Annotated in this window: 114 protein-coding genes, 2 tRNA genes and 1 pseudogene (1 of these 117 running past the window's edge); 42 read left to right on the top strand and 75 right to left on the bottom strand. The window is 55.1% G+C overall.

Annotated features, from left to right (window positions below):
- Positions 1-368, top strand: a pseudogene (locus AC0QKW_RS03220) (transposase); the annotation flags it as partial.
- Complete coding sequence (locus AC0QKW_RS03225; RefSeq protein WP_473149783.1) at positions 352-834, top strand: GNAT family N-acetyltransferase; 483 nt, start codon at positions 352-354, stop codon at positions 832-834. The pseudogene AC0QKW_RS03220 and the gene AC0QKW_RS03225, both read left to right, overlap by 17 nt.
- 208 nt (positions 835-1042) lie before the next feature.
- On the opposite strand, the gene biuH is transcribed toward AC0QKW_RS03225, so the two are convergent.
- The 6 genes from biuH to AC0QKW_RS03255 form a co-directional block, all read right to left on the bottom strand.
- The gene (gene biuH / locus AC0QKW_RS03230; RefSeq protein WP_473149784.1) at positions 1043-1729 is read right to left on the bottom strand and encodes a biuret amidohydrolase; all 687 of its coding nucleotides are present in this window, start codon (positions 1727-1729) and stop codon (positions 1043-1045) included.
- Positions 1730-1758: 29 nt separating this feature from the next.
- The gene (locus AC0QKW_RS03235; protein ID WP_473149615.1) at positions 1759-2175 is read right to left on the bottom strand and encodes an allophanate hydrolase-related protein; all 417 of its coding nucleotides are present in this window, start codon (positions 2173-2175) and stop codon (positions 1759-1761) included.
- A gap of 100 nt (positions 2176-2275) precedes the next feature.
- The gene (locus tag AC0QKW_RS03240) at positions 2276-3940 is read right to left on the bottom strand and encodes a carbon-nitrogen hydrolase family protein (protein WP_473149616.1); all 1665 of its coding nucleotides are present in this window, start codon (positions 3938-3940) and stop codon (positions 2276-2278) included.
- Positions 3941-3960: 20 nt separating this feature from the next.
- Entirely contained in the window at positions 3961-5019 is a 1059-nt protein-coding gene (locus AC0QKW_RS03245; RefSeq protein ID WP_473149617.1) for an ABC transporter substrate-binding protein, read from the bottom strand.
- A 6-nt stretch (positions 5020-5025) separates the two neighbouring features.
- Positions 5026-5832: an ABC transporter permease gene (locus AC0QKW_RS03250; protein WP_473149618.1), complete on the bottom strand. Its 807-nt coding sequence runs from the start codon at positions 5830-5832 to the stop codon at positions 5026-5028.
- Entirely contained in the window at positions 5829-6638 is an 810-nt protein-coding gene (locus AC0QKW_RS03255; protein ID WP_473149619.1) for an ABC transporter ATP-binding protein, read from the bottom strand. Before AC0QKW_RS03255 ends, AC0QKW_RS03250 begins: the two co-directional genes overlap by 4 nt.
- Positions 6639-6956: 318 nt before the next feature.
- On the opposite strand from AC0QKW_RS03255, the gene AC0QKW_RS03260 reads away from it, so the two are divergent.
- Positions 6957-10715 (top strand): WD40 repeat domain-containing protein, encoded by a 3759-nt coding sequence (locus tag AC0QKW_RS03260; RefSeq protein ID WP_473149620.1) that lies wholly within the window; start codon positions 6957-6959, stop codon positions 10713-10715.
- Between the two features lie 16 nt (positions 10716-10731).
- Here the strand turns inward: AC0QKW_RS03260 and AC0QKW_RS03265 are convergent, their stop codons facing one another.
- The 6 genes from AC0QKW_RS03265 to AC0QKW_RS03290 all read right to left on the bottom strand — a co-directional run bounded on the left by AC0QKW_RS03265 (position 10732) and on the right by AC0QKW_RS03290 (position 15301).
- A complete protein-coding gene (locus tag AC0QKW_RS03265) occupies positions 10732-11688 on the bottom strand; it encodes a hypothetical protein (RefSeq protein WP_473149621.1) in 957 nt (318 codons plus the stop codon).
- Entirely contained in the window at positions 11639-12523 is an 885-nt protein-coding gene (locus AC0QKW_RS03270) for an HlyD family secretion protein (RefSeq protein ID WP_473149622.1), read from the bottom strand. The genes AC0QKW_RS03265 and AC0QKW_RS03270 overlap by 50 nt, the downstream gene beginning before the upstream one ends.
- 68 nt (positions 12524-12591) lie before the next feature.
- The gene (locus tag AC0QKW_RS03275) at positions 12592-13614 is read right to left on the bottom strand and encodes a metal-dependent hydrolase (RefSeq protein WP_473149623.1); all 1023 of its coding nucleotides are present in this window, start codon (positions 13612-13614) and stop codon (positions 12592-12594) included.
- On the bottom strand, positions 13611-13823 hold the full coding sequence (locus AC0QKW_RS03280) for a hypothetical protein (RefSeq protein WP_473149624.1): 213 nt from the start codon (positions 13821-13823) through the stop codon (positions 13611-13613). The genes AC0QKW_RS03275 and AC0QKW_RS03280 overlap by 4 nt, the downstream gene beginning before the upstream one ends.
- A 33-nt stretch (positions 13824-13856) precedes the next feature.
- Positions 13857-14756 carry an AAA family ATPase gene (locus AC0QKW_RS03285; protein ID WP_473149625.1) on the bottom strand — a complete coding sequence of 300 codons (900 nt, stop codon included), beginning with the start codon at positions 14754-14756 and terminating at the stop codon, positions 13857-13859.
- Positions 14723-15301, bottom strand: coding sequence for a hypothetical protein (locus AC0QKW_RS03290; protein ID WP_473149626.1), 579 nt, complete (start codon positions 15299-15301; stop codon positions 14723-14725). Before AC0QKW_RS03290 ends, AC0QKW_RS03285 begins: the two co-directional genes overlap by 34 nt.
- 180 nt (positions 15302-15481) lie before the next feature.
- Between AC0QKW_RS03290 and AC0QKW_RS03295 the strand changes: the two genes are divergently transcribed.
- A tRNA-Ser gene (locus AC0QKW_RS03295) sits at positions 15482-15591 on the top strand.
- A gap of 208 nt (positions 15592-15799) precedes the next feature.
- Here AC0QKW_RS03295 and purH read toward each other — a convergent pair.
- Positions 15800-17347 carry a bifunctional phosphoribosylaminoimidazolecarboxamide formyltransferase/IMP cyclohydrolase gene (purH, locus tag AC0QKW_RS03300; RefSeq protein WP_473149627.1) on the bottom strand — a complete coding sequence of 516 codons (1548 nt, stop codon included), beginning with the start codon at positions 17345-17347 and terminating at the stop codon, positions 15800-15802.
- 215 nt (positions 17348-17562) lie between these two features.
- Between purH and AC0QKW_RS03305 the strand changes: the two genes are divergently transcribed.
- Positions 17563-18135 (top strand): GNAT family N-acetyltransferase, encoded by a 573-nt coding sequence (locus AC0QKW_RS03305; RefSeq protein WP_473149628.1) that lies wholly within the window; start codon positions 17563-17565, stop codon positions 18133-18135.
- Positions 18136-18203: 68 nt separating this feature from the next.
- Here the strand turns inward: AC0QKW_RS03305 and AC0QKW_RS03310 are convergent, their stop codons facing one another.
- The 7 genes from AC0QKW_RS03310 to AC0QKW_RS03340 all read right to left on the bottom strand — a co-directional run bounded on the left by AC0QKW_RS03310 (position 18204) and on the right by AC0QKW_RS03340 (position 23163).
- Positions 18204-18563: a hypothetical protein gene (locus AC0QKW_RS03310; protein WP_473149629.1), complete on the bottom strand. Its 360-nt coding sequence runs from the start codon at positions 18561-18563 to the stop codon at positions 18204-18206.
- A 161-nt stretch (positions 18564-18724) separates the two neighbouring features.
- The gene (gene vapB, locus AC0QKW_RS03315) at positions 18725-18955 is read right to left on the bottom strand and encodes a type II toxin-antitoxin system VapB family antitoxin (protein WP_473149630.1); all 231 of its coding nucleotides are present in this window, start codon (positions 18953-18955) and stop codon (positions 18725-18727) included.
- 66 nt (positions 18956-19021) lie between these two features.
- Positions 19022-19228, bottom strand: a complete 207-nt coding sequence (locus AC0QKW_RS03320) for a DUF2283 domain-containing protein (RefSeq protein ID WP_473149631.1) — start codon at positions 19226-19228, stop codon at positions 19022-19024.
- A complete protein-coding gene (locus AC0QKW_RS03325) occupies positions 19225-19491 on the bottom strand; it encodes a hypothetical protein (RefSeq protein WP_473149632.1) in 267 nt (88 codons plus the stop codon). Before AC0QKW_RS03325 ends, AC0QKW_RS03320 begins: the two co-directional genes overlap by 4 nt.
- 190 nt (positions 19492-19681) lie before the next feature.
- Positions 19682-20227 (bottom strand): hypothetical protein, encoded by a 546-nt coding sequence (locus tag AC0QKW_RS03330; RefSeq protein ID WP_473149633.1) that lies wholly within the window; start codon positions 20225-20227, stop codon positions 19682-19684.
- Between the two features lies 1 nt (position 20228).
- Entirely contained in the window at positions 20229-21839 is a 1611-nt protein-coding gene (locus AC0QKW_RS03335; RefSeq protein WP_473149634.1) for an ATP-binding protein, read from the bottom strand.
- Positions 21840-22197: 358 nt separating this feature from the next.
- Complete coding sequence (locus tag AC0QKW_RS03340) at positions 22198-23163, bottom strand: Npun_F2552 family protein (RefSeq protein WP_473149635.1); 966 nt, start codon at positions 23161-23163, stop codon at positions 22198-22200.
- A gap of 166 nt (positions 23164-23329) precedes the next feature.
- On the opposite strand from AC0QKW_RS03340, the gene AC0QKW_RS03345 reads away from it, so the two are divergent.
- Positions 23330-24067 carry a DUF554 domain-containing protein gene (locus AC0QKW_RS03345; RefSeq protein WP_473149636.1) on the top strand — a complete coding sequence of 246 codons (738 nt, stop codon included), beginning with the start codon at positions 23330-23332 and terminating at the stop codon, positions 24065-24067.
- Here AC0QKW_RS03345 and AC0QKW_RS03350 read toward each other — a convergent pair.
- From AC0QKW_RS03350 to AC0QKW_RS03370, 5 genes are all read right to left on the bottom strand, one after another.
- Complete coding sequence (locus AC0QKW_RS03350; RefSeq protein ID WP_473149637.1) at positions 24023-24667, bottom strand: methylated-DNA--[protein]-cysteine S-methyltransferase; 645 nt, start codon at positions 24665-24667, stop codon at positions 24023-24025. The genes AC0QKW_RS03345 and AC0QKW_RS03350 overlap by 45 nt on opposite strands.
- Before the next feature lie 32 nt (positions 24668-24699).
- A complete protein-coding gene (locus AC0QKW_RS03355; protein WP_473149638.1) occupies positions 24700-25380 on the bottom strand; it encodes a Rho termination factor N-terminal domain-containing protein in 681 nt (226 codons plus the stop codon).
- Positions 25377-26747, bottom strand: a complete 1371-nt coding sequence (locus tag AC0QKW_RS03360; protein ID WP_473149639.1) for a ParA family protein — start codon at positions 26745-26747, stop codon at positions 25377-25379. The genes AC0QKW_RS03355 and AC0QKW_RS03360 overlap by 4 nt, the downstream gene beginning before the upstream one ends.
- Before the next feature lie 122 nt (positions 26748-26869).
- Complete coding sequence (locus AC0QKW_RS03365) at positions 26870-28357, bottom strand: FAD-linked oxidase C-terminal domain-containing protein (protein WP_473149640.1); 1488 nt, start codon at positions 28355-28357, stop codon at positions 26870-26872.
- Positions 28358-28540: 183 nt separating this feature from the next.
- Positions 28541-28622 (bottom strand) — tRNA-Leu (locus tag AC0QKW_RS03370).
- A gap of 251 nt (positions 28623-28873) precedes the next feature.
- Here AC0QKW_RS03370 and accC point away from each other — a divergent pair.
- Positions 28874-30223 carry an acetyl-CoA carboxylase biotin carboxylase subunit gene (accC, locus tag AC0QKW_RS03375; RefSeq protein ID WP_473149641.1) on the top strand — a complete coding sequence of 450 codons (1350 nt, stop codon included), beginning with the start codon at positions 28874-28876 and terminating at the stop codon, positions 30221-30223.
- A gap of 191 nt (positions 30224-30414) precedes the next feature.
- On the opposite strand, the gene AC0QKW_RS03380 is transcribed toward accC, so the two are convergent.
- The 4 genes from AC0QKW_RS03380 to psbX form a co-directional block, all read right to left on the bottom strand.
- Complete coding sequence (locus AC0QKW_RS03380; protein WP_473149642.1) at positions 30415-31359, bottom strand: nucleoside monophosphate kinase; 945 nt, start codon at positions 31357-31359, stop codon at positions 30415-30417.
- 283 nt (positions 31360-31642) lie between these two features.
- On the bottom strand, positions 31643-31909 hold the full coding sequence (locus tag AC0QKW_RS03385) for a hypothetical protein (RefSeq protein WP_473149785.1): 267 nt from the start codon (positions 31907-31909) through the stop codon (positions 31643-31645).
- A gap of 224 nt (positions 31910-32133) precedes the next feature.
- The gene (locus AC0QKW_RS03390) at positions 32134-32898 is read right to left on the bottom strand and encodes a Ycf66 family protein (RefSeq protein WP_473149643.1); all 765 of its coding nucleotides are present in this window, start codon (positions 32896-32898) and stop codon (positions 32134-32136) included.
- Between the two features lie 174 nt (positions 32899-33072).
- The gene (gene psbX / locus AC0QKW_RS03395) at positions 33073-33195 is read right to left on the bottom strand and encodes a photosystem II reaction center protein PsbX (protein ID WP_473149644.1); all 123 of its coding nucleotides are present in this window, start codon (positions 33193-33195) and stop codon (positions 33073-33075) included.
- Positions 33196-33462: 267 nt separating this feature from the next.
- On the opposite strand from psbX, the gene AC0QKW_RS03400 reads away from it, so the two are divergent.
- The gene (locus AC0QKW_RS03400) at positions 33463-33696 is read left to right on the top strand and encodes a YggT family protein (protein WP_473149786.1); all 234 of its coding nucleotides are present in this window, start codon (positions 33463-33465) and stop codon (positions 33694-33696) included.
- On the opposite strand, the gene AC0QKW_RS03405 is transcribed toward AC0QKW_RS03400, so the two are convergent.
- The 6 genes from AC0QKW_RS03405 to AC0QKW_RS03430 form a co-directional block, all read right to left on the bottom strand.
- On the bottom strand, positions 33693-34559 hold the full coding sequence (locus tag AC0QKW_RS03405; RefSeq protein WP_473149645.1) for a BMC domain-containing protein: 867 nt from the start codon (positions 34557-34559) through the stop codon (positions 33693-33695). The genes AC0QKW_RS03400 and AC0QKW_RS03405 overlap by 4 nt on opposite strands.
- Before the next feature lie 36 nt (positions 34560-34595).
- Entirely contained in the window at positions 34596-35282 is a 687-nt protein-coding gene (locus AC0QKW_RS03410; RefSeq protein WP_473149646.1) for an LbetaH domain-containing protein, read from the bottom strand.
- Between the two features lie 19 nt (positions 35283-35301).
- Entirely contained in the window at positions 35302-37272 is a 1971-nt protein-coding gene (locus AC0QKW_RS03415; RefSeq protein ID WP_473149647.1) for a ribulose bisphosphate carboxylase small subunit, read from the bottom strand.
- A gap of 109 nt (positions 37273-37381) precedes the next feature.
- Entirely contained in the window at positions 37382-37684 is a 303-nt protein-coding gene (locus tag AC0QKW_RS03420; protein ID WP_473149648.1) for a EutN/CcmL family microcompartment protein, read from the bottom strand.
- Positions 37685-37690: 6 nt separating this feature from the next.
- Positions 37691-38029: a carbon dioxide-concentrating mechanism protein CcmK gene (locus tag AC0QKW_RS03425; RefSeq protein ID WP_017296879.1), complete on the bottom strand. Its 339-nt coding sequence runs from the start codon at positions 38027-38029 to the stop codon at positions 37691-37693.
- 150 nt (positions 38030-38179) lie between these two features.
- Positions 38180-38488: a carbon dioxide-concentrating mechanism protein CcmK gene (locus tag AC0QKW_RS03430; protein WP_193966493.1), complete on the bottom strand. Its 309-nt coding sequence runs from the start codon at positions 38486-38488 to the stop codon at positions 38180-38182.
- 870 nt (positions 38489-39358) lie between these two features.
- Between AC0QKW_RS03430 and AC0QKW_RS03435 the strand changes: the two genes are divergently transcribed.
- From AC0QKW_RS03435 to AC0QKW_RS03445, 3 genes are read left to right on the top strand one after another with little or no spacing between them, the layout of a single operon-like run.
- A complete protein-coding gene (locus AC0QKW_RS03435; RefSeq protein ID WP_473149649.1) occupies positions 39359-41194 on the top strand; it encodes an NAD(P)H-quinone oxidoreductase subunit F in 1836 nt (611 codons plus the stop codon).
- 9 nt (positions 41195-41203) lie between these two features.
- Entirely contained in the window at positions 41204-42808 is a 1605-nt protein-coding gene (locus tag AC0QKW_RS03440; RefSeq protein ID WP_473149650.1) for an NADH-quinone oxidoreductase subunit M, read from the top strand.
- A complete protein-coding gene (locus tag AC0QKW_RS03445) occupies positions 42805-43935 on the top strand; it encodes a CO2 hydration protein (protein WP_473149651.1) in 1131 nt (376 codons plus the stop codon). Before AC0QKW_RS03440 ends, AC0QKW_RS03445 begins: the two co-directional genes overlap by 4 nt.
- A 35-nt stretch (positions 43936-43970) precedes the next feature.
- Here AC0QKW_RS03445 and AC0QKW_RS03450 read toward each other — a convergent pair whose 3' ends face one another.
- Together AC0QKW_RS03450 and AC0QKW_RS03455 are read right to left on the bottom strand one after the other, a co-directional pair.
- Positions 43971-44432: a DUF29 domain-containing protein gene (locus tag AC0QKW_RS03450; protein ID WP_473149652.1), complete on the bottom strand. Its 462-nt coding sequence runs from the start codon at positions 44430-44432 to the stop codon at positions 43971-43973.
- Between the two features lie 134 nt (positions 44433-44566).
- Positions 44567-45991, bottom strand: coding sequence for an MFS transporter (locus tag AC0QKW_RS03455; protein WP_473149653.1), 1425 nt, complete (start codon positions 45989-45991; stop codon positions 44567-44569).
- A gap of 250 nt (positions 45992-46241) precedes the next feature.
- Here AC0QKW_RS03455 and AC0QKW_RS03460 point away from each other — a divergent pair, with 250 nt between their 5' ends.
- Entirely contained in the window at positions 46242-46766 is a 525-nt protein-coding gene (locus tag AC0QKW_RS03460) for a phosphoribosyltransferase (protein WP_473149654.1), read from the top strand.
- On the opposite strand, the gene AC0QKW_RS03465 is transcribed toward AC0QKW_RS03460, so the two are convergent.
- The 6 genes from AC0QKW_RS03465 to gloB form a co-directional block, all read right to left on the bottom strand.
- A complete protein-coding gene (locus AC0QKW_RS03465) occupies positions 46738-47931 on the bottom strand; it encodes a tetratricopeptide repeat protein (RefSeq protein WP_473149655.1) in 1194 nt (397 codons plus the stop codon). The genes AC0QKW_RS03460 and AC0QKW_RS03465 overlap by 29 nt on opposite strands.
- 111 nt (positions 47932-48042) lie before the next feature.
- The gene (locus tag AC0QKW_RS03470; RefSeq protein WP_473149656.1) at positions 48043-48627 is read right to left on the bottom strand and encodes a hypothetical protein; all 585 of its coding nucleotides are present in this window, start codon (positions 48625-48627) and stop codon (positions 48043-48045) included.
- 204 nt (positions 48628-48831) lie between these two features.
- Entirely contained in the window at positions 48832-50475 is a 1644-nt protein-coding gene (locus AC0QKW_RS03475; protein WP_473149657.1) for a CHAT domain-containing protein, read from the bottom strand.
- Positions 50476-50517: 42 nt separating this feature from the next.
- Positions 50518-52794 (bottom strand): PP2C family protein-serine/threonine phosphatase, encoded by a 2277-nt coding sequence (locus AC0QKW_RS03480; protein ID WP_473149658.1) that lies wholly within the window; start codon positions 52792-52794, stop codon positions 50518-50520.
- Between the two features lie 207 nt (positions 52795-53001).
- Positions 53002-53352, bottom strand: coding sequence for an NAD(P)H-quinone oxidoreductase subunit M (ndhM, locus tag AC0QKW_RS03485; protein ID WP_473149659.1), 351 nt, complete (start codon positions 53350-53352; stop codon positions 53002-53004).
- 84 nt (positions 53353-53436) lie between these two features.
- The gene (gene gloB, locus AC0QKW_RS03490; RefSeq protein WP_473149660.1) at positions 53437-54210 is read right to left on the bottom strand and encodes a hydroxyacylglutathione hydrolase; all 774 of its coding nucleotides are present in this window, start codon (positions 54208-54210) and stop codon (positions 53437-53439) included.
- Positions 54211-54599: 389 nt separating this feature from the next.
- Between gloB and AC0QKW_RS03495 the strand changes: the two genes are divergently transcribed.
- The 3 genes from AC0QKW_RS03495 (at position 54600) to hpxO (ending at position 57520) form a co-directional block, all read left to right on the top strand.
- Positions 54600-54806 carry a hypothetical protein gene (locus AC0QKW_RS03495; protein WP_473149661.1) on the top strand — a complete coding sequence of 69 codons (207 nt, stop codon included), beginning with the start codon at positions 54600-54602 and terminating at the stop codon, positions 54804-54806.
- A gap of 275 nt (positions 54807-55081) precedes the next feature.
- On the top strand, positions 55082-56143 hold the full coding sequence (locus AC0QKW_RS03500) for a potassium channel family protein (protein WP_473149662.1): 1062 nt from the start codon (positions 55082-55084) through the stop codon (positions 56141-56143).
- A 213-nt stretch (positions 56144-56356) separates the two neighbouring features.
- The gene (hpxO, locus tag AC0QKW_RS03505) at positions 56357-57520 is read left to right on the top strand and encodes an FAD-dependent urate hydroxylase HpxO (protein ID WP_473149663.1); all 1164 of its coding nucleotides are present in this window, start codon (positions 56357-56359) and stop codon (positions 57518-57520) included.
- Between the two features lies 1 nt (position 57521).
- Here hpxO and AC0QKW_RS03510 read toward each other — a convergent pair whose 3' ends face one another.
- Both AC0QKW_RS03510 and AC0QKW_RS03515 read right to left on the bottom strand, forming a co-directional pair.
- Positions 57522-58157: a YHS domain-containing (seleno)protein gene (locus AC0QKW_RS03510; protein ID WP_473149664.1), complete on the bottom strand. Its 636-nt coding sequence runs from the start codon at positions 58155-58157 to the stop codon at positions 57522-57524.
- Between the two features lie 183 nt (positions 58158-58340).
- On the bottom strand, positions 58341-59135 hold the full coding sequence (locus AC0QKW_RS03515) for an E3 ubiquitin ligase family protein (protein WP_473149665.1): 795 nt from the start codon (positions 59133-59135) through the stop codon (positions 58341-58343).
- 340 nt (positions 59136-59475) lie between these two features.
- Between AC0QKW_RS03515 and acsF the strand changes: the two genes are divergently transcribed.
- Positions 59476-60552: a magnesium-protoporphyrin IX monomethyl ester (oxidative) cyclase gene (acsF, locus tag AC0QKW_RS03520; RefSeq protein ID WP_473149666.1), complete on the top strand. Its 1077-nt coding sequence runs from the start codon at positions 59476-59478 to the stop codon at positions 60550-60552.
- 435 nt (positions 60553-60987) lie between these two features.
- Positions 60988-61695 carry a hypothetical protein gene (locus AC0QKW_RS03525; RefSeq protein ID WP_473149667.1) on the top strand — a complete coding sequence of 236 codons (708 nt, stop codon included), beginning with the start codon at positions 60988-60990 and terminating at the stop codon, positions 61693-61695.
- Between the two features lie 20 nt (positions 61696-61715).
- On the opposite strand, the gene AC0QKW_RS03530 is transcribed toward AC0QKW_RS03525, so the two are convergent.
- Positions 61716-61937, bottom strand: coding sequence for a hypothetical protein (locus tag AC0QKW_RS03530; RefSeq protein ID WP_473149668.1), 222 nt, complete (start codon positions 61935-61937; stop codon positions 61716-61718).
- Between the two features lie 69 nt (positions 61938-62006).
- Here AC0QKW_RS03530 and AC0QKW_RS03535 point away from each other — a divergent pair, with 69 nt between their 5' ends.
- From AC0QKW_RS03535 to AC0QKW_RS03580, 10 genes are all read left to right on the top strand, one after another.
- A complete protein-coding gene (locus AC0QKW_RS03535; RefSeq protein ID WP_473149669.1) occupies positions 62007-62609 on the top strand; it encodes an alpha/beta hydrolase in 603 nt (200 codons plus the stop codon).
- 83 nt (positions 62610-62692) lie between these two features.
- The gene (locus AC0QKW_RS03540; RefSeq protein WP_473149670.1) at positions 62693-63190 is read left to right on the top strand and encodes a hypothetical protein; all 498 of its coding nucleotides are present in this window, start codon (positions 62693-62695) and stop codon (positions 63188-63190) included.
- The gene (locus tag AC0QKW_RS03545) at positions 63177-63563 is read left to right on the top strand and encodes a toxin-antitoxin system TumE family protein (protein WP_473149671.1); all 387 of its coding nucleotides are present in this window, start codon (positions 63177-63179) and stop codon (positions 63561-63563) included. The genes AC0QKW_RS03540 and AC0QKW_RS03545 overlap by 14 nt, the downstream gene beginning before the upstream one ends.
- 644 nt (positions 63564-64207) lie before the next feature.
- Positions 64208-65089, top strand: coding sequence for a ferredoxin:protochlorophyllide reductase (ATP-dependent) iron-sulfur ATP-binding protein (bchL, locus tag AC0QKW_RS03550; protein WP_473149672.1), 882 nt, complete (start codon positions 64208-64210; stop codon positions 65087-65089).
- Positions 65090-65477: 388 nt separating this feature from the next.
- Positions 65478-65825: a DUF5331 domain-containing protein gene (locus AC0QKW_RS03555; RefSeq protein ID WP_473149673.1), complete on the top strand. Its 348-nt coding sequence runs from the start codon at positions 65478-65480 to the stop codon at positions 65823-65825.
- A gap of 85 nt (positions 65826-65910) precedes the next feature.
- Complete coding sequence (locus tag AC0QKW_RS03560) at positions 65911-66357, top strand: DUF5331 domain-containing protein (protein WP_473149674.1); 447 nt, start codon at positions 65911-65913, stop codon at positions 66355-66357.
- A 28-nt stretch (positions 66358-66385) separates the two neighbouring features.
- On the top strand, positions 66386-67822 hold the full coding sequence (locus AC0QKW_RS03565; protein ID WP_473149787.1) for a ferredoxin:protochlorophyllide reductase (ATP-dependent) subunit N: 1437 nt from the start codon (positions 66386-66388) through the stop codon (positions 67820-67822).
- Positions 67823-68042: 220 nt separating this feature from the next.
- On the top strand, positions 68043-68561 hold the full coding sequence (locus AC0QKW_RS03570) for a hypothetical protein (protein ID WP_473149675.1): 519 nt from the start codon (positions 68043-68045) through the stop codon (positions 68559-68561).
- A 28-nt stretch (positions 68562-68589) separates the two neighbouring features.
- A complete protein-coding gene (locus AC0QKW_RS03575) occupies positions 68590-69150 on the top strand; it encodes a hypothetical protein (protein ID WP_473149676.1) in 561 nt (186 codons plus the stop codon).
- Between the two features lie 124 nt (positions 69151-69274).
- Positions 69275-69934: a hypothetical protein gene (locus AC0QKW_RS03580; RefSeq protein ID WP_473149677.1), complete on the top strand. Its 660-nt coding sequence runs from the start codon at positions 69275-69277 to the stop codon at positions 69932-69934.
- A gap of 102 nt (positions 69935-70036) precedes the next feature.
- On the opposite strand, the gene AC0QKW_RS03585 is transcribed toward AC0QKW_RS03580, so the two are convergent.
- The 4 genes from AC0QKW_RS03585 to AC0QKW_RS03600 form a co-directional block, all read right to left on the bottom strand.
- A complete protein-coding gene (locus AC0QKW_RS03585) occupies positions 70037-70252 on the bottom strand; it encodes a DUF2281 domain-containing protein (RefSeq protein WP_473149678.1) in 216 nt (71 codons plus the stop codon).
- 82 nt (positions 70253-70334) lie between these two features.
- The gene (locus AC0QKW_RS03590; protein ID WP_473149679.1) at positions 70335-70541 is read right to left on the bottom strand and encodes a DUF2283 domain-containing protein; all 207 of its coding nucleotides are present in this window, start codon (positions 70539-70541) and stop codon (positions 70335-70337) included.
- Positions 70529-70756 carry a DUF4258 domain-containing protein gene (locus AC0QKW_RS03595; RefSeq protein WP_473149680.1) on the bottom strand — a complete coding sequence of 76 codons (228 nt, stop codon included), beginning with the start codon at positions 70754-70756 and terminating at the stop codon, positions 70529-70531. The genes AC0QKW_RS03590 and AC0QKW_RS03595 overlap by 13 nt, the downstream gene beginning before the upstream one ends.
- Positions 70757-70863: 107 nt before the next feature.
- Positions 70864-71094, bottom strand: coding sequence for a helix-turn-helix domain-containing protein (locus AC0QKW_RS03600; protein ID WP_473149681.1), 231 nt, complete (start codon positions 71092-71094; stop codon positions 70864-70866).
- Between the two features lie 104 nt (positions 71095-71198).
- Here AC0QKW_RS03600 and AC0QKW_RS03605 point away from each other — a divergent pair, with 104 nt between their 5' ends.
- The 5 genes from AC0QKW_RS03605 to AC0QKW_RS03625 all read left to right on the top strand — a co-directional run bounded on the left by AC0QKW_RS03605 (position 71199) and on the right by AC0QKW_RS03625 (position 72797).
- Positions 71199-71441 carry a hypothetical protein gene (locus tag AC0QKW_RS03605; RefSeq protein ID WP_473149682.1) on the top strand — a complete coding sequence of 81 codons (243 nt, stop codon included), beginning with the start codon at positions 71199-71201 and terminating at the stop codon, positions 71439-71441.
- Positions 71442-71507: 66 nt separating this feature from the next.
- Positions 71508-71837 (top strand): DUF433 domain-containing protein, encoded by a 330-nt coding sequence (locus tag AC0QKW_RS03610; protein ID WP_473149683.1) that lies wholly within the window; start codon positions 71508-71510, stop codon positions 71835-71837.
- Positions 71834-72181, top strand: coding sequence for a DUF5615 family PIN-like protein (locus AC0QKW_RS03615; RefSeq protein ID WP_473149684.1), 348 nt, complete (start codon positions 71834-71836; stop codon positions 72179-72181). The genes AC0QKW_RS03610 and AC0QKW_RS03615 overlap by 4 nt, the downstream gene beginning before the upstream one ends.
- A gap of 46 nt (positions 72182-72227) precedes the next feature.
- Positions 72228-72485, top strand: a complete 258-nt coding sequence (locus AC0QKW_RS03620) for a DUF2442 domain-containing protein (protein WP_473149685.1) — start codon at positions 72228-72230, stop codon at positions 72483-72485.
- Positions 72486-72566: 81 nt separating this feature from the next.
- Complete coding sequence (locus AC0QKW_RS03625) at positions 72567-72797, top strand: ssr2422 family thylakoid membrane protein (protein ID WP_473149686.1); 231 nt, start codon at positions 72567-72569, stop codon at positions 72795-72797.
- A 42-nt stretch (positions 72798-72839) separates the two neighbouring features.
- Here AC0QKW_RS03625 and AC0QKW_RS03630 read toward each other — a convergent pair whose 3' ends face one another.
- The 7 genes from AC0QKW_RS03630 to AC0QKW_RS03660 form a co-directional block, all read right to left on the bottom strand.
- Positions 72840-73169 carry a type II toxin-antitoxin system PemK/MazF family toxin gene (locus AC0QKW_RS03630; protein WP_473149687.1) on the bottom strand — a complete coding sequence of 110 codons (330 nt, stop codon included), beginning with the start codon at positions 73167-73169 and terminating at the stop codon, positions 72840-72842.
- Entirely contained in the window at positions 73157-73417 is a 261-nt protein-coding gene (locus tag AC0QKW_RS03635; RefSeq protein WP_473149688.1) for an AbrB/MazE/SpoVT family DNA-binding domain-containing protein, read from the bottom strand. The genes AC0QKW_RS03630 and AC0QKW_RS03635 overlap by 13 nt, the downstream gene beginning before the upstream one ends.
- Positions 73418-73532: 115 nt before the next feature.
- Complete coding sequence (locus tag AC0QKW_RS03640; protein ID WP_473149689.1) at positions 73533-74765, bottom strand: glycoside hydrolase family 10-like protein; 1233 nt, start codon at positions 74763-74765, stop codon at positions 73533-73535.
- A 200-nt stretch (positions 74766-74965) separates the two neighbouring features.
- On the bottom strand, positions 74966-75328 hold the full coding sequence (locus tag AC0QKW_RS03645; protein ID WP_473149690.1) for a hypothetical protein: 363 nt from the start codon (positions 75326-75328) through the stop codon (positions 74966-74968).
- Positions 75329-75529: 201 nt separating this feature from the next.
- On the bottom strand, positions 75530-76198 hold the full coding sequence (locus tag AC0QKW_RS03650) for a serine/threonine protein kinase (RefSeq protein ID WP_473149691.1): 669 nt from the start codon (positions 76196-76198) through the stop codon (positions 75530-75532).
- 40 nt (positions 76199-76238) lie between these two features.
- Entirely contained in the window at positions 76239-76547 is a 309-nt protein-coding gene (locus AC0QKW_RS03655; RefSeq protein ID WP_473149692.1) for a TIGR03792 family protein, read from the bottom strand.
- On the bottom strand, positions 76537-77826 hold the full coding sequence (locus AC0QKW_RS03660; protein WP_473149693.1) for a hypothetical protein: 1290 nt from the start codon (positions 77824-77826) through the stop codon (positions 76537-76539). Before AC0QKW_RS03660 ends, AC0QKW_RS03655 begins: the two co-directional genes overlap by 11 nt.
- A gap of 278 nt (positions 77827-78104) precedes the next feature.
- Here AC0QKW_RS03660 and hemC point away from each other — a divergent pair, with 278 nt between their 5' ends.
- Complete coding sequence (hemC, locus tag AC0QKW_RS03665; RefSeq protein ID WP_473149694.1) at positions 78105-79082, top strand: hydroxymethylbilane synthase; 978 nt, start codon at positions 78105-78107, stop codon at positions 79080-79082.
- A gap of 169 nt (positions 79083-79251) precedes the next feature.
- Positions 79252-80595 carry a S41 family peptidase gene (locus AC0QKW_RS03670; protein ID WP_473149695.1) on the top strand — a complete coding sequence of 448 codons (1344 nt, stop codon included), beginning with the start codon at positions 79252-79254 and terminating at the stop codon, positions 80593-80595.
- Between the two features lie 50 nt (positions 80596-80645).
- Here the strand turns inward: AC0QKW_RS03670 and AC0QKW_RS03675 are convergent, their stop codons facing one another.
- The 7 genes from AC0QKW_RS03675 to AC0QKW_RS03705 all read right to left on the bottom strand — a co-directional run bounded on the left by AC0QKW_RS03675 (position 80646) and on the right by AC0QKW_RS03705 (position 89052).
- Positions 80646-81884 (bottom strand): allantoate amidohydrolase, encoded by a 1239-nt coding sequence (locus tag AC0QKW_RS03675; protein ID WP_473149696.1) that lies wholly within the window; start codon positions 81882-81884, stop codon positions 80646-80648.
- 240 nt (positions 81885-82124) lie between these two features.
- On the bottom strand, positions 82125-85811 hold the full coding sequence (locus AC0QKW_RS03680; protein WP_473149697.1) for an NACHT and WD repeat domain-containing protein: 3687 nt from the start codon (positions 85809-85811) through the stop codon (positions 82125-82127).
- 153 nt (positions 85812-85964) lie between these two features.
- Positions 85965-86387 carry an HNH endonuclease gene (locus AC0QKW_RS03685; RefSeq protein ID WP_473149698.1) on the bottom strand — a complete coding sequence of 141 codons (423 nt, stop codon included), beginning with the start codon at positions 86385-86387 and terminating at the stop codon, positions 85965-85967.
- Positions 86380-86790 carry a hypothetical protein gene (locus AC0QKW_RS03690; RefSeq protein ID WP_473149699.1) on the bottom strand — a complete coding sequence of 137 codons (411 nt, stop codon included), beginning with the start codon at positions 86788-86790 and terminating at the stop codon, positions 86380-86382. The genes AC0QKW_RS03685 and AC0QKW_RS03690 overlap by 8 nt, the downstream gene beginning before the upstream one ends.
- Positions 86791-87102: 312 nt before the next feature.
- A complete protein-coding gene (gene era / locus AC0QKW_RS03695; protein WP_473149700.1) occupies positions 87103-88074 on the bottom strand; it encodes a GTPase Era in 972 nt (323 codons plus the stop codon).
- Positions 88058-88495, bottom strand: a complete 438-nt coding sequence (locus AC0QKW_RS03700) for a secondary thiamine-phosphate synthase enzyme YjbQ (RefSeq protein WP_473149701.1) — start codon at positions 88493-88495, stop codon at positions 88058-88060. The genes era and AC0QKW_RS03700 overlap by 17 nt, the downstream gene beginning before the upstream one ends.
- 227 nt (positions 88496-88722) lie before the next feature.
- Complete coding sequence (locus tag AC0QKW_RS03705; protein WP_473149702.1) at positions 88723-89052, bottom strand: hypothetical protein; 330 nt, start codon at positions 89050-89052, stop codon at positions 88723-88725.
- Positions 89053-89384: 332 nt separating this feature from the next.
- Here AC0QKW_RS03705 and AC0QKW_RS03710 point away from each other — a divergent pair, with 332 nt between their 5' ends.
- From AC0QKW_RS03710 to trxA, 3 genes are all read left to right on the top strand, one after another.
- Positions 89385-89723 carry a hypothetical protein gene (locus tag AC0QKW_RS03710; RefSeq protein ID WP_473149703.1) on the top strand — a complete coding sequence of 113 codons (339 nt, stop codon included), beginning with the start codon at positions 89385-89387 and terminating at the stop codon, positions 89721-89723.
- 358 nt (positions 89724-90081) lie between these two features.
- On the top strand, positions 90082-90462 hold the full coding sequence (locus AC0QKW_RS03715; protein WP_473149704.1) for an alr0857 family protein: 381 nt from the start codon (positions 90082-90084) through the stop codon (positions 90460-90462).
- A 188-nt stretch (positions 90463-90650) separates the two neighbouring features.
- The gene (gene trxA / locus AC0QKW_RS03720) at positions 90651-91001 is read left to right on the top strand and encodes a thioredoxin (RefSeq protein WP_473149705.1); all 351 of its coding nucleotides are present in this window, start codon (positions 90651-90653) and stop codon (positions 90999-91001) included.
- Positions 91002-91179: 178 nt separating this feature from the next.
- Here trxA and AC0QKW_RS03725 read toward each other — a convergent pair whose 3' ends face one another.
- Positions 91180-92022, bottom strand: coding sequence for a hypothetical protein (locus AC0QKW_RS03725; RefSeq protein ID WP_473149706.1), 843 nt, complete (start codon positions 92020-92022; stop codon positions 91180-91182).
- A gap of 258 nt (positions 92023-92280) precedes the next feature.
- The gene (locus tag AC0QKW_RS03730) at positions 92281-93432 is read right to left on the bottom strand and encodes a HEAT repeat domain-containing protein (protein WP_473149707.1); all 1152 of its coding nucleotides are present in this window, start codon (positions 93430-93432) and stop codon (positions 92281-92283) included.
- Positions 93433-93889: 457 nt separating this feature from the next.
- Between AC0QKW_RS03730 and AC0QKW_RS03735 the strand changes: the two genes are divergently transcribed.
- The 3 genes from AC0QKW_RS03735 to AC0QKW_RS03745 all read left to right on the top strand — a co-directional run bounded on the left by AC0QKW_RS03735 (position 93890) and on the right by AC0QKW_RS03745 (position 98556).
- A complete protein-coding gene (locus AC0QKW_RS03735) occupies positions 93890-95482 on the top strand; it encodes a ferredoxin--nitrite reductase (RefSeq protein WP_473149708.1) in 1593 nt (530 codons plus the stop codon).
- Positions 95483-95855: 373 nt separating this feature from the next.
- Positions 95856-98093: a molybdopterin oxidoreductase family protein gene (locus tag AC0QKW_RS03740; RefSeq protein ID WP_473149709.1), complete on the top strand. Its 2238-nt coding sequence runs from the start codon at positions 95856-95858 to the stop codon at positions 98091-98093.
- Positions 98094-98106: 13 nt separating this feature from the next.
- Positions 98107-98556 carry a phosphate-starvation-inducible PsiE family protein gene (locus AC0QKW_RS03745; RefSeq protein ID WP_473149710.1) on the top strand — a complete coding sequence of 150 codons (450 nt, stop codon included), beginning with the start codon at positions 98107-98109 and terminating at the stop codon, positions 98554-98556.
- A gap of 80 nt (positions 98557-98636) precedes the next feature.
- Here the strand turns inward: AC0QKW_RS03745 and AC0QKW_RS03750 are convergent, their stop codons facing one another.
- The 7 genes from AC0QKW_RS03750 to AC0QKW_RS03780 form a co-directional block, all read right to left on the bottom strand.
- Positions 98637-99710, bottom strand: a complete 1074-nt coding sequence (locus AC0QKW_RS03750) for a glycosyltransferase family 4 protein (RefSeq protein WP_473149711.1) — start codon at positions 99708-99710, stop codon at positions 98637-98639.
- A 25-nt stretch (positions 99711-99735) separates the two neighbouring features.
- Complete coding sequence (locus tag AC0QKW_RS03755) at positions 99736-100908, bottom strand: glycosyltransferase family 4 protein (RefSeq protein WP_473149712.1); 1173 nt, start codon at positions 100906-100908, stop codon at positions 99736-99738.
- Between the two features lie 5 nt (positions 100909-100913).
- Complete coding sequence (locus AC0QKW_RS03760) at positions 100914-101828, bottom strand: glycosyltransferase family 2 protein (RefSeq protein ID WP_473149713.1); 915 nt, start codon at positions 101826-101828, stop codon at positions 100914-100916.
- A gap of 70 nt (positions 101829-101898) precedes the next feature.
- Entirely contained in the window at positions 101899-105075 is a 3177-nt protein-coding gene (locus AC0QKW_RS03765) for a glycosyltransferase (RefSeq protein WP_473149714.1), read from the bottom strand.
- Between the two features lie 70 nt (positions 105076-105145).
- On the bottom strand, positions 105146-106870 hold the full coding sequence (locus tag AC0QKW_RS03770; protein ID WP_473149715.1) for an FkbM family methyltransferase: 1725 nt from the start codon (positions 106868-106870) through the stop codon (positions 105146-105148).
- 131 nt (positions 106871-107001) lie between these two features.
- Positions 107002-107382 carry a hypothetical protein gene (locus tag AC0QKW_RS03775; RefSeq protein WP_473149716.1) on the bottom strand — a complete coding sequence of 127 codons (381 nt, stop codon included), beginning with the start codon at positions 107380-107382 and terminating at the stop codon, positions 107002-107004.
- A gap of 130 nt (positions 107383-107512) precedes the next feature.
- Positions 107513-108379, bottom strand: a complete 867-nt coding sequence (locus tag AC0QKW_RS03780; RefSeq protein WP_473149717.1) for an ABC transporter permease — start codon at positions 108377-108379, stop codon at positions 107513-107515.
- A 411-nt stretch (positions 108380-108790) separates the two neighbouring features.
- On the opposite strand from AC0QKW_RS03780, the gene AC0QKW_RS03785 reads away from it, so the two are divergent.
- Positions 108791-110119: an FG-GAP repeat domain-containing protein gene (locus tag AC0QKW_RS03785; protein WP_473149718.1), complete on the top strand. Its 1329-nt coding sequence runs from the start codon at positions 108791-108793 to the stop codon at positions 110117-110119.
- Between the two features lie 144 nt (positions 110120-110263).
- Here the strand turns inward: AC0QKW_RS03785 and AC0QKW_RS03790 are convergent, their stop codons facing one another.
- Positions 110264-111577 (bottom strand): ABC transporter ATP-binding protein, encoded by a 1314-nt coding sequence (locus tag AC0QKW_RS03790; RefSeq protein ID WP_473149719.1) that lies wholly within the window; start codon positions 111575-111577, stop codon positions 110264-110266.
- An 89-nt stretch (positions 111578-111666) separates the two neighbouring features.
- On the opposite strand from AC0QKW_RS03790, the gene AC0QKW_RS03795 reads away from it, so the two are divergent.
- Positions 111667-112374, top strand: a complete 708-nt coding sequence (locus tag AC0QKW_RS03795; protein WP_473149720.1) for a sulfotransferase domain-containing protein — start codon at positions 111667-111669, stop codon at positions 112372-112374.
- A 73-nt stretch (positions 112375-112447) separates the two neighbouring features.
- On the opposite strand, the gene AC0QKW_RS03800 is transcribed toward AC0QKW_RS03795, so the two are convergent.
- Positions 112448-113225, bottom strand: the 3' portion of a protein-coding gene (locus AC0QKW_RS03800) for a metal ABC transporter permease (RefSeq protein WP_473149721.1). 68 nt of this gene lie beyond the right edge of the window; 778 of the gene's 846 nt are visible here — the last part of the coding sequence; its start codon lies beyond the right edge, outside the window — the gene reads right to left on this strand; it ends in the stop codon at positions 112448-112450.

A 113225-nucleotide genomic window follows, 5' to 3' on the forward strand; every position in this document is an offset into this window, starting at 1 on the left:
AATCCGGGGTCTTTGAGCTAGAAGCTTCGGGTATCCGCTCCGCTCAAGCCCTCGAACGCCTCTACCTCGTGGCGGCTGTCGCCATCCTCTATGGCACTACCCAGGGTATGGCTGTGCAACTCGAGGGCCTCCGCACTCTGGTTGACCCCCATTGGACTCGGGGTATCAGCTATCTCAACATTGGCCTCCGCTGGCTCAAGGGAGCGGTCAACAAAGGGCGACCATTGTTCAAGCCTATTGCCCTGTTTACCGTTGACCCTGAACCCTGCTTCGCGTCCAAAAAAGCTCAAGCCCAGTACTATGACCGCATTTGGTTCTCCAGGATCCAATCCGTCCGCTGTCAGCTACCCCCTGGGGAGGCCGCTTAAAGATGTGTCAGGCAGTCAGGCCTTCAAGACCTTGGAGGTCAGCAACCAGACAGAGCAGTTCATCATCGCAGCCCTACGCCATGCCCAGGCCCTCACCCTATCATTGGTTGCCGAGGTCGATGACCGCATTGTTGGTCACATTGCCTTTTCGCCAGTGACCTTATCGAGCGGTATAGAAGACTGGTATGGTCTCGGGCCTGTTTCAGTCTTGCCGGAATACCAGCGCCAGGGCATTGGTTCAGCGTTAATCCGGGAAGGGCTATCCCGGTTGAAGCGCCTCAATGCTGCCGGTTGCTGTGTTGTGGGCCATCCCAGCTATTACAGGAAGTTCGGCTTTGAGAACGTACCGGGACTTACTGTTGAGGGGGTGCCACCGGAGGTCTTCTTCGCTCTCGCCTTCCATGGCCCTATGCCTCACGGTACCGTCACTTTCCACGAAGGATTTAAAGCGGATAGCGTTTTGTAGCTCGGTACAGCGTTGCCGAGCTGAGTCTTTAAAGCCGAATTTCCCCAGTCCCGACAGCAACTCAGCAACTCAGCATTGCCTAGGGCCACCACTGAGCCATTTAATCAGACTACTCACTCTCCAACACCATCATCTGGATTCGTGCCGGCCAGGTTCTCAGCCTCAGCTAAATTAATCAGTCAAAGCTAATAACAACAACTCTAGAGGCTCAAGCCAGTGAAAGACTCTCAATAAGCGATTGAGAGTGAGCTACCGCACCAAACACACCCCCTTGCATTTTAACTATTTTCAAAGAGGCTAGATGATTACTATAATCTGTTGCACTAGTACAATCTGACAACAGCAAACATTCAAAACCTCGATCATTTGCTTCACGCATAGTAGTATGCACACAAACATCAGTTGTAATTCCACTAAGAATCAAATTTTGTATTTTTTTTCGCCTTAATATCAACTCTAGATCCGTAGAATAGAATGCACCTTTACCAGGCTTATCAATAATTATTTCATTAGGTTTAGGTTTCAGCTCTGGAATAATCTCCCAGCCAGGTTCGCCTCGGATCAAAATATGTCCACATGGGCCTAGAGTGCCAATACCTGCTCCTATCTGTTCTGACCTCCACGACTTATTATCAGGAAGATCGCTTAGGTTAGGACGGTGTCCTTCACGAGTGTGAATAATAAAAAAACCTTTCTCACGCATAAGAGTGAGAACTCTATATATAGATTCAATGGGAGATCGAGTCAGTGATAAATCATATCCCATCCTATCCAAATAGCCACCCACTCCACAAAAATCTACTTGCATATCAATTACAACGAATGCTGTATTCTCAGGCGTAAATTCTCCGTTATAAGGATATGGGTACGGCTCAGCCTCAATAAAAAACCCCATTTCTGTTATTCGCTTTAATTGGCTAACTATCACAACCTAACAACTAGCTTAGATTCAATATACTCTCGCCATCCTCCCCAGTGAGTTATCTCCACACCAAGATCACAGCAAATGGATTCTCCCAGTACCCCAAGAATGGAGTCTCCATTAGCTAAATCTATTTTACCGATGCATAAACCTGAAGGCTCGTTCAAAAGTAATTGAGCTAATCCTTGAACAGGAACTTTCCAAACCTCTAAAGAAATCGAATTTCCTTCATTTTTAACTTTCTGCATAGCTGGGTATTGGTCATTAATAGACCAAAGACGGTAGCAATGCTGAGTCTTAGTTTCAAAGGCAAAAATCGCACCAACATCTAAGAGATTAGAGTTAAGCTCTAAACCTCTCATGAGAGTGCCATTTACCCCTAAGAGAACTGTTTCAGCAGTATTATCATTATCAATCATTAACCACCTCGGAACAACCAAGAATAAACCTGTCTCTCTAGTGACTAAGAGGGATTAAATACTATCGTATTTAATCCCTGAAAAACTACAAATTGCAGATCTAACTATCCTGCGTTGAAACCAAAGGAGTATAAGTATCTACGAGTCTGTTCCTCAGCATATCCACTTTAGGAATCATACGCTTCTGTCTTGACAAGGCTAAATTAGCGTAAGTAGGCATGACAGCACCAATCCTCAAATTGCGTGGAGATGATACATTAACATCCCAGGTAGGAAAGCCATTTGGAGGAATTACAAAAGATCCACCAGGATAGGGGCAGTCAGTTCTATTTGCACAAACAACGAAGACTCTATTATCCTCAGCTTTGGTTACTGCTAGCAGATCACGCTCGAATGACTGTTCCCATGCACTACACCAAACAATAATGTCTGCACCGTTTAGAGCCAATATTCGAGCAGCTTCTGGATATAGTCCATCATCTCCCAATAAAATTCCGATTCGACCAAATTCAGTTTTAAATACAGGGAAGTCATCGCCAGATTTAGCCCAGCCAGCAGATCTTGAATTTAAATGTGTTTGTCTGTAGCGGCCTTCAACTTCGCCAGAGGGACCAACTAAAACAGCTGAAGAGAATAAAACACTATCAACCTTTTCAATTACTGGAAGAACCACAGTGCAAGAATACTTTTTGGTGATCTTGCCTACGCGTGAAATATGCTGATCAGTAGTAGCAAATTCTGCTGTGGCATCTTGTAAAGTGGGTGACCAAGTGGAAAGGCTAAAGTACAAGGGCAAAGCAATAAGCTTTACTCCTAGCTTAGCAGCATGATCAATCATCTCAAATGAAAAATCTAAGCTCTCTTCATCTTCAGTCTGATGAACCTGCACAGCGGCCAACTTGGTAGTTTCCAATTCAGGTATCATAGGCTGCTTAAGATAAGCAGCAACCGGCGTTTCATCAAAAGGAGTAACCAATCTCTGATAAATTTTAGGTCGACGACCTTCTAACTTTTTGCTTGATGGAGCTTGAATAGTTATCTGAGATGTAATAACACCATGCAAATTTTCAGGAATTCTAGCGGCGACTTGCCCACTTGGATCTACTATCATACTGCCCCCTGGATAGTAAATACTTCGCTCAACACCTGCCTTGGTAGCAGCTACTATCCAAACTTCATTCTCAAAAGCACGGGCTGGAACCCACATATCAGCCTGATCCATAGCAAAGAAATTTGCCATATCCAAGATGACATCTGCGCCTTTTAAGGCCAAACATCTCGCAATTTCAGGAATACGACCATCGAAACAAATCAATAGTCCAATACGCCCTATCTCAGTATCTACAACTGGAGAGCCTTTGACACCAACCTCAAACCAATTAAAGTCATGTGTTGCCAGAAACTGCTTTTGGTAATGCAGGATTAGATTACCTGATTTATCCAGCAGCAAGGCACTGTTGTATATTTTTCCAGTACTTTCGTCTTTCTCTGTAAAACCGCTGGCTATAAATATGTCATATTTTTGACATAGCTCAGCCATAGCCTTCACATATCTACCCGTAATTGTCTCTGCTAAGGAAGCACAGTGGTCAACCGAATCAAATAGGTATCCTGTGTTCATGCACTCAGGAAAAACTACTAATTCAGCACCTTGGCGTGAAGCTTCTTGAGTATACTTTTGAAGCAATCCGATGTTGTGTTCTAAGTTTCCAATTTCTGCAATAGTTTGCACTGCGGCAGCTTTGAAGCTTTCTTTAATGCACATGGGTATAGAGCTCTGCGATCCTATGCTATTTCCGATTGATCAAGCACCATGTTTGCGGCACTCATTTCCTTATCCAAAACACCTTCTGTAAAGAAGATGTCGATAAATTTTTGGTATGAGTCAATGTCTTCCGCGTCAAGATCATTAAACCCGCGTAATCGAGGTTGGGCTACATACTCTGCTTGTTCAGATTCTAATGCTGTATATTTTGAAATAATTGGCCGATACTTATCGAAGTCAGCATTAGCTAATCTGGTTGCTTCATCAATGACTTGAATAATTTTCTTAGCGGTTTCCGGTCGGTCTTGAATAAACTTTGTAGTTAAAACGGATGCACCAGAATAGAACGGATCTGAAATAAATTCTGAAACGGGATTCGTCATAGCCCGCTTAGCTTGCTGAGTAGCTTCAGCAATTGAACCCACCGGTTCTAGTGATAATGTTGCATCAACTGCTCCTGAAATAATTGATGTCAAATGAAGACCAACGGCCATTTGCTCAATCGTAACGTTTACTCCAGGTTCAAGGCCATTTTGTTTAAGGAGGTGCTGAAGGATTGTTTGCCACTGAATCCCAGGAATTGTACCAACTCGCTTTCCTTCTAAATCACGAAATGATTGGATTGTAGAATCAGACTTCACTAGCAAGCCATCATTAATATATCCACTTCTTATTCCTCCTCCCTGAAGCCCAAAGACCTTAAATGTTCCAGGCGCTCTAGCTTCTGCCAGAACGGTAATTCCCGCAGCGGCTCCTGGAGGTCCAAAGTCTGCACGCCCTGATATTAATGACTCAATGATTTGATTTGGGTTTTCAAATTGAACTGACTCTATTTCTATGCCAGCTTCTTCAAATAGACCTTCTTCTAAAGCAACATAGTAAGCTGTTGTTTGCATAATAGGTAGCCATGAAGCAACCACCTTTTCTTTGCCAACAATTAACTCAGGAGACCTATTACTTTCTGCCAAAGCATCCTCAGCAGACTGATTGTTATTTCCTCCATTACAAGCGGTGACTACCCCGGCTCCGAGAGCTAAGGAACCATACTTGATAAAGCCACGTCGATTAAGATTTTTCATTTGCAGTTATCTTCCTTTCCAATGAACAAATTTGCCTTCAATAATCAAGAAAATCTGATTTAAGCCATATCCCATGACCCCAGTTGTTATGATTGAAGCATACATTTGGGGCATGTCAAATATTTGCTGAGAATTGATAATTCTCTGCCCCATTCCATGAGTAGACCCAATAAACATTTCTGCAACTATCATAACTACCAAAGTCAATGATATTGCTGTCCTCAGGCCAATAAAAGTTTGAGGTAAAGTCTCAAAAAAGGTTACATCAATAAAAGTTCTAAAAGAGGAAACGCCCATAATTTTTGCTGCCATGACACGAGTTTTTGTAGCATTCATAACGCCATAGGCAACATTAAAGAAGATTACCAATACGCCAGCGAATGCAGCTACAGCGATCTTAGAGAAATCTCCAATACCAAAAACTACCAAGAATAAAGGGAACATAGCCGTTGCAGGCGTTGAGCGAAAGAAATCAATCAAGAACTCAAAAGAACGATAGATTTTTTCACTTGAGCCTAATAAAATACCAACTGGAATTCCGATTATTACAGCTATCACAAAGGCATATAAACTCCTGTATAGAGTTAGATAAAAGTCTCTTATTAAACCACCTTCTAAGATGCCTTTAAAGAATGAAGCAAGGGTTTCAAAAGGGGTGGGAAGAAGAACACGGTCAATAAGACCAAGGTTAGGAATTAACCACCATATGAATAATATTCCTAAAGTTCCTATATTGGCGACTAGTGTTGACTTGACTGTTTTCCATAACTTTTCCATGTAAGTTTTTTTATGTCCAGAAATAAGCTGACTCATGCTTTATTGACCTCTTTGCGGAAAACACTTAAGCTATGCGCTTTTATGTCGATGAAGTTCGAATCTGACAACGTAAGTTCTGTTCTAGGATAATCGGCATTAAAGTGAACAATTTCAGCTACTTTGGTGGGCCTCTTGGTCAGCAAAACAATATTATTTGACAAGTAAACAGCTTCTTCTAAATCATGTGAAATCATCACCATAGTCACTTGAGATGAAATAAATACTTCCTGAAGTTTCTCAATAATAGAAAGAGTGGCTTCATAATCTAAAGCTGAAAATGGTTCGTCTAGGAAGAGAACTTCAGGTTTAGGAGCCAATGCTCTCATGATAGAAACAAGTTGTTGTTGACCACCTGATAGTTCATACGGGTATCTATTCAAGTCAAATTTGACACCAAATTGATGTATTAGTTCTTCAACTCTCAGCTTGCATTGGTTTTTTGAAAGGCCAGACCGCTTTAGAGGATATTTGATATTATCAACTGCCCGGATCCAAGGAAATAAAGCATCTCTATAATTTTGGAAGACATATCCAATTTTTGAATCTGATAAAGACTTACCCCCAAAGTAAACTTTTCCCGAATCGAAGGGTAATAGTCCTGCCGCCATATTTATCAAAGTCGATTTTCCACAGCCATTTGGTCCAAAAATTGAGGTGAATGAACCACCTGGAATATTTAAGTTGAAGTCTTGATATAGCACTTCATTATGAAAACTCTTGGTCAAATTACAAATGTCAATGTCCGTAGGACCAATATTGGAACCTGGAATCGAGCTATGGGAGTCCATCAAGCTTGGAAACATATACTTCAGCTATAAAAGTGGGTTTCAGATAACAAGGCCATTGCTTTTTAAGCACCTTTTATTTCTATGTCTGCTCAGCTATTCCCTCGACAAATACAAGACTTCAAAGACTTCACAAGTAAAAGCCTACCAAGCAATTAGCCGATCTAACGTTCGTAGTTTGTTCGTTTCTGTCCAAAAAAATAGAGAGAAGAAGTCAAAGTGTGTCTAAAGTTACAAAGTCTAAGGTGCTGCTTAGCTACTATCGCGCTACTGACTAAGCCTGTACAGCTATCTCTATCTGCCTTTCAAGGTCTCAGTAATACCTAAGCCTTCTCTATGAAATCTGAAGAAGCGTTATCACATGAACTGCTAGACATGGTTAACCATGCTTTATCAACTGATGGCAAAGAGTTGCTAAGTTCCTTGCAGTCCATTATCTTTTACCAGGCATATGCTAATTTGCCCTATCAACAAATTGCTAGTGTTGTAGGCTACGAGGTTGGCTACGTTAGACAAGTAGGCTCAGAGTTATGGCAGCAGCTATCAACCACATTTGGTGAAAAAATAACCAAACGAAACTTTCGAGCTAAGTTAACTAATATTTATAGTGATCGCTTTGAAAAGATTGCTTCTTTTAAGCAAGCGATAATAAATGGTTCTGCTAGTTTCAAAAATTGTGATTATTTTAACCAAGATGATTTTTTCTGTGGCCGCACAAATGAACTAGAACTACTTAGTCAATGGATTTTAGCAGAGGACTGTAAGCTCATTGGTATATTTGGAATGGGGGGAATAGGAAAAACTAGCCTATCCATGAAATTAGCACTTGGAATAGAAAAGCATTTTGATGTGGTTTTTTGGAGATCACTGCGAAATGCTCCTCCAGCCCAAGAGCTAATGCAAGACTTGTTGCAAGTTTTACATTGTCATTATGATGTTAGGGGTGAAATACCTATAAATCCAGATGGCCTTTTGCTATATCTGTTTAGCTGGTTGAAACGCTCTCGCATCTTACTTATTCTAGATAATGTAGAAACAATTCTTGAATCTGGCAGTCGTGCAGGAGTTTATCGAAAAGGCTATGAGTACTATGGAAGACTTTTGCAGGAACTATGTATAACACCGCATCTTGGTACTACTATACTAACTAGTCGGGAAAAGCCTCAAGAAATTGCTTGTCATGAAGGCAAGCAATTACCAGTTCGTTCTCTACGTCTTCAAGGACTCTCTACTCAAGCAGGACGATCATTATTCAACTTCAAAGGAGATTTTAGTGGCACTGAAGTAGAATGGAAAGTTTTAATTAATCATTATGCAGGAAATCCACTAGCTTTAAAGATAGTGGCATCTATCATTCAGGATCTATTTAATGGTCAATTAGGAACTTTTTCTGAATCTTTAACTCAAGGACTATCTGTTTTTGGTGATATTTACGATCTCCTAAACTGCCAGATTGATAGACTTTCAACCTTAGAACAACAAGTTTTAATTTGGTTAACTATACATCGTGAGCCTGTTACTTTATCCTTTTTGAAGCTTCATTGGTCACGACCTATAAATCTTGGCAACCTAATTGAAGCTTTATCTTCCTTAGAAAGGCGATCTCTTATTGAACAAGATAAAAAGCGGTTAACTTCTAGTGAGAGTACACAATTCTCGCTTCAACCAGTCGTGATGGAATATATGACTGAGAGGTTAGTTAAGGAGGTATGCCAAGAAATCGACGTAAAGGTCGAATCTGAGCATGCCCTGATTCACACGCATGCATTAGTAGTAGCTCAAGCAAAGGATTATATTCGCGATATTCAAAAAAGGCTTATTTTGCAACCTGTTTCTCAAAAACTAATAGATACTTATGAAGTAGAAGACTTGGGCAGAACTTTCAGAAATAAGCTTGATTTTTGCCGAAAAAAAAATCTCAAAAGCTATGCTGGTGGTAATATCTTTAATTTGCTAAACCAGCTCAAATATTCTTTAGAAGAATTTGACTTTTCTGACATTTCTATTTGGCAAGCCGATTTGCAGGATGGATCTTTTCAGAATATAAATTTTTCTGGATCGGATTTATCTAAATCAGTGTTCAAACATGCTTTTAGCCAAGTTCTTTCTACTTCATTCAGTCCTGATGGGCAGCTGTTAGCAGCTAGTGATATTAGTTATGAGGTTCATGTTTGGCGCGTTAGTGATGCCCAACATCTTCATACACTTCGAACACAAGATGGGTGGTGTTGGTCAGTTACTATAAGTCCTGACAATCAGACGTTAGCTTGTAGTGCAAATGGAACTGTAGAGCTATGGGATCTTAAGACTGGCCAGCGATTTGCCCGATTGTTAGATTCATCAAGTCGAGTATTCTCATTAGCTTTCAGCCCCGATGGACGATGGTTAGCCGGTGGCTGCGAAGACCATGAAATTCGCATCTGGTCAATTAGAACTCAAAAACTTGTTCATTGTTTGACTGGTCACAGTGATGAGGTACACTCAATAACCTTTTCATCACAAGGCTACTCTAAAGCAGGAAGCCGATCCGTTAATCATCAATTGGCTAGTGGTAGCTATGATGGTACCATCCGCCTCTGGGATATTGCGAATAAGTCTTGTATAACACTAACTAGTGGTTCCGCTATTTCTAGCATAGCTTTTAGCTCTGATGGCCAAACTCTAGCTAGTGGTCATAAAGACGGGAGTATAAATATTTGGAGTACCTCTCAGAAGTTTAAGCTTCGCACTCTAAATGGCCATACAAACCAGATCCGTTCCGTTGCGTTCCGGCCTGATGATCGCATGATTGCTAGTGGTAGTGATGATCAATCAATCCGTTTATGGGATTGGAGAACGGGAGAACCTAGATGGGTTTTCAAAGGTCATAGTAGTTGGATATCAAATGTTGCTTTTAGTCCTGATGGTTATACACTTGCTAGTAGCAGTGAAGATCAGTCAATTCGTTTATGGGATAGCAATAAAAATCAGGCATTAAGAGTTTTGAAAGGTCACAATAATGGGGTCTGGTCAGTAGCTATCCACCCAGGTGGACAACAGATTGTAAGTGGTGGTCAGGAACGTCGAGTTCGTATATGGACTATTACTAATAGTAATAACTTTTCAAAGGCATTGCTACCGCATAAAGGGTGGGTTCTTGCGGTAGCTATTAGCCATGATGGGGAATGGATAGCTAGTAGTGGAGAAGACTGCTCGGTCTGTCTTTGGGATAGTGCTAGTGGCAATCAGATTATAGAGTGGTCCGGTCATAAACACGAAGTCTGGTCTATTGTCTTTTGTCCGCAGCAGAATTTATTAGCTAGTGGAAGTCTAGATCGTACTATAAGGCTTTGGTCTTTGGCCTCAAATACCTGTAAAGGAGTACTGAGGGGCCATGAGAGTGGAATCTGGGCTTTAGCTGTTAGTCCTGATAATCGATATTTAGCTAGTGGTAGTCAAGATCAAACAGTACGCCTTTGGGATATAGACTCTCAAGTTTGTGTTCAGTGTTTGCCTTGTCAAGGCATTTGGGTGAGAGGGCTAGCGTTTAGTCATGACAGTCGATATTTAGCTACCGGAGGTTCTAATGGGTTGGTAATGATTTGGGATTTGAAAACAGGTCATAGAACAGTCATCGGCAACCATCCAGGCCTAGTTCTTTCTGTAGCATTTAGTCCAGATGATAGATGGCTCGCAAGTTGTGGTGGAGATACTAATATAAAAATTTGGAATTTGAAGAGCCGCCAATGTCATCAAACACTAATTGGTCATAAAAAATGGGTTCGACAAATAATATTTAGCACAGACGGTCGTCATCTAATTAGCTGTAGTCAAGATGAAACAATTCAGGTTTGGGAAAATATATCAAATCTCCATAGCCCAATGTTTAGGAATAAAAACTCTTTGAGAGTACCTCGACCATATGAAGGAACTGATATTACTGGTGTTCAAGGATTGACCGACGCCCAAATAAAAGCTTTAGAAAGCCTGGGAGCTATAAACCTTTTGGAAGACGAATCTGCTTTGGAGTATCGACCAAAATTCAGCCAGTGTTCGAGCGAAGTACTCATGATTGAGAATAATTATCCAGCTTCTGGCAAGTTTAAAAGTACATAAAGTTTCTCTATTCAGATTAGTCACTCCCCAATACCAACATCTGAATCCGCGCCAACCGGGTTCTCAGCCTTGCCCACGCTCGATAGGTAGTGGCTTTTGTTTGGTCGAGCTGGGAGAGCTGCCCCAGGTACGTCACGCTGTCGATGCGATCGCTAAAGCGGTAGTCAATCTCTAACAGCCTGTGTTGCACAGTGGCTCGGCGGGCCACCTCCTGAGAGATCTGGAACTCGCGGCGGGTGGCATCGAACTCTAGAACCTCCAGAGCTACCTGTTCGCGCAAGGTCTCAGCGATTTTTCGTTTTTCTTGCTCGATCTGAGCCACCTTCACTTGCAGGTCACTGATGGCGATCGCCGTCTGCTGGGCACGGGCATTGGTCTGGGTTACACCGCGAATCAAGGGAATGCCGATCAGTCCCAGGGCTTCATTAATAGCGTTGAGAGGGTTGCTGATGGCGGACAACAAACGGTCAAAGAAACCTCGCTGCTGGGGCTGGCCCCCGACCATCACCTGTTCATAGGTCAGGTAGCGGGACATCAGCGGCTCAAAGGTATCCATCCAAACGGCGGTCTGGTTGTGGCTGCGGGCTTCCTCGATGCGCTGGTCAATGCCGTCGATGCGCTCCTGAATGATAGCCAGACCCAGATTGTTCTCTACCGCCATTGTCTGAAGTTCGCTGAGACATTCGGTAGTTGGCTCCAGGCAGGGCAAGTCGCCCATCATGGCCGCCCAGAGGTCTTGGTTGATCTGGGTTTGGATCAACAAGTCGAGGTTGTCCCCCAACGGGTTGAGGGGGTTGTTGTCGAGCTGGTAGAACTCATCGGGGTGAGTCAGGGGTTGGCTGGAGTCTTCCCCATCGCCGGGCTCCCCTTCCTCCTCGAAGACATCCTCTTCAAAGACTTCTTCCTCGAAGTACTCTTCCTCATCAAGGCTGTCCTGGGCTAGGGACGGAGAGGGGTTGGACAGTAAAGGCATCAGCGCCAGGCCCACTGCCAATAGATAGCGTAATTTCAACGGAGAGGCGGTTGTCCGACTGCCCCAGCCACTTAACCCGGCGAATCGTTCCAGCATAGGGACTCCTGACGGTCGAAAGGTCTAGTAATTTGGCGTTGATCTCTTCCACCTGGGCTTGCAGCTGCGCCTCTTGGAAGGCCTTCTCCCGGCGCTGCTGTTCGGCTTGCTGCTGCTGTTGGGAGTGCATCAGCCGCTGTTGGTTGGCTTCCTCCGCCCGTCGCGCCATCGCCAGGGAATGTTCGTACTCCTGAAAGGCCCGCTTCTCTTTTGCTTGACTCAGCTCAGCCTTAGCTAGCTCTAAATCCCGGTACAGCTTCTCCAAGATCCGGTCTTCGTGCTCACGCATAGCTGGGGGCACCTCCGAGGGCGTCATGGTGCCCAGCAGGTCAATCTTGCGCTTCTGAAGGTCGATGTTGTCTTCAATGCCAGCGATCGCCACCTCTTGAGTGCTGTAGTAGACCGGGGGTAAGCCCGACACTGGGGGCACCGGCAACGGCTGGGGTGGGTCGAGCACCTGCTGGGCCTGGATGCGCTGGAGAGAAATTTGTGTCTTTTGGAGCTGGGCCTGTAGTGAGCTTCTCTCGCGGGTGCGGTCGGCCAGCACGTCCCCAGAGGCTACATAGTCCCCCTGTCGTACTTTCAGGTCGTCTGGCTCACTCAGGCTCAGTGTGAACGTGAGAACTCGGGGTTGAGTGCTAACCGGGGGTGTGGTGATTAATTGTGGCTGTGGCGGCTGTACCGCTGGGGCTTGGCCCTGGGTTGGCTCTACCCGCGTAATCCAGATCAGTCCTATCATCCCCAGAACACCCCCTAGACCAATGAAAGCTTGTAGTGGTGGGCCTTCACGGTGGGGGATGGGGGTGGTCATGCTTTTACTTTCACAAGGACACTGCCCTGCAAGATCCAGAATTCCCGTAGGAGCGCCAAAATCTCCTGGGGGTGAGCATTTTGTAACTCAAGTTGTCCAGTGGACAGTCTTATCGTGGGGTAGGTTTCGAGGTTGCTGGGGGGTGGTGCTTCGTCCAAATCATCAAGCATCAAGCTGCCGCTGATGTAGGCGTTCTGGGGTACAGTCGCTAGCCATTCCATTACCCCAATCTCTTGCAGATTGAACATTTGGGCCGACACACTGACTGGATCCCCCAGATTGACTTTGACCCGGTTGGGGCGGATCTGGGCATCGGATCCTTTCCCAATTTTGTAGATCTGGCGGGTGGTCACGTTCTCAGCAATCACATCACTGGTGCTGGCCTCCAACACTTCATAAGTGCCACTGACCGATTGCCGGGTGTAGGTGTGGATCCCTTCGACGGTGACAAATACCCGTTGGGAAGCTCCATGCTTGTGGAACAAGTCGGCGGCGGTGGCGGTGTCGTTAAAGAAGGTGCGGGCTACAGTTTCAGAGAGGCCCCCGGCGCTGGTCAGGTTGATGCTGACGATGGTGAGAAAGACGGCGGTGGCCAGTACCCAATACTCAGCGGGCGATCTGGTGTCGAGCCGCGCCCTAGGATTGCCGGGGATGACCAGACGGGCTGGGTTGGGGTAGAACGCTTCTACGCCTGACTTAGTAAAGGCATCGGCAAACCAGCCCACGAAGTAGCCCACCACCACCGCTAAGAAGAACTGCCACTGAAGCCACAGCAGGGGTGCCGCTAGCCCAGCCACAATGCCCGTGGCCATGAACGAGTGAGTTAACGACCGATGGGGAAACCGCTGTTCTAGAAAGTTAGTCAGAGGCCAGATCAGGCGGCCTGAAAAGCTTTCGGTAGTGTCGATGTCGGGGAGCTGGGATGCGATCGCCGCCGTGGCCAGAACGTAGGGATCTGCGGTGCCAATTGAGATTGCAGTGGTGGCGATCGCCAGGGCGGCATGGGTAACGCTCATCATGAGAGGCTAACCTCACCAACATCAAAAGGTGGAGGATTGCCAGCAGCCCCGAAGGGCTCAGTTCCTAATTCAATAAGGGCCGAAGATGGGCAGCAGGATTTGGATCCTTCTCCCAAACTCTCTACCAACTCCATCGCTTTATCTTCCTGACCAGTCTCCAGAAAGGCTTTAACCAGCCCTACATATTCCTGTAGCTGAAATTCATTCATCGGCTTTACCTACTTTCGTCGAGTCAGAAATCATCACCGTCCTAGGCGAGTTGACTTGCGGTTAATCGTGTAGAACAGCGTGCGCAACGTCAGGGCTAAGAGGGTGGCCACCCCACCGACGATGTAGAGCGCCTTATCGCCCAGGCCAATGCCGATGAACCGAACGATGCCGATCGCGCTGAGGCTAGCAATCAGGAAAGGGGTGCCGTCGATGTATTGCCGGTGGTCAGTGCTCATCTCTTCCCCGATGCCCAACAGTTCTTCATGCACCACCCGTTTGGCTAGAGCTGGGTTGCCGCCCACCCGCTGCTGAAGGTCGGCAAACTTGGCGGGGTTGATGGCCATGCCCTGAGCCGTGGCTTCGGCATACATGATGGTGCGGATCTGGTCGGAAGTCAGTGGATCCAACTCCATCCGGGGCAGCTTCAGAAACACATCCCTCGCCGGGGGCCGATCCGCCATTAGCAGCAGCAGGCCTTTTCCTCTCAGCAGTTCTTCCATCCAGTAGCGCAGGCTAGCGGGCCAACGGTGGGCATCGTCGGCAATCAGTAACCGCCTACCGCAGTTCATGTCGTCGCGGATTTCGACCCGCAGCTGGTCAGCAGTTAGGGGCTTGGGCCGTTCGTCACAGGTTTCGGTGGGCACCCCCAAAGCTTCAGCGATGGCGATCAGGGTTTGCTTGGCACTGCCGGAGTATGAGGCGATCGCTATCCGGTAGTCACTGCCCAGGCGTTTGGCAATCTCTAACCCCAGAACACTCTTGCCGCTGCCTGATTCCCCAAGCACCAGAAGAGACTGTCCCTTCACTAGAGAGCTGACCATTTGGGCAATGTCGTTCTCTCTAAACTCCACCACCAGGGCGCTGCCATCGCGGGTAGTCAGAGGTTTGGTGAGAGTCCTTACGCTGCTGCTGCTCCCCGCTGGTTGCGCCACTGGCCTAGGATCTGGCTGGCGATCGCGGCGGGGTTCGCTTTTGGGCGGGTCGCCTCTCGCACCTCCGTCACTTTTCCCTGAAGGTCAGGGGCCAAGTCGTCATAGGTCATCTGCTGGGCAAGCTGCGCCACGACCAGATCTCCGATGGCCATGTTGTGAGCGGCTAGCTCCTGGGCCTGGCGGATCAATCGCTCCAGCTCTGGAGTATCTGCTTCTGGTGTGGGGCCAGCCCACGGGAGAGTATCGCCCAGGCTCGATTCCTCTGAGGTTGCCAGCGCTGTTTCCTCAAACCCGTCGATTTTGCCAGTGGCTACCACATGCGATCGCAGAGCGCGGATCCGGTCGGCCTGCTCTGGTTCTAGGTAGGCTTTTCCCTTTTCGTCCTTCTGAGCCTTGATGTCAAGGCGCTTCAGGTAGCTGTAGTAGGCATCTTTCTTGATGTTCAATTCTGCCATCAGGTCATCGGGGCGCATCTGGTGCTCGACAATGGCCTGAGCCGAATTCTGGTGTAGGGGGTCAGTCGGAGCCGAATTCTGGGCCGTCATGGGATAAAAATTTTTTAGGGAGTGCCCATATTATGGAGACTCCAGAGAATTCAACGGTTCAGGCACATCACCCGAATTCTGGTGAAGACTGGTTGAAGCTATATCCAAACTCTAAGTATTGGACTCAGGGTAAAGTGCCTAGGAATCGAACTGAGACTCTTATGGTTTAGGGAAGATTTAGGGAAGTGGATTCACCTGGACTAGCAAACCCCTTACCTGAAAAGGTTTTAGGCTGCTGGAATAGCCGCCTCCTAAGCGGCAGGTCGTGGGTTCGAATCCCGCCAGCCCCGTTGACGAAAACTAGCGTTTCTAAGGCGTTTGCGCTTCCCCGTTAGCCCCTGCCGGTTGAGCAGATCGCCCATGATTAGCGATGCGTGTCTCAATCAAGTGCCAGCAGCATCGATCTCTTGTCGATTCCTTGAAGGTGCATAGCGCTAAGGCGCAGCCATGCGCCCAGAAAAAAGATGGCAACTGGCACCTTATTTTCTGGGGCATCCCTTAGTGCAAAAAGTGGCGCACGCCGGTCATCGCCATGATTAGGCCCAGCTCATTGGCCGCTTTGATCGAGTCGGCATCGCGGCGGCTGCCGCCGGGCTGTACCAGAGCACGAATACCCGCGGCGGCAGCAGTGCGCACCGAGTCATCAAAGGGGAAAAAGCCGTCGCTGGCGAGGACAGCGCCCTGGGCCTTTTCGCCCGCCTGAGCTAGGGCAATGCTGACCGAGCCGACCCGATTCATCTGCCCCGCGCCGATGCCCAGGGTTTGCTGCTGGTGAGTGACGACGATCGCATTCGATTTCACATGCTTGACCACTCGCCAGGCAAACAGCATTTCGGCTAGGTCGGCCTCGGTGGGCTGAGCCTCGGTCACAATTTGCCAGGTGGCGGGGTCGTCGCGGTAGGTATCGGGGGCTTGCAGCAAGAAGCCGCCTGCGATCGCATTCACCACCTGCTGCGGCCCAGTCAGCAGATCCTCCAGCACCAGCACCCGCAGGTTTTGCTTTTTAGCGAGGATTTCGCGGGCGGCATCGTCGCACCCTGGAGCAACAATGCACTCTAAAAACGTGCCGGTGAGCTGCTGGGCGGTGTCGGCGTCGATGGGGCGATTCAGCACCACAATGCCGCCAAAGGCCGAGACATCGTCGGCGTCGTAGGCGCGGCGGTAGGCGCTGGCCAGCGTATCACCCATCCCCACACCGCAGGGGTTGGTGTGCTTGAGCACGGCGGCGGCGGGGCGATCGCTGGGGAACTCGGCAATAATCCGCCGCGCCGCTTCGAGATCCACCAAATTGTTGTAGCTGAGCTCTTTGCCCTGGAGCTGCTCGGCCCCGGCCCAGCCAGTGGGAATGGAACCCGTGCGATACCAGGCCGCCGTCTGGTGAGGGTTCTCGCCGTAGCGCAGGGTGGCCTGCTGGCGACCGGTCATGGCCCACTGCTGGGGTAGCGCGTCGGGTTCGCTAGTGGAAGCGGTGAGGTAGGTGGCGATCGCCTGGTCGTAGCTGGCCGTATGCCAAAACGCCGCGCGGGCGCATTCTTGGCGAAATTCTAAGGGCACTTGGCCATCGCTAGCCCGCAGCGCTTCTAAGTAAGGCTCGTACTGCTCGGCGCTACACAGCACCGTCAGGTGGGCGTGGTTCTTCGCTGCCGCCCGCAGCATGGCTGGCCCACCGATGTCGATATTCTCGATCGCATCGGCCATGGTCACATCTGCTTTGGCGATGGTTTGCTCAAAGGGGTAGAGGTTGACCACCACCAAATCGAGCGGGCGAATGCCGTTGTCGGCCAAATCCTTCTGGTCTTCTGCCAAATCTTGCCGCGCCAAAATGCCGCCGTGGATCTTGGGGTGCAGCGTTTTGACCCGCCCGCCGAGAATTTCAGGCGAGCCGGTGTAGTCAGAAACTTTGGTGACGGGGAGGCCTGCCGCTGCGATCGCCTTCGCCGTACCGCCACTGCTGATCAGATCAAAGCCAAACTCTTCCACTAAAGTTTTGGCCAGTTCTACCAACCCCGTTTTATCGGATACGCTCAACAGTGCCAGGCGCGCCATAGCTCTCTAGTCCTTGATTTTGCAGACCCCTACTATACCGAAAAGCCCGCTGCATCTAGCCACCATCGGTCAAGCCTGCCGATCTCGCGTCTTGGCCCCATCGACCTGCTCATCTACGCCGCCACCTGTGGCACCATGACAATGCTCCCCTCACCGGAGAATGACATCCATTGCTCAGCTCAAACTTCGGTGAGTCACTCTTATGGGCGGCGATCGTGACTAGACGACCCGAACTCAAGACCCAGCGCCTCATTCTGCGCCTGGGCACTGCCGACGACATTCCAGCGATTTTGCACTACTACCAGGTCAACCGCGCCTATCTAGCCCCCTTCGAGCCGCAGCGCCCCGACAGCTTCTACACCCGCGACTTTTGGAAGAACGTTTTGGCGGCTCGGGCCACTGACTTTCACACTGGCTATGCAGTCAAGCTGCTGATATTCTTGCAGGCTGAGCCCAACCCGTTGATTGGCACCATCAACCTCAACACCATTGTGCGGGGAGCGCTGCACGGGGCCACCCTGGGCTATGGGCTCTCGGCGCAGCACCAGGGCAATGGCTACATGACCGAAGCAGGCCAGCGGCTGATTGACTACGCCTTTGCCAATCTCAACCTGCACCGGCTAATGGCCAACTACATGCCCCACAACCACCGCAGCGCCAACGTGCTCAAGCGTCTGGGCTTTCAGATCGAAGGCATTGCCCGCGACTATCTCTATATCAACGGCCAGTGGCAAGACCATGTGATGACTAGCTTGGTTAACCCCAACTGGCAAATGCCGGAGCCGTAAGCCAAAGGATGCATAAAAAAACGCCCCAGCGATATCTGGAGCGTCAAGCATTAGGAGGAAGCTTATGGTTACGCGGCCTGGCGCTTGGGGCGTTTGCGCTCAGACTTTTTCTTGTAGCCGATCGCCTGGGCTTCGTTGCTGTCGGAGCCAAACTGACCACGCACGCATTCTTTCATGGCCAGCACGGCGTTGTGAAACTCCCACTCGGCGAGACGGGCGGCGTCGGTGGCGGCTTTGGCCATGGCGAGCTTTTCGGTTTCGGTCTGCTGCATGGCGCGCATTTTGGCGTGGGCCAGCTGCAATGCGTCGGGGGTGGCCTCAGCGCGCACGGTGCTGTAGGTGAGAATGGTGCCCAGACCGTACAAGGCGTCGAGATCTTTGTCGAGAATGGCGGGCCGCAGGCGGCGGGAGGTGTCGGTACTGGGCATGATGCACTCCTGATGATGGGTTAGATGCACGGCAGGCTGATGACCTCACCGTAAGGCTAAGATGCCCGCTACGGAATGCGATCGCACCAAAATGTGGTTACCCAATGAAATTTGTTAAATAAGTTCAATGAAAAATGTATGAATGTCTAGCAGGTAGGCTGTCACGACAGGTATTCTTGGAAGTCTTCTAGAGGCTCATCAAAATCATCTGCAAGGGGCAAAACGAAGATACCTTGCAAAATGCCTGAGCGGCACTTCTTTAATTTTTGCGCTTGTGGAGGTTCGTTTGCCGAGTAGTTAGCCATCAGGTACTTGGCATAGTGCAAAAGCTCTTGCTTAAGGCGAGCGGGCATTTGGTCTAAGGTTTGAGTAATCTCTGCATCGATTGTCATGGCTTACTCTCGTGTTGCTCATCTACATATTGTTCAGTACATTACACAGTGTGTCTATGCACTGCCTTACGCAGCTAGGAGCGGAACCCCTAAGGCTTGGAGGTCAACGGTTTCTACATTTTGAGAGTAATTGTCTAGGGTGATGGCAACGAGTTTGCCTTCGTTATCATAGTCGAGAATGAGATCGTCTGTGATGGCATCGGTAGTGGCGACGGGTCTTGTAGTTAGCTCAATGGCGAGGGTATCTGTTTCTGAGAAATATTGGATTTTCATTGGGGTTCTTGACCTCGCTGCTGGCGTTTGTAGAAGTTGCGATCAAAAAAAGCATTGTGGACAGTTTCACCATCTTCTAGAGTAATGACTCTAAGAACACGATTTTCAGCTTCTGGAATATTGCCCCAATAAGATACACGGTTGTTAGGCTGTCTTTCTACCTTGACAGGGCTTGCCAGCACATCACTTATCCATTCCCGATAAACCTCTGAATGTTTCTGCGAAGAAAAGTTATCAAAGTAGGCCGTAGTCTTGAGTGTCATTACTTTGCAGGCAAGCTTTCGTTGCGCTAGTTTTTTTAGAGACTCTACTTATTGTCTGTCGACACTTAACAATCACACTTTATTGCTACGATTAATGCAACATTTAGAACCAATTGATTAGCTAAATATGTATATAAGGATTGAATTTCAAGATAAGCGAAGCTTATTAATTCAACAAAGAGTTTCACCACTACCGTTCATTTGCTATGTTTTCCTGACCCTTTTCACTTTGTTCTTCGCCTCCTCCTTTCCTGGAGAATGCAATAACGCTTGTACTTCCTCCCGCTAACAAGCTAATTGCAGCGGTGATAATAGTATTGGGCAAGTTTTTATCATCCACCCGAGCTGCATAGACAAGAGCCCCAGCGAAGATACCGCAAAATGCCGCAATTCCTAGCCGTATAATATTTTTATTTTGCTGCTCAGCATTAAACTTATTTTCTTCCCTTTTGAGCTTAACTTCATGCTCATTTTTCAGGCGAATCTTTTCAAGCTCAAACTGCTGCTCTTCACTCTGTTTTTGCTGTCTCTGGTTTTCTCCTATCAACTGCAAGATAACTTCTGGGTTACTCTTAACTAAAGCATCAACTTCTCGACTAGTTAATTGATACTTTTGATGAGTTGTGGTGAGTGGAAACACCTCCACTGCTGAAACATTTATAGATTCTTCCCCGGCCTTAATTGATTCAAATTTGAATTCATCCCCCTTACCTTCGGGGTTAGTATCGTTTTTCATGTCATACTCCTGGCTCAGAAATATCAATAATTTGACTGATCATTTCAGTTAACGATCTACTGATGATGTAAGCTCCATGCTGAGCGTTATAGTTTTTATCCTTATGGATGATTAAAACAGAATCCGCCTCCTCTTCTTGTGGTCTATCCTTGATAAATTTCCATTGAGGGTTAGTCTTTTGCAAAAGTTCTAGCCGTTCATAATAAAGTTTTTGATCTTCTTTACTGGCCCTTTTGGGGAGAGCAAGTCGATATATAGGCTTCTCTATTTCCTCGGGTTGTGAGTCCTTTAAATTGTCTGACGCAGCTTGAAACTCTTTCACGCCGCGCAGCAGCGGGTGAACATCGCGCCAGCAGACAATTTCGCCCTCGCTATTGAGGTAGCGATACTCCAAAATGCAGCGGTTAAACAGCAAGTCTCGATGGGCTTCGTCGTTTAGAATTTCTTTGGTCTGCCACACCTTGGCCAGCAGCCCCCACTGGTTGTCATACACCGCATTGCGGTAGGTGTTACGAGCTTGGGTAATCGCCAACCGCACTGCCTTTTTGCCAATAGGTAGCGCCGTAGTCTGCTTAATCGCTTCCTGGGCCATCAGCATCAGGTTGCGTATGTGTCCGCCGCTCATGAGGCAGAGGTGGTCGAGGGTTTCGACCTCATCAAAGATGTCGCCTACCAGTTGAACGTGAGCATTTACCCCTGGGGCATGGAACACCCGCTGGCGTACCAGCTCGCGCATGGTGTTTAGCCCGTCTTCACACACTTGGCCCGCCTGGTCGTGAACCATCGCCATTGGCAGCACCTGAATTTCGGCATCGTAAATGTCGCGCAGATCGGGGGCACGGTCCGAATACACCAGCGAAATGGGCACCGTGTAGATGATGTGGCAATTCAGCATCTTGAGCTGTTCACTGCGGCCCACAAAAATCTGCTCATGGTTGCTAGGTTCGTTTTCTCGCAGAATGGGCGAAATGCGATCGAGGCTATCGACAATTAGCACCAGCTTGTGGGTGGTGTGCTGGGGCGTTTGGGCCATTGCCTCCGTAATAAACGTATTCAGCGCCTCAAGCAACGATGGGATATGCGTCTCCAAAATCTTGCGAATCTGGGTGCGAGCTGTAGGGCTTGCCTTCAGCGTCATTGTTAGTTTGCTAAAGGATATTTCGGCATCAAAGTTGCCGAAGGAAAGTGCACCTTCTACAACTTCCTTCAGTCCATATCTGCAAGATTTTAACCATTGCTGAATAGAGTCCTGATTTCCGTGTAGGTCTTTCAACAGATTGCGGGTGCAGGCCAGCAGAATGTCGGTATATTGCGCGTCTTCGGGGTCGATGTCGGCCTCTTCGGCGGCAAAGTAGACGACGCGGTAGCCGTCTTTCTCTAGGGCATCCTTGAGCCGCAGCAGCTCGGTCGATTTGCCTGCGCCCCGGTGCCCCGTGTAGAGCTGATGAGTGATGCGATCGCTGTAGGTAATCTGCCGCCCCACATCCACCAAAATATTTTCGTCGCCCCGCACAGCGCTGCAATTGACATACACCGGGTCGCCCGGTTGCAGCGGCTCGAAGGGGTCGAAGGCGTTGTAGATGCTGCGCAGAATCTCGAAGTCGCTGGGCATGGCCGTGGCCAAAACAGGGCTAGCCCCTATGGTAATGCCATTGCAGCGGGCGATTTCGCTAAATCCATAACGGCAATGCTAGATCCATTCGCTGCATCGTCATGTCGTAGCGTTGTTTTAGCCTGTCATCGCCCTGCATTGCCATGTCACCGGGTAGATCAGCTATGTCACCCTGCTGCATTGCTGTGTCATCGGGGTGACATAGCTGATCAAGCCGCTGCGATCGCCCTACCGCCACGGCACATCCAATTCCAAGCCAAACTCTTCAACCGCCAGGCCAGGCCATGGTCAGCTCAGTCAATCTCCAATAGCAGATGCCCCAGCATTAACCCCGTCGCCCCTTGGGTCAACACTGCCTTCACAGCTTGCTGGAGTAGGCGGTCATCGGCTCTTTGATAAAGCGAATATACAGATGCTTGAAGGTCGACTTCATTACCCTGGGCATGCCAAAGTCGATGGGCACCAGCTGGGCGGGTAGCTGCCAGTCGGTCAGCCGCAGTTCGTCAGGCAATGACAACGGAAAGACAATATCTTCCCAATCGGGGCACACCCCTAGCCGCATCGACTGGGCCACAGTGGGCACCGTGAGAGGGTCTGCCCCCAAGACGGCCACCATGGCGCGATCGATCGCAAACACGTTAGCAGACGCACCCAGCACGCCCAAGATCCTGGGCTCGCCGCCGCTGGGGCCGTTGCCCTCATGACCGACAATGCCATCTACGATCGTCAGCTCTGGGTCAATCAGGCGAGCCGTTTCCACCAGCATGGTGCCAAAGCGCTGCACGTCCTTCCCGGCCTCCATGTGCCACCAGGCTTTCATTTTGCCGGGCACGCAGCCAAACAGGTTCTTCACCCCCAGGGTGAGGGTGAGCTGCACGTGAGACTTTACCTTGGGCAGGTTGATCACCACATCGGCCTCCATCGCTTCTTTAGAGATCCGCAGGTGGTCAAACTCGGGGTTGTCGGTGGGGTAGCGGTGGCCGTGGAGTTCGACGATGGGCAGGTCGAGTTCTTGGGCCAGGGGCAGCAGGCCGTTGGCCTTGGCGACTCCGTGGGCGCTGCCAAAGGCGGGGCTATCGCCCAAAAAGGGTTTTCCTCCGACGGCTTTGACCTGCTGGGCCACGGCGTAGACCAGTTCGGGCCGGGTGGTGCATTCTTTGGTGGGGCGGGCACCAGTCAGCAGGTTGGGCTTGAGCAAGACGCGATCGCCCGGTTTGACAAACGCGGCCATGCCGCCCAGCGGTTCTAGCACCTGGGTGAGCGATCGCGCCAGTTCGGCCCTATGGTAAGAGTTGGCACGAATGAGGCTGACAGGAATCGCCATGACACGCTCCAAAGACATATAGATCTGTCTGGAGAATAACGCGGAACCCCAACAGCGACAATTTTAGACCGTAGAGCTTTCAGCCTCTAACCTTCGCAGCCAGGCAACCTTCAGCCCGCTCTCCCATCAAAGCCTTGCCATTCGCACAATTCGCAGAGGACTCTTTATGCTCAGCCTGTGGGCCAAAACCAGCGGCACCTGGATCAACGTGGCCACAGTCGTACTGGGTACCTCCCTGGGTCTGGCCCTGCGCAGCCGCCTGCCCAAGTCGATGCAGCAGATTATCACCCAGGCGGTGGGGCTGATGACCCTGGTGATTGGCGTCTCGATGGCCAGCGGCCTGTCGGCCATCGACGCTGGCCCCATCGACGGCATCATTCTCGCTCTGCTGGTGATGGTGGCTGGGGGGCTACTGGGCGAATGGTGGCAGATCGAAAAGCGGCTCTCGGTGCTGGGCGACTGGCTGAAGGCGCGGGTGCGAGGCGGCGGGCGCTTTACCGAGGGGTTTGTGGCGGCCAGTCTGCTGTTTTGCATTGGCCCCATGGCGATCGTAGGCAGCCTCAACAACGGCTTGACCGGCGACAACGCCCTGCTGACGCTAAAGGCAACCATGGACGGGCTGGCGGCGATCGCCCTCACCGGCACCTATGGCGTGGGCGTGGGCTTTTCGGCTCTGAGTCTGTTTGTGGTGCAGGGTAGCCTGTCGCTGCTGGCCAGTATATCCGGGGCGATCATTCCTGACCCGGTCACCAGCCCCCAGGTGTTGCTGATTACCGGTACGGGGGGGCTGATGATTTTGGGCATTGGCCTAAATTTGCTCGAGATTGCTCAGGTGCGGGTGGCGTCGTTTTTGCCTGCGCTACTGCTGTGCCCGCTGGCGATCGCGATCGCCCAGCGCCTCTGACCGCGACTCAGACTCCCCGGCCAACAGCGCCGCCTTCAGCGCCATCCCCCAGCGGTAGCCGCCCAGCTCGCCCGAGGCCCGCACCACCCGATGACAGGGAATCAGATAGGCCACCGGGTTTTTGCCTACGGCGTTGCCCACGGCCCGAGATGCAGAGGGCTGACCGATCGCCGCCGCCAAGGCTTGATAGGTGATGCGATCGCCAAAGGGAATCTGCACCAGCGTCCGCCAAACCTTCAGCTGAAACGGCGTTCCCTTAACCGCCAAGACAATGGGATCGGCGGCGGGGGTGAAGATGCGATCGTATATCTTCTGGGTGCCCGCCTGATCTTGCACTAGGTCAGCCGCTGGCCATTCGGGCCTAAGCCACTGAGCCACCGCATCCGTCTGAACAGAGCCCAACAGATGCAGGTTGCAGAGGCCGCGATCGGTCACAGCCACCAGGCAACCGCCCCAGGGAGCAGCATAGATGCCGTAGCGAATTTGTAGATTGGCACCGCCTGCCCTGGTTTTATCGGGGGGTAGGGTGTCGAGGGCGATCGCCAGGTTTCTCAAAGCATCTGGGCGAGATGCCGCCACCTTAGTTGTTGCATCCACCATGAACTGGCCACCATGAATTAGATTTACTGGTTCTAGGCCGCTGCTAACAGGTTTACTAAATCAGCCTTCTTGAGTTTCGACAAGCCCTCAATGTCACGTTTCTTGGCCATGGCTTTGAGTTGGGCGGTTGTGAGAGATTCTAGCAGGGCGCGATCGCTAATCACCTCAGGCATCGGTTCTGGAGTGAGGTAGAAAATCTGCTCCAGGGCTTTCAGTTTTTTGCCAGCGGTGATACGACAACCCAGCTTGGTGACGGGTTGCAGAGTTTTCCAGTACTGGCGGGGAGCTTCGTCCAGGCGGGCAACCAGGGAAGCGTGACTGACACCTTTGAGAGGGGTATTGGGCTGGGCCAACAGATAGTCGATCGCCGCCGAAATTTCTTCTCTGCTGGCGGTGGAGAGGTTGGTTTTGGGCTGGGTTTCCTGGGTCAGAGCTTGGGTAATTCCAATAGTTTCGGGCGCGTCATCAGCGATGATGCACCACACTTCGTCGAGTCCTGCCTCGGCAGCAACAGCGTAGATAAAGCTGTTGCCAATCACTCGGTACTGATCAGGACCAATTTCTTGCACAATCAGCGGTACCCAGTTGCGCCCCACTGAACCCAATTGACTGGCAGCGGACTGAATCAGATATTCGTGGGCTTCTGTGGGCAGCCCCGGCTCGATTTCATCAAAGGGCAAACACATCAGGTTGCCAACATCAGAAAGGCTCATGGTAGAAAGTACTCCCATACAAGTTTGAAATATTGCTCCCGAGCAGTTTTGAATGCAAAGGCGGCAGGCATATGCATGAAATCTGCTCGGGATATATAAGCCATGTGAGGAATGCTAATCATCTTGCTAGCATGAAGATCTCGATACGTTTTTGCCTTAGGATAAAAATAAGGCAGAAGGTTAAAGCCCTCAGAACTCCTCTTGGCATGCTCAGCAATTTCCTTAATGGCTTTATGCATTAAAACGATTTGGTGATCAGTTTCTTTGAGCGCATTATTCATAAAAATAGGCAGCGCAATCGGGCCAAAATCGCCAGTCTGCTGCCTATGCCTTTGAATTTCAGGAATAAATTGAGTGATTGCTGAACCTGCGTTTTGCAAAGAGTGCAGGTTGTCATGACGGGCTGGAATCAGGACAACGTCAGATGCATAAACTGCCTTCTGTGCAAAGATTCTCCAATTCGGAGGAGCATCAATAAATATGTAGTCATAATCTTCTCGGACTGATTCTAATGCCTTGTGAAGATCGTGAATTTTGAGATATTTCCTGATATCTCTTTCATCTATCTCGCTAACCATTTTCTCGTCAGCCAGGATAACATCAAATCTCCAAGGTTCTTTCAGCCTTGGATGCTCGAATTGATAGGGAGTGATGATATCTCGAATGTCGGCTTCTTGGTTCTTCAGCGCGTCAAGAACCTTGCCCTTGAGTGGTTTGAGGTTTAAGGCATCTCCTAAATCACTTTGATTGGGATCAAAATCAATCACTAGCACTCGCTGCTTGCGCAGGGTTAAAGCCGCAGCTAAGTTTAGTGCCGTAGTCGTTTTGCCAACACCTCCCTTGTTGTTGTAGACAACTACAGTCAAAGCTTTTTTGGGTGACTCAATGTGCTGCCTAAACTTTTTAACGATACCTTTAATGTCCTGATCCATGGCAATGCAGGGCGTTACTGGGTGAATGACCTTTCCATGCTTGCGAAACAGTTGAGCATGAAGAGAATTCATCAAAATCCCCCACCTTACAGTTTTTGAAGATGGATGAAGAAGATATCTTTTAAGCTGTATCAGAGCTTTTCGATAACTGGCGCAGTTTTCATCTCCTAAATTCCAAGTCCTTCCCTTAACCTCCATGTAAAGGTAGGGATTTTGACGTGTATGGAGGAAAATGTCTTCATCGATATTCTTGCGCGTAGCGTGATCAACCGCTAAGTTGCCCACCCTAAAGCCAGGAACCATCTCCAAGTCGCTAAATCCCAACGAGTTGAGAAAAATCCTCGAAAAGCCGCCTTCAACTACAACTTCAGCAGCATCTGGAGGAAGATTCTGCAAAGCTTCCTCTAATTTTCGTAGAGCTTCCTCTGATTTCATAGCGATAGGCACTCGTGTTTCTTCTTGTTACAGAAGAATGTTCACGACGTCAGGAAATTACCACAGGCATTTATGCGGACTTCATCAACGTGGCCTCTTCCTAATCTGTAATTTGCCTGATTTCAGTAACGCTCTACCTCAGGAAATGCCGCTGACGCAACGCTGCGGGCGGCTTCGCCGCAGGTGCGGGGAGTGGGCAATAGCTTCGTTGGGTTCGCCAGGCGATCGCGGTCAAAGGCATCACGCACCCAGCCCATGGTTGCTAGATCTGTCTCAGAAAACATGTCGGGCATGTAGCAGCGCTTGTCGGCCCCAATGCCGTGCTCGCCCGAGATGCTGCCCCCCACCCGCACGCACAGCTTGAGAATGTCACCGCCCAGTTCCTCTACCTGTTCTAGCTCACCAGGGATGGCATTGTTGTAAAGAATCAGCGGGTGCAGGTTGCCGTCCCCCGCGTGGAAAACGTTCGCTACCCGGTAGCCATGCTGGTTGCCCAGCGCCTCAATCTCTTTGAGCACGTAGGGCAACTGCGTCCGGGGAATGACTCCGTCTTGCACGTAGTAGTCGGGGCTGAGCTTGCCCATGGCGGCAAAAGCGGCCTTGCGGCCCTTCCACAGGCGCAGACGCTCCTCTGGGTCGGTGGCCACGGTGATCGTGCGGGCACCGCACTGGCGGCAGAGATCGGCAATGCGATCGCCCGTTGCCGCCACCTCTGCCGGTAGCCCGTCGATCTCGATCAGCAAAATCGCCGCCGCGTCGCGGGGGTAGCAGTTCGTGGCGACCACATCCTCCACCGCGTTGAGGCTAAAGTTGTCCATCATCTCCATGCCAGCGGGGATGATGCCCGCCTGGGTAATGGCCGACACCGCCTCTCCCGCCGCTTCTACCGAGGTAAAGTCGGCCAGCAGCACCTGGATCGACTGGGGCGCTTTGAGAATCCGCAGGGTAATCTCGGTGGCGATGCCCAGGGTGCCCTCGGAGCCGACGAACAGGCCGCAGAGGTCATAGCCCGGCATCTCTGGCACCTCGCCGCCGATATCGACAATGTCGCCGCTGGGCAGCACCACCTTGAGGCCCAGCACGTGGTTGGTGGTAACGCCGTACTTGAGGCAGTGGACACCGCCAGAATTTTCCGCCACGTTGCCGCCCACAGAGCACACCGACTGGCTAGAGGGGTCGGGGGCGTAATAAAACCCGGCCCCACTCACCGCCTGGGTGACCCAGTTGTTGATCACCCCTGGCTGCACCACCACCTGCTGGTTCTCTAAATCCACCCCAAGAATCTGGTTCATGGTGGCGGTGACGATCAGCACCGAGTCGGCGATGGGCAGCGCCCCGCCCGAGAGGCCCGTGCCCGCCCCCCGGGCCACAAAGGGCACATGGAATTGGTTGCAAACTTTTACCGCCGCTGCCACCTGCTCGGTGGTTTTGGGCAGCACCACTACAGCGGGTCGCTGGCGATAGCTGGTCAGCCCGTCGCACTCATAGACCAGCAGCTCTTCTTTGCGGCGAATGACGCGATCGCTCCCCAAGGCTGCAATAAACGCATCAATTATCGTTGCCCAATGGGGGACAACGCCCTGCTGTGGGGGGCGGGCTGCTACGGTCATCGCTCTACACCGCTAAGACTGTCTCCGATCCTAACGCGAAATGCCGCTCACCTCAGCCATTCGCTGGCTGTGGCGCAGCTTGTCCGTATCATCACATCAGGGTGCAAAGGCCTGCACTCTGATGTGATGATGCTCCAACCTTCAAGGACAAAGAGCACCTGGCTAACCAGTTCAACAATTTAATGCGGATGGCGAGACTCGAACTCGCACAGCGTAAGCCACACGCCCCTCAAGCGTGCGTGTCTACCGATTCCACCACATCCGCAGGTGTTTCCTGAACTGTACTCAAGTAGGCAATATCGAGGAATGCGATCGCCCAAGCACAAGCTCAGATATATAAGAGTAAACCATAATGGGCCCCTTAGCAGAGCTAAGCCCAGCAATTTTATCGCCCCACCCCCGTGATAGGATCAGCAACCGTCGTATGATGCTGGTTATGGTCGGTTGCGGCAGTGGGCTAGGGTTGCTTGGCTGAGCTGCAAACCCCAATGGTCTGTTGCTATTTGCCCTACGTACATGCGCTTTTCTAAGATTTTGATTGCCAACCGGGGAGAAATTGCGCTGCGCATCCTCCGCACCTGTGAAGAAATGGGCATAGCCACCGTTGCGGTTCACTCCACCGTCGATCGCCACGCCCTGCATGTGCAGCTAGCCGACGAAGCGGTGTGCATTGGCGAAGCCCCCAGCCAAAAGAGCTATCTCAACATTCCCAATATCATTGCCGCTGCGCTCACCCGCAACGCCAGCGCCATTCACCCCGGCTACGGCTTTTTGGCCGAAAACGCCCGCTTTGCCGAAATCTGCGCCGACCACCAGATCACCTTTGTCGGCCCCTCTCCCGACTCCATTCGCAGAATGGGCGACAAATCGACCGCCAAAGCCACCATGCAAGAGGTCGGGGTGCCCACGGTGCCCGGCAGCGGCGGCCTGCTCACTGACGAAGCCGAAGCCTACGCCACCGCCAGCGAAATCGGCTATCCGGTGATGATCAAGGCCACCGCTGGCGGCGGGGGGCGCGGTATGCGCCTGGTCAACAACGAGTCTGAGCTGATCAAAGCCTTTATGGCCGCCCAGGGCGAGGCCCAGGCCGCCTTCGGCAACTCCGGCGTGTACATGGAAAAATTTATCGATCGCCCCCGCCACATCGAGTTTCAGATCTTGGCCGACAGCTACGGCAACGTGGTGCATCTGGGCGAGCGCGACTGCTCGATTCAGCGGCGACACCAAAAGCTGCTCGAAGAAGCCCCTAGCCCCCGCCTCACCGCCGAGCAGCGAGAGAAAATGGGAGCAGCAGCGGTGCTGGCCGCTAAATCGATCAACTACGTGGGGGCGGGCACCGTTGAGTTTCTGGTCGATAGCCAGGGCAACTTCTACTTCATGGAGATGAATACCCGCATTCAGGTCGAGCACCCGGTCACCGAAATGATCACCGGCATTGACCTGATTGCCGCCCAGCTCACCATTGCCCAGGGCGAAAAGCTGCCCTTCACCCAGTCAGATATTCAAATTCGTGGCCATGCGATCGAGTGCCGCATCAACGCCGAAGACCCCGACCACAACTTTCGCCCCAACCCCGGTCGCATCAGCGGCTACCTGGCCCCCGGCGGCATGGGCGTGCGGATGGATTCCCACGTCTACACCGACTACGAAATTCCGCCCTACTACGATTCCCTGGTGGGCAAGCTGATTGTCTGGGGGCCAGACCGCCCCACCGCCATCCGCCGCATGCGCCGCGCCCTGCGGGAGTGCGCCATTACCGGGTTGCCCACAACCATTGGCTTTCATCAAAAGGTGCTAGAAAACGCGAACTTTCTCAGTGGCGATGTCTACACCAACTTTGTCGCCGAAATGATGGCCGTGAAGTGAGTAACCTGAGTTCGGGCTAACCTCTCCCCCTCCGAAGGAGGGGTGCCCAAAGGGCGGGGTGGGTTAAACCTACGGTCAAAATAAACGTCTCTAGATATGGCAAGTTGCTGTGCTGGCAAAGACTCAACCACCCCTACCCCTCCCAAGGAGGAATGGGCCTGCTTCGCCTTACATAGCTTGTTCATTGGTGGCTATAGGCTTAGCAGCCGCATCATCGCCGCATCATAGTCTGTGTAGGCCTTGACACCGGTAAGAGTCTCGACCAACTCGCCCTGCTTAAAGAACATAACTGCCGGTATGCCCTTGAGGCCAAATCGCTTGGTAATGCCTCGATTGGCGTCAAAGTCTATTTTCACAACAGCCACCGCGTTGGTAGAGCTATTCTCTCCAGTATTGCTGTAGGCCTCGGCCAGGCGGTCTATCAGCGGTGCCACTCGTTTACACGATCCACACCAGGAGGCCATGCAGTCTACTACCAGGTGCGGTTCACGGGCCAGGAGGGCATTGAGCCCTGCTTCGTCGTCAATCAAGGGCGCTGAACTGCTGTTGTCTTGACCCAGCTGGGCCAACTCCCGAGCGACTTCGGCGAATGGCAGGCTGGCATTGACGGTAATGAGGTGCGATCGCCCCTTAGCGTCACCCTCCGTCTCTCGCTGCCGATAATACTCCAGCAGCGGCGCTACCTCTGCTTCGTGCCGCGCCAACCACTCACGAATGCTGGCGATCGGTGCTGACGAATTTTGCTGGGTCGAGAGTCGATTGATCAAAAGCCCAGTCATCGCCTTGAGATAGACCACCGTCGCCACCGGCTGCCCTACCGCTGCCCACCATTGATCAAAAGCCTGAGCCTGGGCCAGCGTGCGTGGAAAACCGGCTAAGACCCACCCCTTCAGCATGGCATCTGGCTGTTCTAACCGCTTTCGCAGCAGCTTGATCACCAAGTCATCGGGCACCAATTCCCTCGCTTCGAAGTAAGGGCGAGCCTCAACCCCAATGACAGACCCTTGGTCTATAGCTGCATCCAACAGATCGCCCAGGGCAACATAGGGAACTTGCCAGCGCTCAGCTAACCCCGCCGCTTGGGCTTTTACCTCAACCCCCGGCGGCCCCAACAGGATAAGTTGCTTCGTTTCCATTGCACTGCGGTGCCCCATACTGGCTAGATCTGATCAAAATCCTATCCGATCTCTCCCAGCTCCTCAGAACAAAGGGCATTAACTGTTACCAATTAGATTTTGGAGCGGCGGATGCCCAGAAACCGGGCTCAACAGTCAAGATTAGAAGACAGGCTTAAAAGGCCGAAAGTTTTATACGAAATCCGATTTGGTAAACCCCGATTCACAATCAGGGACCCCTTAGGGGCGTAGCATGTTACGCCCCTACAAAGCGGGTGTATTCAAGTCAGATGCGGTATTAAACCTATTCTCCCGACGCCTGGCCATCGCGGCGGCCCAGCTCATAGACACCACAGCCGATCGCTGCGATCACTCCAAGGCTGACAGCCCAGCTATCGCCCAGAGATAGAGCCAGAGCCCAGTAGGTTAAAGCCCCCACCGCCAAAAACGGTACCATACCCAGCAGCGAGGCCCGCAGAGACCCTTCTCCCCAGCGGCTTTCAAGGGTTGCAAGCACTCGCTCGGCCAGGGGAGAAAACCCCCAGTAGAGGGCGATCGCCCACAGGGCCATACCGGCAACAGCAGCCGCATCAACCGCGATCGATAGCTGTGACAAGACGGGTTGCGACAAGGCAGTCACCAAAATCGGGTAAATGAAAAAGCCCAAAGCTGAGTGCTCTGGGCCACTGTTTGAAGCAGATTACCATTCCTGTAAGCAGCTTGCCGTTAAAGTAGCCAGCTCAGATCGTTGAACCTGTGCCGTAAAACTTTGCGAGAGCATTGATCTACAACACTCTAGAGCTGGTCGCGATCGGGGCGATAGGGCGGCATGCCCGGATCGCTGCGATAGCGATCGTTGTACTCTCCCCGGCTCTTGGGCGGGCGACGACGGCGCAGGCGATCATCGCCAGGTCTCGGGGTGCCGTAGCCATCGGGACCGTAGGGGCCATCTTGTGGGCGATCGCCCATGGGACGATCTAGGGGGCGATCGCCTGTGGGTCGATCTAGAGGGCGATCTGCCGGTCGATCTAGGGGCCGATCTCTAGGGCTGTCGTCGCGCCGCATAGGGCGACCGTCGCCATAGACATCAGCGTTATAAGGGGGTCGGCTTGGCTCACCTCTACCCTCCAGCATCGGTCGCGGACGACTGTAGGGGTCAGTTGGGCCATAGTCACGCCGGTCTAACTCTGCCCGTAGGCTAGGGCGGTTATCAGGAGGGTAGGCTCGGGGGCGACCACCTCGAGCCGGGGGGCGATAGCCACCGCCATCAAATTCGCCATCGACTTGAAAGTTAGCTTTAGCTAGGGGCTCCCTGGAATTGATATTTTGAATCATCAGCGACACCAACATGCCGACCATCAGCATCTGCTGAAATGAAGAGAGCACGTCAAGGTTCAGGTTGGCGAGCAGAAACAACCCAGACAGCAAAAACAGAATGGCATAGACTTTATCGACATCGCGCTCGTAGCCGGGCTTGAGCCGATCTAAAAAGAACAGCGCCACGCCGCAGATCACCATAAAGATGCCCAGCAGCAGGGGGACGGGGGTACCAAAATTCACGGCAAATTCCTCTTAGGCGATCGCCTCTGCCAACCGAATACGCTAATTCTAACGGACTTAGAGAGTTCCAAAGACTATAGCTGTAAAAAGGGCTCAACAGTCGAGCCAACCAAATAGTGCCCAACCATTAAGCCCTTGAGCTGTCTCTGACCCAGGCCAGAGGACTTATTTCTCCTAGCGGCTGCGCTGAATCTTGTCGCGCTGGCTTACAAACACCAGAAAAATGGTGGCCGGAACAATAATGATCACGGCACCAGCGAGAAGGCTTAGCAAGAAGTTGGTTAAAGACGGTGTCATATCGTTTGATCCTGATTAGCGATTGAGGCCAATTGTTAATGACTATTATTGATCATTATTGGCCAACCTATAGCGGTCAACCCATCTGACCTCTCTCTTTAGCCTGAGCGTCAGACAACAAAAGCCATCCAGCGGGCTTTCCCGCACCGTCGAGATGGGCAGCAGCCCGCCAGTAAAGCCTTAGAATTGGAAAGCAGAGTTTTCGGAGCTTGACCTGTGGCTACCACCCAAATACTAAATCTAGGCGTTAGCCTGTCGCTGGGGCTAATGACCTTGCTATTCATTTTTCGCATTGTGCTCACCTGGTACCCCCAGGCCGACCTCTCCAAGCTACCTCTGTCCCTAGTGGCTTGGCCCACAGAGCCGCTGCTGGTACCTATGCGCAAGCTGGCCCCTCCCATCGGCGGCGTAGACATCGCTCCTGTTATCTGGGTGGGCATTGTCACACTGTTGCGCGAAGTTTTAGTGGGTCAGCAGGGGCTACTGCGCATGATGGGCTAAAGTTCCTCGTCTGATAGCTCTCGATTGTCTAGGGTTAGCTCTAGGGTCATTGGCTCTGCCTCGGCGGCGGCAGCCTCTAGAGGCACGGGCTCAGCTGCAGCTTCTTCCTGCTTCGTTTCGAGATTGAGGGGAATGCGTAGGGGTTGAGCCTGTTCTTGCTCTTCTGCCATGGTGGGCAGCGATTCGATCAAATCATCTAGCGGGCGAGGAATGACCATGACGGCGTGCAGTTCACCAATGCGCTCGGCCTCATGGATGCCAGCTTCGATGGCGATCGCCACGTTGGGCAACGACCCTCGGATCAAAATTGTGCAGAGCCCTTCACCGATAGCCTCGTGGGACATCAGCTCCACATCTGCTGATTTTGTCATGGCATCGGCGGCCCCCACCATGGCCGGAAAACCACGGGTCTCTAGCAGGCCGATGGCCTGACTGCCCAGCTTATTGCCCCCCTCTCGGCGCAGTTGCTCCCAGCGGACGCAGATGGGCAGCACCGCTTCTAAGTTGGGCAACGGGCGTGGAATTAGACTAGATGAAGACTGCTGGCCATTCTCTTCTACGGCTTCGACCCCGGCAGCAACGGCCATACGCACATTGGCAATGCCACCGCGCACGATCGCCGTGCAATGTCCGCCGCCGGTTTTCTCATAGCCCACCAGCAGCACATCGGCGGCCTTGAGCATAGCATCAGCCGCCCGCACCACCACCGGAAAACCCGTCGCCGACACCATGCCCAGAGCAGTCCCGCGATATCTGTCGCGCCGCTCGGCCTCAGCAGGCTGGGGAGCTGGAGTAGCCAGAGTTAGGCGTTTTTGAGCAGGCTTGAGGTCGATGGGCGAGGCGATCTGGCCGTCGGGTTGCATAGAGTGCCTCTGCACAGGGGTATCCATCTCTCCATTCTACGGCCTGTTCTCTGGTGTCGCGCCAATGGTAGCGCTATTGATAGACTGTCGCTGGGGAAATAGGGTTTCTAGCAGGCGACTTACCTGGGTTTTGCCGTAAACCTGCGAGCCGTTTTGGCTGGGGCTGTCTTGAGCACTGCCGTTCTGAACGCCGTCGTTCTGAGCGCCGTTTTGCATCGGGCCAGCCTGAATCGGGCTAGGTTGCTTAAAACGGCTGGTGCCAGCGGCGACATCCACCGGCCCGTTGGCAACCTGACCACTGGCGCTGGTGACCAACGGATCAGGCTGTCGGCCTGCTGAGCTCTGGAGCCCATTGCCTGAAGCAGGCTGGCTCGGATCGCCCACCAAAGACCCAGATCGTACAACCTGAGTAGCCCCTACCCTGGGGTTGATCACAGTGCTGTTAGCCGCGATGCAGGTATGTTGACCAATGATGCCATGGCCTACCACTAGTACGCCACTGCCTAAACTAGCCCCTACACCGATCGATAGATCGCCGTTACGAGCCTGTACCACTACATCAGCCCCTAAACAAACACCCGCCGCAACAATTAAGCGACAGCCAGGCTCAGCGCCCAAAATGACCCCAGGGGCGATCGCCACCCCAGGCGCTATATCCACATCTCCCTGGATATGAACGTTGGTGAACTGGGCGATCGCCTGAGCCGGTACAGCCACGGTCAAAGTTCGCGCTCGGGATAGGTTAAGGACGCTGAATCGTCGCCTCGTAGACCCGCTTTTTCACCTTCGGGTCAGTGCCAATCAGACGCAAGTACTGGCCAGAATGGTGGCGAAGCTGAGCATCTAGGGCTGTGAGAATATCAGAAGCTCGATTGCCCTCCAGGATACCCACGGTCTGCCATGCCCCGCTCCGATAGCGGCGTACATCGGCGCTCTCTAGGCTGAGCCGACAGCCCTGGTTAAAGAGCTGCTGCACCTGCTGCACCACCTCTGGGGGCAGACCACCTACAGGAGCCGACCCATTGCTGGCATGGCTGCTAGGGGCGGAATAAGACTGCGTTGATGGATAAGATGGCGATGGCGCAGCAGAACTTTTGTCGCCAGGTCGCTGGATGGTAATAGCAGCGATGCGCCGCTTGGCCTTAGGATCAATGCCAAAAATCCGCACGTAATCGTTGGGGTGCTCGGCCATACAGCCATTGATGGCAGCCATCACATCCCCCTCATGGGTGCCGGTGATGGGCCTACAGGTCTGCCACACATTGCTACTGTAGCGGCGGCTGTCGGCGTGCTCAGTGCCAATGTGGTAGCCCTGGCTGAGCCACTGGCGCACCTGCTGAGCTATTTCCCCAGAAGCCTGGGGCGCACCACCACTAGACCCCGTTGCTGCGTAGGATGAACTCGACCCGCCGCCAGATCTAGATGGAGCAGCCGGAGGGTTGCCACCGGGGCGTTGAATAGTAATCGGAGCGACCCGACACTTGGCCCGAGGGTCGATGCCAAACAGGCGCACATATTCTCCAGAGTGCTCGGCTAGACAGCGCTCTAGGGCAGAAAAGACGTCCCCCTCCCGAGAGGACTCAATGGGGCTACAGGTTTGCCACACATTGCTGCTGTAGCGACGGCTGTCGGCGTGCTCGGTGCCAATGCGGTATCCCTGGCTTAAGTACTGACGCACCTGTTGCACGACTTCAGGTGCTAAGGAACCGTTGACCGAAGCTGTGGCAGGGCGGTAGGCACCATTGCTAGTAGGGGCGCTGCCGCCGCTGGCGGCTACGGGCTTGCCGTCAGCTCGCTGAATGGTGATTGGGGCTACCCGCTGCTTGACTCGGGGGTCAACGCCAAACATGCGCACATATTCTCCAGAGTGCTCGGCTAGACAGCGCTCTAGAGCTGCCAGCACCTCTGACTCTCGGTGCGACTGAATGGGGCTGCAGGTCTGCCAAACCCCGCTGCGATAGCGGCGTACATCGGCGTGCTCGGTACCAATGGTCAAACCCTGGGCCAAATATTGGCGGGCTCGCTGAACCACATCGGGGGGTAGCAGTTGAGAAGTCATAGTGCCTAATCCATCGCGTTCGGTTGGGTGTGCTGCGCTGTAGGTTGCGCCATCGGAAGGGGGTGACCAAACTGGCCTCACTGGGATAGCCGGGCCAGGGGTGCCAGAAAGTTCTCTAATCAAAGCAATATCAGTAGGGCCGACATCGGGTAGGGCGTCGGCTTGGTGCTGCTGGGTAATGACCGAGCCAGAGGGCACTAGCTTACCCGACGGGATCTCCACATCTTGTACAAGGGCATGCATCATGACGACACAGCCAGCCCCCAGTCGAGCGTTAAAGATGGTAGAGCGAAAGCCCACGTAGCAGTCAGCACCGATGTAGACCGGCCCCTGCACCAGCACCTTGTAAGTGATCAAGGCGCGATCGCCCACCCAAACAGCGTAGGGAGAGCGGTTGTCTCCCAGAACCCGCCCCTGCCCACGGCCATAGACTGCGGCCCCTTCTTGGAGACTGCTGTCTGCTCCCAGGTGCACCGAAGCCCCAGCATCAGCACAGACAGTCACTCCTGCTGCCAGGGTCACTCCTGCTGCCATCGCCACCTGGCCCTGCACCTGAGCCAGGGGATGCACTCCCGCTGGCTGCTGACCGCTGGAATAGCCCTGCTCTGATACCGCTACCTGGGACGGAGATACCGCTGATGTGCGGATCGCCATTGCCTAAATCCTCCAAAACTATCTCTAGCCGGTGACCTAGACCACCCAGCCCAATGGAGTTGAGAATGAGCTCAACACTAGGTTCACTGTGGCTGAAGCCACAGTGAACCTAGCCAAAATCGTCCCGCTTGTTGTAGAGGTTGCCATCGTCAAGACTGACGGTATCAACGATCGCAATCACCGCTGCATCTACTGGACGATTTTCGTAGCCGTGGTGCTGACGAGCTCCACTCCCCTGAGTGATGAGCACCCACTCCCCAGGGCCAGCACCGACTACATCGGCCGCTACCGTATAGTCAGGTAGCAGATCGCCAGCTTCGCTAATTAACTGCACCAGCAAAAACTTAACGCCGCTTAGGGTGGGCTCTTTGCAGGTACTCACCACGGTGCCGCGAACCTTGGCCAAGAGCATAGCGACCTATCTGCCGTAGGGGCGAATACCGCTGACGCTCTCACGGAACTGCTCTACCGCTTCGGTATAGCGAATGGGCAGCACAAACTCAAGGTTTTCGTGGGGACGAGCAATGATGTGGGTAGACAGCACCTGCCCACCATTAACCCGCTTGACGTTCTCAATACCAGCGGCAACCGAGGCTTGCACCTCAGACACATCGCCCCGAATAATTACGGTGACGCGACCACTGCCAATTTTTTCGTAGCCTACCAGAGTAACCCGGGCGGCCTTGACCATGGCGTCAGCCGCTTCTACCACAGCGGGAAAGCCCAGGGTCTCAACCATGCCAACTGCAATTGCCATACTGTTATATGCCTTTCTTCAAAAATTACGAGAGTTCAAAACGAGACCGCTGCGGGCTTGCCCTAGCCTATTGCCAAAGCCTGGACAGCCCCTAAAACCCAAAATAAACAGGCTCACAAAAATAGCCTTCTCAGACTTAAAGCCTAAGCCCTAGGTACGAAACTGCTCTACTGCTTCGGTGTAGCGAATGGGCAACACAAACTCAAGGTTCTCGTGAGGACGGGCAATGATGTGAGTCGACAGCACTTCGCCACCGTTAACCCGCTTGACATTTTCAACGCCAGCCGCAACCGAGGCCTGCACCTCAGACACATCGCCCCGCACAATTACGGTGACACGGCCACTGCCAATTTTTTCGTAGCCTACCAAGGTAACCCGTGCAGCTTTCACCATCGCGTCAGCCGCTTCTACCACGGCCGGAAAACCCAGGGTCTCAATCATTCCAACAGCAATCGGCATAGTCGAATCTCCTTGATAAATTTTAGGCGACTTGAGGCTTATCCGGCGTTCTCTAACACTTTCACAAGCGCTAAAACACAAGCGCCAAAAACTCGCCCCGAAAACCAAAGGCGGGGATCAGCCCTGAAAAAGCGAAGCTTCAAGGTTGCCTAAAAACTCTTGATGACAGATTAAGCATAGGTGTCCGTAGTCCCTTTTGCAATATAAGCCTCAATGATTGTTGCTAATGTTGAGTATTATTAAATCTTATATTACAAAGCTTTTTTATTCGTAATCAATGTACAGGTTATGGGGTGCCTGCTCATTTCATGGTAACTAGCTATTCGAAGGTTGCGCTTTCTGGCGATGGGTGGGGTCATCTCAGAGTTTGGTTCCTCCGCCACATGTCGGCCAATGTCTTTGAGGAAGTTGTTGCTGAAATAGAACACTCAACTCGTTGGTCTGACCTCCGAAGCGCTCCAGAGAATCAGGTAGAATAGCAAAAAAGCTCTGGAAATCAAGGCCTCAGCGCTTGATGGGTAGAGCTTGCAAGGGCTGAGGTCTTTTGTTTGCGCCCTGGGCTGGGTAATGTCTCTTGCCCCATGGGGCAGTAAAGGCGGTGGGGTACTAGGCCACTCACTTTGGCGCCTGAAAGCTGGCTCTTGAGTCAAGCCAATAGGCCTCTACTCGATGTCACCCATGTCCTTGAGTGGTCGTGTGCGCTGGTAATAGGCGGGCTGGGTCACCGTTCAAAAGACTGAGGAGCAGTCGGCTCTGGGGTCAGGTTCAAAATTTGGGATTTTTGCGGCCTAGGCTTGCTCCAGGGAAAAGCCTCTAGGCACACAAATGAGCCCCAAGCACGAGAGGTAAGGTGTTGTCGAGAGCGTCAGGATGACCCAATTTTTTGTCGAAACTAGTTGGCTACTCCCGGTTTATGGCCTGATCGGGGCAATGCTGGCGCTGCCTTGGGCAATGGGGCTGATTCGTCGTACTGGCCCTCGCCCTGCGGTCTATCTAAATATCTTGATGACTCTGGTGGCCTTTGGTCACGGTCTGATGGCCTTTCGAGGCATTTGGACTGAGGGGCCGCGGATGTTGCTCTACCCCTGGTTTGACTTTGCCGATTTGCACCTGACCCTGGCCTTCGATATTTCTTTACTCAACCTGGGGGCGCTGGAGTTGATTACGGGCCTGAGCCTGCTGGCTCAGGTGTTTGCCCTGGGTTACCTGGAGAAAGACTGGGCACTGGCCAGATTCTACGGGCTCATGGGCTTTTTTGAGGCAGCTATGAGCGGTCTGGTGCTGAGCGGTTCGCTGTTTGTCTCCTACTCGTTGCTGGAGATGCTGACGCTGTCTACCTATCTGCTGGTGGGGTTTTGGTTTGCCCAGCCCCTGGTAGTCACCGCTGCCCGTGATGCCTTTTTGACCAAACGCATTGGTGACGTGCTGCTGCTGATGGGGGTGGTGGCCCTGGCCTCACTGACTGGCAGTCTCGACTTTAACGATCTGTACGAGTGGGTGAAGGTTGAAACCCTGTCCCCTGCCCTGGCTACCTTGCTAGGATTGGCCCTCATCGCCGGGCCGATTGGCAAATGTGCCCAGTTTCCCCTGCATCTCTGGCTTGACGAGGCCATGGAAGGGCCAAACCCCGCATCAATTTTGCGCAATTCTGTGGTGGTCACTTGTGGTGCCTATGTTCTGATTCGACTCCAGCCGATCGTAGTATTGTCGCCAGTGGCCCTGGGCACACTGGTGGCAGTCGGTACAGTGACCGCAGTGGGAGCATCCCTGGTGGCTCTGGCCCAGGTTGATCTCAAGCGCACCTTTTCCTATTCCACCAGTGCTTATCTGGGGCTAGTCTTTATTGCGGTGGGTACTGAGTGGCCGGGGGCGGCGATCGCTCTGCTGCTCACCCACGCCATAGCTAAGGCGCTGATCTTTATGGCGGTAGGCGCGATTATCACCACCACTAACTGCCAAAGTCTTACGGAACTGGGCGGGCTGGGGCGAAAAATGCCCGCCACTACCCTGGCCTACATCTCTGGTGCCCTGGGTATGGTGGGGGTTGTGCCCCTGGGCTGCTTCTGGGGTCTGCGCATGGGGGCCGACTTTTTGCACGGCGACTACCCTCTACTGGCAGCGGTGTTCTTTTTGGTAAATGGGCTGACAGCGCTGAACCTGACACGGGTGTTTAGGCTGGTTTTCCTGGGCGATGCTCAGCCAAAAACCCGCCGCGCACCGGAGGTGCCCTGGCCGATGGCCGTGCCCATGGTCACCCTCTCGGTGGTGACGCTGTTGGTGCCCGTCATCATGGGCAAGCTGGCTCTGCTGCCCCCGCTGGAATATATTGACTGGCCGGTAGCCCTGCTGATGTTAGCTACAGGCTGGGCCGGGGTGATTGTCGGGGCAACGGCACCGTTGTCGAGGTCGCTGGCGCGATCGCTCAACCGCCCTGTGCGTATTGCTCAAGACTTGCTGGCCTACGACTTTTATACCGAGCGTCTTTACGACAAAACCGTAGTGGCGGCGGTGTCTAGCCTAGCCAACTTCAGCAGTTGGTTTGACCGCTACGTGGTCGATGGCCTCGTGAATGGGGTAGGGCTGGCTTCACTGTTTGGCGGCGAAGGCCTCAAGTACAGCGCCTCGGGCCAGTCGCAGCTCTATCTGCTAACCATTTTTGCCGGGGTGGGGCTGTTGGGAATTTTCATGACCTGGACACTTTGGTAACCGCTAACGATGCTGACTGCACTGATTTTAATTCCGCTGGTGGGGGCGCTGGCGCTGATTATTTGGCCCGGCAAGCTAGAGTCGCAGACGGCCAAGGTTGTCGCCATTGCCAGCCTGGTGGCCACCCTCGCAGTGCTGGCAGTGCTGGGCAGTCAGTTTGAGCTGACGACGCCAGGGTTTCAGTTTGAGGAGCTGCTACCCTGGGTCGAGCCCCTAGGGCTGAGCTACCGATTGGGCCTAGATGGGCTGTCGCTGCCATTGCTGGTAATTAACAGCCTGCTGAGTATTGTGGCGATCTACATTACTGACCCCAAGCTCCATCGAGTGAGGCTTTACTACGTGCTGCTGTTGGTGATCAACAGCGCCGTAGCCGGAGCTTTTCTGGCGGCTAACCTACTGTTGTTTTTTATCTTCTACGAGCTAGAGCTGATCCCGCTGTATCTGCTGATCGCCATCTGGGGCGGCGCGCGGCGCGGCTATGCAGCCACTAAGTTTCTGATTTATACCGCCCTGTCGGGGATTTTGATTTTGGGGGCATTTTTGGGTCTGGTGTGGCTATCGGGCAACGCCAGCTTTGACTACAACAGCGACCTGGCCACTGCCCTCAGCCTCAGCCAGCAGGTCGGCCTGCTGGTGGCGCTGCTGATCGGCTTTGGTATCAAAATTCCGTTGTTTCCCTTTCACACCTGGCTCCCTGATGCCCACGTAGAAGCCAGTACTCCGGTGTCGGTGCTGCTGGCGGGGGTGCTGCTCAAACTGGGCACCTACGGGGTGGTGCGCTTTGGCCTGGGTCTGCTGCCCGAAGCCTGGATGGCCCTCGCCCCCTGGATGGCCACCTGGGCGGTGATCAGCGTGCTCTATGGATCGCTGGCGGCGATCGCCCAGACTGACATGAAAAAAATGGTGGCCTACAGCTCCATTGGCCACATGGGCTACGTGCTGCTGGCGGCGGCGGCCTCTACCCCGGTGAGCATTGTAGCCACTGTGTTTCAAATGATCAGCCACGGGCTGATTTCGGCGCTGCTGTTTTTGCTGGTGGGGGTAGTGTACAAGACCACAGGCACCCGCGATCTGAACGTACTGCGTGGCCTGCTCAACCCGGAGCGGGGGTTACCCTTCGTGGGCTCGATGATGATTCTGGGGGTGATGGCCAGTGCTGGCATTCCTGGCATGGTGGGCTTTATCTCTGAGTTCCTGGTATTTCGAGGCAGCTTTTTAATCTTTCCGGTACAGACCCTGTTGTGTATGGTGGGCTCAGGGCTGACGGCAGTGTACTTTTTGCTACTGGTGAACCGGGCTTTCTTTGGCCGACTGGCGATCGCCGCTCCCACCAACGCGCCTCAGCTCGATATTGTGCTGCCCTCAGTTCCCTGGCGCGATCGCGCCCCAGCCCTGGGCCTGGCGGTGCTGATCATTGCCTTTGGGCTTCAGCCCAACTGGCTGGCCCGCTGGAGTAAACACACTACCCTGGTACTCCACGAGCCCTATCAGGAGTTTGTGGTAGGTGAGTCACGCTTTACCCCAACAAATTCAGCGGCATTGCCCAGCACCGTAGCCGATACCCTGCTGACTGCGCCCACCTTTGCCCCTAGCTTTGAGGTCTCACTGCCATGACCAAAACCCTGACTGTGCCAACACCTCATCCCCTAGAGCCCTTTATCGATCGGTTGCTCAACGCCGAGGCGCTGCTGCCCGACTCCGAGACTAACGTGTTAGAGGTGGTGGGCATTCTCAAAAGCTACGGGGTAGTACTCGACGCCTACTCCGACAACTTGATCTACATTGCTGATCACCAGTTTCTGGTGCTGTTTCCCTTCTTTAAATATTTCAACGGCAAGGTCACCCTGCCCCAGCTGCTGCGCCACTGGTGGCACGATCGCATCAATTTTGAGTACGCCGAATACTGCATGAAAACCATGCTCTGGCACGGCGGCGGCAAAATGGATGAGTATCTCGACAGCGAGGAGTTTTTGGGGCTCTGCCAAACCGCCGTTGCCGCCAAAATTAAAACCAACCCTCTGATCCGCAGCCTCCACGGCATCTTTCCCGATTTTTTACCCGAGCAGGTGCGCCAACTCGCCTACTACAGTGCCCTGGGCCAATTTTGGCGGGTGATGAGTGACCTATTTATCGACCTGTCTGATGCCTACGACGCGGGCCAGGTGCAGACTATTCCCGAGGTGGTGGCCTTTGTCAAGGCAGGACTAGTTGCGGCAGCAGCTAACCCCATCACCTACAGCGTCGCGATCGACGGCAAAACCTACGACCTCATGCCCCAATCGGCGGGGCTGACTTTTTTGATGGATGTGGCAGTGCCCTATGTAGAGGCTGTGTTCTTTCGCGGCACGCCTTTTTTGGGTACGGTATCGTACAACGCCCAGGCGGGCCAAATCTCTCCGGAGCAGGGTCGCTTTGACTACGGCGCGCTCTACGCCGACCCACTGCCCATCGGTGGAGCAGGCATTCCCCCCACCCTGTTGATGCAGGACATGCGCCACTACCTGCCCAACTACCTGGCAGCGTTCTACCAATCTAGCGGGCGGGGGCTGGACGATGTGCGAGTCAAGATTTGCCAGAGCTTTCAAAAGTCAATGTTCTGCGTCACCAGCGCTTCGCTGCAAGGGCTGCTGCCTCACCCCGCCGATACCCAAGACCCAACCGAGCAAGCCGCCAACCACGCCTTCCTCGCCGGGTGGATGGATCGTCTCGCAACTTCGCGACTAGACGTTGTGCAGCTGTAAAAAATGTCATTTTATTCTGTAATGATCAAGAATGATCAAGGCAACCAGTTTTCGTCTAGGGCTTGTTCTAAGGTGAAGTCTGGCTCTTGAGGAACCAGCTTTGCATTCAACTCACTAGCCTCTAAAAATAGCTTTCTGCCGTTTTTGTATTGTTTGGCAAAGTTGCTTTCTAAAAAGGACTTCAAGCTTGGGCTGGCTTCCAAATAGGCTTGAATCTCTAGACGAAAGTTTCTCAATTCTAACTTCCAGCCTCTCAGGCAGTTTTCTCGTTCAGTTTCCCAATACTTAACTTTGAGAAGGTGTTCACAGAGTCTCCTAAGATAGCTGGAGACAGCATGTTTTTCAATTCTCCCCAAGCTTTCTATTTCCTCAATTAGGTTTTCTAGGTCAAGGCTCGAAAAATTGTGCGATCGCAGCTGCATCACCGTCTGATCTAACCAAAGCTGGTAGTCAGCGTCGTATAACAACAATGACTTTACGTTTATCCTGGAGGTCATAATTTAAGCCCTCTGGTGACTACAGGTGGTGAGGTGGCTAGACCTAACTCCATCAGGAAGGAGGTTCGCCTATTATAGCGACGGCCACAACCTACGGGTTGAGTCACCAACCCAGTAGCATTAGATTAGGGGGTTCAAACACTTGAGTTATCTGTATTGTGCTGTGCCTGGTTGCGATCGCGTTCGGCCAGCTGCAGCAACATTTCTTGGTGAATTTGGCGGGTGATGGGGTAGAAACGAGTCAATAACATCGACATTACCAGCAGCACCATCGGCACTGGGCCAATAAAAATGCGAATTGCCAGCAGGGCCGAATCGGGCTGTACCGTGGCCTCGCTGATAAACCCCGAAAATTGCAGTGCCAAACTGACTAAAAACAGCCCCAGGGCTAGCCCCACCTTTTGCAATAGCGTCATAAAAGCGTAGAAAATGCCCTCCCGTCGCTGGCCGGTTTTGATCTCGTCTAGCTCAATCACGTCGGGCAGCATAGCCCAGGGCACCACGTAGGCAGTGGCCACTCCAAAGCTAATGAAAATACACAGCAGGTAGAGGGCTACCACCTGCCCCGGCTGCACAAAAAACAGCGCAATCTGGGCAATAATCCAGATACCGATGCCGATGTAAAACACCTCCTGCTTACCCAGGCGACGGCTGAGGTAGTTGACCACCACCATCATCAAAATAGCGGTGCCCTGCACCAGTAGAGCCGCTAAAAAGTACGAGTCAAGCCCCATCCAAAAGGTGGCGTAAAAAGGGATGATGCTGGCGGTCATTTGCAGGGCCAGCCAGGCAAACAGGTAGATGCCCACCACAAACATAAAGGCCCGGTTGGCAAACACCACCTTAATTTGTTCAATAAAAGGCAGCGCTGGTTCCTCAGTGGGAGCTGGTTGCAGGGCGTTGCGCTGCACGGCGTAAGGGTAGGTGCCCCACACACACCACAGCAGTGGCAGCACCGACAGCACTGAGCAGATGCCTCCCAGTACTAAGTACTGCTGACGCTGGTCGGCAATCGCTTGGGTGATCACGAGGCCGAGGCCCAGGGCAGCGATCGCCCCAAATAGAGACGACCCTAGCCGAAAGGCTGTCAGCTCGGTGCGCTCGTCGTAGTCTTTAGTGAGTTCAGCGGTGAGGGTGGTGTAGGGCAGGTTTACCACTGTGTAAAACACCTGAAACAACAGCGACATCACCACGTAGTACCAAAACCGGGCGGTGTCACTCTCCCACCCCGGCACCACCCAAGTGAGAAAAAACGTCACCCCAAACGGAATTGCCCCCAGCACAATCCAGGGGTAGCGGCGGCCCCAGCGGGTACGGGTCTTATCGCTCAAATAGCCGATAAACGGGTCGTTGACCGCATCCCAAATGCGCCCGATCGCCAGTACTGAGCCCGCCGCCACCGGGCTCAGCCCCGCCGCCGTCGTTAAAAAGATCAAAAACGAAAATGCCAGCAGGTTGGCGGTCATCCCCGGCCCAATGTCTCCGGCCCCAAAGGCTAGCTTGCCCGCTAGGGAAAACTTCGGGGGGGCAGCGGGGGGGGAAGGAACATTAGTAGCCATGGGTTACCTTGCCTATGGGATAACAGCCGAACAACAATTCAAACGGCGTCCTCAGTGTATTATTTCCCCATCGCAGATTGCCCTACACCAAGTCCAGCTTAGGCACTGTAGCGCGACGGTGGGCAAAACTCCACCGCTGGGCTTGAGTTTGAGCTGCGGGACCAGGCAGGGCAGGGGGGATGCGATCGCATTTCGGGGCGTATCTCGGGGCGCATTCTAGGGTCTGAATCGATTTCACTGGAGGGGGAGCATGGCTGATTTTTACGTAAGTTGGGACGATTACCACCGCGATATCGAAAAGCTAGCAGTGCAGATCTACGAGTCGGGCTGGGAGTTTAACCAAATTGTCTGCCTAGCCAAGGGTGGCCTGCGCATTGGCGACACCCTCTGTCGCCTGTTCGATGTGCCTTTGGCCATCTTGTCTACCGCCTCCTACGGCGGCACCGATGGCCGCACCCGAGGGTCGATCACCTTCTCCCGCGACCTCAGCATGACCACTCCCAGCCTGGGTAGCCAGGTGCTGGTGGTCGATGACTTGGTCGACTCCGGCTACAGTCTGAAAAAATCCTTGGCCTGGCTGCACCACAAGTATGGCTTCTACATCGAAGACGTACGTACAGCGGTGCTGTGGTATAAGGCCGAATCTATCGTCAAGCCCGACTACCATGTGGTCTATCTGCCCGACAACCCCTGGATTCATCAGCCTTTCGAGCACTACGAAACCATGACCCCAGCCGAACTGGTGGCTAGTTATCAGCCGGAGCCGTCGGTCTAGGTAACGCCTTTTGAGGTGACGATTCTCTCGGTTTAAGCTCAATTTGGGGCTGGGCGGCAGATGCCTCTGAGGGGCCAGAGATGCGTTGGTACCCCCAGCAGCCAAGCACTGTCAGGGCCAAGGTCAGTGAGATCACGCCGCCAGCACGACAGAGTCCGTGAATGGTCTTAGATGCTCTCAGAGCAGTGAGATAGTCACCTCGCTGATAGGCCTGACGCAGGTTCATGGCGCAGGCCAGAGCCGGAATGCCCAGCGGCGGAAAAATCACAAAGGCAGTCAGCAACACCCGATGCCACCGAGCCGGAGGGCAGGGTTGTCCCTGAAACACCTTATAGTGCCCCTGCCACTCCACCATAGTTTGGGCTTGGGCGGTGAGGTCAAAGCTATGAATATGGTCTAGCTGCCAAGTGATCAGCAGAGTGCGAATCTGATCGGGCAGAGTGAAATAGTTGATACCGACCCCCACCGGACGTTGAAGCTGAATGGAGACCGTGCCCTCCTCAATGTGAGCCGCCACGGCGACCTGATCGAGCTGGAGAGCCGCCTGGAGGCGATCGGAGAGTAGGCGATCGCGCTCAGTCTGCTGCAAGTCGTACAGTTTGACCCGCGCCTGGCCCAGGTTGAGATCGTTGCACAGGGCCAGCGCCCAGTCGCGGGCGGCAGCAGTGGGCTGGCCCATCTGCTCGTAGGTGTGGCCCCGGTGGAGGTAGGCCTCGGCCAGGTTTGGGTTAGCGGCAATGGCCTGGCTAAAGTCAACCAGGGCAGCATCATAGCGCTGCTGTCGCAGGTATAGCAGCCCTCGGTTGTAGTGAATGAGGGCATGGTGGGGCTGATGGCGGAGGGCGATCGCCCAGTCGGCTAGGGCTAGGTTCTCCTGTCCCCGCTGGCAGTAGAGTAGGCCTCGGTTGCCGTAGGCCTTAGCGCAGGAGGGGTCGAGGGCGATCGCTGCCGTGAAGTGGGCCAGGGCCACCTCATGGCAGCCCGACTGCCATTGGGCTTTGCCCAGCTCAACCTGGATATCAGCCGGGCGGGGATGGTGATCGAGCGTCTGGGGCAAGACTTGTAGCGCCGCCTGAAGATTCCCTTTCCTGATCTCAATCAGCGCCCGACGGTAGAGGTAACGGGCCTGCTGACGGCGTAACCAGGGGATGAGAGGGGTGACCATAGGGGGCAGATCGGGGAGAGGCGACTTTTCTCCATCATTCCCTGGAAAGCTGAGCCTTTCATCCTAGGGTTACAAGTTCGTAATGGGATCAAGTCTGGTTTAAACCTAGCCCTAGGCCTCACTATTGCTAGCCTCGGCAGCCTTGAGCGCTACTGAAGCAATGGCCAGGGTCAATCGAGCCTGATCTACGTCTGAGAGGTTGTCCCAGGCGGTGGTGGGAATCGCACGCAGATTCAACTCTACAATTTCGCCCCGGCCATCCCGCAAAGAGTAGGCCAGGGGCCGAGCCAGCACAGCCAGGTCTGCTGCATCCCAGTCGGGCAGCAGGTCATGGACGCAGGTCACTAGCCGATCGATCAGCGGCTGCCCGCTGCGGGCCAGGGTGGTAGCCGCCGTAGCCAGGCTTTGCAGCAGCCCGAGGGGCAACCGATCTTGAAACTGGCGAATTTGCTCAAGAATAGCCTCGGCAGACTGGGCTAGATCGCCTCCGTTGGCCGAAGGAGCCAACTCTGCAATTTGAGCTGAGAGAGTCTGCCAACCCGCCGCGATCGCAGCGTTTAACTCATCCTCCACTAGGGCGTCAAACTCTGCTTCTAAATGGGTCAGATAGCCCTCGGCCTCAGCCTCTAAGGGCTGCCACGGATACACCGCTTCAGAGGAAAAAATACTGGCGAGCAGGTCGTGTTCAACGGTCATGGCAGCCTCGGAGGCAGGATTAGGAGTAGAGGATGATGGATTCATAGCGTTAACGAATAGATGCACAGGATGGTTGTCAGGGAAAGGCTACTCGACTAGGCCTTACTGCCGCCGGGGGGGCGATCGCCCTAGCCTTACCTGACAAGAGTGAATACACCGCGCCCCTGGGCGATTCCGTACAGAGTGAACAATTTTGCCGATTGGCTAGCACGGCGACGACGACTTGGGGTTACCCTCGAGGGTAAATTCCATCAGCTCCCCTTCCCGACTGCCAAACTGCAGGGTGGTGCCCAGGGGCAGCGGTACCTCGGCCCGGTGCACATGGTGCCAAGTACCTCCATCGCAATAGTAAGAGCCATAGCGGGAGCGATCGCGCAGATAGTAGCGGGTCTCCTGCACCCCATTGGCGAACTGATTACGACAAAAAATTTCGGCATGCTGCCCCGACACCCAGGGTTCTAAGATCACCAAATCATTGTCGGGCAAGCGCCCCACCCTCAGGTAGCCGTCAAAGAGCCGCCACAGGCGGGCTGGGGTTTGCTGACAGCGCAGCACTGCCAGCTGGGTCGACGGGGTCGCTTCCCCCGGCATCTGGGTCACCGCCTGGGCCGCCTCACGCAGCAGATGGCCCTCAAAGTTGGGATGCTGGTAGAGCACCGGCAGGCTCCAGGCGGGGTGATTAAACCGGTAGGCGGTGAGCAGGTGTTGGCGCGCCTGGGCCACCGCCTGGGCCACCGCCTGGCGTTCGGCCAGCCCCCGCGCCAGCACCTGAATAAAGCTTAGCGCCTCCTCGTCGGCGATCGAGTCGCGCATGGCCAGCACCGCCGGCACCCCGTGGTGCAGCAGCACCTCCGCCAGACTGCTGCGGGGAATCACCTGCTGCTGCTGGAGGTCAGGCTGGGCACCCCAGCAGGTGTTAAACACCGCCAGACGAATACCATTGCGGGCCAGCCCCTGGGCCAGCTCGGTGCCGCTGAGGCTGACCTGCTGCTGGAGAAACAGCAGCCCCCCATCGGGGGCGGGTACCCCGTGGCCAGCGTAGAAAAATACGTTAAAGTAGCCGGTCTCTAGCGCCTGGAGCAGGGTTCTAGCGTCAGGCTCTACCAGGGTTTGCACCTGGCAGACCACCGGGCTGGTGCCCTGGTAGCCCAGGCGCGAGGCGCTGAGTTCAAGCAGTTGCTTCAGCGCTTCGGCCTCCTGGGGAAGCTGGAGCAAATTGTCTGCGTTACCGGTACCAGCAGCGCCTGGGTCATCTTGGCCCAGCACCAGCAAAATCCGCAGGGAGGTATCGAGCTCTACCTCGGGCAGAGGCTCCACAGTGCTAGTGGTGCGACTAAACAAAATCTGTGGCCCCAGAGAAAGGGCTGGGCAACCCGGCTCGGGCTGCATGATCTCCCAGGGCAGGCTAATTAACTCTGGAGGGCGTACATCCAACCGCAGCTTCAGCGGTCGATTTTGGCCAATAGCGATGCCTAGACTGCGCTCTAGGGTCTGGCGAATCGGGCCATCGAATAGCCATGCCCACAGGCTTACCCCCAGCCCCTGCATCAGTCGCCCAGTGTAGCCGCCCGCCTCTGCCCCCGGAGCAACCCGATCGAGCAGGTCATCGAGATGAAACTGGGGCACATAGGCGGAGGGCACGTGGGGCACCGGCGGCAGCCCCCGGAGCGAGAAAAATTGCTGCCAGTTATCCCAGAGCTGCGCCATCTGTCCATCCCAGATGCGATCGTGGTGGGCATAGCCACCCGGAAATGGACTCTCTAACACCCAAATAGCGTAGTGGTTGGAGTCAGCCTGGGTAAGGCAATCAATGGCAATACTGAGAGTAAGGGCATCGGACGACAGCATAGGCAAGTGTCAGGCACAGGGCCGGGCATCCGGACAGAAGGACTAGGGAATACAGCGATCGGCTTGGGCCGGAGTAACTAGCTCCAAGAAAGCAGTAGATCGATAAAGCTGGCGCGTCTGCACCCAGCCTTCATCTCCCGGAGCCGAGAGTTGCTGGTTGAGATCGGGGCCGGTGGGCTCTAGCACCGTGGGCTCAGAGCCAGAGTCTGTTTCCTGAGGACGTTGATCGAGGGATATACCAGAAGGAATTGAGCAGACCTGCAGCCGCACCCAAGCCGTATTATCTACCGCCGTTTGACGGCTAACAACTCTAAGAATGCTGCCAGTGGCAACCGGCGGCCTTGCCGCTGCCCCTAGGGGTAGCTCAGGCTGACCCAGCAGCTGAAGCGGCTGTTCGCTAGCCTCAGCTACCTGCCAAAAAGACCCCACTGGCACGTCCACCGTAGCCGCCAGAGCCGCACTGGGTAGCGGCTGACCCGACAGACCGGGCCATTGGAGCCCTAGGGGCTGAAGGGCAACGGGCAACGGCTGGCGACGACCTAGGGCCAGCGCACCTGCCCCCAAGATCGCCAGAACGGCAGCTATGCCTCCCAAGAACGGCAGCCAGGCAAGTCTGAGCCGAGGTGGAGGCCCAGCCAGATCAGTGGGGGCAGCTATATGGGTGCGCGCCGACTGATCGGCAGAGGGGATGTCGTCAGCGGTTGCGGCGGGGTCTGCTGTCGTCTTAAGGCTATGGTTTGGCAGGGTGGGCAGGCTGGCAGGCTGGGGTCTAAACCGCATGAGCCCAACGGTGACGTTGTCATGACCGTTCAGCCGGTTAGCCTGGGCAATCAGATCGGCTACCGCAGGGCCCAGGGGAGCATTGGCTGTCACCAGAGGGGCAACCTGCTGAGGGCCCAGGGCATCAACCCGGTCGTAGTCGCTCAGGCCGTCAGAGCACAGCACCAGCACGGCAGCATCGTCGATCAACAGATGCTGTACCGCTGGGTAAAGGTAGCCCGAGTCGCTAATGCCCAGGGCTTGAATCAAGGCACCACCGCTGGGCAACTGGACGGCTTCGGAGTAAAGCGCATAGCCCTGCTGCGCTTCCCGCGAGGCGACATCGTCGTCAACGGTAATTTGGTAGCAGGTTCGGGGGCTAATGCGGTAGGCACGGCTGTCGCCAACGTGAGCGATAGAGACGTAGGGAAAGTGCACCAGGGCCAGTACCACAGTGGTACCCATGCGGGCTCGGGCCGATCGGTTTTCGTCGTTATTGCGGGTGGAGATGGCGTCGTTGGCCAAAATCAGCGCCTGCTTGAGCCGCTGAGCGATCGCCTCTGGGGAGAGACCTGGAATCTGGCCCAAAGGCTCAAGCTCTTGCTGGAGCAGCTTGATAGCGGTCTGAGACGCTACATTGCCCTGCTCATGGCCACCAATGCCGTCACACACGAGCAACAGGGGAGGACTATCGGCACCGCTGGAGCCGCTCAGGTGTCGCTGGCGGGTCTCCTGGATCGGATAACAGGCATCTTCGTTGCGATCGCGGCTGGGGCCCTGGTCGGTATTGGCAGACCAGTCTACAGTCACCCGCAACCCCTGGGCCAGCGATTGAATCGCCCCCTCGATTTCCGCCACCAGCGCCGTTGCCGAGGTCAGGTTTCCCACTGTCAGTTCGTTGATTAACCAGCGGAGGTAGGGCACCACGGTCGGCTGGGCGGTCGCCAGCAGCCCCTCCCATTGGTGACCCAGGTCTGCCAAGGTCGGCACTGGCCCATCGCCGATGAGCTGAGTTAGCCGCAGCAGGGCTCCGTCAACCCGCAATTCTGCTTGCTTGAGCAATGTGCTGGTGACCCGCTGGGCCGCCAGCTCTGGCCAGAGCACAGCAATCTGGCGTAGCCAGTTCAACTGCTTCAGCCCTGAACCTCTAGCCCAAGCTTCGGACAGCGAGGGCAGCAGCAGGGCTTTAACCTGAGCTGGCTGATCATGGCGATCGCCTGGGCGATCGTGCTGAACGGCGATAGGAGCCATATCCAGCAGCAGCAGCGGTGACTCTAGCCCTGACTGCTCGGGGGTCAAGTAGGCGTAGGGACGAGGCACATGCTGGGCTAGATGAAACAGCTTCAGGTAAGGCATTACCTGAGCTGGCACCTGCTCCGGGGTAGGAGGTGCCAGCTCAGGACGGGTATCGAGCCAGAGGCGACGGCTCTGCACCAAAAACCTACCTGCAACCAGCGTGCCCGGCTGAACTGCAAGGGAGGAATCGATGACCGCCAGCAAAAACCGGTACAGCAGAGGAGTCCCGCAGACTTTACAGTTGGCAGCGGGAAGGGTCGCCATTGAGCGGCAGGAAGGGTTAAAGCACTGGATCACGATCCTAGGGGTGCGGAGGGACAGGTGATGAATACTCTCAATGGTATCTGACCCTGGGAGATGTCTTCCGAACCTAACCCAAAGGGGTGGTGTGTTGACAGCGCCGATCGCCTCTTCAGTCTTGCCCGCAGTGCAGATTTCCCAGGAGGCAGATTTGCCCAGAGACCACCAACCCTAACCGGCCGCTGATCGATCGGCCTCGATCCGAGGCAGGCCCATACTGTAGTTGAGGGCACGACTCTTGAGATTGTAGCTAATGGCCCCCTGCTGCAAAAGTTGCCGAATAAAGTGCTCTAGATCAGAGCCAATACGCCGCAGGTTGTAGTCGGTGAGGTCTTCGCCAGCGGCGGCATCTACCAGACGGTCAAACTCTGCGTAGACAGATTTGACCGCCTCGTCGGGCCAGTTAAACTCGTTGTCGGGGTCGATGTCTAAGGTGAGCTTGTTGTCACTGGGCACTAGCTCGTTGTTGGCGACGATCGCAGTATAGATATGAACGTGGCGGGTGGTGGATTTGAGCATCATAGCCAGGTCTTATCCCTCAAAATAGTGTTCCTGCCAGGGCTCCCCGCAGGAGATCGCTGATGTGATTGTATAGCAATGCCCCATCTAAAACAGGTCTTTTTTGCCCCTCAACCGGGCAAAGGTCTGCACCGCTGAGGAGCTGGCCATGGCCCGTTGCAGATCGGCATCATCCCAGCGCAAAAAGGGGTTGGTTTGTAGCTCTAGCCCCAGTTCGGTGGGCACCGTGGGCAAATCTTGCGATCGCGCTGCCTGCACCGCCTCCAGACGCTCTTGTAGGGGGGCATTGGTGCGATCGACGGTGACAGCAAACCTGAGGTTGTTGAGGGTGTACTCATGGGCGCACCACACCCAGGTGGTAGCTGGCAGCCGCCGCAGCTTGCCTAACGACTCCACCATTTGCCGGGGGGTGCCCTCAAACAACCGACCACAGCCCCCGGCAAACAGCGTATCGCCACAAAAGAGATTGCCCCAGCCACCCGACTCAACCGCAGGAAAGTAATAGGCGATGTGGGCGCGGGTGTGGCCGGGCACATCAATGACCTCAGCTTCGCGCTGCCCAAATACAATGCGATCGCCCTCGGTCAAAAACTGCGTCTGCCCAGGTATACGACCCCGATCTGCTGCCCCACCGTAGACCTGGGCCTGGGGGAACCGCTCCAGTAGCTGTTGATTACCCCCCACATGGTCACTGTGGTGGTGAGTGTTAAAAATGGCGGTTAGAGTCGCCCCTAGTCGATCGATCTGCTGTAACACCGGAACCGCATCGCCAGGGTCAACCACTGCTACCTGCCCCTGACTAGGATCGTGAAGTACAAAAATATAGTTGTCGCGAAAGGCCTCTAACCGATAGATCTCCATCTCAATTCCTTGGTCTACGCCATTTTTTCCGTAACTTCTCCCTAGAGGGGATACCCTTAATCAATATTTAATGGAACTTTGCTGAAACTTTATCAGGTATTCAACCGTAACCCTTAGACACCGGGCAAGCTAGAGATAGAGAAAACTGTAGTCAAAGCTACAACTTTCTCTACGGTTTTTACCCTGTCTGTGGGTCTCAGCAGGAAGTCCTAACTTATTCGCCCTAGTGATGCACCCAAATTATTTGTAGGATGCATCACCGCGCCAGCGTAGCGCCCTGGTCTTGCCGTGCGTTAGACAATCGCCACAGCACAATCTACAGCACCTTTATAGACCCTTAATTAGCAAGCTTATACCCATCGTCACGCCTACTCAGGAATCGCAATTATATGGTGTCATCTCTACCCCAAAATCAGGCCTCAGATATTCAGTCTCTGATCAGTTGTGCCATGCAGGAGGGAGTATTAAGACGGCGAGACCACCTGACCCTGGCCACCGCTATGCTGAGCGATGCTACGCTGACTGCCCGCGATCGCCAGCACATCAACCAAGTGTTCGACGGCCTTCGCACCGGTCGAGTACGCCTGGCCGACTAAAGTCTCCAGGCTGAGAGATCTGCGCTCTGGTCAACCCCAGGGCGCTTTTTGCTTTTACAATTTGCTTTGATACCGCATCCAAATTCCACACCCCAATTCCCAACCAGCAAACCTGTAGGGCGTTGGCGTAGCCTGGCCAGAGGCCTGACCGCTGTTCGCCCTGCTAAATAGAAGGCAGGCGAGCAGGGTTTGGTATGACAACCTGTGCCGAGGCGGCAGCGGCCTGGGTTCTAGACGGGTAAATTTCTGAATGCCAATTTCCAGGGGTTAGCACCTTGCGCCAAAGACGCCCCCGCCATGGCGAAACCATTGCCGAAGAAAACTACCGACGCACCCGACGACACCTGATTCGTGGCGTCATTGCCTTGGGCCTGGTGGTGCTTGCGGGGATGTTCTGGTACCGCTTTATGGAAGGATGGAGCTGGCTCGATGCCACCTACATGGCGGTGATCACCCTCTCTACCGTGGGGTTTGGCGAAATTAACCCCCTCAGTCCCAGAGGGCGACTGTTCACCATTGGGCTGATCATGACGGGGGTGGGGGTGATTGCCTACATTCTCAACAACTTTACCGAGGCCATCGTTCAGGGCTATTTCCAGACTGGGTTTCGGTTGCTCAAGCGGCGTAGATTTATGGAATCGTTGACCAACCACTATATTATTTGCGGGTTTGGCCGCACCGGTCGCCAGGTGGCGACGGAGTTTTCTCAAGAGGCAATTTCTTTTGTGGTGGTCGACTCTGACGAAACCTCTGTGCAAGAGGCGCAGCAGCTGGGCTACATCACCCTGCAGGGCGACGCCACCCAAGATCAAGTGTTGCACCAAGCGGGGATACAGCGGGCGCGATGTCTAGTGGCTGCCCTATCTTCTGACGCAGAGAACCTCTACACGGTGCTCTCGGCAAAAACCCTGGCCCCTGAGATTCGCACCATTGCCCGTGCCAGCAGCGAAGAAGCCATGATCAAGCTCCAGCGGGGCGGCGCTGACGTGGTGGTATCGCCCTATATCACCGGCGGCAAGCGCATGGCCGCCGCCGCTCTGCGACCTCAGGTGGTCAACTTTCTCGACGGCATTCTCACCGGGGCCGAGCGCACGGTCTACGTCGAAGAATTTGTACTGGCTCCAGAGGCCTGCCCTGTGATCGGCAAAACCCTGGCCGAGGCACAGCTAGGTCGCCAATCTGGAGCGCTAATTTTGGCGATTCGCCGGGCCGAAGGCAGTTTGATCGTCGGCCCCACCGCCGATACCCACCTCTATCCTGGCGACATGGTGATCACCATGGGCAATACCGACCAGCTGCGGCTGTTGAGCCAGATTATTAGCCCCATTCAGCGCTAATCCCTGAGGATTGGGTTAGAGATCACCGGGGCCACCGGGAGATAGGCAGCTATCCAGCAGCGCAGGTCATGTTTTCTGTATACAGTATTCTTTATATTCTCTTTTTCATTCTCTATAGTGAAGAGGGTCAAGAGGCGCACAACAAGATAGCGATCTGGCGGTGGGGTGCAGCCCAGTACCCATGCCGCCCGCAGCAGCAGTTAGGAGAGGCAAATGTACAACCTCAAGGTGGTGATTGTCGGGGCCGGCATTGGCGGTCTGACTACGGGTATTGCCATGCGCCAGGCCGGCTACCAGGTCGAAATCTACGATCGCGCCCAGGAGCTGCGTCCCGCCGGAGCGGGTATCTCCCTGTGGTCGAACGGGGTCAAGGTGCTCAACAAACTGGGACTGGGCGAGCAACTGGCGGCGATAGGCGGCGAGATGAACGCCATGGAGTATCGCAGCCACACCGACGAACCCCTGAGCTACATCGATTTACACCCGCTGTTTGAGCGCGTGGGCCAGCGACCCTACCCCGTCGCCCGCACTGACCTCCAAAATCTGCTGCTAGAGGCCATTGGCCCAGAGCACGTACACCTGGGTATGCCCTGTGTCGATGTCGAGCAAGACGAGCACACCGCCACCGCCATTTTTGAAAACGGGGAGCGCATCAGCGGCGACTTAGTGATCGGAGCTGACGGCATTCATTCGGCGGTACGAGCCTACGTGGTCGGGCACTGCGTCGATCGCCGCTACGCCCAGTATGTCAACTGGAATGGCCTAGTCAAGGCCGACCCAGAGCTCTGCAAAAAAGACCTCTGGGTGCTCTACGTCGGCGACAGCAAACGGGCCTCAATGATGCCCGTGGGAGGCGATCGCTTCTACTTTTTCTTTGGCGCACCCATGGCAGAGGGCACCCAGGTTGACCCCACCTATCGTCAAGACGAGCTGGCCCAGATTTTTAGCGGCTGGCCGACTCCGGTGAAAAATCTGATCGAGGCGATCGATCCAGAGCAAACCAACCGCCTCGAAATTGGCGACATCGACCCCTTAGACAATCTGGTGAAGGGGCGCATTGCCCTGCTGGGTGACTCGGCCCACGCCACCACCCCTACCCTTGGCCAAGGGGGCTGTCAGGCGATCGAAGACGCCGAGGTGATCACCCGTTACCTCGTGACGACCAATATCGGCGTGTCCGACGCCCTCAAGCGTTATGAAGCTGCTCGTAAAGACCGTACTGCCGATATTGTGATGAAGGCTCGCAAGCGCACCAGCACCATCTACGGCTACGTGCCTGAGGCCACCCAACAGTGGTACACCGACCTCAAGCAAGAGCCCCCCGAGGCAGTGATCAATGCCCTAGCTAAGGTGATTTTGGCCGGGCCAATGGGGTAAGTTACCAGCTCTTGCCACTCTCGCTAAATTTGCCGCTGGCCAAAGCGGCGGGCCAGTTTTGGTCACCCTTGGCGATGTTGCCTGCGACATCACCCTGCCATTTTTTCTGTACATCGGCACTGTAGTTGAGGTAAAGCTTGCCGTCGACAATCTTCCAAGACTCTGGATCTACAGAGGCCAAATAGCCGCTCTTGACGGCCCAGGCGCAGTAGCCACCGTATTGCGGCGCATAGGCTTCGGGATTAGCCTGAAAGGCCGCCAGGTTTTCAGCACTGCTGAAGCGCCAGGTCGCCCCATTCCAGCTAGTTTCGTAGTCGGCTACGCCTTTGACGGCCTTGCCTGCGGTGAAGTAGGCGACTGGGTCAGCCCCGCGAATGGCTAACCCGTCGTAGCTATAGACTGCGGCCTTGGCACCGCTGGCGCTAGCATTGGCAGCGGCACAGGGGTTCGCGGCAGCGCAGGGATTCGCAGCGGCGCAGGGGTTCGCAGCGGCACAAGGATTCGCAGCAGCGCAGGGATCTACCGCTTCTTGAGTGGCGCTACCAGGATTGACCGCAGTAATGGTGCTGCCACAGGCTACAGCACCTAGAGTCAGCAGGGAGGCGATCGCGATCGCACCTAAGTATTGAGTTCTCATGATCCATCTCTACTTCAGAAAGGACAGCAGTGGCAACGTGGGAAAGGTGATGCCAACCGTTAGCCTGTCACGGCTGTCTGAGAGCAGTGTGAGAGGGCGCTGAGGGAAGTGGAGGGTGAATGGAATGGGCTTTGGTCTTGAGGGAAGGACAACGTTTGGTGCTTTTGTGGCCAGGATGAGCATCTAGATGATCGCAACCACTAGCAGGAGCACTCCTAGGACGAAGCACCCAACCATTGACCACAGGGCGATTTGAGCGCTTTGAGTCACGTCTTTGGTAATAGCCTCGTGGGATTTTGTAGTGATGATGTAGGGCTGGTCGGCCTGGGTAGGTTTTTCGATCGCGACGGTGCCGGTGCGATCGCTCGCTGTGCCCACCACCAACAGGGGGCGATCCATCGCTAGAACGGTCTCCTTGTAGCGATAGCCCAGGGTACGGCGGGATTCACCTGAACTGTCACTGCCCAACGCCAGGGAAAATGGCCCAAAGGAGAGCATGCCCCCCGCCGGGGTACCGGGGCGAAACTCATTGAGCACCTCTACGGGCTCGATCTTGGCCCCGACCGGCTCGACCCGCACCTGGCCCGATGTATCGACCAGGTCAAAGGGGATCCGCTGAGAATGTTCGCTGATGGTCTCTGAGCCGCGCTGGGTGCGGGTGGTGACATTGCCCTTGCTGTCGCGATCGCGCACGGTTTCTTCGTACTCGCGCACTACGGTGCTGGTGTAGGCCACGCAGGGCACTTGCTTAAGCTCCGAAGTCAGGGGAACGGCGGCTTTGACGGTGCCCCATAGCCAGACATAGTCACGCCAATCGCCGCCGCCAATCTCTTTTGCGATCGCAGTGGCGGTGGCCTCTAGGTCTGCGGCCTGGGACGGGCGGGCAAGTTTGAGCTGGGTACAGCGGCTCTGCTGGCGATGCTGCACCCACCAGAGCGCGGCCCCCACAGCTAGTAAAATAAAACCCGCGATCGCCATAGCATTCCTCCACTGCTTGCCATCTCAGCCCAGCCCTCAGGATGCCCAGGGCCAGAGCCAAACACCGCGCTACTTAACGAATGGGAACGAAGCCCTCAGACTGCTTGAAACCTAGGCAACAGCGACGGCTGTTACCTAGCGACAGGTTTTGTTGCAAAACTTAAAGCGCCGCCGACTGGCTTAAAAGCCCTGATACACTGACATTTAGCAGTTTGCAGGAACGATTCAACTCCTCAATTGCCCTCAGGGGTGATCTGATCCTAAGCTAATAGAGTGTTTCCCCTGCCCATCGCTTACCGGGCGATCCCCGACCCACGTTCACCGCGCCATCTAAGGACTCATGGTAGATTCCCTTAAAAAGCCTGAATTGCAAGAGCTTCGCCCAGGGGTAAAGGCTCCCGCCAAAGATACCATTCTCACCCCTCGGTTTTACACCACCGACTTTGACGAGATGGCCGCCATGGACATCTCGATCAACGAAGACGAGATGCTTGCTATCCTCGACGAGTTGCGGGCTGACTACAACCGTCATCACTTCGTCCGCAGCGAGGTCTTTGACCAGTCTTGGGACTGCGTCACCGGCGAAACCCGGCAGGTGTTCGTAGAATTTCTAGAGCGCTCCTGCACCTCCGAGTTCTCTGGCTTTTTGCTCTACAAAGAACTGAGCCGTCGCCTCAAGCACAAGAACCCTCTGCTATCTGAGTGCTTTGACCTGATATCGCGTGACGAAGCGCGCCACGCAGGCTTTCTCAACAAAGCCATGGCTGACTTCAATATGCAGCTCGACCTGGGCTTTTTGACCAAGACCAAAGACTACACCTTCTTTAAGCCCAAGTTCATCCTCTACGCCACGTATCTCTCTGAGAAGATCGGCTATTGGCGCTATATCACCATCTTCCGCCATCTTGAGTCTCACCCTGAGAACGAGATCTACCCGATCTTCCGCTTCTTTGAAAACTGGTGCCAAGACGAAAACCGCCACGGCGACTTTTTCTCGGCCCTAATGAAGTCTCAGCCCGAAATTCTCAACGACTGGAAAGCCAGACTGTGGTGCCGCTTCTTTTTGCTGTCGGTGTTTGCCACCATGTACCTCAACGATCTCCGGGCCAGAGGCTTTTACGAGTCCCTCGGCTTAAATGTTCGTGAGTACGACATTGAGGTGATTGAGAAAACCAACCAGACCGCCGGGCGCGTGTTTCCGATCACGCTGAATGTCGAGCACCCCAGCTTCTTTAAGCGCTTGGATGTGGCTGCTGCCGCTAACACCAAGCTAAGCAAGATCGCTGAGTCAAATCAGCCTAAGCCCCTGAAGAAGCTGCAACAACTACCCCACATTGCCACCATCGGCTGGCAGCTGGTACAGCTCTACTTCCTCAAGCCCATAGACAGCATGGTGACACGCGGTCAAGTGCGTTAGCAGCTTCCCAGTGTTTTGAAACGCTATCCTCGTTTCCCCCAGCGGCTTTACTCTCTGAGTAGAGCCGCTTTTTTAACAGCATTTTTTTGGCGACCACGGAAGATAGCTCCGCTGGACTAAGGCGGTAAGATGCATAGGATTGTTGCTTAGGCTAGGAGCCGCCGAGTGGTGCCATCGACCACCCCACTGCTGCGAATTTTGGTTGGTCTAGTCGGACTAGGGCTAGGACAGAGTGCCATGGCCCTTGAGAGGGTTCCGGCGCTAGCCTCTGATAGCCTAGCGCTCTGCCCATTGGCGGCTAAAGTTTGCACCGTGGCAACTGCCAAAGCCCCCCTGGCAACTGCCTTGCCCCAAAAAAATTACCAGGAAAATGGCCAGACAGGTGACCCAATAGACGGCCCAACCGATACTCAACTAGACACTGTCGGGTGGGCAGTGCCCACCTTAGCTCCAGAGCATTCCCAGCCATCACCTCAGCTACCTCCGGCGATCGCCCCCACCCCAACCTCACCCCAGCCAGACACCCTAGCTGTTACTCCCGACCCCGACCTCGACCTCGACCCCGCCGTTATCGAAGGCAGCCCCACCCTCCAGCGATGGCTAGATCGCATCCCTGATATAGCCGACGAAATTCGTCACCAGCCCAGCTTTCGCCCCCGACTGCGTGTGGGCTATGCCCAGTTTCCTTCCACGGCTGGGGCGGGCGGCTTTGGGGCAGCGATCGAGGATGTTTTTTTGGTGCCTGGCACTGGTCTCAGCGCCAGCGCCGACTATAGCCGCAGCTGGAACGGCGATCGCGCATCCTACGGCGGCGAAGCCCGCTACTACCTGCTACCCCTAGGCGGCTATGTCAATATTGCGCCCACCGTGGGCTACCGCTCCCTACATACCCCGGCCTACCAAACCGACGGGCTGGATATCGGCCTACGCCTGATGCTGGTGCCGTCACGGGGCGGCGGCGCCGACCTGGCCCTGAGCCAGCGGTGGGTGGCCCCCGGTAGCGAAGACGAAGTGGGCATTACCAGTCTGGCGATCGGCTACGCGGTGACCCGTCAGCTTAGGCTAGGTAGCGACTTTCAGCTACAAAACTCTCGCTTTGGCCAAGACAGTCGTTTTGGGCTGTCGCTGGAGCTATTGCTATAGGCCGTCAGCACATTTAGTATTTACCCCTTGCTGGGCCGCAAGATCAAAAACACCTGCTCTACCTCTGCCCGCTGTCTTTGCTCCAGCAGATAGTGGCACACCACCTTGGAGCGCAGACCTGCCCTACCCGCTAGCATAGGAAAACCCATGGGAAACAGTTCCTTGCTCATGGGCAACAGCAAAATGCGCGTACCCCACCCAGCCGCAGGGATTAAACCAATGGCGGGGGGAAACATGGACATAGCTCAAGAAACTTTCTGAGTGGTTCAGTCGTCTTTAGTTCTCTTGTCTAGAGGAGTGAGGTAAGCACTATGCGCCAATTCTTGCAGACTGCTGATCAGAAATTCTCATCGCTCGGCGCAATCGGGCAAAGCTTGGGATACAGCATCACTAACCTGGCCCTAGTCGCTACATCCCTGGCAGGGCTGGCCGCAGCTGCTCCCCCAGCCCCAGCCGTAGAAGACATCCACATTACCTACGGATCTTTAGAAGCGCCGCCGATTTCAGTGCGCGATTTAGAGTCGTTCGCCAATACAGGTATTCCCAGTCGCGACCTGCAACTGCTGCTCAACGTGCTGCGCATTGACGAGGCCCAGGCACGCCAGGCCCTCACTCAGAATGTACTTGTCGATGTAGACAGCTTGCGCGAGGCCTCTAATACCTTTGCTGGGCAATTTGTCTGGCGACTCATCGCTACCACCGTGACATTTACCGATAATGCCAACCCAGCTTGGCAACTGCTGCAAGACGCGGTCTTCAACGCCGCCGCCAGTGGTCAACTCACCCTGATCGACGTGCTGCGAACCATCGAGGCAACTACGCTACAGGTCGATGGACGAAGGGTGATGCAAATTGCCTCCCAAATCGACTTCGATCGCCTTGGTGACCTAGCCTCCATTCTGCTGGGCAAGTGAGAATAGAGAAATAGCGTTCTTACGACAATGTTGAGCTTTTAGCGATAATAGGGTTAGTCTTAGCGCAACGAGGCCAACCACCTGTGACTAGTAAAAAATACTCAGCAGATTTGCCGCAGGTCAATGATCCTCGCCCTACGGCTGACACTACCAAGACTAAGGCTGGACCAGAGGTTATCAAGTTGCCTACCGGTTTGCGGCAGGTCAATGATCCTCAGCCTCCGGCTGGCGTCAGTTCTACTACGGCTACAGCTTTACATGATGGTTTAGAGCACAGCGGATCCTTGACGGAAGTGGTTTTAAGGTCTGCTGATGCAGCTCAGGCTATAGCTGCTATCAGTGATGCTGTGACGAAAGAAATCGCTCGCATTGATCAGTGTGTAGTCCATGCACGGCATCGCCTTGGACGCTTTGAGGAGCTTTACAACATACCCTCTTCAGAATTTGCTGAGCGCTTTAGTGCTGAAGACCTCCAAGGCGGAGACTTAGAGTATGTCGAGTGGATGGGGGAGTATCAGCTATTCCAGCATCTCCTGCAAAACCTGACTTTGCTTAAAAGCCTGATCTATGTCGCTGAATGACGCTGTTGATACGCGGCTTAAGTCAGGTCTGCAAGCCTTTGATGACTACGGATTGTCAACCTACATAGACGTCTCAACAGATCTTCGCTCTGGTGAGCAGGCAGTCCTCAAAGCAAAAGTGCTATTTGTAGATGCCACTGAGCTTTACATTCGGATATTTTATCTCGGCGGCAGAGCCAACCTGCTGCTCAGCTACGCCTATCAATACCAGCGGGCTGATGGCACTCTAATTTTTCGTTATGACAATGCTAAGCACAAACCTGACTTAGGCTTTGAATGTCATAAGCATCAAACCGATGGCAGAATAGTTGCCGCAGAACCACCCATGATTGGGACTTTGGTTGAGGAAATCATCGATTACATCACTCGCTAAGTACACAACTAACAACGCTCTGTAGAGAGGCTCGCCCGCCAATCTCTGCGCAGCAGCCGTTACATTCCGTTGCATAGACAAAAAGTTTACGAATGTATAGAAAGATCGCTTGGGGTTTGGCATGGGCGGCGGTTGGTGAAGCGCGGTGACTAAAGACCGGGCTCTATTGGGGGGCGATCGCATCCCTATGCCAGCCAAAGCTTGCCTGCAAGCGGGCGATCCCTTCGATCTAGCTGTTTCTCAGCGATCAAAGGTGGCTACAGATAGGCGTTTCAGAATGCTCACTGCTCTAGAAGATTTAAGATTTTCATATTTGCCATTGTTCTTAATTAAAGAAATTCACCACCTAAAATTCTTCTGATACGGCTGAGAAGCCTCAATAGGCATTTTGACGGCCTGGTCAATCTTTGAGCCAATTTATCAGTTTTATGCTCTGTCTTAGGGGTCGCTCCATTTTCGACGCCCCTTCCCAATGCCTGGGCGGTATCGCCATAATCCAAACAGCCGAAACACCTTGGGCCGCGTAGGCAACTGCGTAGACCCGGTTTGTTGACAAGCTCAATTCAAGTCCAGCGGCTGCGACTCATGCGATCGCCCCTGGACTTGGGTTTAGCCCTATCCGCCCTAGACGAGTATTTTCCCCTATGGATCACCAGACTTTAAAGCTTTCTGTGTACGGGAAAGGGGGCATTGGTAAGTCGACCACCAGCTGCAATATCTCGGTGGCCCTGGCCAAGCGGGGCCGCAAAGTCTTGCAGATTGGCTGCGACCCCAAGCACGACAGCACCTTTACCCTCACCGGGTTTCTGATTCCCACCATCATCGACACCCTGCAAGAAAAAGACTTCCACTACGAAGACGTGTGGGCCGAGGATGTGATCTATAAGGGCTACGGCGGTGTGCACTGCGTAGAAGCGGGTGGCCCTCCGGCAGGTGCAGGCTGCGGCGGCTACGTGGTGGGTGAAACCGTGAAGCTCTTGAAGGAACTCAACGCCTTTGACGAGTACGACGTGATTCTCTTTGACGTGCTGGGCGACGTGGTTTGCGGCGGCTTTGCGGCCCCGCTCAACTATTCTGACTACTGCCTAATCGTCACCGACAACGGTTTTGACGCGCTGTTTGCCGCCAACCGCATCGCCGCTTCGGTGCGCGAAAAGGCCCGCACCCACCCCCTGCGCCTGGCGGGGCTGATCGGCAACCGCACCTCGAAGCGCGACTTGATCGACAAATATATTGAGTCGGTGCCCATGCCGGTGCTCGAGATTTTGCCGCTGATCGAAGACATTCGGATTTCTCGCGTCAAGGGCAAGACGGTGTTTGAAATGGCCGAGACCGACCCCGCCCTGGAGCCGGTGTGCCAGTACTACCTCAATATTGCCGACCAGATTCTCGCGCGACCTGAGGGCGTGGTGCCCAGCGAAACCCCCGATCGCGAGCTGTTTAGCCTGCTGTCAGACTTCTACCTCAACCCGCCAGCAGATGCGCCCAAGCAGGAAGTCGACGAGATGGATCTGATGATGGTCTAGAGTCCACTCCCCCCTTTTCAAGGGGGGGCTGGGGGGGATCGCCGCCGAGCAATATGGCTGCAAAGCTGTTAGCTACACAAGAGATTCCATTTAGAGAAAATCTCCTATGCCGAGATTTGATCCCCCGCTTCGCCGCCCCCTTGGAAAGGGGGCTCGCCAGGCCCCGGTGCACTGCTCCTGTTTGAGGGAGCGCAACCGCCACGTTAAGGAGGTGATGTTTGACGAAACCGCATGACGCTAGGAACAGTGTTGTGCAGTCTTAAAACAATTCAATACCTACGCTGCAAAAATCCCCCTCGAAGAAGTTCTAATCTTGAAGCGCTGCATTATCATCGGTACGCAGCCGTTCAGCGGCTATCTATAGGCGATTTAGCAAAGAGTCAGGACTATGGCCTTTTTCGAGAACTTTACCCAAGTCATTCGCCAAAAATGGTTGGACTACGTGCAGTCAAACCGGGCCTGGTTGACGCTGCAAATGCAGCAGACCTCGGTGCGCACCCCCGACGGCGGTCGCCGTCCCTCCTCCTTTTTAGTGCTGGGGGTGGTCAATGCCCTAGAGCCCAAACTGTCGAACCTGATGGTGCCCTTCTACAAGCTCAACTCTGACGAGGATGCGCTGGTGGAGGTGCTGGGGCTCAACTTTGACCCCGAGATGGTGCTGGATAACCCCGACCATACCCAAACCATCGAGGCCACGGACGACCAACCGCTTTTGCCCGATTCGCCCGATATGTAGACCTGTTTATAGAGCCATGGGGCAGCGGTTTTCTGGTTTAATCAATCTCTGGACATGAGGTTGGCAAACCCCGCCCGAGGCATCTGTGAACAGCAAACAACTGCGGCGATCGCTCAAAATCAAGTGGTTAACCTACTACCGCGACAACCGCGAGTGGATCGACAAATTGGGCATTTGGGTAACGAGTAACGGGCACAGGCGGCCTTCGTCGGGCTTTATTTTGGGGGCACTCGCCACCCTAGAACCCGACCTGACCAACCTACTCCCCCTGGTGGTGGATTTAAGCAGCAACCCCGATCGCATTATTTCTGCCCTGGGTTTAGATATCAGCCCGGTGAAGGAGCTAGCAGCGCTAGAAAAGGCACACAAGATGTTGCCCAGCAGCGCTCAGTCAGAGCTTTCTCTGGCCTCAGCCGAGGCTGTTAACGCCGAGACAGTCACCATTGACGCTCCGCCACCGCTTTCCCCCGCCCACGACGACGATGCCTGCTCTGGTGCAGGCGGCAGGGAGAACGACCGACCCAGGGCCTAAGTCCTTCACTAAGGGAGATACCCCGACGATGACCGTGGCCCAAGCTCAACCCCAACCCTCTGCTCTAGAATTTGACTGCGACACCGGCAATTACCACACCTTTTGCCCGATCAGCTGCGTGGCGTGGCTGTACCAAAAAATTGAAGACAGCTTTTTCTTAGTTATCGGCACCAAGACCTGCGGCTACTTTTTGCAGAATGCCATGGGGGTGATGATTTTTGCCGAGCCCCGCTACGCCATGGCCGAGCTGGAAGAGGCCGACATTTCAGCCCAGCTCAACGATTACGAAGAGCTAAAGCGGCTGTGTGAGAGCATTAAACGCGATCGCAACCCCTCCGTGATCGTCTGGATTGGCACCTGCACCACCGAGATCATCAAAATGGATCTCGAAGGGCTAGCTCCCCGCCTCGAAGCCGAGATCGGCATTCCCATCGTTGTCGCCCGCGCTAACGGTCTCGACTACGCCTTTACCCAGGGCGAAGACACGGTGCTCGCCGCCATGGCCCAGCGCTGCCCCACCGAGGAAGAAGCTGCCGCTAAGCAGCCTGCGGTAGTCAAGGAAGAAGCCAAGAGCGGCGGCATTCAAAAGCTGCTGGGCCTGGGCCGCAAAAAAGAAGACGAGGTGGTGGTAGCTGAAGAAAGCGAATACCACGACCACCCGCCCCTGGTGCTGTTTGGCTCGGTGCCCGACCCCATCGTCACCCAAATGACCCTGGAGCTGAAACGGCAGGGCATCAAGGTCTCCGGTTGGTTGCCCGCCAAGCTCTACACCGACCTGCCCACCGTGGATGAAGGCTACTACGTCGCGGGCATCAACCCCTTCCTCTCGCGCACGGCCACCACGCTGATGCGCCGGCGCAAGTGCAAGCTGATCGGTGCCCCCTTCCCCATCGGCCCCGACGGCACCCGCGCCTGGATTGAGAAAATCTGCTCGGTGTTTAACATCGAGCCCCAGGGCATGGATGAGCGCGAAGCCAAAATTTGGGAATCGGTAGAAGACTACCTGGAAATTATTCGCGGCAAGTCGGTCTACTTCATGGGCGACAACCTGCTCGAAATTTCCCTGGCCCGCTTTCTCACCCGCTGCGGCATGACGGTGCAAGAAATCGGCATCCCCTACATGGATAAGCGCTACCAGGCGGCGGAGCTGGCCCTGCTAGAGAAAACCTGCAACGAAATGGGCACCCCACTGCCCAAAATCACCGAAAAGCCCGACAACTACAACCAGATTCAGCGCATTCAAGAGCTGCACCCGGATTTGGTAATTACGGGCATGGCCCATGCCAACCCGCTGGAGGCGCGCGGCATTAATACCAAGTGGTCGGTGGAGTTTACCTTCGCCCAAATCCACGGCTTCGGCAACACCCGCGACATTCTAGAGCTGGTGACGCGACCCCTCCGCCGCAACAACAACCTCAAAGACCTCGGCTGGGAGAAGCTAGTGAAGGAAGAAGCGAAGGTGTAAGTCAGCAGAAAAGCCAGAAGCTGGGTTTCTTCGAGAAGCCCGGCTTTTTTGTAAATGTCCGGTTTTGCCTGATGGGCTTGGTATTAGAGATCAGTGAAGTTGCTAAGCAGATGTTGTCTCTAGGTAAGTTTTCGGGAATTGTGATAGGGACCAGCTTTAGTCTGGCAACCCCTACAAAGGCGATGGAATCAGAATTTACTTGAAGTTGGAGATACCTAATATGACCAAGCCACAACCTTCCAAAGGCCAAGCCAATCTACAACTTGCAATTTGGAATAAGCAAGCTGAGGTTTCGACTAGCGAAGAACTGTATATCAGGATACAAAAACTGGGTTTGCCAGAGGAGATAGTGGCTAGGCTTCATGACTTAATCCTAAAAGTCCAGCAAGTCGCAGGAAAGGTCATTCATATTGGGAAAATAATCCTGATCAAACTGTTGGAATTTGTCGAAGAACATTTCTTCTTGGTTGCTGGAGCAGGAATTGGGGCTGTGCTAGGTGCTGCTTTAGCAGGGTTAATAACTGCGACTCCCGTTGTTGGGCAACTTTTGGCACCAATAGCAACTGCTCTAGGATTAACCGTTACTGCTTTAGGAGCAATTGCAGGAAACGAACTAGACAAAGCTATTTCCAATTTTGGCAAGAGCCTTGTTGACACAGCCAAGGAATTCTTCAAGCTTTTTGCAGACATTCTGAGTGCAATTTTTGGTGATCAGCAATCAATTGTCTCCATTGCCTAAATCTACGTCACTGTAAGGTGCAACCAGAATGACAGAATCAAAAAAGCCTAGTAAGAAAGATATCCTTGAAGCCATTGACAAGCTAGAGAAGAATCCTAATGCCCGCACTAAAATTCTAGGGGAAATGGGTGTAGCAGGGATGGGAGCTGCTGGAGCCGGAGCGTTGGCTGCTGTTTTTGGCGCTAGCATAGCCCCTATTCCTATAGTCACTGCACTTACGGGTTTTGGAATGGTTGTTGCAGCACCAGTGACTTTAGTTGCTGGTGCTGCTATTGCCGGAGGCGCTGCCGCTTATGGCTTAACAAAACTAGCAACCAGTGGAGCATATGATAAAGGCAAAAAAGAAGAAATCAAGCAGAAGTTAGAAGATAAGCTAAAAGAGCTTGAGGCTGAAGAGCAGAAGTCTAGCTTAACCGAGGACAACAAGAATTCCTTTATAATTTTCCTCAAAGAACCGCTTCAGTTCGATCTAATTACTGCTGAGCAAGCTCAGGAATTAATAGCATTAGTTGAAAATGGTCAAATGACCTTGGAAGAAGCATATAGTCTTCTTGACGGTGTCATCAAGGAAATGGATGCCATGAAATAGTAACGAGAAATGAGTAGAAAATATTGACTTATTGGTCAATGAAATTCAAGCAAAAATCTTGAAAATTTCCGAAAAGTCAATTCTAAAACTGAACGCAATACCTCCTTGATAAGATAATTTAGATATGGCCAAGAAATTAAGACAAGGTGAGCGAATTCTTATCGCTCCTGACATAAAGGGTTGGATTGACGAAAATGGGAATCCAAAAATTCAAGACATTAGAAGCGATTCTTTTGGAAAAGATCTAAATCCATTTAGCATCGAGACTAAAATCCTCATTTATGAGCGGCAAGTCAAAGAATGGTTCTTAATACCCGCCCTTAATCTCTCTTATCAAAAAGATAGAGGGTTCTTAGCGCTCATGGCCGGATGTTCTTACATTGAAGGTTATATCCAGAATTTCGAGGGTGTATCAAGCGATAGAAATTCGAGCACATATTTCAAAAAAGGTTTTAGAGCCATCTTTGATCCTGACAGTGAAATAGATGAGGCGTGCATTAAAGAATTTCACATTCATGTCAGATGTGGCCTCTTCCATGATGGCATGACTAGAGGCAAAGTGATTTTGTACTTTGACGAAGAAAATGAATGCAGACCAATTGACTTTTCAGATCCAGATATTATTAAGATTTACCCAAGGGGTATGTTAGAGGTTATCCTAGATCACTTTGAGGGATATTTGACAACTCTAAAAAATCTGGAAGAAAGCAAAATCAGGGATAATTTCAACAAAACTTTTATGACAGATCTTACATGCTTGTCAAGAGAGCAGTTGAATTATTGATCTACAGCATCACTCAAAGACAGGGGGTTACCTTTAGGAACTCATCGAAAATGTCAGTCTGCTGTTGATTGAGTAGCCGCTCTAGCCAAATATTAGGGTCAATCAGATACACGGCGAGCCCCAATCATCCACAGTTTCTTTTTGTAAGCTAAGACTCGTATAAGCATCGCGATATGCCTGCATAGCACCAGCCCAATTTTGCTTTAGACGGTGGTTAGGATCGTGCCGCTGCTTCTTAACCAGCGCCGCGACAAAATTGATCACCTCCTGCTGAGCCTGGGGAGGTAAGCTTTGAATCTCATTCACAATAGGATGCATAGCGAAGCCAGTCCTTTTATATCTCTCAATTCTAAACCAGTCGGCTTTTGAACCTAGGGTAAGAGTATTTTTCAGCAGCCACCTAAGCGCTGATGAGTTCAAAAACGGGGCTGCTACCGGACGCTAGCTCATAGTTCAACCGCTCAAACCCAATCACTATGCCCGCCTGGTTTTTAATCAGCAGCACCTCTTCACCCGTTTCCTCGGCAATAAACTCTTCAGCGGGGTCGCTAAACCAGACGGTCAGCGTTTTACCGACCTCGTCGTAATAGATTTTTAAGGTGTCCATACAACCGTTCCTTCCTTGATTTTGTTGGTGCGGTACGTCGTGATGATGAAGCCGTCGCCATTGAGATATCTAACCACCGCGCAGATCAAGTAAGGCAGCTCAACCCCATAATGCAGGTAAACCAATGGGTCACTTTTACTTTGCCGAATTTCAATAGGCGACTGCAACGCCTGCTGAACCAGCTTCTCCTTACCCCGCATGATTGGATGCTTCACTGTGACGATCACATCCCAATAGCCGCCGTAACGCGAACATGCCTACCCAAAGGGGTTGTGACCTCGAAGGAGGCATTGTCCGCCATAGTGTCCCAGAAGCCGTTTAGCTATTCCTCTATGATAGTTCCTAGGTAGAGCCTCACAAACTCCTTAGCTGCCAATGGGTTCAGCGTTTTTAGCGCTTGGGTAATCTGGGCAATATTTTCAGCGCTGGGGTCAAGTCCATGGTACCAGCGCCCCACATTGGCGCGACTAATGCCCATTGTCACCGCCAGCCTATTCTGGCTAATGCTGTAGGTATCCAAAACCTGCTTCAGTGCGTCGCTTGCCCTTCCCATGCCCTAATCCTGGCAGAGCCGCACACGAAGGTAAATGTCACACTTGTGGATACATTGCGCCCATGCTAGTGTCTCACTTGTGACTACATTGGCTTTGCATCCCTATGTCAGAAGAATTTATCCCCAACAGCGAAATCTACAGCGCCCCACCCGGCAGCCCTGCCCCCACCCAACCCAGCCGTGAACCCATCCACATCACCGTCATTGGCTCCGCCACTGGCATCGACCTGGTGATCAAAATCCTCCATCGCCTCGGGTTTGCCGAAGCCCGCGCCTGGAGCAAACCCCAGATCGACCCCAACACCGGCAGACCCATGCGCGTCCTCACCAAATGGCTGCGGTACTGAGCCACTCCAATACAGTCACCTCAGACAGGCTTGATACCATAACAAGTACTAACCCACTTCCCCGCCATGCCTAACGCTCAAAGCCTCACCCCAACCGAATATCCTCACATTGCCCTAAATACCGACAAAATTCCCTTAATTGCAAGCACGACCATGAAAGTGGTTGAACTAGTCTTGGCTCAACAGGCCTACGGCTGGACACCCGAAGAAATTCAAATTAACCATCGCCACCTGAGCATGGGTCAAATCTATGCCGCCCTGGCCTATTACTGGGATCACCGTGAAGCCCTAGACGCAGACATCCAGCGGCGCGAAGCCTACGTGACTCAACTAGAGCAGCAGGCAGAAGAATCCCCCTTTGTCACTCGCCTCAAGGCTCAAGGGTTGCTGCCGTGAGTGTCGCCCTCTACATGGATGAAAACGTTAATGGCGCTATCACCAACGGTCTGCGCCAGCGGCAAGTTGATGTCTTAACCGTACAAACCGATTACCGCAGCGGCATCTCTGACCCCGAAGTGTTAGCCCGTGCCACCGAACTACAGCGAGTGCTGTTTTCCCAAGATGACGACCTGTTAGCCGAAGCTAAGTCATATCAAACGCTAGCAGCTCCGTTTCCGGGAGTTATATTTGCCCGCCAGTCTCGCGTTTCGATCGGCACCTGCATTAGAGATCTAGAGTTGATTGCCACACTGGGCGAAGCCAGCGAGTTTGAGAATCGAGTTCTATTTTTGCCTTTATGACAGAGCCTTTGCTAAATGATGTCTTTAAACGTAAGCGCGTCGTGCCGTGGCAATCCAGGTAGATGAGCGAGTGAAGAATGTCCACTTTACGGAAGACACCATTAGCGTCGATCTGATGGACGGTCGCTCGATCGCAGTGCCGTTAGCCTGGTATCCACGCCTGCTGCATGCATCACCCAACCAGCTTGCCCAGTGGGAAATTTGCGGCGGCGGCTACGGCATTCACTGGGCAGCCCTCAACGAAGACCTGAGCACCGAGGGAATGCTGCGTGGCGCACCTGCCCCAGAGGCGAGAACCACTTAGGGTCAACAGTCTGCCAACCCAAGCCCTATTGCTTAGCCTATGGCTGCGGGTACCATAGCCGAAAATATCCTTCACCCAGCTATGGCCCAAGCCACTGACGACCTCAACGCAAACCCTACCCAGGCACAGCAGATTCTCGAAGAAGTACGAGAGCTGCGCCAAGAGGTTGAGCAAGCCAACCGGGCAAATAGCGAGTTCAACAAAAAGTTTGATAACTACCAAAAGGCAACCCAGTGGGTGGTGCAACTGGCCTTTAGTCTGATCGCCGCTGCTACTGTGACGGTGATTGTGTCAACGCTGCTAGGTCGGTAAGGCGATCGCGCAAATTTGCTCGGCGGTCAGGTTTAACCGATCTCACTCGGCAAACATTTCAGCCAGGGTTTCTAGCACTAAGCTCTGTTCGTCGGGGCTGATCTGCCCCAGATGCTTAATCAGGCGAGTTTTGTCCACAGTGCGAAGCTGGTCTAGAACGATTTGCCCGGCTTTGCCCTGGAACTGACAGGCCACGCGGGTCGGGTAGCGCCGACCTTTGGTCGTCATAGGGGCAACGATGACCGTGGCAATGTGGCGGTTCATTTCATCGGGGGAGATCACCACACAGGGGCGGCTTTTCCTGATCTCGCTACCGACGGTGGGGTCAAGGTTGACCAGAAAAACGTCGAAGCGGTTCACTACCAATCCCATTCGGCATCATCCCAATCGGTAGTGCTGAGGTCATCGAGCAGGATGTCGTCGTCGTGCTCGGCCATAGCGGCAAAGGCTTCATCCCAACCTGCCCGCTGGCGGGGGGCAGTGCGAATAACCAGACGATCGCCCTCAACCTCTACTTCTACCTCAGCGCTGAGGCCGCTTTGCTCTAGCAGCACCTTAGGGATACGAATGCCCTGGGAGTTACCGATCTTGACAATGCGCGTTCTGATGGCGGTGCCCATCGGGGGTAAGTCTATTGCTGTCGAGTAATTACATTGTAGATACTTCAACAGAGGTGCGTCAAGTGGAAATAACGTGCCTAGGCAAATGGCGACTGGACCCAGAAGGGTAGCGCGCTTAAACCTGGCTGCGTAGGCTAAACCGGGACGCTGGAACGCTAAACAAATCGCGGAAGCGGGCCTGACGCTCTTCCACAGGCTCCGGCGCATCGTGCCAGAGGCTTTCGTAGTAGAAAAAGGCCACCCCCAACCCCTGGGCCGTCGATCGCATCACCTGAGATTGAACCATCGACATCGGCATAGGGCGATTGCGCAACCCAGTCAAGATGCCAATGCCCACCGGAATTTGAGTTTGAGCTGTCTGAATTTCGGGCCGCAGTATTTGATCAGTAAAGCTGGTCATATCCCAGCGGTAGACCTGCACCAGCAGCTCGTCTACCAGGCCACGGTTGATCCAGCCCACCCAATCCTGCAAAAACGAGTTGTAGGCCGTTTCGTAGGGATTGGGCGACACCGAAAAGATGGCCTGGGGACGATGCTGCTTCACCGTCTGGTTGAGCTGAGCCACAAAGTCCGTAATCTTGTCGGCCCGCCAGCGCATCCAGGCCGGATCTCGCGGATTGCTCGGCACCGGCTGTTCGGTTTCCTGCTGGTAGAGCGCCACGGTGTAGGGATCATAGCCAAAGTCACTGGGCAGGGCGGTGTGGTCATCGAACTGAATGCCGTCGATGTCGTAGCGGGCGGCAATTTCGGCCACCAGGCTGCTGATAAACTGCTGCACCTCCGGCTTAAACGGGTTGAGCCACACCACTTCCCCAGCGGCACTGATCGAGGTCTGGCTGCCATCTTGGCGCTGGGTCAGCCAGTCGGGGTGAGCTACAGCCAACTCCGAAAACGGCGGTGCCATAAAGCCAAACTCAAACCAGGGGATGGCCAGCAGGCCCTGGCGGTGAGCTTGCGCAATCACGTCCGCCAAAATGTCTTGCCCCGCAGCGCCCCGGTGGATGTAGGGGATGCCGGCTCGCTGGGCGATCGCGCTGGGGTAGAGGGCATAGCCCGAATTCCACACCACGGGGTAGACCGTATTGAAGTTGAGCTGGGACAGCTCGGCCATGGCGCTCTGCACCCGCGACGAGTCGCGCAGCATAGGCATATCGTTGGTGGTCAGCCACACCCCCCGGATCTTTTGGACGCTCTGAGGCATCGGCGCGGTCTGCCACGGATCGGCCCTCCAGGGCATCACCGGAGGCGAAAAGGCGATCGCGGGGCCACCGAGCATCACCACCGCCACCAGCGCGGCCCAGAACAGCAGCATCCGATGTTTGAGTTTGTGTTTGAGCTGAGAGGTCATAGGGGAAGGGCCGTTGGTATTCGGTTGGCTTTGACTTTTGGACGCGATCGCCTTGATCTTGCTCTATTACTCAAGACATAGCTCTATGCCCAAAATCCGGACGATTGATCAACTTCAAAAGTTGCATCGTCGATAATAACAAGGGGGCATGGTCGTTGGGCTAGAAAGGCAAATTTTGGCCAGAGAATAAAAGGTGAAAACTAACGGTTTACTTGCACTAGCGCGATCGCCAGGCTCAGCAGCAGCAGTCCAGCCAAACCGATAGCCCCGCGATGATTGCGCAGCCAAAAGCCAACGCGCTCCTCAATAGAAGGGGCCGGTACTGCCAGTTCTGCCGTGGTCTTTACCGAGCGGTAGAGCGTGCAGGTCTGGGCCTGGGGGCGCTGGGGAAAGTTGCAGGTATCGTCGGCGTCGTAGACGCAGGTGGCGCAGAGGGGCACATCGCCCTCAGTGCGGTAGAGAGGAATGCCAGGATGCCCGTAGGCCTTGAGGGTAAGCTGGCAGCGCGGACACTGAATGGTTGTGGGCTCAATGGTGGACTGGCAGCGGGGACACGACAACATAGGGAGAACATTGAAAAGAGAGGCAGAATGAGCACAATTTGTCGGCCACAACAACCCTGGATGCTGGGCCTTTTCGAGGATCAAACCTGGGCCTTTGGAGCGTTGCTCAGCGATGAGATGCCCGTATCCTAGCGCAGTGCCCAAGCAGCATCCAGGCATTACCCAGGCTGTGTTCAAACGCGCCCGCAGCCGGTTAATCCCCTAGTTTGATGCCCTGGCCATGGGGCCAAGCAGACGACGAAACAGACGATAGCCACCCCGTACCCCGTCCAGCAAAACGTAGGGGATACGCAGGCGCAGCGGCAGCAAAAAGGGTCGATAAATCCACCAGTAGGCCCGCTTCACATCCTGCCAGGCACGACAGGGGGCTGAGTTTAGAAAATCAGACACATCCACCACTACCCCATATCCTTCATGCTGCATGACGTTGCGCCCGTGGACATCGTGGGGAAACAGACCCCGGCTGCGGGCATAGTCGAGGGCGGCATCAATATCTCGAATCACCTGGGGAGGAATGGCCAGACCCCGGTGCAGCGCATCGTACAAGGTCACTCCCAGCAGGCGTTTCAAGATCAAAAAATTGCCCTGGCTGAAGTAGCACTGGGAAAAAGCAGGGTGGTCTCCCAGGCGGCCATAGACCTCGACCTCAGCCTCTATGCCAGGGCGGCCAGGGGCGTAGACCTTCACCACCTGGTCGGGGTAGTCGGGGTGGGCAAACACAGCGGCGTAGTTGCCTGCGCCCAGGCAGCACCAGGGCGCAGGCAACCTATGCACCACCACCGGATGGTGAGGGTCAAGGCTCTCTAGGCGCAGATCTGGCAGCAATGTCTGACGAACGCAGTGGGCTAGGGACGCGATCGGGTCAACCATGGGGTGAAAACAATCTGTCGTTTGCTTTAGGGTATTTAGGCTAGGTCGAAGGGTATCGCCGCACCTGGTATTCGCGGGCGTCAATCATTCGGTAGGGAAATGTGACGATCTCGTCGAACTGCGTTTGAACGGCGTCCAGCACATCCTGGGGAATAGCCTTCCACTGCTCGCGGGTTTGCCAGCGAATGACCACGGCCACCTGGTCGAGCAGGTCCGGCGAAATCCACACCTCCTTGGAGATAAAGCCGGGGTACTGGCTGAGGGCCGCCGTCCAAATCTCACTGTCAAGGCGGATGAAAGTTTCGCGATGGTCGGGGTCAACCGCAAAGGTGAGCCATTCAATCACCATTAGATGCATCCTCGGTAAGGCGGGCGATTTGGGTTTCAAAGTAGGCTTGCTGGGTACCCAGCAAGCGGGCCAGCACCAGCCCCTCACGATAGGCAGCCAGGGCAGAGGAGGTGTTGTCGAGCTGCTCGTGCACCTGGCCTAGCTGGTCGTAGGCAGACATTTTGGTAAAGGCGTTGTGGCTCTGCTGAGCGACTACTAACAATTGTTCATAGAGGTAGCCGACATCGGCCCAGCGGCCCAAGGTTTTGTAGATTTCAGCCAGGGCGGTGATGGCGTTGGCGGCCACCTCAAGCTGCTGCTGCTCGATCGCATTGGTGTAGGCGACCTGGTACTGCTGCGCGGCGGTTTCTAGACTGCCCAGGGTGCGATAGTTGGTGGCCACCTGGTGCTGTAGCGATGGCATCTGGGGCCAAAGGGCTTCATCCACCTGGTAAGCCAAGAGCAACTGCTGGCGGAGGGCGATCGCCCCTGCAAGGTCCTGCGCCTGCTCTAAATTGTCGGCCTGTAGCCGCAGAAATGTTAGCTCGGCCTGGCGATCGCCTGCCGTCTGGGCCAGCCCTACCAACTCGCCATAGACTGCCGCCGCCTCAGGAAAGTAAAACCAGTCAGCCCGCAGGGTAGCTAGGGCTTCGAGCTGGCGGCGCTGGCTGGCGCGATCGCCCGGTGCCGCCTCGTCAGCCAAGGCTTGATAGATCGCTGCCGCCGCATCTACAGCACCCAGCACCACGTAGGTCGCAGCCATGGCCTCCAGCAAAGCACCATCCTCTGGCAGGGCCAGGTCAGCACGAATCTCATCCAGACGCACCGCGTAGAGCTGAAGGTCTTGGGTGGCGTTGCGATCGCGCAGCACCCGACCTACCCGGTCAATCGCCGCCAGCTCTGGTTCAATGCCCAGCAGACGGCGCAGACGCACTTCCCGCCGCCAGACGAGCCGAGCCGCTTCTAAGTCACCGGCTTGGTCTAGGGCCGCAGCATCGAGGGCCAGCTGGTCAAGGTCTTGCTCTAGCGCATACTGCTCTAGGGGGCTGAGAGGGCGTGATATGACCGGGTTGGGCAATAGCGGGTCGAGGGGGCTATCTTGCAGCGGGTCGGCCAAAAACGGAAAGCGAATCTCGGGTCGCAGCACCTGGGCCAAAGCGGGGGAGGTCACACCCAGGGTCAGGGCGCTCAGGGTCAGGGCAGCTACATGCAGTATCGCCGTCGCTGACCCCAGCCAGGGCAGCTCGCCCCAGACGTGCTGGCTAACGGTATTTTGACCTTTCAAAAACTGGCGGGGCAACGGTCTCTCCTGCGATCTGCACACCTATCATAAACGCCGCCACAGCTTGAATGTGACAACCGCTTAACATCTCTCGGAGGCTTACCATAGAGGGCACCGCCATCCTGTAATCTAAAGACTCGGTGGCGGTCAAACCATCCTGCCCCATAGCCAGTCCAGGCCAAGATTTGTAGTTTCCTCAGGCAAACGTCTACGTCTAGGCTTTGGTTCGCTATTTTTTTGATTTGGGTTTGGTTAAAGCGCCGTTATTGACCTCTTGCAAGCTTCGTTCTCAGACTATGCACTCCACCGCATCCCCCACTGTTTCGACTCCTCAGCGCACCGTTCGCATTGTGTCTCGCAAGAGCCAGCTGGCGCTGATTCAAACCCACTGGGTGCGCGATGAGCTGCAAAAGCACTTCCCCGAGCTCGCCTTTGAAATCGTCACCATGGAAACCCAGGGTGACAAGGTGCTCGATGTGTCGCTTTCGAAAATTGGCGATAAGGGGCTGTTTACCCAAGAGCTAGAAGACACCATGCTGCGGGGCGACAGTGACTTTGCGGTGCACTCCCTCAAAGACCTGCCCACTCGCCTGCCCGAAGGGCTGATGCTGGGCTGCGTCACCGAGCGCGAAGACCCCGCCGATGCCCTGGTCGTGCACGAAAGAAATAAAGACAAAACTCTGGCCACCCTGCCCGAGGGTGCGGTAATTGGCACGTCTTCCCTACGACGCCTCGCCCAGCTGCGCCACCACTATCCTCACCTGGCGTTTAAAGACATTCGCGGCAACCTCAACACCCGCCTGCGCAAGCTCGACGAGGGTGACTACGACGGCATCATTCTGGCGGTGGCCGGGCTGCTCAGAATGGATATGGGCGATCGCATTCACGAAATTCTACCTGCCGAGATCTCGCTCCACGCGGTTGGGCAAGGGGCTCTGGGCATCGAGTGCCGCACGGGCGATGCCGAAATTCTCCAGCTGCTGGCGGTGCTCTCCCACGCTCCCACCACCGCTCGATGCCTAGCCGAGCGCGCCTTTTTGCGCGAGCTAGAGGGTGGCTGCCAGGTACCCATTGGCGTCAATACCGTGCTCGACGGCGACAGCCTCACCCTGACGGGCCTAGTGGCCAGCCTCGACGGCCAGCGGGTGATTAAAAACACCGTCCAGGGGCCAACGGCAGAGGCTGAAGCCCTCGGGACTGAGCTAGCCCAGCACTTGCGAGGTGCCGGTGCCCAGGCGATCTTAGACGAGATTACCGCTGCCAGTCGTAGCTAGAGCCAACGGGCCACGCCCCCACTAGCAGGCTAAAGAAAATCCTAAAATCCTCAAAAGTAGCCTTTGTATCTGGCCAAAGAGAGAAGCCATCGGTCACAATAGGCTCAAGGTTGGTCGGGTGTGGTGCTGCCCTTAACATGTCTTCTCCTTGCAGGCTGGTGTTATCGCAATGTTACGTTTTTCTCTCTTCCAGGCCTTGTCTCTCGTGCATCCTGCCGCCAAATATCTGGCTTTAGTGCCTCTGGCATGGGCCACCACAACCGCCGAAGCCGCCCTGGCAGAGGCCTCCCTGGGCCGGTTTGAGGATAGCCCCAAGGTTGTTTTAGACGAAGCCTGGCAAATTGTTAACCGAGAGTACGTCGACGGCAGCTTTAACCAAATTAACTGGCAGGCCGTTCGCCAAGAACTGCTGGGGCGTGAGTACACATCTCCAGCTGCTGCCTACAACGCTCTGCGCGCCTCTCTGCGGCAGCTCAACGATCCTTACACCCGGTTTTTGGCCCCAGCCGAATATGCCGATTTAACCGACCAAACCTCGGGTGAGACCTCAGGCATTGGGGTCAGGTTAGAGCGCAATAACCAGACAGGGGCAGTGGTAGTGACTAATGTGGCCCCAGACTCTCCGGCAGAGCGATCGGGCCTAGCCGTAGGCGATCGCATTTTACTCGTCGATGGCCAAAGCACTGAGCGACTGACCGCCGAGGGGGTCATCCAGCAGCTGCGGGGAGAAGACGGCTCCCAGGTCACCCTCACGATTTCTCGTAACGAAGGGGCACCCCGCACCGTCATTCTGAGCCGCGCTCGCATTGAGTTACCCACCGTAGAGTATTCTCAAAGAACCGTGAGCGGTCGTTCCATTGGCTACGTGCGCCTAATCGAGTTCAACGCCCAAGCCGCTCCCCAAATGGCGACCGCCATCAACACGCTGGTCAATGCTGGGGTAGAAGGCTTTGTGCTTGACCTGCGGGGCAACCCTGGGGGCCTGCTAATGGCCAGCATTGACATCAGCCGCATGTGGCTCCAGCACGGCCCCATTGTGCGCACCCTCGATCGCAGCGGCAAAAACGAGGCCATCTCAGCCAATCGCACCGCTCTGACCGATCTGCCCCTGACTGTACTGGTAGATGGGCGATCGGCCAGCTCCAGCGAAATTTTGACCGGTGCGCTGCGCGATAACAACCGCGCTACCGTAGTAGGGACTACAACCTATGGCAAAGCCCTAGTACAGTCGCTTCATGCCCTGTCTGACGGCTCTGGCATCACGGTGACCGTCGCTCATTACTACACCCCCGACGGCACCGACCTGAGCAGCCGGGGCATCATTCCCGACGTGGTGGTTGACCTGAGCGATCGCCAACGCCGCGAACTATTCAGCAATCCTGCGCTGCTAGGTACCGATGCCGACACGCAGTATCTCCGTGCCGCAGAAGTGCTTGAGCAAACTATTCTGGCCCACCATGGACAGCCAACAACCGGGGCCAGTCGCCTGGGGCGGGCTACGCCGGTAGAGTAAGGCTCATACAACGGCAAAACCCATCCTGGCCAAAACAATGGCTGGGCGCTCTAGCGGTAGTGGCGATCGAGACGGAGCACGGTTTCTAGCAGCACATTGGCACCGTTAATACACTCCTCAGGGGTGGTGTACTCGACCTCAGAGTGACTAAAGCCGCCCTCGCTAGGCACAAAAATCATCCCCATATCGGTGAAGCGGCCCATCTCTAGGGCATCGTGGCCAGCACGGCTGGGCATGGGCATATGGCTGAGGCCAAAGCTGTCGCTCACGTCGGCAATCACAGCCTGAATGTGGTCGGCAGCAGGGCTGGGGGCTACGTTGAGCTGGGGTAGAATCTCAATCTTGGTGCCGGTTCCTCGGGCGATGAGCACCAACTCCTCTTTCAGATCGTTGATTAGATCGTTGATCAAGTCTTGGTTGAGGTCGCGCACATCTAGGCTGCACTGCACCTGACCAGGCACAATATTGTCGGCGTTGGGCCACACTTGCAGGGCTCCGACGGTAGCCACCTGCTGCCGAGGCGGACGGTTGCCCAATCGATTGACGCTCAGCACAATCTGGGCCGCTGCCACTAGGGCATCTTGACGCTGATCCATAGGGGTAGTGCCCGCATGGTTAGGTCGTCCAGTGATATGAATTTGGTAGCGCTGCATGCCGACGATGCCTTGCACGACCCCAATTTGCTTTTGGGCGGTTTCGAGCACTCCCCCCTGCTCCACATGGAGCTCCACAAAGGCGCAGATATCGTCTCGGGTACGGCGGGAGAGGGGCAGCTGATCCCAATTTCCCCCAGCGGCATTGACACAGTCGTCGATAGGGCGTCCGTCTTTGCGGTGGTAGTCGGCGGCATTGGGAGAGGCGGTACCGGCCATGGCATGGCTACCAACCATCGTGTCTTCTTCATCGGCAAAGACAATCACCTCAAAGGGATGGTCGAGGGTGATGTCGTTTTCGTGGAGGGTGCGGGCAACTTCAATGCCTGCCAGCACGCCCAGGTTGCCGTCAAACTTGCCGCCGCAGGGCACGGTGTCAATGTGAGACCCGGTGGCGATGGCCGGAGCCTTGAGACGACCCGAGCGGCGACCAATCAGGTTGCCAGCCGTGTCAATACAGGTGCTGAGCCCCGCTTCTACCATCCATCGCCGCACCAGCTCACGACCCTGAAAGTCTTCTGGGCTAAAGGCTAGCCGACAGATACCGCCGTTGTTGAGCTGTCCGATTTGTGCTAGGTCGTCAATGTTTTGGTTGAGACGCTTACCGTTGATGCGAAGAGTTTGGGTGAGGGCCATAGGTACTCAGTAGGAGGAGTTAAATGAAGGGATAAAACGTTGACTCCAGAAAACGTTACATACCATCATAAACCGTGACGTCTCTGTATACAGTCCATTGTATACAGAGCTTTAGGAAGGTTCTGTTTGGGAAGAACCTTCTACTAGAGAATTTACCCCTGGGCGCGACGATCCAATCAGGTTAGACGTTCTAGATCCAGGCGATCTAGAACCAGCAATGACTCTCTTCTTTGAAATACCTCAATAGCTGACGATCGCCCCCAGAGACTTCAACATGCGCTCTTCGGTGCTCGACAGGCCGGTGGCACGACAAATATTGACGCCTTCGTAGGGGCGATCGGGTCGCAGAGTCTGCTGGCAAAGACCGGTATCGAGGGCCCACACTCGAATTTCGTCGTCTTGACTGGCGGTGACTAGGTGCGTGCGACTGGGGCTAACGGCGACCTGCCAGATGCCCTGACTATGGCCTCGCAGGCTGTAGCGCTGTCGGTTGGCCGTGACATCCCACACTTCTAGCTGGTTGTCTTGGCTGGTGATAGCTAAGATATGGCCGGCTGGGTCTAGGGTGACTGCTTGTAGCCACTGCTCTCTGGGGTGCTGCCACTGCCCCAGGGGGCTAGGTGCTGACGAATCGCTGGGGCGATCGCCAGTTTCAACCTGCCACCAGCGCAGGGTGCCATCGTGGCTGGCGCTGGCTAAGATCGCCCCGTCTAACCCTAGGGCTAGGCTGTGCACCTGACTTTGGTGGCCGAGCAGGGTGTCGTGGCGGGTGCCCCGCCGCCGCCAGATACCGATGGTGCCGTCGCGCGCGCCCACGACGATGTTCTGACCGTTGGGGCCAATGGCCAGGGCCGACGGGCTGGCTAGGGCATGCTCTAAATCGCCCAGGGGACTGCCGGTGGCCGTGTCCCAGAGAGACATAGTGCCGGGGCCAGCGGCCACCAACCACTCGCCGTCATGGCTAAAGCTCAGCAGGATAGCGGGGTTAGCCATCACCCACTGGCACTGGCCCGTGGACGACCACAGCCGCAGGGTCTGATCGTCGGTGCTGGCTAACCACTGCCCGTCGTCGCTCAGGGCGAGAGTACGCACTGGGCCATCGTGACCAGCGAGGGTGCAGGGGCCGCTAGCGTAAGGACTGCCTTTGCTGATCGACCACAGGCGCAGATGGGCGTCGTCATGGCCGGTCAAGATGGTGCCACTGGTGGGGTCAGCCCTAAAAGCTAGGCTCTGCACCCGATGGGCCTGACTGAGAAAACTTCGCCAGCGCTGGCCCCGGTTGGCGCTCCACAGCTGGATAGTGTAGTCGCTGCCGGTGACGAAGTACCGGCTATCGTCGCTAAACGCCAAGGCCCACACCGGCACCCCCAGGTCTGCCAAGGTATAACAGAGGCGGCGATCGGGAATATCCCACAGAGCCACAGTGAAGTCTTGGCGGCTGCACACCAGGTAGCGACCATTGGGGCTCACAGCCATGGCCAGCAGAGCGTCAAAGTTGGCGGGCAAAATCCAGCAGGGCAGGCTGGTCTCCAGGTTCCAAATGGTCAGACAGTGGTCGTCGTAGCCAGCGGCATAGGGAATCGGTGGACAGGCGACATCGCTGGGGTCGCGCAGAAACCCAGCGGTGAGAATGGCCGCCGTCGATCGCGCCTGGAGGGCTTTGATCAGTGTGCGATCGCCGATGTGCCACAGACAAGCCTGCTGATCGCCACCACTAACCAGGTGTGCCCCGGTGGCATCGTAGGCCAGGGTATGGATCGGGCCGTGGTGGCCGTCGAGGTGCCCCTGGCCAAACCCCGAGGCCACCTCCCACAGGCACAGCTGCCCAGACTCATCGCCTGATGCGATCTGGCTGCCGTCGGGGCTAAAGGCAAGGGCGTTGACCGGTGCCCGGTGGTGCTCAAGCATGTTGGTCTGGTAGGTTGCCCCCACGGGCCACAGCCAGATCTGGCCGGTTTCGGTGCCCACCGCCAGCAGGTCGCCCTGGGGGCTAAAGGCCAGCGATCGCACTCCCTGGCCCTGGCCCTCGTCAAACATCCACACCAGCTTGCTCCGGTTGAGATCCCACAGCAGCAGGCGACCTTCAGGATCGCCCGTAGCCAAATAGCGGTCACCGCCAGGAGTAGAAGGGCTAAAGGCAGCGACAGGGTTACGACCCAGGGCCGTAGCAAAGGCAGTGTCGCTGAACTGAGCCTGGGTAAAATTGGCCCCTTGCAGGCTCACCCGGCGCAGATCGCCCTGCCAAATGGTCAGTTGAGAAAAATCGGCCCCGCTCACGCTAAGCCCCAGATACTGACAGAGGTGAATGATATTGCTAGCGCCGTAGCCCGGTTGCCCCCGCAGGGGCTGGAGCGCTTTCAGCCAGCGATCGCCCATGGTCGCCAGGGCATCAGCCGTGGCGTAGCGCTGCTTGAGGGCATCTCCCAGGGGCACCAACAGCGCCGCCCGCTGCCGCTCTTGCACCACTTCTCGGGCGGCCATGGCAATCAGAGGCAGGCGGTGCAGCCAGTCAAAGCTCTCGACCTCCAGCTCGGCCAAGAGCAATGTTTGCAAGCGTTTTAGCAGCAGAGTTTGCACCACAGGGGCCAGGCTGAGCTGGAGACCGCCGCCTGCGGCTGGGGTGCCCCACGCCCAGCCACGCCCCAACACCGATTGCACCACGGCCTCCGTCGGGGGCGGCTGCATCGCCAGCTTGAGATCGTCTAAAGCCGTTGCCTGCTGGGCGATCGCCAGCCAGTACAGCAGCCCCCACTCCTCAGGCAGCAGCCGCTCTAGAGCTTGGCTAAAGCTGTAGCGGGCGGCCACGGGCACTGTCAGATGAGCAGCCTGCAGCAGGGGGTTGGGCCGCCCCTGGTAAACCTCCCGCAGCGTTGCCCCAATCCCCCGCAGTACCAGGGGATGCCCGCCGTAGCGATCGATCAACGCCGACCAGGCATCGGCATCAGGGCTATCGGGGGCTGACAGCAGCTGTCGGATGGCCTGGGAGGGTAAATCTCCCAGGGGGTAATCCTGCGCCCGTGGTCCCTGACCCTGGGCTAGACCCAGGGGTTTCTCACGGCTCACCCACACTAGGCAGCTCTGATGGTGACGCTCCGCCCCCTGGCAAAAAAGGTGCTGCAAAGCCTCAGTGTGGGGCCGATAGCTCCCCGCTAGCTGCTGAGCTTCAAACAGCTGATCCATATCGTCGAGGATGAGCACTACCCGACGCCGGGTCATCTGCTCGAGCAGCCAGTCGACTACCGCTAGGGGGGCAGAGTCGGCCAGATCGGTCTCTGGGTCTAAATTTGGGTCTAGCCAATGGGCGATCGCCCCCACTAGATCGCGCTCGCTAGCTCCGCCAGACAGAGCCAGATAGCCGCATTGATCGACCTGGGGGGCGATCGCCGCCGCCACGGCGGCTGCCAGGGTGGTCTTACCCACGCCAGGCAAACCCCAGATCACCACGGTGGGGCACCGTTCTTCTACGATCCACCGGGTGATCTGGGTCAGCTCGGCCTCGCGCCCATGACAGTCGGCCAGATCAATGCGGGGAGCCTCACGCACTGCCACGTGAGAAACGTCTCGACGGAGAGACATGGGCCGCTGTCTAGTCACTGGAATGTCAGAGGGCGGCGGACTAGAGGCGATCGCAGGCAACAGCAGATCCTGAGTTGCCCAGGTTTGCAGCACATTTTGAAGGTTGCGCTTGGTGACCCGAATGCCCTTGCCCTCGCTATCTACCAAGTCGCTCAGCAGCAGCCACAGCTTGGGGCCAACGTCTTTTTTGAGATAATCTTCGGTGTAGCCCGCCGTCGGGGTGGCCATGGCCGAGTAGGTCTTGTTTTCCCATGAGCCCTTGAGCACCAGGCGCTCCACATCTTTCAGGGGCCGCCCCTTACGCTCGACGGCAACCTGGTTGATGAGAATGGCAATTTCCTCAAAGTCCATGGGTCAGCCGGGCAGAGTCCCCCTTATCTCCGCCCTAGTCTAACCTGAATTTTTCAGAACTTTTGAAGGCCCAACGAGTCGAGCCATGGCTCGGGTCACTCCAAGCCATGGAGTGCAAATGACTTTCAGCATGCTGCCCTTTTTGCCAACTTCTCAGGGCGGATGCTTACCCATCACCGCCAAGACCTGGCGAAGATTAACAACGCCCTCTCGATTTAGCGCCAGTTTGTCTACGGTTGCCCTGCCAGTAGGCGTGATACCCAGCATGAGGGTTAAATCTTGGCTCCAGACAAAGTGGTCTTGCCACTGCTGCTGGCGTGGATGGTAGAGCGGAATCATATGTCCCGTCACAGGGTCGTAGGCGTCGGTCTGGATGTATTTACGGTTGTTGCAGCCTTGACAGGCCAACGCCAGGTTGTCCAGGTCGTCGGTGCCGCCTTTAGCACGGGGGACGATGTGCTCGATGGAGAATGGATCTGGGGAGTACTTGGCCTGGCAGCGGCAGTATTCGCAGCAATATGCGGCTCTCTGAGCAACTGCCTGATTTTGCTGGGAGGTTAATGAAGGCTTAGCCATAGACAGCAGGCTCGATGCCCAGATCGCCCATGACATTCTCTAAGGATTGGTGGCGTAGCGCGGCGAGGTGCACTAGGGCTTGCATGCGATCGACGTTGAGAGCTTCAATCTGGTCTGAAATCTCAATTAGTCGCTGGTGCTCGTCGGCTGTCAGGATCTCGGCTTGTCGTTTGTCGATCAGGGCATGGTACTCGTCCCACAGTTCGGCGGAGAGGCCAAGATTAATGCGCTGGAGTAAGTCGGCTTCTGCTGCGGGTAGGGGGTTAGCTGCCACTTGGTGGGCGGCTAGTCGAATATGCAGGGTTTCTAAAATGTAGCGTTGGGGGTCGAGGCCCTGCTTGGCAGCTTCTGCCCGCAGTTGGGTTTCCAGTTCTGGCGAGAGTTCGAGGGTGATTTGAGGCATGAGATCGCTGGTGCTGTTTTAGAATCTCCCGAGGCTCTTTATCCGTGAAGAGGGGGCATTACACTAGAAGTAAGACGCTTAGTCCCTATTCTGGCAAGTCTGCCTCAAAAGGGCACCTAAAACTTCAGCATGCCATCCCCTCCTCGGAGGGGTGCCCGGAGGGCGGGGTGGGTCAAAACTGCTCCGACATGTAAGTCTCTAGATACCGTAAGTTGTCTTGCTAGCCTTGACTAACCCACCTCTACCCCTCCGAGGAGGGGACAGTGAGGCTATTTTTCTAAGGATTTTCCTGAATCTGAACTCGGCTTAATTCTACTCTTCCACCCGATAGCCGAAGTCTTCGAGGCGGCTGCGGGACTGTCGCCACTTGGGCACCACTTTGACAAACAGCTCTAGATACACCTGACCCATCACCAGCTTTTGGATCTGCTGGCGGGCGTCGGAGCCGATTGTCTTCAGCATGCTGCCCTTTTTGCCAATCAAAATGCCTTTTTGCGAATCACGCTCGACGTGGATGGTGGCGAGAATGCGGGTAATTTTAGTGTCTTCTTCGACCCGGTCAACGGCGATCGCCACCGAGTGCGGCACTTCTTCGCGCGTATTCAGCAAAATCTGCTCGCGGATCAGCTCGCCCATGATGAACCGCTCGGGCTGGTCGGTGACCAAGTCGGGCGGGTAGTAGTACGGGCCAGGGTCGAGCTGATCGATCAGCGTCGCCAGCAGGGTATCGAGGCTAGTTTCATGCAGGGCAGAAAACTTGACCAGAGGCCAGCCGTGGGCATCGGCTAGGCTCTGGTAGCTGGCGTCGAGGGCGGCGATCGCGGCCTCATCCTCCGGCTGCTGATCGATCTTGTTCATGCCCAAAATTACTGGGCCGCTGCTGTGGGCCAGCAATTCAGCCACAAACTGGTCGCCGCGTCCCATATCGACGCTGCCGTCGACCACCAGCAGAGTGGCATCCACCGAGTCGATGGCCATCCGGGCATTTTTCACCAAGATTTTGCCCAACTCATGGTGCGGCTTGTGGATGCCGGGGGTGTCGACAAAAATAATCTGCGCCTGGTCGTTGGTCAAAATGCCCCGCAGGCGGTTGCGGGTGGTCTGGGCAGTGGGAGAGGTAATCGCCACTTTTTGGCCCACCAGAGCATTCATCAAAGTCGACTTACCCACGTTGGGGCGGCCAACAATGCCCACAAACCCCGATCGAAACCCTTCTGGCGGGGTGGGGATGGCGCTATAACCGACCGGGTCAAAGGTGTCGACCATGCTAATAGCCTGTGACATGGACAACAACCTCGCGGGTAGAACCCTGGGCCCGGTGTTCCCACAGATAAAGCCCCTGCCAGGTGCCCAGGGCCAGCCTGCCCTGCATGACGGGAATAGTCTCGCTGGTGTGGGTCAGCACGGTGCGAATGTGGGCGGGCATATCGTCGGGGCCTTCGGTGCTATGGACGTAGTGGTGGCCCTCGGGCACCAGCTGGGCCAAGAAATTCTCCAGGTCTACCAGCACGTCGGGGTCGGCGTTTTCTTGGATGATCAAGCTGGCGGAGGTGTGGCGCAAAAACACCGTGCACAGACCGGTTTCGACGCCCGAGGCGCGCACCACCCGCTCTACATCGGCAGTAAACCGCTGGAGGGATTTGCCCCGCGATCGCAGGGTGAGCACCTGCTGGTAGTGGCGAGTGGTAGCGGTGGAGAGCGTCATCACCAATCCTGAAAATAGACTGTTCTCTATTTTGTCAGAATTAACCCCGACTATGAAAAATACCTAAAAAAGTTACCCGACGACGACGCCTCTCATCGGCCCATGGCGACGACGACCTAGAATCCGAGCAGCGCATCTACATTCGTCCAGGGGAATTGCTACAGCCATCGCCCCAGAGGCCGACAGCATGTCCTACTGGCGATGGCGATGGCTGTAGCTAAAACGTTCTAAAGCCCATCGATGCTGATCGGCACCAGCTTGCCCTGGGCCGTTACCCCCAATCGCATCGGCTCATTGGCCAAAATAGGCTTGCCGGTGAGGGTACACACCTGGTCTTGCTCGGCTACCGCCCCAAAGCTGGCGCAAATATCGCTGGCCTTTAGTGAGGCTGGGGCGACGCCGGGAGTTTGCTCCACGTACTGCCAGAGAATATCGCGAATCAACGCCTGATAGCCCCGATCGCCCGCTAGGGCTTTGAGCTTTTCCTTCAGCGATCGCTCTAGGCGAATGCTGGTGACGTCCATTTCAGTAGTTGATACGCGAGTTAGGGTTGGCATCGGTGGGCACACCTCCAGAAGAGAACACAGGACAAAGCGCGAGAGCTGGCAGGGTTGCAGAGCAGAGTTGAGAGGCACCGAGTTATGGGCCTCAGGTTACAGCAGCCCACAAAAAGACTGGAACCCAAACCCCAATTTCCTCTATCTCTGTCACAACGCCATCGCCGCTATCACTAACAAACAGTGTAGACAGACTAGACAGGCTTGTATTACACGTGTAGTATTAGCGTTATTCGAGGTTATTCGTCAAGCGGTAGTAACCGCTCTGAGCAAACCTTGACGATAGCTTGACCGATTTCTACAGCCTTGCAGTTTTTGCTGGAGGATTTCCCATGGCCTATATTTTGTCTACTGGCACCGCAATGACGATCGCCGCCGCTACGGGCGATGCTGGCCAGCTGGGCATGGCCCTGGGGTTTGCAGGCGTAGTGATGCGGCTGATTAGAGGGGCACACCCCGCCACCAAAGACCGGTTTGGCGATTTTGATGTCAAGGCTTCGCCTCAGTCTGAAGATTGTGGGGGCGATCGCCTTCGACCCACGCTCTATCTCTGGGGCACAGCATGGCTCGGAGTGGCCAGCCTCGTTTTTGCCAACCTGGCGCTAGGGGGCAGTGAAGCTCTCCAACGGTGTCGGCGCTATCTCACCCAGCCTTCTGTCTATCAGCACTAACCTGATCTTCAACCTAGCCCACCGCCTAGGGACGGCCTCACCGGGTCGTCTGCCCTGGCTACAGGCCGCAGGCTTAAGTTCAGCGTTCGCTCCGTTGCTGCACGGCAGTGGCCTCTAGTCTGGGATAGTCCGGCTGGAGGCTGGGGGCGATCGCATTCTAGGCTGGCCTGTGAGGTATGGCTCTGGCGGGTCGCAGATTTTGCCCGTGGGCCACCGCTAGAGGTATTCAGACGGCGAGATAGATGTGCCCTGGCCAATGAAAGGCCCCCAGCCCTGACCCACATCGCCTGAGCCGCCTCGGCACTTTAAATCCTATACACACCACATTAGTTCATAAGTACTCAAGGCATGAACACTCATGTTGAAGTTGACCTATTCCGATGCCGATCTGTCCGTTGAATATTTGGCCTTTACCATCGAAGCCGTAGTGGCCCAGCGCAGCATTGTGGCCGTGCGGGCCGGGCAACCCCTGGTGGTGCAGCCAGGCTACGGATCGTTGGTTTTGCCTGGCGACCTGCCGGGTCTCGCTGTCCTCAAGGCAGCACGGGCAATTGACCTTACCCCCTGCGACCAAGACTGGGTAGAGATCACCCTGCGGGGCACCTGGCTAGCCGACGGCACCAGCGACACCGAAGGCATTTTGGTGGTTGAACTCGGCTCCGCCCTAGAGCAACAGGTGGTGACCCTATGGCGGCAGAGCCTGCGCTGGGTGTCTGCCCCCTGCCGCCCCAGGCGATAGGGTTAAGGTTTACTGATGCCAACCCTATCGCCCAGGCTTTGCAGTACGGTAGTTAGGTAGCTGTGGCCCGTTCGCATCCTTTAGCGCCCATGGCCTGAGCTGGATGGCGAACGGGCTACGGTAGCCCGACGCTGACACCCTCATCCACCAATTTAGACCATCCCCACCTACCCAAGGAGATCGTGACCATGGCTGACAGTGCAACCTACCTCACCCTCACCGCCGACAATTTTGAGGCAGAGGTGCTCCAGAGTGAGGTACCGGTGCTGGTTGACTTTTGGGCCGCCTGGTGTGGCCCCTGCCGCATCATGAACCCCATTGTCGAAGAGTTGGCCGAGACCTTTGCCGGTCGCGCTAAGGTGGCTAAGCTCAACGTCGACGAAGAAGATGCCCTGGCGCTTCAGTTTCATGTGATGGCGATTCCTACGCTGATTTTCTTTCACCATGGCGAACGAGTTGACACCGTCGAAGGGGTGGTCGCCAAAGACGATCTCGTGGCTCGTCTGGAGTCTCTAGTCACAGCGAGTTCTGAAGCCTAGGCCCAGATAGATCTGCGATCCAACTCGAATCCCATACCCCCGGTGCCACACGGGCAAAACCCTAGGGGCGTAAGCAGCCAAGCCAGAGGCTTTGTGGCATTCGCCCAGTGGAATCGGGGGTCACCCAAGCAGGATTGAGAAGATTTCGGGAGCAGGAAAAATCGAGGGCACAGGGGGGCTACTCTGCCGTTTCCTCAGGCGCTGAACTGCATGTGGGGGCAATGCCCAAGGTGTCTCGGCTGCTGGTCATTACCTCTACCGTGCGCTTGAGCTTAGCCTCTAAATACTGCTTGTGGTCGAGCAGCTGTCGCAGCTTTTGGTGTCGGGCAATGGCCAAACTCAGTGTAGTGACTTGCTCAGGCGGGCAGGGGTAGTGCTGAACCCGACCATCAGAATCCAAACTGCACAGGCGATAGCCTGGACGGGCCAAGTCGGCACCAGAAATCCCAGCGGAGGGGGCAGTCTCTGCCGACTGACAAAGGCGCTCCACATAGCTAGATAGCGCCTGGGGGTCGCCGTGGCGCAGCAGAGCAGCGTCTAGATCGGCGTCAGAGATCGACTGTTCGTCAACGGTTTCGAGCCAACCATCGACCATGGGGCCTTCCATATAGAGCGCCTGAATGTGCTGCACGGTCTGCCGCAGGTCTTGGTGCCAGGCCTCTACGGCCATTTGAATATCTTGCAGCACTTTGACCGCCAAAGCCGGGTTGGCATCGTGGCGATGGCGGCTAAAACTGGGGCGCTTGCGGCGGGGCAGTAGCGGCAGATGAGAAGCCTGCTCGGCCACCGGAAACGGGGCGAGGTGGGGGCCAGGGGCGGCGGCTTGAGACTCTACCAGTCTCTGGCCCTGCCATCGTGACGACTCAGCACCAGGGGCAGCGGAGCTTCCTTTGTCGGTCGCTGCGCCAATGGTAAAAGAAACGGGTCGCCGCGGCCCTTGCCCTGTATTTCCAGGGGGCAAGGGGGTGGCTGGCGGGGAGGCGACGAAGGGAAAATCGACGGGGTCAGAGGCGTGATCCATAGAGCTAGGGCGGCTGGGCCAGACGGAGAGGGGCAGATTGGGAGAGTATCGACTAATCTGACGTGCGATCGCCCCAGCCAGCCCACGTATAGTAGATCCGATCTCGGGAGACAGAGCCTTGGCATCGTCTGACTCAATTTATACCTGAATTGGCCAGATTGAGAATGTTCTAGCCCAATACTTCAACTAAATCTAAGTTCAACCCTGGAGCATAGCTGCGAAAAACATCGGAATCTCAATCTGGACTTGGTAGGCAGGCTAGGCCTCTAGCAGGCGCAGGGCAGCTTCGGCGTGGATCTGCACGGCAGGGTCGGGGTCGTGGAGCAGCGATCGCAGATCAGACACCAGATTCGATGGCCCGGCCCCGCCCATCTGCCCCAGGGCCAATACCAGTTGGCAGCGCAGCGGGCTGTCGGCTGGGGTCACGGAGGTTGCCCCCAGCCAGTGTTGCAGCGTTGGCAAGATTTCGACCCTGAGCGGCGGGGGCAGCGAAGGTAGCCCTGCCACCAGAGCCAACCGGCTCGATCGATCGAGCCGATCCCAGGCGGCGATCGCTCCGGTCACTGCTTGGGGAGTCCCCTGCCAGACCAGGGCCTGCACAGCGGCTGTTGAGAGATTTACACCACCGCAGGGAGCGTTTTGTAGCAGCGCCAACAGGGGCTGGTGGGCGGTGGGCACTCGACCCAGAGCATAGACGGCCTGCTGAGCCACCTGAGCATCGGTGTCGGCCAGCAAGGGGCTGATCGCCGCCGTCAGGCGATCAGCCCCCAGATGCGATCGCAGGCCCACCATGGCGCGAATGGCGCTCAGCCGCACCAGGGCCGACGGATCGGCTAGGCTCTGATCGATCGCCGCCAGGGTAGCCGGGTCGCCGTAGGCACTGAGGGCGTCGATCGCCGTAGCCCGCACGGTCGGTCGCGGGTCATCTATGACTTGCAGCAGCAGCGGCATCGTGTCGGGGTGCTGAATGCGGGCCAGAGCCTGCACCGCTAACGGGCGGAGGGCGGGATGGGCTAGCTGGGCGCCCAACGTGGCGATCGCCGCTGGGCCAATCTGGGTTAGAGCCGCCGCCACCGCCTGGCGCAGATCGTCATCGGTGGTACCGGCAAAGGTTTTGATCAGGGCGGAGATGACGGTGGCGTCGGGCAGATTGCCCAGGGCGCGGGCCGCAAACCATCGCGCTTCCCAATCGCAATCGTCATCTTGAAGAATAGCGATCAGCTCTGCTGAGGCCGCATCGCCCAGGTCAGCGATCTGCCGCAATCGATCCCAGCGATCGTGAAAATCCCCAGTACAGAGGGCCGCTACGGCAGCATCAACGGCCTGGGCATTGGCCTGGGTTAGAGAGGCTTGGAGATGGGATGCGCCCGCCGAATGAGATGTCACCGAAGATTCATCAAGCCAAGACATGCTAACGCTCCAGAAAGACCACCCGGCAGCGGGAGGAACCCCTACACCATAGGCGGTGAGTCATATTTTCCCAAGGGTAGACTATGCGGTTCGTGCAGTAGGCCCTTGCGAAGGCTGCATGGTGAGCATGAAAACGTATGAGTCGATACAAACACTCCCTAGAGCCAGGTCTAGGCTAACCAAACCTACTTCTATGAGTAAGCCAGGCGACATTGCCCCCTAGCCCAGATCGCTAGCGCAGGGTTAAACGTCAATTGATATCTGTTCTGCTAAACCACTAGATCTTGCTAAACCCTTACTCTCGCTAGGTAGATTTCTAGAAAAAAGAGACCAGCTGCAACCCAGCGACTGTAGCCGCTGTAGGGTGGGCAACGCCCACCAGTGGAAAAAGCATTTTTTAGAAGCTGCCTAGAAGCATCTGTCCTGCTCATTTTGTCTTGCTAGAAACGGTGTGCCTGTGACCACTTCTATTGATACGGCCAACCCAACGGCCCCAGCTAAATTAAACAAGTTTGAGCAATTTAAGGCCGAAAAAGATGGGCTGCTGGTCAAGCACGATCTAGAGCAGTTTGCCCAGATCGGCTGGGAAGCGGTGGACGATACCGACCTCACCCACCGGCTGAAGTGGCTGGGCGTGTTTTTTCGCCCGGTGACACCGGGCAAGTTCATGCTGCGCCTGCGCCTGCCCAACGGGCTGCTGACGGGCTACAAGGCTCGCACCCTGGCAGAGATCATTCAGCGCTATGGCGAAGACGGCAGTGCCGACATTACCACTCGGCAAAACCTTCAGCTGCGCGGCATTTTGCTCGAAGACATTCCCGAAATCTTCGCCAAAATGCAGGCTGCTGGCCTCACCTCCATCCAGTCGGGTATGGACAATGTGCGCAACATCACCGGGTCGCCAGTGGCGGGGCTCGACGCTGACGAGCTGATCGACACCCAGGGCCTAGTGATGAAGGTGCAGGACATGATCACCGCCAACGGCGAGGGCAACCCGGCCTTTAGCAACCTGCCCCGCAAGTTCAACATTGCCATTGAGGGCGGGCGCGACAACTCTATTCACGCCGAGATCAACGACATTGCCTTCGTGCCCGCCTACCGTGAGGGAGTACTGGGTTTTAACGTGGTCGTGGGGGGCTTCTTTTCTGCTCGCCGCTGTGAGGCAGCGATACCGCTCGACGCCTGGGTGCTGCCCGACGACAGCGTGGTGGAGCTGTGCCGCGCCATTCTGGAGGTGTATCGCGACCACGGCCCCCGCATCAATCGCCAAAAGGCGCGGCTGATGTGGCTGATCGACGAGTGGGGTCTGGAGCGGTTTCGCGCTGCTGTGGAAGCCGCCTACGGCCAGCCCCTGCTGAACGCTGCCCCCACCGACGAAATGGACTGGGACAAGCGCGACCACATCGGCGTCTACCCCCAAAAACAGGTGGGACTAAACTATGTGGGCCTGCACGTGCCGGTGGGTCGATTGCAGGCCAGCGATCTGTTTGACCTGGCCCGACTGGCGGAGGTCTACGGCAGCGGCGAGCTGCGCCTGACCGTAGAGCAGAATGTGATTATTCCCAATGTGCCCGACTCGCGCCTGGCGGTGCTGCTGGGTGAGCCGCTGCTGGGGAGGTTTGCGATCGCCCCCTCGGCCTTGACGCGATCGCTGGTTTCCTGCACTGGGGCGCAATTTTGCAACTTTGCCCTGGTAGAAACCAAACAGCGAGCCATGGCCCTCGCCCAAGCTCTCGATGCCGAACTGGCCCTGACCCAGCCGGTACGCATTCACTGGACGGGCTGCCCCAACTCCTGTGGTCAGCCCCAGGTGGCCGACATTGGCCTGATGGGCACCAAGGTGCGAAAAGAGGGCAAAACCGTAGAGGGAGTGGATATTTTCATGGGCGGCAAAGTGGGCAAAGACGCTCACCTGGGCGAAAAGGTGCAGCAGGGCATTCCCTGCGACGATCTGCACGGGGTGCTGAAGGCGCTGCTGATTGAGAACTTTGGGGCGCAGCCCAAGGCCAAAACAGAGGCCCTCCATGGAGTAATGGTGACCGCAGAGTAATGACGGCAAAAAAAATGCCCTGCGGGCAATGCCCCAGGACACACAGTTTGCATTTGAAGCAAACGTAGCACAGTCGATGGGCCAGTGGCGAGATCGTCTATCAAGGTTTCACCATAGCTTGCCAAAGCAGGGCCGGATCTTATCTCTACTGCCACTCACAAGCTAGTCACGTCCCCCCCTTTTTAAGGAGGGCAGGGGGGATCTCTTGAAGACATTTAAGCAGTTAGGCATTCTCACTTCAGTAGGGTTCTCCAGGTTCAAGATTTGATCCCCCCAATTTCTTTTGGCCATCGTTCTTGCTATGGCCCCCTTCAGAAAAGGGGCAGTGCTCAGCCATAACCAGTATCTCTACCCCTTCCCCCCCTATTCCCCTATGACCGACCCTGCCAAAACCCTGTGTCCTTACTGCGGCGTGGGTTGCGGCCTGGAAGTGTTGCCTCCGGCCCAGCTCAATAAGCCAACCAATCGCGATGCTGCGGGTGTGCCTCTGTGGCAGACGCGGGGCGATCGCACCCATCCATCTAGCAAGGGCATGGTGTGCGTCAAGGGGGCGACGGTGGCGGAGTCGCTCGATCGCGATCGGCTCAAGTACCCCATGCTGCGGGCCTCGCTAGATGCTCCCTTTGAGCGGGTGAGCTGGGAGGTGGCGCTGGAGGCGATCGTCAGCCGTATACAGACGGTGCGTGACACCATGGGGGCCGACGGCATCTGCGTCTACGGCTCAGGCCAGTTTCAAACCGAAGACTACTACGTGGCCCAAAAGCTGGTGAAGGGCTGTCTGGGTACCAACAACTTCGACGCCAACTCGCGGCTGTGCATGTCGTCGGCAGTGGCAGGCTACATGCACAGCTTTGGCAGTGACGGCCCGCCCTGCTGCTACGACGATCTAGAGGCCACCGACTGCGCCTTTTTGATCGGCACCAACGCCGCCGAGTGCCACCCGATTGTGTTTAATCGTCTGAAGAAACACCACAAGCGCCATGGCCACGTCAAGCTGATCGTGGTTGACCCCCGTCGCACCGACACCGCCAAGGCCGCCGACCTGCACCTAGCGATTCGCCCCGGCACAGATATTACCCTGCTCAACGGCATTGGTCATCTACTGCTGCGCTGGGGTGCCCTCGACCCCGAGTTTATCGACGGCTGCACCCAGGGCTTTGCCACCTACACCGAGGTGCTGCGCCACTACGAGCCAGAAATTGTGGCCGATCGCTGCGGCATTACCGTAGCCGACCTAGAAGCCGCCGCCCATGGCTGGGCCAAGGCAAAGTCTGTGCTGTCGCTGTGGTCAATGGGGCTGAATCAATCGTCCGAGGGCACGGCTAAGGTGCGATCGCTGATCAACCTGCACCTGATGACCGGCAACATTGGCCGACCGGGGGCGGGGCCGTTTTCCCTCACCGGCCAGCCCAACGCCATGGGGGGCCGCGAGGCCGGGGGGCTTTCGCATATTTTGCCGGGCTACCGACTGGTCACCAACGCCGACCACCGCCACCAGGTGGAGGAGTTCTGGCATCTCCCCGCTGGGCACATGTCTACGACACCGGGCCTCAACGTGGGCGAGATGATGCTGGCGTTGGAACACCAGCGGGTGGGCCTGCTGTGGATTGCCGCCACCAACCCCGCCGTCAGCCTGCCTGACCTCAACCGCACCAAGGCCGCCCTGCGCCAGTCGCCCTTTACCGTTTACCAAGACGCCTACTACCCCACCGAAACCGCCGAGTTTGCCCATCTGCTGCTGCCCGCTGCCCAGTGGGGCGAAAAGACCGGCACCATGACAAATTCTGAGCGGGTGGTCACCCTCTGCCCGGCCTTTCGCCCGCCCCCCGGCGAGGCCCGCCCCGACTGGGAAATTTTTGCCGAGGTGGGCCGTCGCCTGGGCTTTGCCGACCAGTTTGTCTTTGCCAACAGCGCCGAGGTGTACGCTGAGTTTGCCGCCATTACCCAGGGCCAGCCCTGCGACATCACCGGTCTCAGCCACGATCGCCTGCGCGACCTCGGCCCCATCCAGTGGCCCTGCCCCAATCCTGAAACTCCCTCCACTGCCGCCAGCCGCCACGATAAGCGGCTCTACACCCGAGGCATATTCAATACCGCCGACGGTCGCGCCCGCTTTGCGGCCCTGCACTCTAACGGGTTAGCAGAACCGCCCGACGACCAGTATCCCTTTGTGCTGACCACTGGGCGGCTCTACGGCCACTGGCACACCCAGACCCGCACTGGCCGCATTGAAAAAATTCAAAAAATGCACCCGGCCCCGTTTCTAGAGATCAACCCCCGCGATGCCCAACAGCTCAAAGTGCAGGGGGGAGAATGGGTAGAGGTGCGATCGCCCAGAGGCCATGTCCGCCTGCCGCTACTAGTCACCCAAAACATTCGCCGGGGCACGCTGTTTGTGCCCATGCACTGGGGCAGCTTGTGGGCCGACGAGGCCGAGTGCAACACCCTCACCCACCCGGTCGCCTGCCCGACCTCAGGTCAGCCCGAGCTGAAAGCCTGCGCGGTGCAGGTGGTGCCGGTGGCGATCGCCGACGCCACCCCGGTGATGGCCACCGGGACTTTACCCCAGGCTGCAGAATCGTCTATTCTCTCAGCAGCACCCACTCCCTGATCACCTCACCTCTATGGCGAACCGGGCCAGACGACTGATCGACCAGTTCAAAAATGAGACCTTTTTGCTGCGGTTACACCAGTTTGAAGGCAGTGTCTCCAAGGTGCTTTCCTTGGGCATGGTGGTCGTTATTTTGGCGATCGTGTTTGATTTGGCAGTGGTGCTAGTGCAGGCGATCTTTACCACCAGCCCCGGTGCTTTTCTCGGCCAAACCGTGATCGATGTTTTTGGCCTGTTCTTGACGGTGCTGATCGCCCTAGAGATTTTAGAAAACATCACCGCCTACATTCAAAAACACGTGGTTCAGGTGGAGCTGGTAATTGCCACCGCCCTCACCGCCGTCGGGCGAAAATTTATTATTCTCGATTTAGCTAAGGTGTCTGGCACCACGTTGATCGGGCTGGCGATCGCCGTTTTTGCCCTGGCGATCAGCTATTGGATTGTGCGCACTAGCCATCGTTAGCAGGCCCAGAGCGACCTCGGGCCATCCAGCTTTTCTCGAAACGTGAGCATGTTTGAAGGTTCAAACATGCTCACGCCACATCACAGATACTGTTGCAGAATGTCGCTGGTCTGACGCCCGGTTTTTTCCCAGCTAAAGGCCTTAACTCGGGCTAATCCGGCCTGATGCAGCGTCGTCCAGAGACGGCGATCGCTGGCGATCGTATTCATCGCCTCGGCCAGCTCACCGACGCTGTAGGGGTCAATCAGCAGAGCCGCATCTCCCGCTACCTCGGGCAGCGATGACAGGTTTGAGGTGATCACCGGGGTGCCGCAGGCCATGGCTTCGAGCACCGGCAGGCCAAACCCTTCCCAAAGACTGGGAAACACCAGGGCGATCGCCTGGTTGAGCAACCGGGGCAGATCGTCGTCGGGTACGTAGGCCAGAAACTGCACGCGATCGCCTAGGCCCATCGCCTCCACCTGAGATTGCAGGGCTGGCGTATAGCGGGAGTCAGGCACACCAGCAATCAACAACTTAAAGTCGGGCAGTTTTGTCTGGGCAAAAGCCTCAATTAGTCTCCCTAGATTTTTATAGGTGTAGTGGCTACCGACATAGAGAAAATAGGGCTGTCGCGGCAAATCCAGCCAGCGATAGTGGCTGGCATCGTAGGCCAGAGGCACCACCGTTGTCGGCCCCGGCAGGGCACCAAAAAACTGGTGAATATCCTGCCGGGTGGCCTCAGAATTGCAGATGATATGCTCGGCCTGGCGCAGCACCTGGGGCAGATAGTAGCGACTGTATAGGGTGAGCGGCGAGCCCCGCTGGGGAAAGCGCAGCGGAATTAAATCGTGGGCCGTGACCACTGTGCGACACCCTGACCACAGTGGTGCCTCGGGCACGGGTGAAAACAGCAGGTTAGCCTTGAGCTGGCGGTATACCCTGGGAAGTTGAAACTGGGTCCACAGTAGTCGCCGGGCATGGCCCCACTTACCGGCCTCGGTGGTTGCCCCCCTGGGGGACGGCAGAGAGCGGTGACCGGGAATCTCGCGATCGCTCAGAATACAGCTATCCTCCCTAGGCAGGTGCTGCATTAGGTTGAGGGCGTAGACGGCTAGCCCCGTGGGCTGGCTCGGCACAAAAGAGAGATTGATCAACAGGGAGGCCGAGTTCATAGGCCAAAGGGAAGACAATAAGAGATCACAGCAATGAACGATAGGCGCTGAGGGTCGTCTGGGCAGTACGAGCCCAAGAAAATTCAGCCGCCTGGCGGTGCCCCTGATCAATCAAAGACTGCCGCAGGGTGCGATCGCCCACCACTCGGGCGATCGCCGTCGCCAGTTCTTCTACATTCAGCGGATCTACAAGCAGCGCTGCGTCTCCCGCCACCTCCGGCAGCGACGAGGTGTTGGCGGTCACCACCGGGCAGCCCAGGGTCATGGCCTCTAGCACCGGCAGCCCAAAACCCTCGTAGAGCGAGGGGTAGGCCAGCAGGTCGGCATGGGCGTAGCAGTAGGCCACCTCCGCGTCAGAAAGATAGTCGAGGTGGCGAATGTGGTGCCGCCAGGGCGAGGCTGCGATCGCCTCAAAAATGGGCTCGTACTGCCAGCCCTTTTGGCCCACCAGCACCAGCTGGTGATCGATCTGGCGATCGGTTTTGAGCTGGTCAAAGGCCTGAATCAGCCGCACCACGTTTTTGCGCGGTTCTAAGGTGCTGACAAAGAGAATGTAGGGGCGATTCCGGGACGGATCGCTCCGCGAATCGCCCAGATCCAACGGGCGCATCTCGCGGCTGCCCCCCTGGGTATCTGCCGCGTAGCGACTGGCCAGGGGCGTCACCCAAACCCGCTCTGGCGGCACCCCCAGCAGCTCTACGATGTCGCGCTTCGAGCTTTCAGAAATAGTCACCACCAGATCAGTCCAGCCCAGGCACTGACGCACCCGCTGGCCGTAGGTGCGCACCACCGCCGTAACGTACTCCGGGTAGCGCAAAAAGGACAGGTCGTAGATCGTCATCACCCGCAGACTGTGACGACAGGGGTAAACCGCATAGTTGGTGCCGTGGTAGATCTCTGGCCGCCCAAAGCGCTGCTCTAATTGACCAAGCACCGGGTTGTTGGGAAGGCTCGCCAAGAGGTTGAGCAACCGCACCGGCACCGGCAGCACTGTGACATCTTCAAAGCCTGTCAAGGTCTCCGGCAGGGCGAGGTTGCCCTGTAGCCAGTGCTTGAGGCTGGGCTGGTAGGCCACCCCAAGGCTAAAGCCTTCGGCAGCTTGCAGCGATCGCAGCGCCGCCAGCAGATTCAGCACGTACAGCCCCACGCCGCTGGGTTTGGGCAACACTGGCGTCGCATCGACCACAACTCTGACCATAGCCCTTAGACCAACGCCAAAATATCTTCTCGCCTAAACCAAGCTCGATCAGGCACCAGCAGCCAAAACAGCATTTTGGGGCCAATTTTTACCAGTGCCAGCCGGTTGTGCGCCATCAATTCTCGCCAGGAGTACTGCACCAGCAAAGACACAAAGCGGAGGGTTTGACTGCGATCGTAGCGGCTGATGCCGTGATTCTTTTCGACCTTAACCAAGGCATAGCCAAGCAGCCAGTTAGCCGGAATTGTCCCCAGCTTAGCCTCCAGCATATGGTTAATTTCGGAGTGGGCCGTCAGGGTCTGCCCCATGGTCTTGTTGGCAGCGTACATTCTTGAGCCCGCCAGCTTTTCGGGTAGGTAGTAGACAGTCGCCTGCTGACCATATCTCAGCCAAAGCTCGTAATCCATACAGTACTGAAGGGCTTGATCGAGGTTGCCGTAGCGGTCAACCAGCGATCGCCGGAAAAAAACAGCGGGCTGGCAGAGAAAACAGGCCTGCTTCAGTCGGCTATAGCTCCAGGGTTCGGTCGGAAACGGCTTGAGCACCGCGTCTTGGGCGTCAATCCAATCGGCCTTGCCATAGACCACTTCAACGGCAGGGTGCGCCTCAAACACTGTCGCCACCTTGGCCAGGGCTCCAGGGTAGTAAACATCATCAGAATTTAGCCAAGCAATGATGTCGCCGCTGGTCATGGCCAGCCCCTTGTTCACGGCGTCAGCCTGGCCACCATCGGGCTCGCTCACCCATCTGAGGCGATCGGCATACCGCTGCAAAATGGCCACCGTCTCGTCGGTGCTGTCACCGTCGCAGATCACGTAGTCAAACTCTATATCTGGCTGCATCAGAACTGACTGAATCGTTCTCTCTATAAATTGCCCCTGGTTATAGGAAGGGGTGATGACGCTAAACGTAAGGGCCATAACAGTGGAAGATAAACGGCTCAGTCAGATTCTCTCCACAGCTCAGGAGTCAGCAGTCGCAAAGCAGCCGCTACCGAGCGGTGCGTTTGGGCAACCGGGCGATCGCATCAAGCCAGGGGCCAATGCCTTGTAGGCTCATATCCCAGGCATATTCCCGGTCGATCAGCTCCCGTCCCTGCTGTGCCAAGTCAGCCCCCAATGCTGGGTCTGCCATCAGCCGCAGCAGAGCCGCTGCTATCGCTTGATCGTCATCGGCCTGAAGCAAATGCACACCGGGTGTCAAGTTTAACCCCTCCAGGGCCAAGCTAGAACAGACCACAGGCACCCCAGCACTCAGCGCCTCTAAGATTTTGTATTTAGTGCCACTGCCCGACGACAACGGTGCTGCTATGGCCACCGACTGAGCCAAGTAAGGCCTCACATCCTCTACTTTGCCCGTGACAACCACCTGCTTGCCATCGCTAAAGCTCAGTAGCTCTTCACCGGGGCCCTGACCTACAATCCAGAGGCAAGCCTGGGGCTGCTGCTGTCTCACCAAAGGCATGATGGTTTGAATCAGCCGCAATGCCGCCTGGCGGTTGGGCGGATAGGTCAAACTCCCCACGAAGGTAATGTTAGGCTGATCGGTCGGCCACCGGTCGGTAAACCCAAAATACTGAGTATCGACGCTGTTGTTCACCACCAGCACCCGCTCCGGCTCAAAGCCGTACTCGGCCACAAAAATTGACTTGTCAAGCTCGCTAACAGCGATAATGCCGTCGTAATGGGCCAGGTTATCGCGCTCAAACCGAGCGGCACGTCGAGGCTCTCGGTAGGCTTGCACCAGGCTTTTGGGCTTAATCCACTGGCGCTGGCCGTGGGTCATGCGCTGCACCCGCACTAGCTCCACATCATAAGAGGCCATGATGGTGCGCAAATTGGGGGCAGCGGTGGTGACGCTGAGCAAGATCGGGTTGACCTGGGGGCTGACAAACAGAAAGTCAGGCTGCGTTTCTGCTAACGCCTGTCGCACTAGCGGGGCTAGGCCTTGGCTGCGGGGTAAAAGATGCTCAACATCGTGGTGGTAGCGCCGTTTTACCTGCGGCGCAGGGGGCACTGGCTCCGACGGCACAGCCTCCAGCGTCAGATACTGGCTGAGATGCGTCTTCAGAATATCAGCGCGATCCTGGTAGGGGTTTTCCTGCCAGCCCAAGAAGCTCACCTGACTGACCGACAACAGGTGTCTCAGAATATGAAAGTCTCGGATTTCACCGCCAGAGTAGCCAGGGTGCAAGGGCAGAAAGAAGGAGCAAAACAGCGATCGATAGCGCACTGCCGCAGTGGGTATGGCATAGGTGACCTCCGGCAGAGGCAAGCTAGGCAGAGCCGGGGCAGGCGCGCTAGCCTGGAGATTAGCGGAGGACTTCCTCTGCTTGTACCGCACAATCCAGTCCTCCAGCGCCTCTGGGTTGCCGACCCCAGTGACGGCACTCAGGCCAATCACTAGCGCCACCAGCAAAAACCGTGGATCGTGGCGGCGGTAATGGCCATAGTTGGCTTTGAGATAGTACTGGAGAAAGCTCTTGAGGGTAGCGCGAAACTCCGGCGATGCGATCGCAGGCCACCGGGGGCGACTAAACCGGTACAGCTCTACTAAAAAGGCGCTCCAGTAGCTGGTTTTAGAACTGGTGTGGATGCGGTAAAACGCCTGCACCCGCTCTAGTTTTTTGATCTGCGCCACCTGCGCCATGCGGTAAAACAGCTCGAAGTCAAAGATGAAGTTGTAGCGTTCATCGAGGTTACCCACTCGACTCAGCAGGCTCCGGCGAAAGCACACCGTCGGCTGGGGTACAGCATGGACGTAGGACCAGTACAGAGGAATTTTTTTGAGGGGCTGAAACTGGCCGTAGTAGAGGCTGGTGCGGTGAGTGCCATGGTCGGCCAAAAATGCCTTGGTGTGTTCGTCTACATAGAGGGCGTTGCCGTACACCAGGTCAAGGCTGGGGTCGGCCAAAAATGCATCCACCGCAGCCCACAGTGCCCCCTCTGCCAGCAGATCGTCGGAGCTGAGCCAGCCAACAATATCTCCCTGGGCACGGGCGAACCCCTGGTTAATGGCATCTGCCGGCCCTTTGTCAGGCTGCGACTGCCAATAGGCCAGCTTTTCTTGGTACGCCTGAATAATTTCCACGCTGCCATCAGTGGAGCCACCATCCATGACCAGTACTTCTAGGTTGGGGTAGCCCTGGTTGAAGATGCTCTCTAGGGTTTGCGTCAAAAACTGGGCTTGATTAAAAGAGGGTACGACCAGACTAATGGTAGGCAGAAGGGCTTGGGTCAGTCGCTGCTGTACAATGCCCTGAGCAGGCCCCTGGGCCAGGGGTAGATAACTAACATCCTGAGGGTCGCTGTTCTGAGGAAAGCCATCTTTGCTACCGTACTGAGCCTCAAAGTGGTGATGAACATCGGCCATAGCGCGATAGAGGGAATGAGATAAGAAATCTAGACTGCCTACGGTAGTGATGTCGAGCAGCGTTTCAAGCAGGTAGTGGGCGGTGCCGGGGGTCAACTCTTGTCCGGTGTGCTCGGCCACCATGGCAGCAATTTCGTAGGCCCGCTTGAGTTTGCCACTGCTGGTTTTAGTAGCTGGGTACTCGCGGCTGACCGCCAGCATGTCGTCGATTAGGGCTACGGAATAGGTGTTGCTGATGCGGATCAGAATGTCCCAATCCATACAGTACTGTAGCTTGGGGTTGAGGCCACCCACCTGATCCCAGGCCTGGCGAGCAAAAAAGACCGAGGGCTGCAATACATAGTCGAGGCCAAAGGCCAGGGCCTCGCGGCTAAATGCCATTTGCTGCTTACAGAATGGCAGATACTGCCCCGTCTGCTGGCGGTAGCGAAGACCATTGCCGATGTAGAGACCGCGATCGGGCAGTTGCTGGTAAGCGTGAGCTACTGTCCACAGGCAGTAACCGTAGTACCAATCATCGGAGTTCAGCCAAGCTACCAGATCCCCTGAACAGTGCTGCATTCCCGCATTGATGGCGGCTCCCTGCCCGCCGTCGGGCTGGCTTTGCCAGTGGGTCAGCCGGTCGGCGTAGGTCTGGATGATAGCCACGCTGTCGTCGACCGACCCGCCATCCATGACCACCACCTCCAGGTTGGGATAACCCTGAGCAAAGATGCTGTCTAACGCCTGCCGGAGAAACTGTCCCTGGTTAAAGGACGGCACCAGAACACTGATCAACGGCAGTTTTTTTCCCATCGGTTCTACTCTAAAGTAAGTTTCTGTGCTTAATTACGGGTCTCGCTTGACCAGGGCTGCGGGGCAATCGCTACTCTGAACGACCGCCCCGCAGCCCTATAAAAGATCGCCAAACCTGGCGGACGCGAGCAATCAGCGGCAAAAGCTTCTCATACTGGGCAATTTGATCGGCCTGCTTCTCAATGACTAACAGGCGGTCAGCCCGGTCTCGCTCACAGCGGCTGAGGGCGTCGAGGCGGTCAGCCCGGTCTCGCTCACAGCGGCTGAGGGCGTCGAGGCGGTCAGCCCGGTCTCGCTCGCACACCCCCAGCAGCATCTCGACCTCTTGCAGTCGTTGGGCTGCATCCCAGCGATCGACAATAGCTTTTGCGACAGTTCTATCCGCTGCACTCGCCATCGCCAACCGCCCATTGACCTGATCTACGTCGGCCACAGCGAACAGGTTGTCGTAGGCATAGCTCAGGCGTCTGGTTTCGACCACCAGGCACAGCCGCGTGGGGTCAAACCGACACAGGGTATAGCCTAGGCCTTCTAGCAGATCGGCTAGGGCACGGGTGCTACTGCCTGCTGCGATCGCATTTTCTTCGGTAAATTCAATCATCCACACCGGTAACAGACCCTTATGGATAGATTGAGTTGCCCCCACCAGTACCGGCACTTCCCAGCCTTCTACATCGAGCTTGGCCAGGGTTACCTCCCCGATGTTCATGCGCTCAATCACACCATCCAGCGTGACCTGCCGGGCGACAATGCTCTCTTGGCCGATCTCGGCGTGGGCCTTGGCACCGTCGGCAAAGGTGCCGTAGGCCGACAGCCCATCCTTACCCAAGAAAAAGGGTGCCTCCCCCGCATGGTCAGATAACCCCACAGCCAGGGCCGTAAAACAGCTACAGCCCAACGACTCCAGGTTTTGACGATAGAGTGCCAGGTTGTCGGGGTTTGGGTCAAAACCCACGATCTGCCCCTGGTTTTGCAACTGCCGAGCAGCGATACAAGAATATACCCCCGCATGGGCACCGCAGTCAAAAAAGGTATCTCCAGGTCTGAGATATAACCACAAAAAAGCCTGCTCAGGCCCCTCAAACAGGTATTGTTCTAACAACCGTCCCACTAAATCCTGTTTGGGGGTAGCAACAACGCCCACATAGGGAATTTCAACTTCAAATGTCGTGGCCTGGCTCTGGTCTTTAGCGTAGCGGTGCACCCTGATAAAGTCGAGACTAGGGTGGTAATCTGGGGCTAATAGTTGACTCCCAGACCACCGAAATCCGACGGCTTCTAGATGGGCAATGAGACTGTTAGGTGAATTACCACTTTCCTTGGCTGCCGCTGGAGCCAGGATAAGCCGAATACATTTGATATTGTGAATCAAGTCACCCGCACTTTTCAGGATTTGGAGCCCAGGGCTAGCCGCTGACAGACGCAACAGGTCAACTTCGGCAATCGCCTGCTGGATTATAAATGCATTGAGATCTAGATCTGCACCTCTAGGATTTACCTCAGGAGCTGGGGTCTGCTCAGCTCCCTCTGCACCCTGGGGCAAACAAAACACCCGCAGGTTAGAACGCTGATGAGCTTGCAGGTGAGCTGCTGCCGTCTGACTTGAGGCTAGAGTATAAACCAGATTTTTCTCATCTGCAGCATAGGCAACCGAAAAATCGTCTCCCTCTGCTGCCCCGATATCAATAATCAACATAGACATCCACAAAATCGATCGACCCAGGGTTTTGGCAGAGCAACGATCGCCGTTAACCAATGCCTTCAGCTCGAAGACCGCTGAGGGCAAAACTAGCATAACCTGACGCCGTCGCCCCATTCGACAGAAACCCTAGGGGAACAACGGCGTCAGCTTTAAACATCAACGATGGGCAGGGCCTCGACGATAGGATCACCCCAGAGGGAATAAATCTAGTCAGGAGCCAAGCCTTACCCGGCGACGAAGACGCCAGGTAAGGCCATAGGATTTCTGTATCTGCAACTGAGAATCGCCAAGCTGAAGCATGAGCGACTAATTCGCAGCAAATCTACGTCAACGATGTGGTTCTGCGCCATCAACGTCGCTAAATCTATCGCTGGCACCACAGCATCACCCACCGAGGATGAAAAATCGGCCGATGCCGAAGGGCGATCGCGATCATCCTCTCCCAGAGACAAACCCAAAACGCGAAGGTTGGGGCGCAAGTGGGCCTCGGTCTCCCTAGCCTGAGAAGGCGTAGGCGCAATCACATACACCAGATTATTCTCATCCTCAGCATAGACCAGAGACGATGTCTTATCGCTGGGGAAACCAATATCGACAATCAGCATAGCTGCCCTCAAACCCTTAAATTTGGCCTCATAAAGGGTGCCCCCTGTCCGTTGCCCCTGCCCCACCCAAATCACCCTGTTGATTCTGCGGCGGCGGAGATCCAGAGACTACACTAAAGCACTGCCCACCCTAGAGCACATCCGCAAACCCTGGCCGCAAACGCCTGTAAAGCAAAACCCCCGAAGCAAATAGCCCCCCCGAGATCGCCAACGCCCCCCCCAACTCTCGCCAGTGAGTGACTTCACCAATGAGAATTATGTCCCGGTAGACATTAACTACAGCCGACATCGGGTTTAACCAGCGCACCCAGGGAACCAAAGCGCCTGGGATCAAATCCATAGGATAAATGATCGGCGTCGCGTAAAACCATAGGTTGAGCCCTACCACCGCTAGCTGCGGAATATCGCGTAAAAACACTGTCAGACCAGCCAGCCAATACCCCAACCCCGCCGTCAGCAAAATCTGCACACCCCAAACCACCGGCAACAGCAGCAGCGTCACTTTCACCGTGCTCAGCAGCAGCGCCACAAAGACAACCAGCAACATCAGCCCCATCGTACTCTCGAGAAACGTTGCCCCAATCGGTATCAAGGGCAAAAGAGATAGGGGAAACACAACTTTTTTAACCAAGTTGGGCTGACTGGTCACTGCGGTGCACGCTTGCACCAGACCGGTGTTTACGGCGATCCAGGGAATCAGACCGGCAGACAGCCAAAGGCCAAAGGCTAAAGGACTATCTGCCTGCTGCCCTGGAAGACTAAGCTTGACCTGCAATACAATAGAAAAAACATAGGTATAGATCAGGAGCTGAGACAGCTGGCTGAGCAAAGGCCAAAAGTTGCCAAGAACAGAGCCCTTATATCTAGCAGCCAGATCTCGCTGCACCAAGAGCACCAGCAACTCTAAGTTGAATACCTGTGTCTTAAAGAACGGCAACCCCTGCACAAGTAGACGTGTCAGATTCAACTCTTTGAACACCTTCGTTACTTTATGCATCACTTGCACAGTCTCTGTAAGATTCTAGATGATACCAGTTCTAAGTGGGCATTTGAATCAACGAGATGATGCCGAAAAAAGCAAATAACGCTTTCTTCAATATAAATTCATCCCCCGGAGCTACCCCAAGCTAGACTTCTAAACTAAGATGCTTTTGGGATCTATCCTCTAGAGCTATGGCTCTAGAGGATAGACGTACAGGGTTATCGGGGCCTCACAGGCCTGCCTTCTCTATAAGCCTGAATCAACCCTAGGCTAGCTTCCAAATCTCCAAATTCTGCAGCATTAACCCGCTGAACTCCTAGGAGGTAAGGAAGCTGAGACAGCTCAAGATAGCCTGGTTATTGGTGCCTTCTTAGAAGGATGCTCGATTTTTGAGTAGTAAGTGAATCTAATTTAGAAAGGTATTCTATGTCTGTCCTTCAGAACAAATTGATACCCGTTGACTACGACGGCAATGGTACAGCCGATCTAGGTTTTTTCCGGGAGGTTGCGCCTGATCGGGGTCAATTATCGGTTTGGCTCTCAGATCCCGCCAACGGCCTTTTCCCAATAAAAGCGACTGTTGGCGGGTTATTTACCTATGCAAATGCAGATTTCGGCCTACTAGGCGACGGCTTTATTCCTGGATTCGCTGGCCCTGTCAACACCATTTTCAGTGGTCCAGCGCCGCTGTTCCCAGATTTTAACGGCGACGGCAAGACAGATCAGATTTTTAGTAGCCTGCTTTTCTCTAACCCTCTTGACCCGTCTACATTTCAAGGGTATGAGTTGTTCACCTGGTTTATGGATGGCACTGGGGTCACTGGGCAGCAGCCTATACTTAACTCTAATGGCACCAATGCTCTTGTTCGCGAAGAGTGGGCAGATTCATTCCTTTATAATATTGAAGGTCAAGGGCCTCTGGGTGACTATAACGGAGACGGTTCAACCGATTTCCTCTTCCTGCGGAATAACGAGGGGACAGGTACGACTGATATTGCCCTTTGGCTGATGCAAAATAACACTGCCGTTAGTCAGCAGATTATCGGTAGTGCCGGAGTAGGTTGGAGGTTGGCCAATACCAACGATTTTGACGGTAACGGCACCACCGACCTGCTGTTTACCCAAGATGCTGGTGGAGACACAACTAATATTGGTATTTGGACTCAGAATGGAAATCAGAGCCTAAGTCGCGCTGGCATTGGCACAGCAGGAGCCGGTTGGGAGTTGTTCGATACTAACGACTTCAATGGCGACGGCAATGCCGATCTTCTCTTTGTCCAGGCGCAGGAAGGCGGAGGGAACTCCTACGGCATTTGGACAATGAACGGAACTCAGGCTCTGAGCAGGGGTGTCGTAGGAGGCTCAACCAATTCTGATTGGGAGCTACTCGATCACAATGACTTTAACGGCGATGGTAAGGCTGACCTTTTGTTTAACCGTTCGCTCGAGAATGGAACAACAGAGTTTGCAGTGTGGCTCCTAGACGGCACTAACCCTCCTATTGCCCAGCAGTCTATCGGCACAGGCGGCGCTGGGTGGGAGTTCTTCGCTAGCGGAGACAACAATGGCGATGGCATTGCTGACTTAGCTTTCTTTAATAGCACAACTCAAGAGGTTGGCACTTGGCTGCTAGGCAGCAATGGCCAGGCATTTCAGCGAGGCATTGTTGGCACAATCAATGCCGCCGACGGCTGGCTGGCTCCATTCACCCAGCCAGACTTTGCCGTGCCGCCTTTTCCCCAGATCCCTGCATGATCTTCTTGTAGCCTAAGTTTCAATCGCACTTGTGGATAGTCTTTAGCAACAAGTCTATCCGCAGGTACGTCTCGCAATATAGAGCCAGCTTTGAATAATCAAAGCAGCTAAGATATAGCTCGCTATCCAGCTTAGGATAGCGAGCTATATTTCATAGACATTAAGCTCCATATCAGGGCGACAGAGTCCACCCTGTTTTTGAGATGTTCTACTATCTATTAATGTAATGACTAAGGCTCCATTAATCCAATCATAGACTTTTTGAGCCTCAAGCATATATTCAGCTACAGCAATATCTAGACTATATTCACCCGGTGCTATCTGGGGGCGAAATCGAAACTGACAAATGAAAGAAGTGCCTGGCGCATGAGGCATCAGTGAGGTCGCCATCTTTTTAAGGTTACTACCGATCATGATCTGACCGAGTCGATCTTTAAGGTGAAAACCCACGTTCAGAGGGGCCAGCTCTTCAGAATGAGTTGCCAACTTGACCGAGATAATCAGCTCTTCATCACTTAAAAAGGTCGCTTTAGATTGACCATCAATACCAGTGACACAAAAGCCTTCAATCAGATTGGCCTCTATGCCATAGCGATTCTTCTCAGAAAAGTTAGTTATGAAGGGGAGTGGGGTAGAAGCATCTTGTTCTTTTTTGTCTGTGAGCCTATTGGTTAGATCTAAATTACCAGGCTTGAGCCTATTATGCTGTGGTTCACCTGCGTGGCTCATATAATACAATTCAAAATATCTTTCCACTGCTGACGGAGCATCTCCAAGGTAAGTCAATTTGCCGTGACTTAAAACAGCAGCTCGATTACATAGAGACAGAATACTCTGAGTGTCATGACTGACAAACAAAATAGTCACTCCTTTTTCTTGCAAGGTTTTTATTCGAGCAAAGCATTTTTGCTGAAAGAAGATATCCCCCACAGCTAATGCCTCATCTACAATTAGAATTTCTGGTTCCCAAACTACTGCTGCCGCAAAAGCGAGCCTAACAAACATACCACTGGAGTAGGTGTGAACTGGCTGATCGACAAAATCATCAATCTCTGCAAATTCAATAATTTCTTCTAGCTTACCTTCGACATCTTGCCTGCTAAAACCCAGTATTCGGCCATTAACTATCACATTCTGCCGACCGGTAAAATCTGGGTTAAACCCACTACCCAATTCTAACAAAGCCGAGATTCTACCTTGAACATCTATGCGACCAGACGTAGGGCTTAACGTCTGGGTTATGACCTGAAGAAGAGTACTTTTGCCCGATCCATTTTGCCCTAGTATTCCTAAGGATTCTCCTCTTTTAATCTGAAAGCTAACGTCGCTCAAGGCCCAAAATTCCTGTCCTTTGGATTGCCCTGGGAAGATAAGCTCCTTTAATCGATCAACGGGGTGATGATAACGTCGATAGCACTTTGAAATATTTTGAATGTCAATGGCAATGTCTGACTGCATAGCTACTTATTTAATCTCAGGATGGTCAGGGCGGCTCAGCCTATAAGCTATAATACATTTCAGGTTTTCATTTTAATAAGGACAGGGCCATGTGGGTCTTTTGCGGCGGAATGATGCGCTCAGCTTCGACGTTGCAGTATCAGATTGTAGCTCACCTGATCGAAGACGCTCAGCTAGGGCGTCGACTGCCCTGGACAGAAGCTAAGGATTTTCCAGATCTCCAAAGCCAGCTAAGCCAGGATAGAGATTGGAAAGTCTTTAAGACTCACATCTGTACTCAGGACATGATTGAGGAGTTTGAGCGGGCCAACGCTATTGGGGTCTACATCTATCGCGATATCCGTGATGCTTTTACATCACAAATGGTCAAGGAGAATATTTCTCCAAAGGAGCTTCTAGATAGCGGATTTATTCAAATCTGCCTTGACAACTATTATCACTGGAGTCAACTACCTAGGGTGTTGATATCTAAGTATGAAACTGTCATGGAAGACTTGCCTGAGGAGGTGTTGAGAATTGCTCAGCACCTAGGGATTAATGTGACCTCTGATCAAACGCAGCAGATTGCAACAGATTTTTCGTTAGAGAAGCAGAAAGCACGTATTGAGCGTAGTCAAGCGATTTGCGAGAGCGATCGCTATCAGTTTGACCAGCATTCGCTGCTGCACGTAAATCATATTCACTCTGGTCAAATAGGCCGATGGAAAAGTGAGCTTTCTCAAGAAGATGTTGCGCAAATTGAAAAGCAAGCAGCAGGATGGATAAAAGAGCAAGGATACAGCTTGTCAACTGTTTAATTGGATCGGACTCGCGATCAGGATCTTCACTAGCGCAGCTGCTGCTTGCACTCGTATTATTTACTGGGCATTTTCAATTTTCACCAAAATGCTTTAGGCGGCGAGTCAAAATGCCCTGACGGGGGCTAAACAATAGAGAACACAAAAAGCCGCCAAATACCGTTAACCCGATCGCAGGCCCCGATGGAATATCTAAGTAGTAGCTGCTGTACATGCCGATCGCCCCAAACAGCACCCCAAACATTGCGCCGAGGGCCATCATCCAGTGGAGTTTGGTGACCAGCAGGTAAGCGGTGGCGGCGGGGCCAACCATGAGCGCGACCACCAAAATAACGCCGACGGTCTTGATGCCAGCGATGATCGCCAGGGTAATGGCCGCCATCAGGCCCAAGTTAATGCGGGTGACGGGTAGGCCCAGCGCCTCGGCCCCGAGGGGGTCAAAGGTAAAGAAGAGCAGTTCTTTATAGAACAAGACGACGCCGACTAGTACCAGAGAGGCGATCGCAGCAATTTGCCCCACATCGCTGGCGTTGATGCTGAGAATGTCGCCAAACAACAGCTGCTCTAAGGAAACCCGGCTGGGCAGCACCGTCAAAAGCGTAATACCCAGGGAAAAAAAGGTCGAAAAAGTGATGGCCATGGCGGTATCGACCTTGAGGCGCGACTGGGTGCGAATCCAGGCGATCACGGCGGTGCTAAACAGACCCATGACAAAGGCACCGAGCAAAATGGGAAGCTCGAAAAAGCTGGCGATCGCCAAACCAGGCAGTACTCCGTGGGCCACTACATCTCCCAGCATGGCCATGCGCTGCACAATCAGGTAAGTGCCGACAATCGGGCAGAGAATGCCC

Source organism: Pseudanabaena sp. PCC 9330, from assembly GCF_055795045.1.

Coding starts and splice junctions, on each gene's coding strand:
- AC0QKW_RS03340 (WP_473149635.1), bottom strand. CDS start 23,163: ATGGCGATTCCTGTCAGCCTCATTCGTGCCAACTCTTACCATAGGGCC.
- AC0QKW_RS03440 (WP_473149650.1), top strand. CDS start 41,204: ATGCTGACTGCACTGATTTTAATTCCGCTGGTGGGGGCGCTGGCGCTG.
- AC0QKW_RS03515 (WP_473149665.1), bottom strand. CDS start 59,135: ATGGCGATCGCGGGTTTTATTTTACTAGCTGTGGGGGCCGCGCTCTGG.
- AC0QKW_RS03335 (WP_473149634.1), bottom strand. CDS start 21,839: ATGCCCAGCGACTTCGAGATTCTGCGCAGCATCTACAACGCCTTCGAC.
- AC0QKW_RS03380 (WP_473149642.1), bottom strand. CDS start 31,359: ATGGAAACGAAGCAACTTATCCTGTTGGGGCCGCCGGGGGTTGAGGTA.
- AC0QKW_RS03585 (WP_473149678.1), bottom strand. CDS start 70,252: ATGCATCCTATTGTGAATGAGATTCAAAGCTTACCTCCCCAGGCTCAG.
- AC0QKW_RS03425 (WP_017296879.1), bottom strand. CDS start 38,029: ATGGCAATTGCAGTTGGCATGGTTGAGACCCTGGGCTTTCCCGCTGTG.
- AC0QKW_RS03575 (WP_473149676.1), top strand. CDS start 68,590: ATGACAGAATCAAAAAAGCCTAGTAAGAAAGATATCCTTGAAGCCATT.
- AC0QKW_RS03795 (WP_473149720.1), top strand. CDS start 111,667: ATGTGGGTCTTTTGCGGCGGAATGATGCGCTCAGCTTCGACGTTGCAG.
- gloB (WP_473149660.1), bottom strand. CDS start 54,210: ATGGAGATCTATCGGTTAGAGGCCTTTCGCGACAACTATATTTTTGTA.
- AC0QKW_RS03600 (WP_473149681.1), bottom strand. CDS start 71,094: ATGGGAAGGGCAAGCGACGCACTGAAGCAGGTTTTGGATACCTACAGC.
- AC0QKW_RS03325 (WP_473149632.1), bottom strand. CDS start 19,491: ATGACACTCAAGACTACGGCCTACTTTGATAACTTTTCTTCGCAGAAA.
- AC0QKW_RS03670 (WP_473149695.1), top strand. CDS start 79,252: ATGTTACGTTTTTCTCTCTTCCAGGCCTTGTCTCTCGTGCATCCTGCC.
- AC0QKW_RS03235 (WP_473149615.1), bottom strand. CDS start 2,175: ATGATTGATAATGATAATACTGCTGAAACAGTTCTCTTAGGGGTAAAT.
- AC0QKW_RS03320 (WP_473149631.1), bottom strand. CDS start 19,228: ATGAAAATCCAATATTTCTCAGAAACAGATACCCTCGCCATTGAGCTA.
- AC0QKW_RS03765 (WP_473149714.1), bottom strand. CDS start 105,075: ATGGGAAAAAAACTGCCGTTGATCAGTGTTCTGGTGCCGTCCTTTAAC.
- AC0QKW_RS03255 (WP_473149619.1), bottom strand. CDS start 6,638: ATGTTTCCAAGCTTGATGGACTCCCATAGCTCGATTCCAGGTTCCAAT.
- AC0QKW_RS03245 (WP_473149617.1), bottom strand. CDS start 5,019: ATGAAAAATCTTAATCGACGTGGCTTTATCAAGTATGGTTCCTTAGCT.
- acsF (WP_473149666.1), top strand. CDS start 59,476: ATGGTAGATTCCCTTAAAAAGCCTGAATTGCAAGAGCTTCGCCCAGGG.
- AC0QKW_RS03530 (WP_473149668.1), bottom strand. CDS start 61,937: ATGTCCATGTTTCCCCCCGCCATTGGTTTAATCCCTGCGGCTGGGTGG.
- AC0QKW_RS03790 (WP_473149719.1), bottom strand. CDS start 111,577: ATGCAGTCAGACATTGCCATTGACATTCAAAATATTTCAAAGTGCTAT.
- hpxO (WP_473149663.1), top strand. CDS start 56,357: ATGTACAACCTCAAGGTGGTGATTGTCGGGGCCGGCATTGGCGGTCTG.
- AC0QKW_RS03435 (WP_473149649.1), top strand. CDS start 39,359: ATGACCCAATTTTTTGTCGAAACTAGTTGGCTACTCCCGGTTTATGGC.
- AC0QKW_RS03495 (WP_473149661.1), top strand. CDS start 54,600: ATGGTGTCATCTCTACCCCAAAATCAGGCCTCAGATATTCAGTCTCTG.
- AC0QKW_RS03690 (WP_473149699.1), bottom strand. CDS start 86,790: ATGCCTCAAATCACCCTCGAACTCTCGCCAGAACTGGAAACCCAACTG.
- AC0QKW_RS03250 (WP_473149618.1), bottom strand. CDS start 5,832: ATGAGTCAGCTTATTTCTGGACATAAAAAAACTTACATGGAAAAGTTA.
- AC0QKW_RS03400 (WP_473149786.1), top strand. CDS start 33,463: ATGACCTTGCTATTCATTTTTCGCATTGTGCTCACCTGGTACCCCCAG.
- AC0QKW_RS03350 (WP_473149637.1), bottom strand. CDS start 24,667: ATGGTGGATGCAACAACTAAGGTGGCGGCATCTCGCCCAGATGCTTTG.
- AC0QKW_RS03700 (WP_473149701.1), bottom strand. CDS start 88,495: ATGACGCTCTCCACCGCTACCACTCGCCACTACCAGCAGGTGCTCACC.
- AC0QKW_RS03290 (WP_473149626.1), bottom strand. CDS start 15,301: ATGACGGCCCAGAATTCGGCTCCGACTGACCCCCTACACCAGAATTCG.
- AC0QKW_RS03275 (WP_473149623.1), bottom strand. CDS start 13,614: ATGATGAGCGTTACCCATGCCGCCCTGGCGATCGCCACCACTGCAATC.
- AC0QKW_RS03555 (WP_473149673.1), top strand. CDS start 65,478: ATGGCCTTTTTCGAGAACTTTACCCAAGTCATTCGCCAAAAATGGTTG.
- AC0QKW_RS03265 (WP_473149621.1), bottom strand. CDS start 11,688: ATGCCTTTACTGTCCAACCCCTCTCCGTCCCTAGCCCAGGACAGCCTT.
- AC0QKW_RS03680 (WP_473149697.1), bottom strand. CDS start 85,811: ATGGACTTTGAGGAAATTGCCATTCTCATCAACCAGGTTGCCGTCGAG.
- AC0QKW_RS03725 (WP_473149706.1), bottom strand. CDS start 92,022: ATGGATCACGCCTCTGACCCCGTCGATTTTCCCTTCGTCGCCTCCCCG.
- AC0QKW_RS03750 (WP_473149711.1), bottom strand. CDS start 99,710: ATGAACTCGGCCTCCCTGTTGATCAATCTCTCTTTTGTGCCGAGCCAG.
- AC0QKW_RS03330 (WP_473149633.1), bottom strand. CDS start 20,227: ATGAAAAACGATACTAACCCCGAAGGTAAGGGGGATGAATTCAAATTT.
- AC0QKW_RS03785 (WP_473149718.1), top strand. CDS start 108,791: ATGTCTGTCCTTCAGAACAAATTGATACCCGTTGACTACGACGGCAAT.
- vapB (WP_473149630.1), bottom strand. CDS start 18,955: ATGACAATCGATGCAGAGATTACTCAAACCTTAGACCAAATGCCCGCT.
- AC0QKW_RS03770 (WP_473149715.1), bottom strand. CDS start 106,870: ATGCTAGTTTTGCCCTCAGCGGTCTTCGAGCTGAAGGCATTGGTTAAC.
- AC0QKW_RS03775 (WP_473149716.1), bottom strand. CDS start 107,382: ATGCTGATTGTCGATATTGGTTTCCCCAGCGATAAGACATCGTCTCTG.
- AC0QKW_RS03740 (WP_473149709.1), top strand. CDS start 95,856: ATGACCGACCCTGCCAAAACCCTGTGTCCTTACTGCGGCGTGGGTTGC.
- AC0QKW_RS03545 (WP_473149671.1), top strand. CDS start 63,177: ATGTCGCTGAATGACGCTGTTGATACGCGGCTTAAGTCAGGTCTGCAA.
- AC0QKW_RS03310 (WP_473149629.1), bottom strand. CDS start 18,563: ATGCCCAGTACCGACACCTCCCGCCGCCTGCGGCCCGCCATTCTCGAC.
- AC0QKW_RS03385 (WP_473149785.1), bottom strand. CDS start 31,909: ATGGCCCTGTGGGCGATCGCCCTCTACTGGGGGTTTTCTCCCCTGGCC.
- AC0QKW_RS03345 (WP_473149636.1), top strand. CDS start 23,330: ATGCTCAGCCTGTGGGCCAAAACCAGCGGCACCTGGATCAACGTGGCC.
- AC0QKW_RS03580 (WP_473149677.1), top strand. CDS start 69,275: ATGGCCAAGAAATTAAGACAAGGTGAGCGAATTCTTATCGCTCCTGAC.
- AC0QKW_RS03470 (WP_473149656.1), bottom strand. CDS start 48,627: ATGACCGTTGAACACGACCTGCTCGCCAGTATTTTTTCCTCTGAAGCG.
- AC0QKW_RS03415 (WP_473149647.1), bottom strand. CDS start 37,272: ATGGCGATCCGCACATCAGCGGTATCTCCGTCCCAGGTAGCGGTATCA.
- AC0QKW_RS03710 (WP_473149703.1), top strand. CDS start 89,385: ATGGCCTATATTTTGTCTACTGGCACCGCAATGACGATCGCCGCCGCT.
- AC0QKW_RS03260 (WP_473149620.1), top strand. CDS start 6,957: ATGAAATCTGAAGAAGCGTTATCACATGAACTGCTAGACATGGTTAAC.
- bchL (WP_473149672.1), top strand. CDS start 64,208: ATGGATCACCAGACTTTAAAGCTTTCTGTGTACGGGAAAGGGGGCATT.
- purH (WP_473149627.1), bottom strand. CDS start 17,347: ATGGCGCGCCTGGCACTGTTGAGCGTATCCGATAAAACGGGGTTGGTA.
- AC0QKW_RS03565 (WP_473149787.1), top strand. CDS start 66,386: ATGACCGTGGCCCAAGCTCAACCCCAACCCTCTGCTCTAGAATTTGAC.
- AC0QKW_RS03730 (WP_473149707.1), bottom strand. CDS start 93,432: ATGTCTTGGCTTGATGAATCTTCGGTGACATCTCATTCGGCGGGCGCA.
- AC0QKW_RS03645 (WP_473149690.1), bottom strand. CDS start 75,328: ATGTTGTCGTGTCCCCGCTGCCAGTCCACCATTGAGCCCACAACCATT.
- AC0QKW_RS03630 (WP_473149687.1), bottom strand. CDS start 73,169: ATGGGATTGGTAGTGAACCGCTTCGACGTTTTTCTGGTCAACCTTGAC.
- AC0QKW_RS03590 (WP_473149679.1), bottom strand. CDS start 70,541: ATGGACACCTTAAAAATCTATTACGACGAGGTCGGTAAAACGCTGACC.
- AC0QKW_RS03760 (WP_473149713.1), bottom strand. CDS start 101,828: ATGGCCCTTACGTTTAGCGTCATCACCCCTTCCTATAACCAGGGGCAA.
- hemC (WP_473149694.1), top strand. CDS start 78,105: ATGCACTCCACCGCATCCCCCACTGTTTCGACTCCTCAGCGCACCGTT.
- AC0QKW_RS03465 (WP_473149655.1), bottom strand. CDS start 47,931: ATGGTCACCCCTCTCATCCCCTGGTTACGCCGTCAGCAGGCCCGTTAC.
- psbX (WP_473149644.1), bottom strand. CDS start 33,195: ATGACACCGTCTTTAACCAACTTCTTGCTAAGCCTTCTCGCTGGTGCC.
- AC0QKW_RS03780 (WP_473149717.1), bottom strand. CDS start 108,379: ATGCATAAAGTAACGAAGGTGTTCAAAGAGTTGAATCTGACACGTCTA.
- AC0QKW_RS03445 (WP_473149651.1), top strand. CDS start 42,805: ATGACCAAAACCCTGACTGTGCCAACACCTCATCCCCTAGAGCCCTTT.
- AC0QKW_RS03755 (WP_473149712.1), bottom strand. CDS start 100,908: ATGGTCAGAGTTGTGGTCGATGCGACGCCAGTGTTGCCCAAACCCAGC.
- AC0QKW_RS03610 (WP_473149683.1), top strand. CDS start 71,508: ATGCCTAACGCTCAAAGCCTCACCCCAACCGAATATCCTCACATTGCC.
- accC (WP_473149641.1), top strand. CDS start 28,874: ATGCGCTTTTCTAAGATTTTGATTGCCAACCGGGGAGAAATTGCGCTG.
- AC0QKW_RS03675 (WP_473149696.1), bottom strand. CDS start 81,884: ATGGCCCTCACCCAAACTCTTCGCATCAACGGTAAGCGTCTCAACCAA.
- AC0QKW_RS03650 (WP_473149691.1), bottom strand. CDS start 76,198: ATGGTTGACCCGATCGCGTCCCTAGCCCACTGCGTTCGTCAGACATTG.
- AC0QKW_RS03430 (WP_193966493.1), bottom strand. CDS start 38,488: ATGCCGATTGCTGTTGGAATGATTGAGACCCTGGGTTTTCCGGCCGTG.
- trxA (WP_473149705.1), top strand. CDS start 90,651: ATGGCTGACAGTGCAACCTACCTCACCCTCACCGCCGACAATTTTGAG.
- AC0QKW_RS03640 (WP_473149689.1), bottom strand. CDS start 74,765: ATGACCTCTCAGCTCAAACACAAACTCAAACATCGGATGCTGCTGTTC.
- AC0QKW_RS03365 (WP_473149640.1), bottom strand. CDS start 28,357: ATGACCGTAGCAGCCCGCCCCCCACAGCAGGGCGTTGTCCCCCATTGG.
- AC0QKW_RS03460 (WP_473149654.1), top strand. CDS start 46,242: ATGGCTGATTTTTACGTAAGTTGGGACGATTACCACCGCGATATCGAA.
- AC0QKW_RS03280 (WP_473149624.1), bottom strand. CDS start 13,823: ATGAATGAATTTCAGCTACAGGAATATGTAGGGCTGGTTAAAGCCTTT.
- AC0QKW_RS03475 (WP_473149657.1), bottom strand. CDS start 50,475: ATGCTGTCGTCCGATGCCCTTACTCTCAGTATTGCCATTGATTGCCTT.
- ndhM (WP_473149659.1), bottom strand. CDS start 53,352: ATGATGCTCAAATCCACCACCCGCCACGTTCATATCTATACTGCGATC.
- AC0QKW_RS03625 (WP_473149686.1), top strand. CDS start 72,567: ATGGCCCAAGCCACTGACGACCTCAACGCAAACCCTACCCAGGCACAG.
- AC0QKW_RS03510 (WP_473149664.1), bottom strand. CDS start 58,157: ATGAGAACTCAATACTTAGGTGCGATCGCGATCGCCTCCCTGCTGACT.
- AC0QKW_RS03745 (WP_473149710.1), top strand. CDS start 98,107: ATGGCGAACCGGGCCAGACGACTGATCGACCAGTTCAAAAATGAGACC.
- AC0QKW_RS03480 (WP_473149658.1), bottom strand. CDS start 52,794: ATGGCGACCCTTCCCGCTGCCAACTGTAAAGTCTGCGGGACTCCTCTG.
- AC0QKW_RS03535 (WP_473149669.1), top strand. CDS start 62,007: ATGCGCCAATTCTTGCAGACTGCTGATCAGAAATTCTCATCGCTCGGC.
- AC0QKW_RS03405 (WP_473149645.1), bottom strand. CDS start 34,559: ATGCAACCCGACGGCCAGATCGCCTCGCCCATCGACCTCAAGCCTGCT.
- AC0QKW_RS03270 (WP_473149622.1), bottom strand. CDS start 12,523: ATGATAGGACTGATCTGGATTACGCGGGTAGAGCCAACCCAGGGCCAA.
- AC0QKW_RS03570 (WP_473149675.1), top strand. CDS start 68,043: ATGACCAAGCCACAACCTTCCAAAGGCCAAGCCAATCTACAACTTGCA.
- biuH (WP_473149784.1), bottom strand. CDS start 1,729: ATGGGGTTTTTTATTGAGGCTGAGCCGTACCCATATCCTTATAACGGA.
- AC0QKW_RS03635 (WP_473149688.1), bottom strand. CDS start 73,417: ATGGGCACCGCCATCAGAACGCGCATTGTCAAGATCGGTAACTCCCAG.
- AC0QKW_RS03715 (WP_473149704.1), top strand. CDS start 90,082: ATGTTGAAGTTGACCTATTCCGATGCCGATCTGTCCGTTGAATATTTG.
- AC0QKW_RS03360 (WP_473149639.1), bottom strand. CDS start 26,747: ATGAAATCAGAGGAAGCTCTACGAAAATTAGAGGAAGCTTTGCAGAAT.
- era (WP_473149700.1), bottom strand. CDS start 88,074: ATGTCACAGGCTATTAGCATGGTCGACACCTTTGACCCGGTCGGTTAT.
- AC0QKW_RS03455 (WP_473149653.1), bottom strand. CDS start 45,991: ATGGCTACTAATGTTCCTTCCCCCCCCGCTGCCCCCCCGAAGTTTTCC.
- AC0QKW_RS03605 (WP_473149682.1), top strand. CDS start 71,199: ATGTCAGAAGAATTTATCCCCAACAGCGAAATCTACAGCGCCCCACCC.
- AC0QKW_RS03705 (WP_473149702.1), bottom strand. CDS start 89,052: ATGCCAACCCTAACTCGCGTATCAACTACTGAAATGGACGTCACCAGC.
- AC0QKW_RS03655 (WP_473149692.1), bottom strand. CDS start 76,547: ATGGTGATTGAATGGCTCACCTTTGCGGTTGACCCCGACCATCGCGAA.
- AC0QKW_RS03420 (WP_473149648.1), bottom strand. CDS start 37,684: ATGCTCTTGGCCAAGGTTCGCGGCACCGTGGTGAGTACCTGCAAAGAG.
- AC0QKW_RS03685 (WP_473149698.1), bottom strand. CDS start 86,387: ATGGCTAAGCCTTCATTAACCTCCCAGCAAAATCAGGCAGTTGCTCAG.
- AC0QKW_RS03450 (WP_473149652.1), bottom strand. CDS start 44,432: ATGACCTCCAGGATAAACGTAAAGTCATTGTTGTTATACGACGCTGAC.
- AC0QKW_RS03240 (WP_473149616.1), bottom strand. CDS start 3,940: ATGTGCATTAAAGAAAGCTTCAAAGCTGCCGCAGTGCAAACTATTGCA.
- AC0QKW_RS03355 (WP_473149638.1), bottom strand. CDS start 25,380: ATGAGCCTTTCTGATGTTGGCAACCTGATGTGTTTGCCCTTTGATGAA.